Below are 92,062 nucleotides of genomic sequence, written 5' to 3' on the forward strand. Positions count from 1 at the left end.
GAGGACATCGTTGCCGGCGCCGCCAAATAGCCGGTCATTGCCACCCTCCCCATGAATGAGGTCGTCGCCATCACCACCGAAGACGGTGTCGTCGCCATCGCCGGCAAAGATGATGTCGTGGCCCTCGCGACCATAGACGAAGTCGTCACCACCCTTGGCGTAGACCAGGTCGTCTTGGGGTGTGCCAAGTAACCGGTCATCCGCCTCGCTGCCGCCGATCTCATGTGGTGGCGCCTTCAGAAGCGACATCACGGATTGGGTGACAATGTTGCCCTTTCCATCGGAGACCTGATAGGTGAAAGTGACATTGCCACCAAAGCCGCGCTCCGGCGTATAGAGCCAGATGCCGTCACCGTAGGTGGTGATTGCGCCGCTCGAGACGACCAGATTTCGCACATCGAGCTTGTCGCCATCGGGATCACTGGTCTTGGCGAGCAGGTCGTCGAGAAAAATCAGCGTCGACAAGTTAACCATGCCGCTGGCAAGGATGTTGCGCCCGAGCGAGACCGGCAAGCGATTTGCACGTTCCTCGTGGTCATCGCGATCCTCGTCGTCATCGTCATCAGGCTGGTGGCCACCGCCATCGCCCGGCTGCCCGGCTGGCTGGCGTCCCGGGCGCGGAACGGCGGATGGAGGAAAGCGGAAGCTCTCACCGCTGATATTGATGCGGCCCTCGTTATCGTTGGCATTAAAGGACCGAAGCACGGTGTCGGCGAGGTTGGGCGAGCGAGCGAGCAGCGTGTCCTCGAAGCTGAGGCGTACAGAGGCAACGTGACGGCCGCGAGCAATGTTCGCCGTGCTCGCCATCAACTCATCGGTCATCTCGCGCAGAAACGCGGCGACATCCTCGATGGCTGCAAGATTGGCGTTTGCACCTACGCTCCGCGGCCCCGCATCACTCGTGTTGCGTGGTGGTGTCGCCGGGGCCGCGTCTTCCTGCTCGCTGCTGCCGAGTATGACGCCAAGCGCCCCGAACAGTAGCGGCAGCGAATAGAGCCGACGATCAGCGCCCCTGGATGGGCCCTTGCCGTTGCTGTTGCCGAGGTCATCGTCCTCTGAGAGACGGAAGCGGTTGGCCGGTGCCACGCTGGCCTGACCATCATCCGGTAGTCCCAGGATCAACTTGTCGCCCATAACGAACTCCTTGCTCTCTGGCTTGCCGCCTATTCAGCGGCAAGCGGCTTCGCGCTACGGCCGGCTGCAGCTGTCTTTTCCACGACCAGCGGGCGGACCTTGGTGGGCTGGATGATGTCGTCCTTCGGCCCGAAGGCCGCAAGCCGCCCGTTCTGGACGAGACCGACCATGTCGACTGCGCTAAGCGCGCTTGGACGATGGGCGACGATGACAACGATACCGCCGCGCTCGCGCACCTTGGCGATCGCCTTGCTCAGCGCCTCCTCACCCTCGGCATCGAGATTGGAGTTCGGCTCGTCCAGCACCACCAGGAAGGGATCGCCGTACAAGGCACGTGCCAGTCCGATACGCTGGCGCTGCCCGGCCGACAGCGCTGTGCCATGCGGACCGAGCTCGGTCTGGTAGCCGTCGCGCAGATGCACGATCAACTCGTGAATGTCCGCGGCCTTGGCAGCGCGGATGATCTTGCGGGCATCCGGCGTCTCGGCAAAGCGCGAAATATTCTCGGCGATCGTGCCTTCCATCAGCGCCACATCCTGCGGCAGGTAGCCGACATTTTCGCTGAAGAAGGCCTCGTTCCACTGGCTGAGATCGGCCCCATCCACCCTGACGGAGCCGCGCAGCACCGGCCAGATACCGAGGATCGAGCGCGCCAGCGTCGTCTTGCCGCCGCCCGAAGGGCCGATCAGCCCGAGCGCCTGGCCGGCCTTCAGCGTAAAGCTGACGTCGCTCAGAAGCACCGCGCCGCTGGTCGGCGCAACGGTAGTGATGGCATCGACCGTCAGACTGTCATGCGGGGCCGGCAGCTCGACATGACCGCTCTTGTCGTTCAGCACCGCAAGCGTCTCAGTGAGGCGATGATGGCTGCGTCTAGCGCTGACCACGCCCTTCCACTGGGCGATAGCCAAGTCGACCGGTGCAAGCGCTCGCGCGGTGACGATCGATGACGCGATGATCGAGCCGGACGACAGGTCGCCGCGGATGGCGAGATAGGCGCCGAGGCCGAGGATTGCCGATTGCAGCATCATCCGCAACACCTTCGACAGGCCAGACAGAGTTCCGCCGATGTCGGAAGTCCTCGTCTGGCAATCGAGGTGACGCCGGTTGGCCCGCTCGAAGCGGTCGACCGCCCGGCCGGTGATGCCCATGGCATGCATGATGTCGCTGTTGCGGGCGTTGGAATCGGCCACCGAGTTACGGGCAACCGTCGCCTTCAGCATGGATTGGGAGTGGCGCCGCGTCAGCAGTTCGGCGGCGATTGTCAGCAAGGTGAGCACCACCGCGCCACCGACGGTCAACATCCCGAGCATCGGATGCAGCAACCAAACGAACACCAGATAGATCGGCATCCAGGGCAGGTCGAACAGCGCCACCGGCCCCTGGCTGGAAAGAAAGCCGCGCAGCGTATCAACGTCGCGGCCGCGCTCCATCGCTTCCGACGTCGAGTAGCCGAAGCGGGGCATCTCGATCACCACCTTGTGGGCGATCGGCGCAAGTTCCGCATCGAGGCGCGCACCGAGCCGGATAAGGATCTGCGAGCGGATGATGTCGAAGACGCCCTGGAACAGATACAGGCTGATCGCCAGCACCGACAGCGCCACCAGCGTCGAGATCGAACCGCTGGTCAGCGCCCGGTCGTAGATCTGCAGCATGTAGAAGGCGCCGGTCAGCGCCAGGATATTGATGATACCCGAAAGTCCGAAGAGGTAGATAAGGATGCCGCGCAGTCCTTCGATCTTGTATTGCGGCTCGATCTTCTTCTTGGTCATGGCATGCCCCTCTGCTTTGAACCACCGTCCCGGCCGGTTCACCCGGCCGGGAAGACTGTCGCAACCGTGTTACGAGACGCCGTTGAAGTCGCTCGTCGTCAGGTTGAGGTTGCCCTTCAGCATCAGCACGAAGTCGGCATCGGTATTGGCGTCGACATTGCCGTGGATCACCGTGAACTCGGTGCCGTTCAGCACCTCGTGGGTGACTGAGATCTGTCCGGCAGCCGTGAGCGAGCTTCCCAGAGTGAAGTGCTGCACGCCCGCAGTTGACGTATTGGCATCGATCGAGCTGAAGTCGATCTTGTCGCCGGGCTGGAAGCCATGGATCGTATCGCCATTGGCCGCCGCCGCCGATAAGAAGCGGAAGGTGTCGTTGCCGAGCCCGCCGTCCATGATGTTGGCTTCCACCGTCGCCGTGATCGTGTCGTGGCCGGAGCCGGTCACCACATTCTCAAAGCCGTAGACGATATCCGTCCCTGTCGACCCACCCGACACCTGGCCGCGCTGCATGAAGCCATTGCCGAGATCGACCGTCAGATTGCCGGTGGCTATCGAATAGTCGAGCGTGTCGGCACCGTCGCCACCCCAGTACTGATCGTCGCCATCACCGGTCGAGGCAATCACGGTATCGTTGCCCGCTCCCGCCCAGACCTGGTCGTCGCCGGCTCCGCCCTCGATGAAGTCGTGACCGGTTTCACCGTGGATTGCATCCTTGCCCGCATTGCCGAACAGCATGTCGTCGCCACTGCCGCCATGCAGCTCGTCGTCGCCATTGCCGCCGCTGACGCTGTCGTCACCGTCACCGGCGGTCACCACATCATCACCGTCCTCGCCACGCAGGATGTCGTTGCCGCCATCCCCAACCAGGATGTCGCCACCGGCTCCGGCGAGGATCGTGTCGCCAGCCGCGGCCCCGATCAGGACGTCCGCAGCAACCGTCCCGATCAGCGTCCGGGCAGCAACCGGCAACGGTGCAACACCGTCATCGGGAACGTCATCGTCGTCATCGCCACCAGATGGGCCGTCGTCATCATCATCGCCGTCATCACCGCCGCTACCGGACGGCAGGTCATCATCGTCATCATCGTCATCGCCGCCAGACTGGCTGTCGTCGTCATCATCATCTTCATCATCATCGCCACCACCAGACGGGAGGTCGTCATCGTCGTCGTCCACCGGTCCGGTTGGGCCGTCGTCTTCGTCATCGTCACCGCCAGACGGGCCGTCGTCGTCTTCATCGTCATCGCCGCCGCCGGACGGGATATCGTCATCTTCGTCGTCGTCGTCGTCGACCGGGCCTGTCGGGCCGTCATCTTCGTCTTCATCATCCAACGGCTCGGTTTCGAAGATGTGCTCCGAAAGGTTGGTCAGGCCGGTATTGCGGGCAACGATGTCCGCGAAGGCCTGTCCGTCGATGAACTCTTCGTAGAAGTCGAAATTGTCGAAGCGGTTGAGGTAGTAGAACCGGTCCGCCTCCTGCAGACGATCGAATTGCTCGTGCAGGACAACCCAGAAGGTCTGGCCGACCATGCCATCGTTGATGTGCTGCTCGGCGAGACCACCGACCCAGAGATCGACACGGTCGATACCCTTCACGATGCCCGTGCCGTTCGCCTGGATGGCGACCGCGATATCGGGATTGATCGCCTGGAAGCTGGCGATATCACCCTGCTGAAGAACCAGATCGGGATAGGCCTGGCGGAACTGCGCAATGACAGTGTTCGACAGATTGTTGCGGGTCTGGAAGTCTTCCCAGGACGTATAGGCAGCCAGGTTGCCGGCATACCCGATCGCTTCCCTGATATAGGGATCCTGCGATGCGGCAAGATCCATGCGGACCTGATTGAGTGTTCCAAGCCCGACATCCCATGCACGGGCAACGTTGAAGGAAAACAGGTCTGCATTGATGCGGACGAGATCGTTGCGAACAGCGTCAACGATGTTGAAGTCCACGTCTTCCGCCTGTTGGGTGACGATACCTCCGAGGATCGAATTGACCCCCAGTTGTTCGTAGCCCGGCTGCGGCACGTATCCGGGAGGCAACGGCGCCGCGAATACGTCGGCGTCGTTGCTCGGGTTGAGGAATGCATCGAACAGCGCGACCTGCTTTGGTTGCCCATCGGGTCCAAGCACCGTCATCGTCTGGCCGATCAGGGAATGGCCAACGCGGTAGACGGCAGCGGCGAACTCGTGCGAGATCGAAGCCGAGGCATCGGGATTGTATTCCTCGAAGCCATGGTCGCCGTCGCCGCGTATGCCGCCGATCAGCATGTCGGCAAACTCCGTGAACACGACGCGCTGGTACTCGGCCTCGTTGACCATCTTGGCGGCCTGGAACAGCTCTTCGGCCGTTCCCTGGAAACCAGATTCCTCAAGCAGGTTGACGTGGTAGTTGTGGTTGCGAGCCCAGATGGTGTGCATCGCGGTCAAGGCGAAGTTTTCATTGCCGCGTCCGTCGCCGACCACATAGTGATCGAGCAGGCTGACGAAGGGATTGGTATCCAGCAGCAAGGCGTGGCCGCTGCCCATGAAATTCGCCGCCGCCCCCTTCAGGACGTCAGGATCGAAGGCACCCGTGACCTCGTCGAAGAGGTTGCCAGTGGCTGTCTCCGAGATCGGATAGTGGCTGTAGTAGTCCCGGAAACTGATCTGACCGCCAGGCAGAGACGGATCGTGGAAGATAGTATTGGCCTGCCAGTGGTGCTGGATCAGCTCGCGTAGCGTCGGCAAGAGACGGAATTCCGGATTGGATGGATCGACCGCCCCCTGGAACAGATGCGAACCGACACCCTGGTTACCGTCGCTTTCGCGCAGGAACTGGCCAACCAGCTCGTGCGAGCCGTAAGCCTGGTTCTGGTCGACGAAAGGCGATGTCTTGTTGATATGCTGCGTGACGCCGTTCTCGTCGATCGCATAGACGGTACCACGCGTGAGGTCTGCAGGGTTACCGGAGCCCGGCGACCCGTTGCCCGGAGCGCCAATCTGCACCGTGCCGTTGCCACCCTTCGACAAGAAGTCGAGGCCATGGTCGAAATACTGGCCGAATGCCATGAAGAAGATGTTGGCATTGCTGGCATTCTTCGGCAGATCGGCTTCCTGGGCACCAAGGATGTTGCTGATGTTGCGCGGATCCAGGCCATCGAAGATCGGGTTGATGGCATTGTTTCCGGTTACAGGGTCATATTCGCCGAAGTGCGCGTTGGTGATGCGAATAAACGGCGTATCGGCGGAACCCCAGTTCGGGTTGTCTTCATTGTTGCCGTGTCCCGACAAAGTCCGTACACCGCCGAAACCTTCGGTGTCGTCATCGCCGGGGAAAGCCGACTGACCGTTTATCAGGTTCTTCAGCCCGGCAAGATCGGCAGCCGTGTATGCGAAGTTGCCGGTGACCCCGTCGTCATTACCCGGCGTTGTCGGCGCGTTCTGGAACTGCGGAGGCACGGCACCAGTGAAGGTGACCGAATGCGTGCCGTTCGAGAACGTCTTCGTTCCATTGGCATTGGTGGTCATCGCATAGGCGGAAAGATCGCTTCCTGGTGCCAGTTCCACCACATCCTGCGGCCGCAAGTTGCCGACTATCGTGTCGTGACCGCCGTTGGAGCGGAAAAGAATTCGATGCGCCGACTGCAGTGCAGAGATATCGACGGTATCGTCGCCTTGTTCGCCATTCACCGTGATCGTGTTGGTGAAGAGAGCTGTCGGCGAAAAATCGCCGCTCGTTATGATCGTATCATTGCCGGCACCAGTATTGATGACAATTTCTTCGATGCCAGACAGCTCTGCCACGATCGAATTGAAGTTGGTGCCGTTGCGGGTGATGACGATCTGGGTGGCGGCGGCCAGCTGTGCGCCGTTGTTGCCGCCGATTGCATCCCAGGCCGCCCGCGTCATGACGCGGAAGGTCTCGGCACTGGCGTCGCCATTGATCACCATAGTGTCGCCGACGGCCGTGTTTGTACCTCCGCTGACGATATCGCGCCCCTCGCCGACGTTCCAGACGACGGTGTCGTCGCCGTCGCCAGCATTGATCGTATCCGTGCCTTCCCCACCTTGAATGATGTCGTTTCCGGCATTGGCATTGATCGTGTCATTGCCGTCAAAACCCAGGATGAGCTCGGCGTTGGCGCCACCATTGATAGCCGCGTTGCTCGCATCCGTGCCCTGCACGAGGTTACCGGCCGCTGTCGAATAGACCGTTGCGCCGAACTGCAGCTGTTCGATGCCGGAAAGCGTATCTGAGCCGCCTGCGCCTGACACCACCAGGTTCGCCCCGGCAAGCGCAAAGCTATGCGCCGCGGCCGAACCGGTAAACACGACGCGGTCGGTACCAATCCCACCCGTGAAGGTGTTGTTGTTCACGTCGCCGGTGAAGACGTCGTTGCCGCTTCCGCCCGTGACGTTCTCGATGCCTGAGATCGATGTGAACCCGCTCGCCGTACCGGCCGAGAGATCGACGTTGACGGCGGCCGTTGTCGCATAAGCCAGCGTATCCGTCCCGACGCCGAGATCGGCGGTTATACGCTCGATACCGGCGATCGAGCCGCCGCCCTCGATCTGCGTGATTGACGTACCGTTATAGGCTACGCTCAACGTCTCGGCGTCGGCACCACCGCTATCGATGATCGCCAATGTGTCGGTGTTTGCACCGCCATCGATCACATCGCTGCCGCCGGCGCCTTCATCGATGTCGTAGACGATCGTATCGTTTCCTGCTCCACCGTCGATCGTGTCGTTGCCTTCGCCGCCAACGATCAGGTCATCGTCGCCGCCACCGCTGAGGATGTCGTTGCCTGCGTTGCCGAACAGCAAGTCGCGACCAGTACCACCGGTCAATCGGTCGACGCCCGTTTCGCCGGCGATCAGATTATTGCCGGTCGTGACGGTAACCGTCCTTGCGGTTGGGGCGCCACTGTTGGCGGGATCAGAGGTGCTGATGGTGTAGTCACCGGCACCCAGCTGATAGCCAGCGAAGGAACCACCGTCAAAATTGATCAGTTCGATGCCTTCATTGGTGTTGTCGAAATGATCGATTGCTGTGACCTGCTGCCCATTGAAATCGATAACCAGGTTTCCGTTCTGTGTCCCGGTATCGCTGTCTGAGACCGACAAGGATGTCAGAGCAGCACCTGCGGTGGCAATGGTGATCCGATCGGCCGTGCCGGCCGTTTCGTTGATCGTGTCATCGCCGGCAGCAAGTTCGAAGCGATAGGTATCGTTGCCACTACCTCCGGACAGCACGTTGTCGTTCGCGTTGCCGGTAATCGTGTCGTCGAATCCGCTGCCGGTGACATTTTCAACCGCGGTGATCGTATCGTTACCGTCTGCCCCGGTTGCAGCGCCCGTTGCCAGGTTGACAGTGACTGAGCCCGCCGCTGCGGCATAGGTGACTGTATCAATCCCCGTCCCGCCGTTCAAAACGTCGTTGCCAAGACCGCCATTCAAGGTGTCGTTGCCGCCGCCCCCGTTGATGACGTCGTCACCAGCCAGACCGCTCAACACGTCGTCGCCATTTCGGCCATTGAGGAGATTGGGAGCAGCACTGCCGGTAAACGGCGCGGCAAGGGTACCGTCATTGCCATTGGTCCCGACGCGAGCCGTCATCTCGGAGACGACGGTTTCTGCGAAGCCGTCGTTATCGGTGTAGCTGACAATGACCCGATAGAACGTCCCGGCGACGACGTTGTTGATCGTCGCAGCCGTTGCTCCCCCTACGTTTGTCCAAGGCCCGCTGCCGGGTGCGGCGGAACTCTGCCACTGATAGCTGAAGCCGTTGGTCGGCTTGCCGTTCTCGTCCTGGATTCCGGCTGTGTTGACGGTCAGGTCATCATCAACGCCGGTGATCGTAGGCGCGCCTGTCGCCGGCGAATTGGTCAAGCGAATCCGCGTGCCATCGGCAAATTGCGCCCACTCGACGTTCCGCAGCGTATCGACACCATCGGAAACCAGATTTCCGCCGGTCAATGGGTCGACAACGTTGGACACGGTGACATGCGAGATCGTCGTGACCATCGCCTGGCCGGTGCCGGTGCGGGTAATCGTGTAGTTGGCAAAGACGTCATTGTAGTAGGCGACGTCCTGGTCGGCTGCGCTCGCGCCATCGGTGAGGATTTCGCGCACGATCTGCATCTGGGTCGGCACGATGGCTCGATCGACGAGAAGTTCGAACAGCGACTTGCCCCGCCAGGCGGTGATTGCGAAGTCGTCCGAAAACACGTGCCGCATGCTGTCGACGGTGGCGATTTCGGGACCGCTGCCATCGGCATTCTGATGGATGCCGATCCGGACGTTCAGCCATCGGTCACCGTCGAGAATATCATCCCCGCCATTGCCCCGAAGGTTGTCGCTGCCCGCACCACCCAGCAGGATGTTACCGCTTTCGAAGAAGCCGGTTGGCCCGACCTGAACGATCTGGGACAGGTTCCGGATACGATCGATACCGGCCTGATCCAGACCGTCGTTGAAGAATACCCCTTCCGTCGTACCAACTGTCGCGCCCGGCGCAATGTCGCCGAACACCCGGCTGTCGCCGATCAGCGTGTCGTCATGGTCCCAGCCCGACAGTGCTTCCACCTTGTCGAAGCGATTGCGCAGGATGTCTGCCTGTTCGGTCGTGAAGATCGGGATGTTCATATCGGCATAGCCGTTGAGCGCCATGCCCTTGAATATCGCCCAGTCGAAACCGAACATGCCTTCGTTGCGCATGACGCTTTCGCCCTGCACCATGATGTCGTCACCGGATTCCGCGTCGAAGTCATGCTCTTCGTTTCCGGCGAACATCACATCATGACCGATGATCGTCGAATTGAAGAACAGCTCGGAATTGTCGCCGGCTGTCGTATCAAAGCCGCCGCCGGCCTCGATCCAGTCGTCGCCTTCGTTACCCATCAGGAAGTCGACACCATCGCCGCCGGCGATGAAGTCGTCGCCCTCGCCGCCAAACACCTCGGTGTCATCAACGCCGACGAAAATGACATCCTTGCCGGTACCACCCATCAGGATGTCGATACCGTTGGAATTTGCGATGACGTCATTGCCTTCATCGCCCTTGAGGAAGTCGCCGCTATCGCCGCTGTCGGTGATGATATCGTCGCCGCCGCCGCCGTTCACGAGATCGACGCCGGCACCCGATTCAATGCGATCATTGCCGTCATCGCCCCAGATGCCGTCATCACCGAAATCGGTGATGATCGTGTCATTGCCGGTCGTGCCGCCGACGACGACGTGTTCACCGCCTGTGAAACGAATATAATCCGCATCGGGGCCAACAGTGCCGGGGTTGTCGCGAACCACCTTGCCGAGCCCCATTGCCTCGAGCGCCGCATCGGTACCGATGGGATCAACGCCATCGACATCCGCCCCGTTGTAGTCCACCTGATTGGCTGGATTGACCTCAAGGACGAAGTCGTAGGCTGCGAAGGCGTCCACGCCGATATGACGGCTGATCACATCGTCGGCAGTGCCACGAATGCCGTCCGCTCCGGGCTGGGCGATGTCGGTATTCGCCATGATCATCTTGGCGAAGGAGTTCTGCTCCAGCATATGGAGGAAATTCTGGCCCTGGGTGCGAGTCAGGTAATAGAGCCGGTCGCCGTCCTGCAGCGCTTCGAGCTGTGCTTCAAAGATCGCGTTGAAGGTGGACCCCAGGAAACCGCCGAATTCCATCTGCTTTTCGGCAAGGCCGCCGATCCAGAGATCGATTGTATTGAGACCGCTGTTGGCCGCATTCCAGCTGCCCGTGCTGTTCAGGAAACTCAACCGATCGGTGGGGACTTCGGTAACTGATCCCGAAGCTTCACCAAACACCAGCGCCCAAGCGGCGTCGCGCTTGCCGGCGACGGTCGTTTGCGCGGTGATCGACGTGTGCGTGCCATAGGCAGCGATGAAATTCACAACCGAAATCGGGTTTTTCAGGTTGGCCGCGAAATCGGTCCAACTGTCATACGGCGTCAGGAAGCTCGAGCCGGTTGCCGCGAAAAGCTGCGTGCGGGCATCGTTCAGTGAAGGGATGCCGGTATCACGACCGCGCGCAATGTTGATGGACGCGAGATCAAGCGGCAGGCCGAGCAGATTGTTGCGCAGGGCGCCGGTTATGAACTCGTCGATCTCGTTGCCCCGCTCGATCGTCATGCCGCGCACGATGGCGCCGGCCGCCTGATCGGCGGTGATGAACGGGTCGTTCGCCTCGTTCTGAGGCGTATTGGGATCGTCTACGGTGGGAGTTGTACCGTCGTTGTTGAAGGAGAGCGGGTTCAGGAAGGCGGTGATCAGCCCCATATCGTCCGTTGTGATGCTGCCGTCCGCGTTGAGATGGATTCTCGGCATGCTCTCCGTCAGCATCGAGTGACCGAAGCGATAAACGGTATTGGCGAATTCGGAGAAGATCGCCGGATTGATATCGGTGATGTTGTTGAAGACGAAGGGATCGATCGCCGGCTGTATCTTGCGGGCAAACTCCTCGAAGACCAAATGCTGGTACTGCATTTCCGTGGCAAAGCGGCCCGCCTGGAACAGGCGTTCGCCATCCCAGTCGAGCGTATCCGCATAGGCCAGCCTCTGGACAGCGCTCATCGTTGCGAATGCCGGATCCAGCGCGGCAATATCGCCGACCAGCCACTCGTTGATGAAGTCGATGTCGCCGCTCTGCAGAATGGTCAACCTTTGAGAGTCGACTTGGCGATTGTGCTCGGAGTGGAAGATATGGTGGACGGCCGTCAGGCCGATATTCTCGTTGCCGCGCCCATCGCCGGTGATGAAATGGGCGTCGAGAAGCTCGTCGTCATAGGCAACCCGGCGTCCCCGGTAGTCCAGGGCAATGTCGTTGCCGGCGACGTCGTCGCTGTCCGGAGCAATCGGTGTGTCGCCGAGAGGGCCGGCAGGCCCATCCGGATCGAAGACACCTGTTGGCACCGCGTTGTGGGCGATATCGTCAAGGAAGGCGTGTCCGGTGCGCACGGCGCCGGTCAGGGTGCCGTTCGTGACCGTAAATGTATTCACAGGATTTGCGAGGTTGCCTTCCACGACGACGTCGTCCGCCGTATTGGGAATGCCGTCAGCACCGATGCCGAGCACCAGCAATGGCAATCCGTTCGCACCGCGAATGAATTCCCCGTAGAAATCCGTCCGCAACAGAGGCAGATTGACAACGTCACGATCGGTCAACTCGATACCGAGGAAATCGCGCGCCTGTGCCTTGATATCCCTCCACGTCGGCAGGCCGTTATCCGAGCCGTCGAGCAGCTTTCCCGTGGCAACCGGGCGCGAGTCGGGAACGCTGTCCGGATCGGCAGTATCCACGGAAAACTTGTATTCGCGCAGGAACACCTGATGCGACGGATGCGATGTATAAGTCTGGTTCTGATCGACAAATGGCGTTGTCGTATTGGTATGCTCGCCATTGGCATCCGGTGTCGCACGCGTCAGCACCATGAAGTTCGTATGGCCGTCGTCCGGCGTGCCGGCAATGCCATCGGCGCCCTTGTCGTAGAGTGGATCGTCCGCCTGCAGCGGTATGTAGACGGTGCCGTTGCTTCCCTTGGTAATCAGATCGAGGCCGTGGTCGAAGAACTGGCCGAAGAACGTCATCCAGGCATTGAACGGCTTCGATAGCCCTTCATCCGGCGCGACGTTCGGGATAACCAACGAACCCTGTGCGTTGATCGTCAGGCCAAGTTCCTGCGCGAGCGCGGTGAACGCTGCGGCGGGATCGGCAGCCACTAGTTGGGCATGCACGAGCGTTGCTTCGGCGTCGCTGAGCGCGGCTGCGGCATCCTGAATTGCATCGATGCTCGCCGAGCTGGGCGCAGCAGTGTAGGCCGTGACAGCCTGGTCCAACTCGCTTTCGGCCGATTGAACAGCTGTTTGCGCCTCGGCGAGCGCTGCCGCTGCCTGCGCGGCGGTTACGCGTCCCGCCATCAGGCGTTCGAGGTCCGCGTGTGGATCCTCGGAGCCAGCAAACTTCAGAGCGGCAAGAATTGCCGCTGGGTTGTTCAGGCTCATGTCGACCACAAGGTTGGAAATCAAACGCGGGTCGGCGTCGGCGACGCTTCCGGGGGCGCCATAATTCGTGTTGGTTATGGTCGGCGCGGGACCAGGGCCATCGGGGTCGAAGGTGTCTCCGTCCTGATCATTGACGAAGCTTCCGTCGAGCAATCTTGGCATCGGCTGGTCGGCCGAGCCCCAGGTCTCGCGTCCCGGGACGATATTGTTATAGGTCCCATCGACAGTCCTCAGACCGACGGGAACATGGGGATCAGGAATGGCGAGTTGGGCGCCAGGCGTGCTTGGGTCCACCACGTTACCTTCGGCATCAACGTAGATTTGGGTCAGCGCTGTGCCCGCCGCGTGTGCTTCGGCGACCTTGATCTGACGCAGAATGAAAATCATGTCCTGCAGGTTCAATGTAAACGCGGCCATTGCTCTCTCCCTCCGAAGCAAAACTACCCTGCGGAACAGTTGTTACATTCGTTCCGCAAGCATAATTGATGTCGTTACTTTTATATCTTCGGCCCGAGCGCCCCCACAGAGAACAAGGTCGCGTCATTTTCGAGACGTTGGTTCAGCCAGTCCTGAACGAAAGTCAGTATATCCATCAGACTAAGGTCGCATCGCCACTCAGGACGGAGAAACGCCTCAACCCACAGAGGGAATAGCGGCGGCGCGCAAGATTGCTGTTGGCAGACGCAATATTGGGAAATACTAATCTAGGTCAGAATGTCGTGACTCGGGGGAGAAGCATGGCAACCGGGGACATTGAAACGCTGCAGTCGGGTGGAGATGTTGTCGGCGGGCCCAGAGGCCCGTTGGGGCGAGTGGCAGTTCTATTCCGACGATCCCGTCTTGAGGTGCAGTTCATCGTCATCGCATCGCTGATCGTGCTTGTCCTTATGTTCGTACTCGGGTTGTGGACCACGCACAGGATCGAAAAGGCGATCATGAAAGGTGCTGGCGGCGTCGGCGCGGCTTACCTGCAAACCTTCGTCGAACCGATGATCTCGGATGCGGATATTCAGGCAAAGGCGCTCTCTCCCGAAGTGAAGCAGAAACTTGATGGACTCCTCGGCGATAGCCCACTTGGCCAGCACGTTCGCGAGATCAAGATATGGAACCCCGACGGCAGCTTGTTCTATTCCACCTCTGACCAGGAACTCGACCAGGAAGACGCCTTCCCGGAATTGAAGCGCGCACTGGCCGGTGAGGTTGTCGTCTCGCGGACCATGGTCGACAAACACACGTATTCCGACGAGGAGCAGGCGGCCGAGTATATCGAGGTCTACGCTCCATTGGTGCGCGATGCGTCCGGGGCGACGGCGCTCGTTGGCGAATTCTACGAACAGCCGGACTATCTGCTTGCGGAGATCGGTGGCGCCTGGCGCGCGACGTTCGCAATCGTTCTCCTCGTCTCCGCTCCTATGCTCGCACTTCTTTACATGATCGTGCGCAGTGGCCGTGTGACCATTGATCAACAGCGCGCCGCGGCGCGCGCGAGCCTGCGCCATGCATTGGGTCTATCGAACCAGAACAGACGTTTGCGGCTTGAGGCCGAGCGCGCGCGGCTGGAAGCCGGCAAGCTGAACGAAAAAATCCTGGACCAGATCGGCAGCGACCTTCACGACGGTCCCATACAGGTTCTGACCCTCGTCAAGCTTCGTTTGAGCGACCTGGCGCCCCCTCAAGAGGCAGCCCCGAACCACGTGAACATCGCGGTCGAAAGCTTGGGCAAACTCCTGCAATTGGTCACCATGACCCTCGATGAGATCAGAAACATCTCGTCCGGCCTTGTCTTGCCCGAACTCGACAACCTTTCCGTGCAGGAGACCATCCAGCTTGCCGTCCGGCGCTTTACCGACCTGACCGGGCATGTGGTCGACGTCAAAGGCGAGATCACGACCGAGATAGTCCACGGACATCTCAATATCTGCGTCTACCGCTTTATCCAGGAAGGATTGATGAACGCGCAGCGACATGCACCTGGAAACCTGCAACAGGTACGCTTCCGAATCTGGCGAAATCGGCTGGTGATCGCAGTTGCCGACATCGGTGCACCGCCGAAATTAGCAAATCCGGCAGCCGAAGACAGAATCCGTCTGGGAAAGCTGATGCAAAAACGCCGCATCCGCGCCTTCGGCGGCAAGATACGCACCATAGCGCGCGACAACGGCACGCTCGTCACGGTCGTGCTGTCATTGGACGGACAAGTCGAAGCTTAGACAACCGCCGGCTCGGGGACCTCCAAGCAAAGATAGCGGTGACATCCCTTCGTCAGCAGCGGACACGGCGCGACAGGTTGAGCCACCAGAGAAGACGGTGTCAGTATCGTTCAAGCGAGCTTAGTGATCTCGCAGTAAGCTATGCTGCGATTTCCACCTGACCATAGCGATATCCGAAAATCCGCAGAGTCCGCGCTCTCCTTCGCGATCACCGACATGTCCAGTTCGGAACGAAGCAACAGCGCCCAATTCATAAACGTCTCCATATAGCCGTCGACTTCCATCTCAGGGGAAAAGTTCGCGAATAGGAATGATCCGCCAGACTTGAGCAGGCTAAGGCATTTCCTGGTCAGCCTTATTGCAACGGGGTCGGGCAGATAGTCGTACAATCCAGCCGCATAGATGAAGTCGAACGTTCCTAGGGAGTGCTTTCCGCCGAGAAGCGATCGAACTGACCCGTTCAATGCCTCGACGGACGTGTTGGCGAAATCGCGAGCGACGGTTCCGACACTCAGCGGATCTTGGTCCAGGGCGACCCATCGTTTGATCGAACCGCCCGCTAGCGCTGCAGAAGAAACCCCCTCCCGAAGATGGCCGGACGCGATGGCGAGCACTTCCACGGATCCCTGTCGCACGGATGCCATTTCGTCGACGCGCCGCGTGAGGAGGTCGCGGCGCTCCCTCACCGCGACCGACGACGAGGCGTTTCTAGTGTACTCGTAGATCGCTCGACCCAGCACGCTTGAAGCCTTTACGCTCTCTGCGGTTTCCGGGCTGCCATAGATAAAATCGAGAAGATGCGCGTCGCCAGAATAACCGCGCGGCTTGTCGAACGACCAACGCGTCAGCGGGTCTTGATGCAGAAATTGCGCGACCGGATGGGCTTGCGCGATTGCGACGACGACGTCCCACACTTCTGGTTGAAAGCGCCGCCGCATCTGATGCAAGGCAACAGTTAGACGCTCGATTATCGCCGCAGGCTCGACAGCAGATCGGAACTGACGGAGTGAGAGGTCAAGAGCAAGAGCGAGTTCGGCTTTGGCAAGCAAGAGATCGCCTGGGTCCGGGGTGGCTACGCCTCTCGTTGCTTCGCGTATTTCGCCAGGCGCCACAAGGCTTTCGCCATCCAACCGCAAGCTCTGTGCCATTTCGAAACCCCGTTGATCCGGAGTTAACTATAATCAACCTCAACTCCGAAGGCGACTGGATTCTGCACGTGATGAGGGTAATTCTGGTGTCTGGCTTATGATTCTCACCATTTAATAGTGCAAAGTAATAGACGAACGGGTCGCAAGTTGCTGCAAGTAACTTTAGGAGGGCGCCGAAGCATGACTTACTTTCGACTATACCTAGACCAAAATCCGCTCGGTCTGTTTGCATGAGTGCATCATACATTGACCTGCCGTCAGGCGGCTCCCCCATAGCCTTTTCATTCGCTGAAGCCTGCAAGTCTCTCGAGACCGAGAATGACGCTGTCCGAAGGCGAGGTTCAAGGCGCGGACTCTGGATGGCGGTTGCGGTTTACGTCGCCTTTGCGGTTCCGGACCAATTGCTCATTCCCGACGTTGCCCCGGTCACCATAGCCGCGCGATTCGTTGTCGCGACGCTTGCGCTCTTCATGTTCGAGCTGTTGTTGCTGGCGAAGGCCAAAACCATCTGGCTTGACGTGACATGTGCCGCGGCGCTGGTTGTTGGCTACGTTGGCTGGCTTTGCCCGGCGATCGCCACGCGCGACACGGCAGCAATGTCGTACTACATGATTTTCGGCGCGATATTCATGATGGGTGCCAACCTCTTCTTCAGTTTCCGCTTCCTGCTTTCCGTCATCACCTCCGGTCTCGTTCTGTGCGCATTTTTCGTCACGATCGAAGCATTCTTCCCGTCTAGCCCGGCCTACAAGCTTGCATTTGGGTTGTTCTACGTTTCGTGCTTCACCTTCACATCCTTCGTCAATTGGCGGCTGACCATCGAGCGTCGGAGCGTCTTGCTGAATGCCGCGGAAGCGCGGCATCAGCACTGGGAGGCGTCAGAACGCGGAAAATCACTACTGGAGCTTTCCCATACCGATTATCTGACAGGTATAGGTAACAGGCGCGCGCTGGATCGGCGGCTCGACGAGTGCTGGCTCGCCTGGAAAAACGACCACCGTAACTTCTCCGTTTTTCTCATAGACGTCGACTTCTTCAAACGCTTCAACGATCGGTACGGACATCAGGAGGGCGACCGGTGCCTGACTGTTATCGCCAAGGCTTTGAAGGCCGTCGTCGAGCCGTCCGGCGGCATGATCGGAAGATATGGCGGCGAGGAGTTTATCGTCGTCATACCGGTCGAATCTCAACGGATGGCTCTGAGCCTGGCCGAAAGGATACGGACCGAAGTCGAGTTTCTTGCCATCGGACACGACGAACGGCCAGATGACAGGGCGATCGTATCGGTAAGTGTGGGTGTCGCCTTCACACGCGAACCAGCAGGCGAAAAAGTCGAGCGGATCGTGCGTGAGGCGGACCTTGCGCTCTATAACGCAAAAGCGAGTGGCCGGAACTGCATCAGATGCTTTGATCCCCTGCTGCCACGGCCGGACGACAATGCCGGAAAGCTTGTTCCGTTGCTCGCCGCCGCAATCGATCGGAACCTCGTATCGCTCGTCTACCAGCCAATATTTGACGTTCACGGCAAGGCCAGAGCTGTTGAGGCGCTTATGCGACTTAGGTTGCCCAACGGCACCGCGGTTTCGCCAAAGGTGTTCATTCCCGTGGCTGAACAAACGGGAGCGATCCTCGAATTGGGTCGATGGGCGATAGAGACTGCATGCCGTGACATCCTGATGACCGACCGCATGGCGACGGTCAGCGTCAACGTGTCGCCCATACAGTTGCGATCACCCGGCTTAGCGGCAAGCGTGGCTGAGATCCTCAGGGAATGCGGTGTTAGCGGTTCGCGCCTGGCGCTCGAAGTCACAGAGGGCCTGGATATGGATATGCGGTCGGAGGTGTTCAAATGCATCGCCGATCTCCGTAACCTCGGCGTCGAGATATGGCTGGACGACTTCGGTTCGGGCTTTGCGGGGTTGTCTTGGCTGCGTGCGATCGACTTCAACACTGTGAAGGTGGATCGAACATTCCTGCACGATTGCTCCAACCCGCGCGGGCTAATGATGCTTCAGGACATGATCTCGCTCATCCGCAACCGAGGGAATACCATTTTGGTAGAAGGTGTCGAAACCGCCGCACAGCTTTCCCTGCTAAGGGAACTCCAGATCGATCGCGTTCAAGGCTATCACCTCGGAATGCCGGTGAGCGCCGAACTCTTGCAAGCGGCCTAGCGAGCAAAGACCATGCCTTCGCTGGCGGGCTGAGACGATCCAACACACGCCGCCCTACCTACGACCTGCTTCCATGGACAAGCAACCATGCGGAGCAGCCCGCAGAACTGCAAATTTGGCACCACCGTGCCCAGTAAAAGTGCACTCCAATCGCCACCGAGGATCGGAGAACACCTTCCAGCCGCAAGAACTGATCAAACCCGATTTCGTCTCAGATATTGGCCGTGCCCCAAGGCGCCCTGGAGCGCGCCCTCGCGGATGATCGACCTGCCGCGGAGCATCGTAAGGACTGGCCACCCTACAACGTCCAGCCCGTGATAAGGCGTATAGTCGGCCCCGTGGTGCAGGATATCGTTGGTTATCGTCACTTGCTTCAGGGGATCCCAGAGCGCGATATCGGCGTCGGAGCCGATCGCGATTGTGCCCTTCTGCGGGTAGAGGCCGTACTGCTTGGCATGGTTCGTCGATGACAGCGCAACGAAGCGGTTGATGTCGATACGGCCCTTGCTGACGCCTTCGGAAAACAGGATGGGGAGCCGCGTTTCGACGCCCGGAATGCCGTTCGGTATCCAACGGAAATGGCGTTTGCCTTTCTCGTTCAGCTTACCGCTGTCATCATCATAGCGAAATGGGCAGTGATCGGAGGAAAAGAGCTCGAACGTGCCGCTCTGCAGCCCTTCCCAACAGGCCTCCTGACTTTCCTTGTCGCGCGGTGGCGGCGAGCAGACGAACTTCGCGCCTTCCAGTTCGGCGGCATCGAGATCATCGGCGGTCAGAAGCAAATATTGCGGGCAGGTTTCACCGGCCACCTTGCTGCCCCTCTTGCGTGCCCGCTCGATTTCTTCCATCGCCTGGCGATTCGAGACATGGACGATAACGATCGGCGTGCCGACGATTTCGGCGAGCGAAAGGGCGCGATGCGTCGCTTCGCGCTCCGCGGCAACGGGCCGGCTCAGCGCGTGGAATTTCGGGGCGAGCTCGCCATTCTGTTCATGCTTTCCGATGAGGTATCGGATCGCATCCTCGTTTTCGCAGTGAACCATGACGAGCGCACCCGATTGTCTGGCGCTATCGAGCGTGTCGAGGATCTGGTCGTCCCGTAGGCGAAGGTTCTCATAGGTCATGAAGACCTTGATCGATGTGTATCCATCCTCGACGAGCGCCGGCAGTTCCTGACCTAGCACATAGGATGTCGGATCAGTCACGACCAGATGAAACGAGACGTCGATATAGCACTCGCCCTCGGCCTTCGCATGGTAGGTCTTCAGCGATTCACGCAGCGTCGTGCCCTTCTCCTGCATACAGAAGGTCAGAACCGTCGTATTGCCGCCAAACGCCGCCGAGAGCGTGCCGCTCGCGAAGTCGTCGGCCATGACGATGCCGTCGCCGGATGGCTGGGCGAGATGGACATGGCTGTCGATCCCACCCGGCATCACATAGAGCCCTGAGGCATCGATGATTTCGTCCGCGCCATCAAGGGAGGCCGCAAGTGCTACGATTTTCCCGTTGTGAATGCCGACATCGCTTCGAAATGTATCACTGGCGGTGACGACGGTGCCGTTCTTGATGATCGTGTCGAAATGCATTCAGGCAGCGCCCCTCTTCTGATCAGCGAGAATGTCATCGAGCGCAGCGGTCAGCCGGTCTACCTCGTCGATGGTGTTGTAGTGAACCATGGAGACGCGCACGGCACCGTTATATTGCGGCAGCCCGACATGATCGCCGAGGCGGCGCGCGTGAAAATCTCCGAACCGGATCGCGATCTTGTGGGCATCCATCGCCTTGCAGATATCTTCAGAATTCCGGCCCTCGAAGACAAAGCTAATGGTCGGAATGCGCCTGCCGTTGCGGTTGGCTGTCTCGCCGATAATGCGGCAATCATTGCGGCTGCGCAGATAGGACAACAGACGCTCCGTCAGCGCATTCTCCTGGACGGTGATCGCTTCGAACGCGGCCAGCATCAGCTCGCGCGGCGAACCCTTAGAACCGGCTTTCGCGCCGAGCTCGCAAAGATAATCGACGATCCCGGTCACCGCGTAGGCAAGCTCATAATTCGGATTGCCCGGCTCCAGCTTGCCCGGCACCTTATCGCGGCCATAGAAGAAGTGGTAGAGCGGATCGAGCTCCAAGAGATGCTCGTACTTTCCGTACATCATCGCGTAATGCGGACCGTAGGTCTTGTAGAAGCTGAAGACGTAGTAATCGACATCCATGGCCTGAACGTCGACGGCGCGATGCGGAGCATAGGCGACGGCATCGACGCAAATGCGAGCCCCATGCGCGTGGACGGCCTCGGCGATTTCGGCGATCGGGTTGATCGCGCCCAGAATGTTGGAAACATGCGTGACGCAGACGAGCTTCGTCTTCTCCGTCAGCAGCGGCCTGAGATCGGCAATATCGAGTTCGTAGGTCGTCGTGTCGAGCGGCCAGAACTTGATGACGACGCCCATGTCCCGCAGGCCGTCCCAGGGGCCGATATTCGACTCATGGTCGGAGATCGTCACGACGATCTCGTCGCCTGCCGAAAGCTGGCTGCGCATCGAGCGCGCCAGGTTTTGCAGAAGCACCGTCGTCGAGCTGCCGAACACGATCTCTTCGGGGCGCGAGGCATTGACGAGGTGCATGGCGGCGACGCGACTATCCATCAGAGCCTTGGCAGCCTGCTGCGAGACATCATAGCTGCCGCCAATCTGGACGTTCTTGTCGTAGAGGAATGTGTTGATCCGCTCGACGGCGCGCTTCAGGATCTGCGAGCCGCCGGCATTGTCGAAAAACACCCAGCCATGGTCGAGACCGGGAAACTGGCTCCGGACGAAATCGATGTCGAGTTGGGGTTGCGCTTCCATGGTGGTCCTCCGGAACCTTGTCTTTTCTTGTCAGTGATTGAGAACGGCGCGCAGGAAACTTCTCGTGCGTTCCTCGCGCGGATTGTCGAAAATCTCCGCCGGCGTACCGGCCTCGACGATGCGGCCGCCGTCCATGAAGATCACGCGGTCGGCGACCTGGCGGGCAAAACCCATCTCGTGGGTGACGACGATCATGGTCACGCCGGTGCCGGCAAGCTTGCGCATGACGTCGAGAACTTCGCCGACCATTTCCGGGTCGAGCGCCGATGTCGGCTCATCGAAGAGCAGCACGCGCGGCTCCATGGCGAGCGCCCGGGCAATTGCCACGCGCTGCTGTTGGCCGCCGGACAGCTGTTCCGGATATTTGTCGGCCTGTTCGGTGATCCCAACGCGGGCAAGCAGTTCCTTCGCCTTGCGCGCCGCTTCCTCGGGCGGCGTGCCGCGCACGCGCATCGGCGCGATCATGATGTTCTTCAGGACGCTCAGATGCGGAAACAGGTTGAACGACTGGAAGACCATGCCGACTTCGGCCCGCACTTGGGCCAGGTTCCTGCCGCGTTCGACCTTGATGCCATCCACCTCGATGCGGCTTTCGCCGGAGAAACTTTCGAGGTGATTGATGCAGCGGATCAGCGTGGATTTGCCCGAGCCGGAGGGTCCAATGACACAGACCACCTCTCCTTCGGCAATCGACAGGTCGATGCCGTGCAACACCTGGAAGTCGCCGTAGGATTTGTTGAGTTTCTGGATGTTGACGATGGTTTTCATCTGCGCCTCCCTGCACTGAAGCGTTTTTCGAGGCGGGCAACGACAATGACCATCGGCCAAAGGAAGGCGATATAGATGACGGCGGCGCCGATCAGCGGTGACGGATTGGCCGTCAGCGCCTGGGCCTGGGTTGCCTGCTTGAGAAGATCGGGCATCGCCACCACGGAGGCGAGCGCCGTATCCTTCATCACATTGATGCAGTTGTTGGTGAGCGGCGGAATGACGATCTTGATCGCCTGTGGCAGGATGATCTCGGCCATCATATGCCGGTAGGAAAGGCCGAGCGCCTCCGATGCCTCGAATTGCCCGCGTGGGATCGCCTCGATACCGGCACGGAAGATCTCGGCCGTGTAAGCCGTCGAGACCAGCGTCAGCGCGCTGACTGCCGAGACGAAAGGCGAGAGCCGGATGCCGACGAATGGCAGGGCATAGTAGATGACGATCAGCAGAACGAGCAGCGGGATCGAGCGGAAGATATCGATATAGATCTTGGCGAGAGCCTGGATCGCTGGATGCCCGTAAAGGCGCAGCAATGCCAGGATCAGCCCGCCGATCAGGCCGCCGATAATGCTGACCACGCCAAGCTCGAGCGTGATCCACAGGCCGGACAGCAGCAAGGGAAAGGATCGCTCCAGCACCGCTAGATTGAAGAAGGTCGTGAAAATATCCATTGAGAAACCGATCAGTCGTTTCGGGGCGGATGACGGGCGAACCCGTCATCCGTATCCTTGACCATCCGGCCTTATTTTGCGGCAGGCATGTCCGCGACCTTCACGGTCGAAGTCGTGTCTTCGGCCTTGGCGCCGAACCAGGTTTCATGCAGCTTGGCGATGAAACCCTCGCCCTTCAGCGTCGTGATCACGTCGTTGACCTCTTTGGCCAGCGGATCGCCCTTGTTGAACATGATCGAGTATTTCTCGCCGGTCGGAATGCGCTCGACGACTTTGATCTCCGGCTTGTCCTTGACGTAGTACTGGAGCGCCGGGATGTCGCTGATATATCCGTCAATGCGGCCGGCCGCGAGATCGAGCATTGCCGGCTGCAGGCCTTCGAAGCGGCGGATTTCGCCGAGGCTGTACTTGGCGGTGTTGTTGGTTGCCCACATGTCGCCCGTCGAGCCGGTATCGACGCCGACAACCTTGCCGCTCATTCCCTTCAGGTCCTTGATGCCGCCTGCGGCCATGACCGTCAGCGACTGGTCGCTGTCGTAATAGGGCTGGGCGAAGCTGACCGATTCGAGACGCTTCTCGGTGATGGTGATCGACGAGACCGCCATGTTGATGCGGCCCGACTGAACGGCCGAGAACAGCCCGTTGAACGGAATGTTGACGAACTCAACCGACTTGTTGAGGCGCTTGGCGATCTCGGTGACGAGATCGACCTCGAACCCGACAGTCTTACCGGACTCGTCCTGAAACTCCCACGGGACATTGCCGATATTGGCGCCGACGTTAAGATCTGCGGCATGGGCAGCGGCCCCCGCAAGCGCCAAGACGCCCGAGAGCATGACAGTCTTCAAAATCGAAAAACGACGCATTTTAGGTTCCCCTTGTTTTGTACTGCGCATTTTTGCTATTGGTCTAACCGGTCTGACCAGTCAGGCCAAATCAAGCACGGTCTATTGTCATTTGCAAGCGACTGATGGATTTAAATGCTGGGACAATCCGGGTGACGTCACCCAACATGCCGAGAGAATGGAAAGAATGCTCAACAGGACATTGGTACCGCAATCGGCGGCACGCCTGATACAGGACATGATCCAGAGCGGAGAGCTCGCCGCAGGCGAGAAGATTCCGTCCCAACGCGAGTTTTCCACCAAGCTCGGCATCAGCCGTGCGTCGCTTCGCGAGGCTCTGCTGACGCTTGAAACGCTCGGCCTCATCAAGACGGAAGCCGGCCGGGGAACCTTCGTCGCCGAACGCGGCAGCGCCGCAAACAGCGGTATGGCGCCATGGCGCTACTCCGACAGCTACTCGGTTTTCGATGTCTTCCAGACCCGCATCATGCTCGAAGGTAACATCGCCGCGCTTGCCGCGGGCCGGCTGACCGGCAATCAGCTGCAAGCGATGGAAGCGGCGACCAAGCAGATGGAGGATTGCTGGGCGAAACAGGATCTGCTCGCGAATGTCGAGGCAGACCTCGAGTTCCACGCGGTCATTGCGTCCGCCTGCAGCAATGCGATGATGCGTGCGCTGTACCAGGTGGTCCGCGAACAATTGACCGAGACGCAGCGCCAGCCGATCCCGATCACCGAGCCCGCCCGCATGAAGGCATCGATTGCCGAACACCGGCGGATCATTTCGGCACTACGCGACAACGACCCCGTTCGCGCTCGCCAAGAAATGGAAAACCACGTCCTGAATACCGCCCGCTGTGCGGGCCTTAATCCCTGAGAATCCGGGAATGCTGTCACGCCCGTCAACCCGAATTGCGTATTACTGACGATACAAATCATGGCCACAGCCACCAGTCGCCTTCTCAAGAATGCCGAAAAGATATCAATCACGCGCGACCATCCGACCAGCATAGCAGTTAGGCTCCGCGGTCGAGAATGATGTGACTCAGGACGGCTTCGGGCGTTCCAACTCGGAAAGGCCGCGCTCGACCAGCGAAGGGTGCGCAAGTACGGGCGTTTCGGGGCGATGACCGACAAGTGCACCGACTGGAAGCTATGGTCGAACCCGGCCCGACGCGCAACAACCGCCAAGAATGGTGGCGTGATCCACTATTCCGATATCACCTTGGATTGGGGATATACCCCCTACTCCCATCAAGGAGCGTCCTTGTGTAGGAATGCTGGACTCCACCCTCTAGTAGCTGCTCACGCGTTGCGATCTCCACGAAAACGCCATCCTGCATGACAGCCACGCGGTTGCAGAGATGCGCGATGACAGCCATGTCGTGGCTGACGAGAATGTAGGTCAGCTTCGATCGCTCTCGCAGATCCTTCAACAGATTGAGAATTTCGGCCTGGATGGAGACATCGAGCGCCGATGTCGGTTCGTCGAGCAAGAGAATCTTCGGCTCGAGGATAAGCGCACGAGCAATCGCGACGCGCTGCCGCTGCCCGCCGGAGAGCTGATGCGGGAAGCGATGACGGAAGCCGGGCGGCAGGCCGACGTCGCGCAGCACCTGCTCGATACGCTCCTGCCTGCGATCCAGCCCATGGATCTCGAGAGGCTCCAGCAGCGTGCGGCCGATCGTATGGCGTGGATGCAGGGAGCCGAACGGATCCTGAAACACCATCTGTTGTTTGGCGAGTTGGGCGCGCGAACGCTTCGGGCCGACCACGTCGCCGTCGATCGAAACAGAACCGCTCCATTCCTTGATGCGCCCCGCCAGCGCGCCGAGCACCGTCGACTTGCCGCATCCGCTCTCGCCAACAAGGCCGAATGTCTCGCCGGGCGCGACCTCGAAGGCGACGCTTTTGACGACCTGCTTGAAATCATTGCCGCTGCCGAAGGACACGGCGAGATCGTTTACCGATATGATGGACATGTCACGCCTCCGCCCAGCTTGCCTGACGCTTCAGCACTTCCAGCCGATCCCTGGGGCGGTCGAGACTGGGCAGCGCCTCAAGCAGGCCGCGTGTGTAGGGATGGGTTGCTTCGTCGAGCCTGGAGGCTTCGATTGTTTCCACGATCCGGCCCGCATACATGATGATGACGCGGTCGCAGAAGCTCTTCACGAGGTTGAGGTCGTGGGAGATGAAGACAAGGCCGATGTTGCGTTCGGTGATCAGGTCGTCGAGGATCGACAGCACCTGCTGGCGCACCGTCACGTCAAGTGCCGAGGTCGGCTCGTCGGCGATGATCAGCGATGGCGAGGAGATCAGCATCATCGAGATCATGATGCGCTGGCCCATGCCGCCCGAGACCTCGTGCGGATAGCGGTTGAAGACGCGCTGCGGGTCGCGGATATTCACCCGCTCCAGCATGGCGAGCGTACGCTCGCGCGCCGCCTTCTTGCCAAGGCGCTCGTGCAGGATGACGGTCTCGGCGATCTGCTCGCCGACGGTCATGACGGGATTGAGCGAATATTTCGGGTCCTGCAGGATCATCGAGATCCGGCTGCCGCGGATCGCGCGCATCGCGGCTTCGCTGGCAGCCAGGAGATCGACGTCCTCAAAGCGCAACTCATCGGCAACCACGCGGGCCGTGCCCGGCTGCAGCCGCATGATCGCGCGCCCGGTCGTGCTCTTGCCGGAGCCGGATTCGCCGATGATGCCTACCTTCTCGCGGCCGACATCGAAGCTTACATTCTTGACGGCGTTGACCACGCCGGACAGCGTCGGAAATTGCACCGACATGTTCTTGACCGAGAGGATCGGTTTTGACTGTTCAGGCATTGCGGGGATCCATGATGTCGCGCAGTCCGTCGCCGAGCAGGTTGAAGGCGAGACTGACCAGGAGAATGGCGATGCCGGGAACCGTCGTCAGCCACCAGGCGTCGAGGAGATATTGTCGGCCGGAGGCCGCCATTGCGCCCCATTCGGGCATCGGCGGCTGTGCGCCAAGCCCGAGGAAGCCAAGACCGGCGGCCGTCAGGATGACGCTCGACATGTTGAGCGTCAGGCGGATGATGATCGACGGCGCGCAAAGCGGCACAATATGGCGAAACAGGATTCGTCCCATGCCCGCGCCCTGCAACTCGGCCGCAACAACGAAATCGGCGGCGCGGAACGTCAGCGTTTCGGCGCGCGCCAGACGCGCGATCGGTGGCCAGACGGTGAGCGCGATGGCGATGACGGCATTTTCGATCCCGGGACCAAGGGCTGCGGAGAAGGCAAGCGCCAGAACGAGACTTGGGAAGGACAGGAAGATATCGGTGATGCGCATCAAGACGACATCGACCCAGCCGCCGAGATAGCCGGCGGTCGCCCCGATCGCAAAGCCGATGGGCGCCACGATGACCGTTACCAGGATGCTGATGTAGAGCGTCGTGCGCGCGCCGTAGACGAGGCGCGAATAGACGTCGCGGCCGAATTCGTCGGTGCCGAACCAGTTCGTAGATGATGGCGGCTTCAGCGCCATGGTCAGATCCTGGAGGATCGGATCATGATTGGCGAGCAGAGGCGCGAAGGTCGCGATCAAAACCAGCAGCAGCACGACGACGAAGCCGGCGAATGCCAATGGGTTGGCGATCAGGTTCAGCCACAGGACATAAGCCTTGTGCAGTCGCGCCTGACGTGTCGAGGAGAACTCCTCGTTGATCAGCCAATTGTGCAGATCGTTGAAATAACGTGTCGCCATGATGTCACCGGGTACGCGGATCGAGGAACCGATAGGTCAGGTCCGACAGGAGGTTGATGGCAATCGAGATGATGCCGATGAGAAGCACGCTGCCGAGCACCGCGTTCATGTCGGCGAAGAACAGCGCCGACGTCAGGTACTGGCCGAGGCCGGGCCACGCGAAAACCGTCTCGATCAGCACCGTGCCGTCGAGCAGGCCGCAATAGGCGAGAGCCACTATCGTCAACAGCTGTACGCGGATGTTGCGAAACGCATGGCGCCAGACGATCGCCCGCTGGCCGAGACCCTTGGCCTTGGCGGTCAGCACATACTCCTGCCGCAACTGCTCGAGCATGAAGCTGCGGCTCATGCGGCTGAGATAGGCCATCGCGGCATATCCGAGGATCAGCGCGGGGCCGCGACATGCAGCAGGGCATCCCGGAACACCCCCCATTCACCGGCGATGATGGCGTCGACAAGGATGGAATTGGTCGGCCCTTCGACCAGCCCCTCATTATAGACGTCGAGGCGGCCGCTGCCGGGTATGATGCCGAACTTTGCGTAGAAGACAAGGATGACGATGGTGCCCAGCCAGAAGATCGGCGTCGAGTGGCCGAGCAGGCCGACGACACGCGCCAGGTGATCGACCCAGGTGCCTTTGCGCACAGCGGAAATGATGCCGAGCGGGATACCGAAGCCGGCGCCGATGATTGTTGCGAGCGTGGCGAGTTCCAGCGTTGCCGGAAAGACGCGAGCGAGATCGCTGGCGACGGGGTTCTTCGTCACATGCGACTGGCCGAAATCCAGGTGCGCGACATTGCCGAGATAGGTGGCGAACTGCACATAGAGCGGCTGATCCAGCCCCATTTCCTTGTAGACGCGCTCATAGGTCTCGTGATCGGCCTGGTCGCCGATCACGGCAATAACCGGATCGGCGGGTACCATGCGGCCGACAACGAAGGTGATCACGAGCAGGCCGAGCAGCGTTGTCAGGATGACGGCAAAGGATGCCGTCACCTTGCGCAGCGCGCCAAGCGCCGCCCGTGCGCCTACCGGCGCGTTTCCAGATGTCTGTGAGATACTCACGTCATTCTCCTCGACAGGAAGGGCTTATTCGCCCTTCGAGACGGTGTCCCAACGGGTGAGCCAGGTCGAATGACCGACATAGCCCTTGACTTCTTTGCGTACCGCCTTTGCGTCCGTGCGCTGGAAGGAGGTGATGAGAGCCGGCGAAGCGTCCATATAGGCCTTGTTGATCTTGGCGTAGAGATCGGCGCGCTTCTGCTGGTCGGTCTCGTGCGCTGCAGCCGTGACCATGTCCTGGATGTCCTTCGGAACCTCCCAGGCGGATCGCCAGGCGATCAGGCCGGAGAGTTTCGCATCGTCGGCATTGTTGGGGTTCGTGGCATAGGACGCCAGAACCGCATGCGGATCGGGCAGGCGTTCGCCGGTGCGCGCCGAGAATATCTCGAATTCGCGGTTGCGGAACTTGCCAATGTGATCGCCGCCCTGCAGGTCGAGCTTGATGCCGGCCTTGGCAGCATTGGCCTGCAGCGACTGCGCGACTTCGTATTCGGGCGTCACGGGCGTTGCGTAATAGACCTTGGAGAAACCGTCGGGATAGCCGGCCTCCGCCAGCAACTGCTTGGCCTTGTCGATATCGAGCTTGTACGGGTTCTCGGTGCTGGCGCCGGGCAGACCGCCCGGAATGATCGTCTGCTGCTTGATGCCGTAGTATTTCATGACGGTGTTAGCGAGGCCGTCATAGTCGATGAGATAGCGAAAAGCCTCGCGGACCTTCGGCTTAGAGAGGATCTCGTCCTTCTGGTTGAGCGCCAGATAGTAGAAGCCGAAGCCCGGCGTCTTCTGGATATCGGCCTTGCCGCCGGCTTCGATCGCCGCCAGATCGGTGGAGGACAGACGCGTCGCGACGTCGACGTCGCCGGCTTCCAGCTGCAGACGCTGGCCTGATGATTCAGGCATATGGCGAAGGATGACCCGGCGCATCTTCGGCGCGCCCTGCCAGTAATCCTTGAAGGCCTCGGCGATCAAGAGGTCGTTGACGCGCCAGGTCCTGAGCGAATAGGGGCCGGATCCGGCATCGTTGGTCTGCAGGAATTCGCGCCCCATGTCGCCAGTCTTCTCGTTTTTGGCGAGAAGCTGGCTGTCGAGGATCGAGGTCGAGAAGCTGGCGAGCGAAAAGAGGATCAGGTTCGGGTTCCAGACCTCAGGCGTCTGCAGCACGACGGTCGCATCGTCGGTCGCCTTGATCAGCTCATCGACATTCTTGTCTGTGATCCCCCACTGGCGGAGATCGACCGAAGGCGCCAAGCCGAGCTTCACCAGACGGCGCAGCGACCACTCGACATCCTTGGCGGTCAGCGCATTGCCGGAATGGAAGGTGACGCCGGAGCGGATCTTGAAGGTGAAGGTCTTGCCGTCGTCGGATACCGTCCAGCTTTCGGCGATGCCCGGCTGCGGCTTGGTGATGTCGTCGGCGGAGAGCACGATGAGCCGCTCATAAAGGTTGGCGACGATTTCCGCCGATTCCAGCTGGTTGAGCTCGTTCGGGTCCAGTCCGCGCATGGAGGACATGTTGGTGGCGATCACCAGTTGGTCCTTGGGCGTTGCCGCCTGCACTGCGAGCGGCATGGCAAGCGTCGATGCCACCACAGCCGATGCCATCAGAAAACTGCGTCTTTTCATCGTCCTATCTCCTCCCTGGTGCGCCGGACCTCGCCCCGAACGCGAATTTTCATATCGACATCGATGTGAAATCTGGTATATCAGATCTCACAAAGCGATTTTGCCGTCAACGGGGGAATTTTCGGAACATGCAAGAAGAGGCATCGACGCAGCCTGGCGCAGACCGCATCGAAAAGATCGACCCGCGTTTTCTGACGACATTGCGCGACCATGTGCACAAGACGCTGCGCACCGCGATCCTCTCCGGCCGCTTCGCGCCGGATGAACGCGTCAACGAGCGCCAGCTCGCAGAGCAGCTCGGCGTCAGCACGACACCCATCAAGGAAGCCCTGCGTCAGCTTGAAACCGAAGGGTTGGTCGAGACGCTGCCGCGCCGCGGTGTGTTGATCCGCTTCAATGCCGGCTGGGCCGAAGAGATGATCCTGGCGCGCGCCGCGCTGGAATCTATGATCGCCCACCTTGCCGCCAAGCGCATCGAAAAGGCCGAGGCCGGCAAGCTGGACGATATCGTCGCACTGATGCGCAAGGCGACCGAAGACGGAGTAGCCGACGACCTAATTTCGCTGAACGAGACGTTTCACGAGCAGATCCACATCGCCTCGCGATGCCAGTATCTCTCGCGCATGATCGAACGACAGCAGTTTTACGACGGCAGCATCCGCCGCGTCATCCATTCCGATCCGCTCGAGCGCGGCAAAGCGCTGGCCGAACATGCCGCGATCGCCGCCGCCATCATCTCCAACGACAGCGACAAGGCCGAGCGCGTAATGCGCGACCACGTCGTCCGTTCCGGCGAAACCTACCTCAACATCGTGTTCAAGAAGAAGGAGGACATCTGACGTGACCGAGGCAATGGAAAAGATCCGCAAGGCCCTGACGGGCATATCGGGTGTGCCCGTGACCCCCTACAAAGCGGATGGCAGCGTCGACATCGCCAAGCTCTCGGCTCTGATCACCCGCCTCGCCCACGCGCGTGTCCACAATTTGATGGCGGCCGGCAACACCGGTGAATTCTTCACCCTGACCATGGACGAAGTGCGCGCGGTCCACACCGCGACGATCAAGGCAGCCGACGGCAAATCGCTTGTCAGCGCAGCTGTTGGGCGTTCGCTGACCGAAGCCAAAGCGCTTGCCCGCGATGCCATCGCCGAAGGAGCCGACGCGATCATGGGCCATCATCCGATGGACCCGTTCGCTGGACCGAGCTACCAGGCCCGGTACTTCCTCGAGCTCGCCGATGCCAGCACCGTTCCCGTCATCGCCTATGTACGCAGCGACACCTTCTCCGTCGCCGACTTCCGCAAGCTCGCGCTGCACCCGAACATCGCCGGCATCAAGTTTGCCTCCGGCAATCTCATGCTGCTAGCCGAAGTGATCCGCGCCACCAGGGACGCACCGGCGATCTGGGTCTGCGGCCTTGCCGAGGGCTGGGCCCCGGCCTTTTACGCGATGGGCGCCCGTGGCTTCACCTCCGGCCTCGTCAATGTTTTCCCCGAGCGCTCGCACGCTATCCACCAGGCGCTGGAAACGGGCGACTACGCCGCTGCCCGCGCGCTCATCGACGATATCGCCGGCTTCGAGGCGCTGCGCACCAAATACCTCAACGGCGCCAATGTCACCGTCGTCAAGGAAGCGCTCGGCATGCTTGGAACCGAAGTCGGCCCCGTTCGCGTGCCCGGTGTCGAGAGCCTGACCGAAGCCGAGCGCGCCGACCTGCGCGCCATCGTCGACAACGTCGCCGAAAAGAGCCGCGCGGCCTGAGGAACATCCCATGCACATCACTGGCATCAAGACCTACATGCAGCGCGTGGACGATCGCCCTCGCCTACTTCTCAAGATCGAAACCAGCGAAGGTATTTCCGGTTGGGGCGAATGCTACAACCACGGCCCGGACTGGGCACTGCCGCCGCTTCTCGACTACCTTTTCCACCAGATCGAGGGCGAGGATCCCCGCCGCGTGGAATTCCTCGTCCTCAAGCTCAACCAGCAATGCCGCTTTCCGCCGGGCGCGCTTGGCCTCGCGGCAATTTCGGCGATCGACCACGCGCTCTGGGATATCGCCGGCAAGGCCGCCGGCCTGCCCGTCTACATGCTGCTCGGCGGAAATGTTCGCGATCGCGTCAAGGTCTATTGCGGCGTCTACACCGCACCCGACCCTGAAGCCGCGCGTGACCAGTCGCTCGAACTGAACGAGAAATACGGCTACACCGCCTTCAAGCTCAGCCCCTATCGCCGCGATCTTCATTCCGGCCGTTGGGGCGAACTGGTCAAGGAGACGGGTGACTGGTTCGGAAAGATCCGCGAGATCACGCCATCGCACTTCGACTATGCCTTCGACGCACACGCGAAGATTTTCGAACCCTACCAGGCCGTTCAACTGGCCGCCGCCATCGCGCCGAATGATCCCTACTTCTACGAGGAGCCGATCCGGCCGGAACACATCCCGGCCTGGGCAGAGTTGAAGTCGAAGGTCACCGTCCCACTGGCAACCGGTGAATCGCTCTATTCGCGCTTCGAGTTCCTGTCGCTGCTGTCTGCACGTGGCGCCGATATCATCCAGCCGGATATCTGCGTGGTCGGTGGGGTCAGCGAAATGCGGCGCATCGCGGCGATCGCGGAAGCTCACTACGTGACGGTCGCACCGCATAACCCGATGGGCCCGCTTGCGACCGCGGTGAACATCCACTTCTGCGCGGCCCAGCCAAACTTCAAGGTGCTGGAGTTCAAGCCGCACGTCCACGCGCCGTGGGCAGCCGACCCCTACATGCCCGTTGACGGCCACATGGAGCTGCGCCCGGATCGGTCTGGCTGGGGCCTCGAGATCGACGAGAAGGCGCTGCAGACGGAGGACTACATTCACTGGGAGCGGAAGATCACCCGCAAGCCCGATGGATCGACGGCCTATCCTTGATAGCTCGTGCGTCTGGCTGCGGTAAGCGAATGCGCCGCAGCCAGCGATTTTGTTCCAAAGGGATCTGCCCTATTCAGACGGGCCAAGCGTTTCGTAAGAACGGATTAGCATCGGAACCTGCCTTCCCCTCTTTGACGGCTTTGCGCCCGACGCGGACATCACCATACGCTCGCCGGTCCCGCCTGTGAAAAGCCACACCGAAGAGCGCCATATACCTAGTGCCTCGTGTGCAGCATCCGTCGCGGCACTATTTTTCGGGCAGGCCAGCCTTGACCAAGGCCGAAACCTGCCGATCGATCACGGTAGGCTCGATGTTGAAGGTCATGTCCCTCCACCGTGCCGCCGTGTACCATGGTTGTTGCGCAAGCACCTTGCCAATTTCCCTGTGAGCATCATCGGGCTTGCCAAGATTGACGAAGTTGATCGCCCGTAGCAGCGGAACGCCGACGAAGAAATCCACAGTGCCATCTATAAGCTTCGCAGACTCCGCATAGCGCTCCTTGTCGGTAAACACGAACGCCTTCATGCTCAGATAGTAGGGCGCATTGTTGGGGTCGCTCCGTAGCGCGAAGTCCGCTAGCTCGATCGCTTTGTCGGTAAGGCCGTGCCATCTGTAGGCGCTGGAAAGATCGCCGATCAGGAAGGCGTCGCCGGGTGAAAGCGCCATCACCTCTTGGGCGCTTTGAAGCGACTTGTCGAATTTGCCCTCGTGGGCATTCACATAGCTAAAGGACCAAAGACCGCTCTTTTTCGCATCCGGTCCGAGACTGGGGCGAGCTAAGGTCTCGTTCAGTATCGCCGAAGCCTGTTGCCAATGCTGCTCGGGAGTTTGGTCATAGCCATAGTTGGCGGCCAGCACGTTGTCCCATGCAAGGCCAAACATCAAAAGGGCGGAATCAGGGAATCTCTTGAGGCCCTCTTCTATGATCTCCCTTGCCTTGACCAGGCTCCGGGGGTTGTATTGCTGAAAGTAGAAGTTCGAGCGCAGGAAGTAGTCGTACTCGGCGAGCTTTGGCGTGTCTTTCTCCCAAACTTTTCTGTATTCGCTCTCATACATCTTGCCGCGCTGGCCGCCGACGGTGGCGACGATACGCTCTACGACCTGATCCTGGAGGGCGAGCGGATCGGTGCCCACCTTGTCAAGTTTTTCCGCCCAGACATGTTCCCCTGTCTGCGCATCGGTGAGCTGGGCCGTGATGCGAAGCCTGTCTGCTTCTTTCCAGATGCCGCCCTCGATCACATAGGCAACACCCAGATCACGACCGATCTGGCGAACGTCCGTCCTCTTGTCCTTATAGGCGTATGTGGCGCTTCCCGACATCACCTTGAGCTCGGACACGCCTGTAAGCATCGAAATCAGATCGTTCGTCATTCCGTCGCTGAAGTAGTCGAGCTTGGGATCGCCGCTCATATTCTGGAATGGCAGAACTGCGATAATCGGCACGCCCACCCGATCTGTCACGGAAGACGTGATTGCGGAAATTCTCAGGCCAGACAACGGCACCGCCCACAAGATCAGGCCACTAGCGGCCATCGTTGCAAAGAGGCCTGCCAGAACGATCACAGGAGCCATCCGTCGATTGACCGACGACCGCCTTGACGGTTGGCCATCCATCCTCACCCGATAGCAGTCCACCCGCTCGGATATGTTCTTGACCTTCTGGGCTCCCATCGCCTCGAAGCTGAAGGCGAGCTTCTTCTCGACCTCTTTTGCCACTTTCGCTGATACCCAAATGCCGCCAGGTTCAGCGAGCTGCTCAAGACGAGCGGCGATATTGACCCCTTCGCCAAACCGGTCCTGCCCCTCCACGATGACCTCGCCGAGGTTGACGCCGATCCGAACACGCAGAGCTCGTTCCTCGGGTAAATCGCCGTTGCGTTCGGCTAGGGTCAGCTGAAGGGTTACCGCACATTCCACTGCCTCGCCGACAGAAATGAATTCCGCCAGCAGGCCATCGCCCATGAGCTTGAAAATGACTCCATGATACTTGGAGATGGTAGGCTCGAACACTTCTCGCAAGCTCGCTTGCAAGCGTTCATGAGTTCCTGTCTCGTCACGCTCCATCATCGCGGAATATCCCACGACATCGGCTGCGAGGATGGCGGCGAGCTTGCGGTCCATCGGCAATCCTACAGGCCGACAGCACGGCCTCTCCCGAATGAAAGATTGACCTCTGCGCGCTGACTGTCAACGTGCCGAACATCAAGGCGTTGCCTGCATCAGGCAGATGAAGCCGACAACGGTCCCGACTATTCGACACCGCCAGCGCCCTCGCCTCATATCCATTTAAGGTGGTGGGATGTTTGGGTCATCGCTGAAGCCCTACTCGCAAAGCTGTCCGCGCAGCGCGAGCGTGGAAGAGGTTGGCTACCCCTGACGCCATCAGAATAAGCACACGACGATGGGTAGGATCGCTGCCGATCGCCTTGGAGTTCGCGGCTCGCAGTCCTTTCTGCCAAACTGAATCCTCAGCGAGCAATGCGCGTCGACAGGACGATAGATGATAGGGTGCGGTCGACCCCATCGATCGAGCCTATATCGTCGATGACTTGATCAAGCTCTGAGATCGATGGTGATGCTATGATTGCGATCAGGTCAAATGTTCCGCTCACCGAATGAAGATCGGTCACGGCTTTCATCCTGTCGAGAGCAGACGTGACTTGCGAGAGCGACTTCGGCGCGATCGTGATCAGTATGTGAGCCCTAACGAGCCCGGATGAATATTCATCGCTTAGCCTGACCGAATACCCGGCAATGACCCCATTTTTCTCCAGACGCTCCAAACGAGACTGCACCGTCGTTCTCGATAGAGAAAGCCGGTTTGCGATCGTCGCGATCGGCATTCTAGCGTTCTCACGCAGCACCTCGAGCAGTTCCCGGTCCTTGTCAGATAGCTTCATCTTCGGCTCGTCTTTTTGTCCAGAGATATCGTCAGAATGCATATTTATTTACGCCAGAAAGCACAATTCGTCTCTATGAATCGCGAACCCTTCGAGTGAATTTATAAAAACCTTATAGGCAGAACGAGGGGAATCTTATGAAGGAAATTGTTGTCATCGGTGCGGGTAAAATCGGGGGTGCCATCGCCTCAATGCTTGCAGAGACGGGCGACTACCAAGTGCTTGTGACCGACCGCGATGAAAAGCAGCTCGCAAAGATCGACAGGCATCAGGCGATCAGCACCGCGACCGTAGACATCGCCGACAAGAAGGCGCTGGTTGAGGCGTTGCGTGGCAAGTTCGCCGTTTTGTCCGCAGCGCCGTTCAATCTCACGGGCAACGTCGCGGAAGCCGCGCTCGAAGCCTCGGTCCACTATCTCGACCTGACGGAAGATGTGGCGACTACCAAGAAGGTCGAAGAGCTCGCGAAAGGTGCCAAGGTCGCATTCATTCCGCAGTGCGGCCTCGCTCCCGGCTTCATCTCGATTGTTGCAAACGATCTGTCAAAGCGGTTCGACACCTTGGACAGCGTGCGCATGCGCGTCGGCGCATTGCCACAATATCCATCGAATGCGCTCAACTATAATCTGACCTGGAGCACGGACGGGCTGATCAACGAATACATCGAGCCCTGCGAAGCCATCGTTGAAGGTAAGCTCGTTACCGTTCCAGCCATGGAAGAGCGCGAAGAATTCTCGCTAGACGGCGTCACCTATGAAGCCTTCAACACATCAGGCGGTCTCGGCACGCTCGCCAAGTCGCTGGAAGGACGTGTGCGTACGATGAATTACCGCACGATCCGATACCCTGGCCACCAGGCGATCATCAAGGCTCTGCTGAACGACCTCAATCTGAAGAACCGTCGAGACGTCCTGAAGGATCTGTTCGAGCACGCGCTCCCCGCGACGTTGCAGGATGTGGTCGTGGTGTTCGTTACGGTCTGCGGCTGGAAGGACAACCGCTATCTCCAGGAAACCTACGCCAACAAGGTTTATGCGACGGTCGTCGCGGGCAAGAAGATGAGCGCCATCCAGGTCACGACTGCTGCCGGCATCGCCACGGTTCTCGATCTACTTGCCGACGGCAAGCTTCCTCAGAGCGGCTTCGTCACGCAAGAGGAAATCGCCTTGCCGGACTTCCTGAACAATCGCTTTGGGCAAGTCTATGACCCGGAGGCGATTCGCCTGAAGCGCGCGGGATAACGGCGACCAAATCAGCGAAGGGCCTGACGCGGGAATGCGGCCGGGCCCTTCCGTTTTAATCTTACATGTGAAGTCTCAGGCGATCATTCGCGAGATTACTTCGAGGGGATGGGGAACCCTGATCTTGTCGATCTGCTTGGACTGGGATCTGCATGAATAGCCTGTCGCCATCAAGACAACGTCGTCACCCCTGGAGTTCTGCACTGCTCCTGCCCAGCTCATGGCGTAGAGCTGCTCGGACACCTGCCGGTTCCTGGTTTCGTGGCCAAACGTTCCCGCCATCCCGCAGCATCCGGCGTGCAGGACCTCCAGCTCAATGCCCATTGCCTCGAAGACCGCCTTCCATTGATTGACTGAGGCGGGCGCATTGCTCCGCTCGGTACAATGAGGCAGCAGTTGAAAGCGCGGTCCCGACGGTATGACCGCCGTGTCCGTGAGCCTGCCGAGATGCGCGGCTAGCCATTCCTGCGGCAGGAGAACTGAAGAGGGCTTCCCGATGCCTCCGATGCCCGTGTACTCGCTTCGGAACGCAAGGGTCATCGATGGGTCAAGACCAACGAGCGTGACGCCAGTTTCCGCGAGATCCTGAAGGTATGCGCTGGTCTTGCGGGCTGCCGCTTCAAACCGCCCAAGATAACCGTGCACATGCAATGCCTTGCCGTTGATCTGTCGGGAAGCAATGAACGGGGAAAGCCCCATCTTCCTCGCGATACTGACGGCTGCAAGAACGACATCTGGATCGAAATCCGCTGTAAACGCGTCCGCGACGAACACGACAGCCCGCTTGCGCTCGCCTTCGGAACGTTTCAGCAGAGCGCTTCGATTGGCAATGAAAACGTCGAGCCTGGCGAGCGAGGCTTCCAGCCGCGTTTGCGGCAAGACTGGAAGCGCCGTCAGCCCGATGCGCCGCATGAGACCCTGACCGAAGGAGGTCCCGGCCATGATGTTGTAGAGTGGTCGGATCCGCTTCATAAACGGAAGGATGGTCTCGATCGCCGCAATGAGTGGATCCTTGAAGGGGCGCAGATATCGGCCGTAGTAGAGTTCGAGGAACTTCGAACGAAATGCCGGCACGCTCACCTTTACGGGACATTGGCCGGCGCACGCCTTGCACGCGAGGCAGGTATCCATAGCCGCTCGAACCTCGTGCGAGAAGTCATGCCGGTTCTTCGGATTTAAACTGTTGAGAAAGCGGGCCGGCACGCCGGCGAGCGGACGGGCCTTCCGCAGGCGTGTGGCCTCCTGGCGCGGGTCGACGCCCTTTTCCGCGAGCAGCCGCAGCCACTCTCTCATCAACATCGCCCGCCCCTTCGGCGAATATCGTCGGTCGCGGGCGGCCTTGTAGGATGGGCACATCGGGCTTGTTTCGTCGAAATCGAAACACGCACCGTTGCCGTTACAATAGGCGGCGTTATCAAAGGCCGCCCTGATCTCGTTGCCGATGACGCGGTCAGTCCCTCCCCGCAGCGAAACCTCATCGATCTTCAGAAGTTGCGCGGCACCGGGAGCGGCAATCTTGCCGGGGTTTAGGCGGTTCTCGGGATCGAATGCTCGCTTGATATCCTGCAAACAGGGATAGAGATCGCCGAAAAATTCGGGGACATATTCGGATCGAACACCCTTTCCGTGCTCGCCCCATAGCACGCCACCATATTTCCGTGTGAGCGCCACGACCGCGTCGCTGATCTGGCGAACCATCGGCACATGATCGTCGCGCGTGAGATCGAGCGCCGGGCGCACATGCAGTACGCCAGCATCGACGTGCCCGAACATGCCATAGGAAACGCCGGCATCGTCGAGCAACCTGCGAAAGTCTCGAATATATGCGGCAAGGTTTTCTGGTGGCACCGCGGTGTCCTCGACGAAGGCTACCGGGCGGATCGGACCGTCGACATTCCCGAGGAGACCTACGGCACGCTTGCGCATCGCCCAGATTGCCTCAACATCCGTGTGGCCGCGTGCGACCGTGTATCCAAGCCGACCGACCTCGCCGCCATTGTCTAGGGCAGCAGTCAGGAGGGATAGTTGAGCGTCAAGTTCGGTCTCGTCATCGGCCAGCACCTCGACAATATTGATGCCATTTGCCGGTATCGCATCGCTCTGCGGAAAGAACTTGGAGATAGCAGTCCAGACGATATCTTTCCTGGCGAGTCCGAGGACAGTTTCATCAACCGTTTCAACGGACGCGACCTTGAACGAGGTCAGTATGCGTGCGTCTTCTAGTGCGGCATTGAAGTCGCCGTAGCGAATGTTGACGAGTGCGGCGCACGCCGGGACAGGCAGCAGATTCAGCTCGGCCTCGGCAATGATCGCCAGGGTCCCTTCGGATCCGCAAAGGATCGCATTGAGATCGAACCGACCGTCCTCCCGATAAATGTGGGCGAGATCGTAGCCCGTCATATAGCGATTGAGGCTCGGAAAAACCTCGGAGATACGATCGCGTTTCTCTTGGGCGATCGTATCGACCGTCCTGTGGATTTCCCCGATACGATCGGGGCGCAAAAGCACCTCGTCCAAAGAATCCTGATCCAATGGGCGCGACCACCATTCGGAACCGTCCATCAGCATCACCCGCAGTCCCAGGATGTGATTGGAGGTCTTGCCGTAGAGGCACGATCCCTGGCCGCAGGCATCCGTCGACACCATGCCGCCGATCGTGGCGCGGTTCGACGTCGAAAGTTCAGGCGCGAAGAACAGGCCGTAGGGCTTCAGAGCCTTGTTCAACTGATCCTTGACAACACCCGCCTGAACCCGCGCAACTCTCCGGACAGGATCGATCTCAAGGATGCGATTCATGTGCCGGGAGCAATCGATCACGACGCCAGGGGTAAGCGATTGACCGTTTGTACCGGTACCGCCCCCACGCGGCGCTATCGAGATGGCCTTAAACTCCGACCTCGACACCACCGTCGAAATGATCTTGAGGTCGGCAAAATCTTTCGGGAACAGGACGCCCATCGGGGCGACCTGATAGATGGAATTGTCCGTCGAATAGACGGTCCGTGATGCCGGCGACACTTCAATGTCACCGACGAACCCGGTTTCCATGAGAGCCTCATAGAAGCCGGGCTGTGCGGTTTGCTCGCCGCCAATGTTTGACTGAAGTCGGGGGATCATCTGTGCAACGGCGGGCCCTGGTAGTTTCCTGTCAACTCAACGCCGCACAAGCGCCTGCGATGCGATCGAGAGCTTCGACAAGTTCGGCTTCCGACGTGGCATAGGAAATCCGGAAATACGGCGAAAGTCCAAACGCCGAGCCGGGGACCACAGCGACATGGGCCTCTTCAAGCAGGTAGTCCGTGAAGTCGGAATCCGTCTCGAGCTTACGGCCTGTCGGTGTCGTTTTTCCGAGTACCCCGGCGCATCCGGAGAAGGTGTAGAAGGCACCCTCGGGCACGCGGCAGCTCAGTCCATCGATCCTGTTGAGACGCTCAACAACCAGGTCGCGTCGCCGGCGGAAGCTGTCCTGCCGCTCCTTTAGAAAACCCTGGGGTCCATTGAGCGCCTCGACTGATGCGGCTTGGCTGACCGAACTCGGGCATGATGTCGCCTGGCTCTGGATGACAGCCATGGCCTTGATCAGAGCTTTCGGTCCGCCGGCATATCCGATGCGCCAGCCGGTCATGGCGTAGGCTTTCGAGACCCCATTGATCGTCAATGTCCGGGCCTTCAGACGTGGCTCGATTGCAACCGGCGTGACGAAGTCGAAGCCCTCGTAGGCGATGTGCTCGTACATATCGTCCACCATCAGCCAGACATGCGGATGGCGCAGGAGCACATCGAGCAACGGCCGGTAGTCTGCGGCGCTGTATGCCGCACCCGAAGGATTGGATGGCGAGTTGAGAAGGACCCAGCGTGTCTTCGGAGTGATCGCCTTTTCCAGCTGCTCAGCTTGCAGACGGAAGCCCGCGGCCGCCTCGCACGGGATCAGCACGGATTTTCCGCCGCATATCTCGACGATGTCCGAATACGACGTCCAATATGGCGTGGGGATGATCACCTCATCGCCCGCATCGAGCGTGGCCATGAAGGCATTGAAGAGGATCTGTTTCGCTCCTGTTGCGATCGTGACCTCATCCGTCGCGTAGTCGATGGCGTTCTCACGCCGGAATTTGGCGACAACAGCATTCTTGAGGGCCGGAGTGCCATCAAGTGCCGTGTACTTGGTGTCGCCGGCATCGATCGCGGCCTTCGCGGCATCCTTTACGCTCTCGGGAGTGTCGAAATCAGGTTCGCCTGCCCCAAGAATGATGACCGGGAGGCCTTCGCGCTTCATCGCCGCAGCACGTGCCCCGATCTGCAGGATCTTGGACACGCCAACGGAAGCGATACGCGAGGCGGGCTTGAAGCCCACCTCCTCAATATTCGTGGATATGGTCATGGTCGTCCCCTCAATCGATATCGAAAGATACGCCCTGCGCGAGCGGGAGCGACTTCGAGTAGTTGACCGTGTTGGTGGCGCGGCGCATGTAGGCTCTCCAGGCATCCGAGCCGGATTCACGCCCGCCTCCGGTTTCCTTCTCACCGCCGAATGCGCCACCGATTTCCGCGCCGGAGGTTCCGATGTTGACGTTCGCGATGCCGCAATCGGAACCGTCAGCAGACATGAACCGCTCGGCTTCCCGCATATCGAGCGTGAAGATCGATGAGGAGAGGCCAGCGCCGACAGCGTTGTGATCCTCGAGGACCGTGTCGAAATTGGAGTACTTCATCACGTAAAGGATGGGAGCAAAGGTCTCTTCGAGAACCGGCCCTTCCTGCTTCGGCATCTCGACAAGTGCTGGCTTGACATAGAAGGCCTCGGGCTGGCCGCAATCGACGCGCTCGCCACCATGAACCGCGCCGCCGTGCCGCCGGGCTTCGGCAAGCGCCTTCTGCATGGCGTCGAAGGCAAGCCTGTCGATCAGCGGACCAACCAGTGCTGAGCTCTCGAGCGGATTACCGACCGAAACGCTCGCATATGCCTTCTTGAGGCGAGGAACGAACTCATCGTAGACGCTATCATGAACGAAGAGACGGCGGAGCGTCGTGCAACGCTGTCCGGCAGTCCCCATTGCGCCGAAAGCGATGGCCCGCAAAGCCATGCCCAGATCAGCCGACGGACATACGATACCGCCATTGTTGCCGCCGAGTTCAAGGATGGCACGGGCGAAGCGCTTGGCGAGACGCGGACCGACATCGCGACCCATGCGCGTCGAACCGGTGGCCGACACCAGGGGAACCTTCGGATGATCGACCAGCACTTCACCAACCGAGCGATCGCCGATGAGCAGCTGAGAGAGGTTAGCCGGCGCATCACCAAAACGCTTGATAGCGCGGTCCAGCACCGCGTGAGCGGCAAGTGCCGTCAGCGGCGTCTTCTCCGAGGGCTTCCAGACAACGCTGTTTCCGCAGACAAGTGCAAGCGCTGCATTCCAGGCCCAGACGGCGACAGGAAAGTTGAAGGCGGAGATGATGCCGATGACACCAAGCGGATGCCAAGTTTCCATCATGCGATGGCCCGGGCGCTCGGTCGCGATGGTAAGACCATAGAGCTGGCGCGACAGGCCGACCGCGAAATCGCAGATATCGATCATTTCCTGAACTTCACCGAGGCCTTCGGATGGGATCTTGCCCGCCTCGATCGACACCAGGCGACCGAGGTCGGCTTTTGCGGCGCGAAGTTCCTCACCGAGCAACCGGACGAGTTCCCCGCGCTTGGGCGCCGGGACCAAGCGCCATTCGCGGAAGGCCTTGTCAGCGGCTTCGATCGCGCCTGCCGCATCCGCTGATGTGACGGTCTTGAGACTTCCGGTCTTTTCGCCGGTAATCGGCGAGAAGGCATCCAAGGTGCCGCCGGCGTAGAGCGATTGTGCGACACCAAGGCGCTCGAGAATCTGCGCGGCTTCCGCGGCTACTGATTTTGGGGTGACAGAGATGTTCATTTTAAGACTCCGATTCGAAATGGGGAGGGGCCGCGCAGCCTTCACTCGGCGGCTGCCTGGCTCGAAAGCCCCGCAAGGCAGGCTTCAATCGATGCTTCTTGGATGCCGGCGTAGTGGTCGAATTCGTTGAGGACCGTTGCACCGAGATCGGCTTCAAAGCGGTTCTGGTTCGGGCTCGCGGCAAACTCTTGCTGGGCGCTGTCGCCAAGATTTGACTGGAAGATGCCGGCAGCACTGACCGGAAGAAAGTCCTCGTAGACGACGGGATCGAACTGTACGACGCCCTGGGAAATAAGATCGTCCAGCTCCCTGCTTGAGGAAGACGGCGCCTTTCCCGTCAGCGAGTAGCTGAAGTAGCCCAGCCCCGCTGTTCGAATGGCATCCCACGTGTCTGGAAAATCCACAAAGGCCGCCGCGAGAGCCGCTTCGTATTCCTTGGAGTTCGAACCATCAGCGGCAGGGCGCACCAGTTTGCGAGATGCGTCCAGCAGCTTGTCGTACAGGCCTCGCCCCTTTGGCGTCAGCGCAATGCCGCGCTGTTCGATCTCGCCAAACCGTGCGGTATGGGAGCCGGTCCTGAAATCTCCTTCAGCACCGGGAAAGGATACCGCTTCCTCGAGGGCCTTGAACGAAGTCTGACGCAGCAGGATCGCGCATTTTCGGGTCGGCGGCCCTTCCACGATAGCCTTCGGCGCAATGTCGTATTGCGGCATCAGCGCCTGCACCTTGTCGATATCAAGCGTGCGGGGTGTAAGGTGGTTGATGTGCGGCCCCTTGAAGGAAACCACATCTGCAATCAGGCGGTGGGCATCATGCAGACGATGGTACATCGAGGCATCGACGCTCGCCTTGTCATGCCAACGGAACGTCTCCAGCACCTCGGCCACGAAGCGGTCGGCATCCACTGCGGACAGCCCACAGTTCTTTTCGGCCTTCTCTGTCAGCTCGATCGCGCCATTGGTGAAGATCTTGCGATCGGCGAGGATGCGCGCCGCCTCCTCACGAAGACCTTCGTCGGCGATCAGGTCGAGCCGCAGCAGCGAGGTAAAGACACGAAACGGATTGCGCTTGAGCGCTTCGTCACCGACCGGGCGGAAGGCCGTGGAATGGACAGGAACGCCTGCCGTCGACAGGTCGTAGTAGCCGACAGGATGCATGCCCATGACCGCGAACACCCGACGCATCATCGCCAGCTCTTCGGCGGTACCGAGCCGGATAGCGCCGTGACGTTCCTCCGAAATGCGATCAAGATTGTCGGTCGCCGTCAGACGCACCTTCAGTACCGCATTTTCATCCAGCGTCTCAGCGTTGACGCGCGCAACCAGGTCCATGAGTGTCCCATAGGCCGGCACCTCGTCGCGATACATCGCGGACATCGCGCCCGAAAAGGCAGAGCGGATTTTGCTGGAGGAGACATATTCAGCCATGGTACTCAATCCTTATTTGAGATGCAGCATCATTCTGATTACGCACTATAGACGGATGATCAATGCCGTTGTTGTGAGATAATTGGCTAACTTGATGCCAAAATGGAATGAACATGAAAAGAAGCCTCGTCCCTGACATTGTCAATCTGCAAGCCTTCGAGTGCGCCGCGCGACACCAGAATTTTTCGCGTGCAGCCGAAGAGCTCAATCTTACGCAGAGTGCGGTGAGCAGGCAGATTGCCGAGCTGGAGCAGCAAACGGGCCTCCAGCTATTCGAGCGCATCCGGCGCCGCGTTATTCTTTCCGAGGCCGGCCAGCGACTGCTGCCCGAGGTAAGAGATCTTCTCACACGTTCGGAACGGCTGATGATTGGTGCAGTTGCTTCCGGTCAGATGAAGGGATCTTTGAGGATCGCAACCCTTCCGACCTTCGGGGCGAAATGGCTGGTGCCGAGGTTGAAAACGTTTACCTCACGACATCCGGATGTCGCCATAACTGTCGAGTCCCGCTCCAAGCCTTTCAGCTTTTCCGAGGACGGCTTCGATCTGGCAATTCACTTTGGCCAATCCGCTTGGGCCGGTGGTGTGTCGACTTTTCTCTGCAACGAAACCGTGGTGCCGACGGCAAATCCAACGCTTGCCGGCCGCATAGCAAGCGGCGAAGTCGACTTTCTCCGTGATGCTCCTCTTCTGCACCTCACGACACGCCCGAAGCTGTGGGCGGACTGGTCTCAGCGCCACGACCACGCCTTCGAAAATGCCTTCATGGGCCTCCGCTTCGATCAGTTTTCCATGCTGACTGCAGCCGCTATCTCGGGACTGGGCGTTGCCCTGCTACCGACCTATCTGATCGAAGACGAGCTTCATGCTGGATTGTTGACAACCGTACTCGATGCATCGTTGTCGACAGAGAACGCTTACTATGTCGTTCGACCGGAGGAGAAGCGTACGCATCAGATGGCGGACCTCTTCGAGCAGTGGCTGCTGTCCGAGGTTGGCGAGGCGTAGGCGACGTCTCGACAACCGAAGACTCAGAGATTGAGCAATCATTCGTTTGGCTCGACGCGAAAGGTTGGAGGTAAGACGTCACACAGTCGCCTCGCTTGAACGAAGCGAGGCGTTGCGTCTCTATTTTGGGTGGCAACTACTCGGACGAATTCGACGCCCAGAACTGCGTCCACTGCAAGACCTGCGACATCAAGAATCCCAACCAGAACATCAACTTGGTGCCGCCGCAGGGCGGTCAGGCGCCGGTCTAGCCAAATATGTAGGATGCAGAGATGAGGAGAAGAGGATGAGGTGTTTCCAACCGCCGAGCGGGCAGGCTATCGAGGACCCCAGGTGGAGCGGCGCATGGTGCTTGAACTACCTCTCCTCTTCCTCGGCGGCTCGCGCCGCTTGCGCTCTTTGCTTTCCGCGCGCGATTGACGCTGCAGCTATGTTCCGGATAGTCGTCTCGACCGGCTCCCACAGCTTCTCCTGATCGGGTGTCAAATCGAGTACCGTCCTGAGGGCTGCCACGCGGGCATTCAAAACTGCCGCAGCATCGGCATCGGTATAGATTTCGATTGTATCCGGGCCTGCAGCGACCGCAGCCGCCGAGACATTGAGGCCTTTTTAGCGTCCCAACGAGCTCAGCAGCGCACCGATGCGCTCGAAATCGCGCAGGTTGGTAGCGTTGGACTTCCTGAGAACCGTCCGAATCTGCGTACGGACGGTATCAAGCGAAACGTCTCGTTCGCGCGCGACCGCTTCGGCACTCTGACCTCCGAGGAGAGCGGCCGCGACCGCTCCTTCTGCCGCGCTCAGCCCAAATAGCTCGCTCAGAAGCGACGGCCTTGCAGCCCGAGGAGACGACAACTCGCTGATTTGGACCAACACAGGCACACAACCACCTTCCTCGAACGCGTGACCGGTATGCTCTGGAAGCTGAGGTGAAACAAAAATGGCATACTGGCCGATGCGGGCGCTGTTGCCGAGCGTATCGAATTCAAGTCGCATTGCTCCTCCGCCACCGCCGGCGGCGGCATCGCGGATCATGGCTCGCAATCGCGACACCTCGCCACGATTGTCGACCGCGAGTTTTGTTCCCGAGATCGGGCTCGTCGCCAGGCAAACCGGTCGATCACGGTAGCGAAGTGCTTTCGTCGCCGACGAATTGGCAAACAGGACATTGCAGTCGGCGTCGACCACGATTGCCGCACCGGGGAGCGCTTCGAAGGCGGCATACCCCAACCGGGCGTCGAAGTCGGCACGCTGCAGCCGCTGACGCAACTGCAGCGCACGCCGCACATGGGGCAGCAAGGTCGAGAGGGTCGCGCGTTCCCGAACGCCGAATGCGAGACCCTGTCGATAGAATCCGACAATCGATCGGTCACGGTCACCCACGATGCCAACGATCATGTGTTCCTGACCCTGCGGTTTTGCGAAATCTCGATAAAACTCTGTCCGGTGATAGGCGTCGCTCTCGACCAATTCCTCATCCAACAGAACTTTTCCGTCCGCCTCGTTTCGCCTTATCAGATTAGACAAGGCGGACCTGATCGGATCGAGTTGAAGGTAGTGCTCGACGTAATGATCGTTCTCGGCGCGTGTCTCGAAGACGTTCACCGATTTGCCGCCATCTCCCTGCAGGCGAAGGCTGCCGGCATCGGCACCCAGATGCTTGAAGAGACGTTTTCCGACCGCGAGCCAGTTGTCGTCATTCTCGCTGGCGTCGTAAATATCTCCGATTATCGAATTGAGTTCCACAAGCGCCCCCGCACTATCTGTAGAATACCTTCAATTTAGCATTGACTAATACATTTGAGTCAATGCGACCGACAGTAGAATTTTTAACTTCTCAGCCGAACGACAGTCTCTTCGCGTGACCGTCTGGCGGTCCTATCTCACCAATCACAGCCTGAGTTTTCGCCGGGCGATGCTGACTTACCGCGATGGTGCACGCATCCATGCCGGATCGCGCGCCGAGGCGTCGGATGTCGACGTCGCCGAACGGCAACTGGAATTTCTGATCGCACAAGGATTCGATGGCAGAAAGGCATTGAAGATACTCGTCACGCTGGCACTGTTCACCGTGGGTTTCGTTCTCGAGGAGCAGGCCGAAGCGGATCATCCACCCGAACTTTCGAGGGAGGCGACACCCCCGCCTCCCTTGCTGTATGCTGCATTCCTTGATGGTGTCGGGCGGTGACTGCGCCCTGGTCAAAAACTCACGGGCATGTTGCCTCACCGATTGTACAGTGACGACAGACTGTCATGAAGCTTCGCTGCAAGTTGCGACGCCGCATAAGTATCCGTGACGACCTCGACGCAGACCCCGCCGGGCGCGCGCCCGGCCCGTTCCAGCGCAGCATCCATTTCAGCACATGTTGTCACCCTGGCAGTCATCCGGTGGTCGCAGCCCAACGCAAGCATAGCAGCTCCCTCTTCCGCCGCGGCTTCACCCGCGTAGGAGAGCGGATAGTCGCCCGACCACGTCCCCCCAGGCGTCGGTGGACGCCGTCATTGCCACCTAGCCGTCAGGGCGGACCAGGCATATCCCCGGCGGGCCTTCGGTATCTTGGATATCGTCGTCCATGCAGTGCATGTAATCGTGCCGCCTGGCTCGCGCTTCGACTTCGAGTGTCCGGCTCCACACTGCGAGCGCCTTAGACTTGTCCGTGCGACCATTACTCTTGTCTACGATGCGAACCTCGATGGAGGCCACGATGAATGTCCTTTGGGTAGCTGGTCAGATCATGCGCCGCCGAGGCGCGAGAGAGCGCCCTGAAGCGGCTGATCGGACACCTGGATGAACCCGGCATAGGGATTGGCCATGTCGGAGATGGCGAAGACGGCACCCGCAACAGAGAGAGCGCACACGATGATGATGGCGAGCACGGTCGGGTTGGCGGGAGCCTGCAGGCCGAACGTTCCAAACAGCAGTGCCAGCCAGTAGACAAGCACGATGAAGAAGCCCCATGGCAGCCCCTCATCCGCGGACTCGATCTGCAGCCAGTGCCCCTCGGCGACGTTGCCGCTGACCTCGAGCGCGCGGCTCTGGATGAGACGGTGCACCTGATCCTGAGGCTCGAGTGCGCGGAGCTTGCCCTGTACGGTCTCTATCTGCTTGTAGGCCGACGCGCGTCCTGCCGATTGGTCGTCGCTTGTTTCGATCGTCCAGCCACGCTCGAGGCGGTTCTCGATCACCTGGCGCAGGATGTCACGAGCGTCAGTCGTCTCCGGTCCATACTGGGCCATAAGCCGATCCAGGAGAACGATCCGAGCTGCCGTGGCGTCCAGTTCGGTCTGAGCGTCCTTGTAGTCGGAGTTCGCTGACGCGATCAGGAGGCCGAGCGCAAGTGCGGCCAGCGTTCCGACGATCGCGGTCGCCAATCGGATGACTTCCTTGGATTCGGTGTTGAGATGGTGGGATGGCAGACGGTCGCGCGCGGCCATACCTGCCGCAGTCGATACCCCCAGGATGACGAATACGCCACCAGCCAAAAGCAACGCGTTCATGGATCAGTCTCCCTGCACGGTCTTTGGCTGCTGAGCGCAGGTGTTCGGGGCGGCAGCACCGGCGAACCTGCCACTCATCCACTGGACGGCTGCAGGCGCTGTGTCCCTGGCGATGAAGCCATGGCCCACCTTCGGAAGCGCCACGAAGTCGACCTCGCTGCCATTGGTGCAGAGTTGACGAACGTAGGAAACCGTGACTGCCGGCCGGACGATACCGTCCGCCAGGCCCTGGGCAACGAACACCGGAATATTTCTCGGGAGGACGCCCGGCACGTTCTGCTTCAGGATCCTGTCCCAAGGTTCTGCGGCTCCAAGATCGGTAATGGTCAGGAAGTCCTTCGAAAGCGGACGCTCCTCGATGCGGCGCTCCAGCAGATCGAAGATCGTTTCGATGCATCCACCCGCCAGCGTGTCCATGGTTCGCACGGCATCAGGTTTCACGATAGTGCCGAGATCGATGTCGAACACCCGCGACCAGGACCAGAGAGTGAACGCGGTGAGACCCTTTCCGCCACTGGAGGCGAAATCGTCACGCATGAGGGTGGGGAGATCGGTCGCGGGAGCCGCGGCAGCAATTCCGACAAGCTTCAGTTCCGGAGCGTACGATCCCGCCATCACTCCGGCATAGAGAGCCGCCTGTCCTCCCTGGGAATGTCCCCAAACGGAAAACCGTGTCTGATCGCGCTGATCGAGCAGTTCGCGAGCAGCACGCACGCTGTCGAGCACGGCCCTGCCCTCGCTATCGCCGATAAGGTAGGGATGAGTGCCCGGCCCGCCGAGACCCGGATAATCCGTGGCCACGACAGCAAAGCCTTGCTGAAGCATTTGTTCAAGACCCTGGATCTGCCGATAGACACCGCGGCTCAACGACGGAGCACAGACGGTCGCCACTCCACTGGTCGGATGCGCCCACGCTACGACGGGGCGGCCTTCGTCAACGCCCGTATCCGGCTTGATGAGGATGCCGGAGACCGCAATCGGCTCGCCTTGCAATCCAAGCGATCTGTAGAGGATGCGGAAGGCGGAAGCGCCCTCCGGTGCAAACGGCATGGGCTCCGATCTGATGATCGATCCAGGACGGCCCGCGAGTTCGCCGCTGTCCGGATGATAGAACTGGTCGTCCGCCTTTGCGGGTCCGTTGTAGAAGACCGCCCACATTGCGAGCGCCGCCAGTCCGTATCCGACGACTAGCCGAAGTGTTTCCCGGATGCTGGCGCGTCTGCGCTTGGGAGGTTCGATGAAGCGAATGCGTGTCATGATGACAGTCCAGTCAGGCAGTCAGTTCAATCGTTGTCGGGCCGGAGGTGTACGGGCGGCCGCGACCGCCCGCTGCTCGCTATTGCCACTGACCATCGGGCAGGCGGCCATGGTACGGGGTGTCACGGCAATGGCCCCACGGACCGAGCCACCAACCCGGAGGGCACGCTACGACTGGCGGGTAGTCGGCTGGTGGCGGATAGTAAGGGGCAACGTAGCGGGGACCCGCGAGATCCGCGCCGATCGCTGCACCAGAGACCGCGCCAAGAGCGTACCAGCCCGCATTGTTCCAGCCGCGCCAATGGTCGATGAAGAGCGCTGCCGGGCCAGTTGCACCCGACAGGCTTCCTTCGAGGACCTTCACGTCGAACGTCAGTGTCGTGCCATCCAGCTTGGGCGCATTCAGCGTGACGACGGCATCACCGACGTTGGAGCCACCGCCGAGAACGGAGACCGTCGCGTTCGGCGGATCCTTCTCGAAGTTGTCAGGACCCTCGCCCCACTGCTTGACGATCTCTTCCGTGGCGATGTGGCCAGCGGCGCGAACAGGCCGGTCCGCGAAGACGATCGAGTTCGTTGAAACGCCTGTGAGAACAAGCTTGTCGCCCTCAAGCTTTGCGCCGTCAGCGTTGACGACCAGAAGAGACGCCACGGGCGCCTGCTGGCTGACCTGCCCGACGGTCTTTTCGAGCGGGACATGCGGTTTGCTCGTGGCGTCCTGCGCTAGAACCGTGCCGGCCAGGAGAGTAACGGAACCTGCAAGCAGCAGGCCAAGAGAATTCGTTCTTTTCATCTTTCCGTTCCTTGACGTTTCGGCCGCGTCGAGATCAACCGCCGTGCTGGTTCGCGAAGTCGATCCCTGCCTGCACCTCGCCCATTGCCTCTTCGATGAGCTGGACGGCCCGTTCCTTGTGGCCGCCCTTGTTGGGCGGGGCGCGGTGAAGCGAATTCAGTGCGCTGCCAAGCTGGCGGAGCGCTGCCTCCATGTTTCCCTGGTCGGCAAGAGCCGGCGAAGACGCCAGTGCAGCGAGCGAGCCGGCGGCGAGCGCGAGGCCAGCTCCGGCAAGTGCGTTGCGGCGCGAGAGTATAAGGTCGGTCATTTCGGTTCTCCTTGTTCGATGGCTTGGTTGTTGGCGGCCTTCAGTGTCACCTTGAGAACACCAGTTGCGATATTGACCCCTGTCTCGCCGTCGACCGACAGCGGTTGCAACGAGAAGGATCCGTTGTTGCCGCCCACCAGGGCGTTGGCTCCAGCGCCCACGCCAACGGCGGCTTCAGCGCCGACGCCGACGTAGCGGCCAGCCAGCGCTCCGGGAGATACACCGCGCGACGCGGAGGCTACGCCCCAGACGAGGTGGCCCTGATCGATCTTCCCGAGCTCGACGCCATATTCGTCGATGCTCCCGGTGTAGTTTTCCGATGCGCCGCCATCCGGTTTGAACTGGCAGGCAAGCGACTGCTTCCGGGCCAGGATTTCCCCGACGCCCTTCGAAACGTCACAGGAGAGAATGCCAATCTTCGCCATCTCCGCCGTGACGGGCAGTGTCGAGGCTGCGATTGATGCGACGACGAGGGTGACAGCGCTCGCGATCTTGATCATGCGCATTGTTCTCATTCCTACTTCCAGCTGCCGTTCGGCAGGCGACCGTGGTACGGCGTGTTGCGGCAATGGCCCCAAGGCCCGCGCCAGTAGCCGGGAGGGCATCCGTTGCCGGCAACAGGACGCTCCTGGTAATAGCCGTTGGGCAGACGGCCGTAGTACGGCGTGGTACGGCAACCGCCATATGGGCCACGCCAAGCGTTCGGTCCGCACCCGCCTGCGACGAGGGTGATGGAAGCGGGTTGCTGCTCGATCTGCGGCACCACCGGTGCCGCGGTCACGAGAGACGGCAGAGCGAGAACCGCCATGCCGATGACGACTGCGAATTTCGTATTCATCTTCACTCCAGAATTTTCCGTCGGGGGCACGCAGCCGCGGACCCGCGGGCAATCGTGTCCCATGTCCTTGAACTGGTCGACGAGCGTTCGTCGATCGCGATCGGGATGATGAAACCGCTTGGGATCTGTTTCGCCGATCGGTGGCGGTCAGATAGCTCAGGCCCCGGACCCGCCGCATCACCAGTTCTGGGTATGCGAGCAAAGCGCGATCAGATTATTTCGATTTCGCCGCACAAGTTGTGACGGAGTACGAGCACGCGAGCGAAGGAATTTGAGAATGAAGCTGAATGTCACCCGCAGGTTTCTGCTCGCCGGAATAGGTGTCGCCTGCTTGCCCCTGAGGGCGTTTGCCCAGACAAACCCGCTGATCGAGATCGAGCACCTGAGGCCTGGCGAATTCGTCTGGCACCCGGATCGGTCCCCGAACGGTCCTGTCACCGTCATCGTCTCGCTTCCCCGCCAACTCGTGCACGTCTATCGCAACGGGATCCGAATCGCCGTCTCCACGTGCTCGAGCGGCAAGGCCGGTCACGAGACGCCGACCGGGGTGTTCGTCGTGCTGCAGAAGGATGCGATGCATGAGTCCAACGAATATAGCGATGCCCCGATGCCGAACATGAACAGGCTCACCTGGTCCGGGATCGCGCTCCACGCGGGCAACCTGCCCGGCTACCCTGCCTCACACGGATGCGTCCGTCTGCCGCTGGCGTTCTCGCAGGATCTTTTCACCGTCACCCATCTTGGAACGCCAGTCATCATCGCCGGACCAGGTGACTCACCCGAACTGATCGATCCCGGCCTGGTGCTTGGCGGTGCCGCCGCGGGTCAATTCAGTCAGGCGGTGGTGACGAAGGACGGCCCAAAGCATCCGTCGGACTGGACAGCTTCCGAAGTGCATCCAATCGTCTCGGTGATCGCTTCGTCGGCGGATAAGAAGATCATTCTGATCGAAAACGACGTGGTGAAGGGCGAGGCGCCGCTCTCGATAGACGGTGGCGGCAAGATCGGGAGCCACGTCTTCACCATGCAAACACTGGATCCGGCAGCAGGTCCGCAATGGGTCGACGTCGCCCATACGACCAAAGAGCCCAGCGCGGAATTCAATGCCGAGGCGAAACTCATCAAGAGCCTGCACACAACCGACGAGTTCGCGGCCCTCATGCAGTCGTCACTCCAACTCGGGTCCGTACTGGTGCTGACCGATGCACCGCTGCACCCGGACACCCGGACGGGCAAAGACTTTGTCATCATGTCCTGAAGGGCACGACCATGTTTTTGCATCGACAAGCTGATCAGCACTCGGGAACGGCCCCATCCGACAAAGCGGTGCCGCGGACTGTCCGCTTCAAGTAACTCCGTGTGGTGGACGAAGAGCAATCAGGGGAGCCTCCACGGCGGGACGAAGGCGACAATGCTGCTCCGATCCTGACATGTACGACCAAGCGATAGTCGTCCGTTCACCACTTCTGGCGATGCGCCCTGACCCGACGGCGCGGTATGAATTCATGATCGCGGCGGTGGCGCTGTATCGTGCTTAAGGAAACAAGAATGATTGCTCAATCCATCAGGTTCATCTTGACAAACCTACCGATGCTTCTCTTTGCCGCCGCCACCGCCTGCGCGACATGTTCCAGAAGCCCCGAGCATTGGTCGCGGCGGTACCTCTCCTGGCTTCTCCTGCTTGCCGTGGGTGTCGACGGCATTTGGGCCGGGATCTTCCACGTCTTCTTCCCGGCGATCGCCTCAGCGCAGATTGGCTGGCAACCAAGTCCTTTCGAGTACGAGATCGGTATAGCCGACATATCGCTCGGCGTCGTCGCAGTGGCTTCCTTCTGGCGCAGCCTGTCGTTTCAGAGCGCAATCGCATCCTACGCAATCATATTCTACGCCGGCGTCACCATCGGTCACTTCATCCAGGCATTCGCGCACGGGGATTTCGCCGCGGACAATTTCGGTGTGTTGCTCGTGGTGACGATCGCCAGAGCCATCGGACTTGCTATCATTTTGAAAATCTCGTGGAGCCAGCCTTCCCTGCGCGGGGTCGGAGGTTCGATCGATGCTTGCTCATAGCCCGCGCGGTCATCGATGGGTGATCACCGCCATTGGCGGCTGTTTCCTGGTGATTCTTGGCACCGTCCTTGCTGTCGACCAGCTTGGCTATGCGGTACCTTACCGCGGGCTGTTCCTTGTTCTCCTTGCGCCGGCAATCAGCGCGATCGTCGATAGCGTTCGGGTCGCCAACGTTGTGGGCTGGCGTCATGTCCTGCCGATATCTCGCTTTGTTACAGGAGTGATTTTTGGTTTGATCGGTATCCTGATGTCGCTCCGACTCAATACCGGCCTCATCCTGCCAGCGCTCATCGTTGCACTCGGCATCGTAACGATCGTACGAGCGTTCTTTGGGAGAATTCTGTGACCTAGCGGGCGAATGCTCCCAGCACGGCGCCCATGCGTTCGAAGTCGCGCAGATTGGCGGCATCCGTTTTCCGGAGCACCGTCCGGATCTGCGTGCGTACTGTGTCTAGCGACACCGAGCGATCCTTTGCGACTGCCTCAGCCGTCTGTCCGCCAAGAAGTGCCGCCGCGACGGCCCCTTCCGCCGCGCTGAGACCGAAGAGATCGCTGAAAATGGAAGGAGAAGCGGCCCTCGGTTGCGTCAACTCGTTCACCAGCAGGAGAACAGGGGCGGCTCCCGCGACCTCGGTTGCTCCGGCCAACAGTGGCGACGCGATGACCGCAAGCTGCCCGGCGCGGTCACTTTGGGGCGCGTCGTATTCGAAACGAACAGCTCCGCCGCCGCCGCCGAGCGATGTTTCCTGAACGATTTCTCGAAGTCTTGCCCCTTCGCGCCTGTCAAGTAGCAGGCGGGTCCGTCCTCCCGCCGCCAAGGTCGACAGCGAGATCGGCAATCCCTTGCGGGAAAGCGTTTCGGTGGCCGTTCCATTGGCGAAGAGAACGTTGCAGTCGGCATCAACTACCAGGATATTGCCGGGAAGCGCCTCGAAGGCCGCGTAGACAAGGCGAGACGCCTGCTCTTCCTGGAACGTCTTCTCGCGCAGCCGAAGTCCGCGCCTGATATGCGGCATGAGATTGGCAAGCGCGGCCCGTTCTTCGAAGCGGAATGGCCTGTCCTCCCGGAAAAAGCTCATGATCGTGTGGTCGTTATCGCCGACCAGTCCGATCATCATATGCTCGCGCCCATTGCATCTGGCGAAGTCCTGATAGAATTCAGACCGTCGGTACTGGCGGTCGTCTACGACTTCGTCCACCGATACGACCGACTCTCCCTTGCTCAGATTAGGGCGCATGCCCGCGATCGCGGACCGGATTGGGTCAATGCGAAGATAATAGTTGGTATAGGGGTCCGCGCTTGCGTCGCAGGGTTGAAAGACATTCTCCGATCGTCCGTGGGCGCATTTAAAGCGCAACGTACCTGCATCGGCGCCAAAGTAATCAAACAGTTCTCTCCCAAGAGAAAACCAGTCTCGGTCTCTGGTACAAGCTTCATAGATTTCGTCGATAATCGAACTCTCGTTCATACCACGCCTCGATATGCCTGAATCCATCGGCCGCCACTGTACTGGCGCGCTTCAAGTATTGATTTCGTCTGGCATGCTGCGGACTACTCGTCGGTAAGAACTGACATGGTCCGATATTCGACTTCGGCGGGTAGCCGTATGAGTCAATACTCATATACCACCCCAACTTGCACCAACCGCCTTAAATGCGACACAAAACGTCGCAATCGAAACTCTCCCGCGTGAACTCATCGGCGAAATGCGGGTCTGAAAACAGACCACGAGCGTGGCTGGTCATCGTCAAGCCGAGGTCGGGCCCGCTTTGGGAGCGCCGACATTTGTCGTGATGATCGGGTTTGCCGAGCCTGCGCGATCCTCCGGGTCATTTTGTCCTTATGGCGGGTATCACGCTCAGCCGACATCCTCGAACGGCGACCCGAAGCCGGTGCTTCTGTCAGAACTGAATTTCGATAAGCTCGGGCGGCTCTTTGTTGAAATCGGAATATCGAATCCATCGCGGCTTCGCTTTGAACATCACAGCTTCTCTCTCGATGAACTCCTTCGCGGCCGGAAGGCTGTTGAGATAAGCTTCCTGGTATTGTTCGATATCCGCGGCAGGAACTCTTGTTGCCTCACCCTCGTATTGAACCGTGATGTTGTCGTTCCATCCGACTACGAAGGCGACGCCGGGGCGCTCCGCGAGATTGCCAAACTTTCGCGTCTCCTTGAAAGTGCTGAACACGACCTCAAGATCGTCGCGCACCGAGAAGTCGATTGTAGCAGCCTCGGGCGTTCCGTTGCGGTGGCATGTCGCGATGACCGCCAAGGCGTGCGTCCTCAGGAATTCGAGGATCATGCGTTTCTTATGATCATCGTCCATGGTCTCATCCCTCAGTTGGCATTCTCGATATTGGCCAATACGGCACTGCCTGGAGCCACGACTGTGCTGGTAAAATACGCGAACGGATTGATGGCGTCGATCATGGTGCGATCACCTCCGATCGTGCCTTCTATAAGGAAGCCGTCGTCGTGCGCGTGGCCCCTGGCCCCTTGCCTGTTCGTTATTCTGGAGCCCGTTCACATCCCCTGCCGGACGGCGGTTCTCGGCGGCCTGGAAGAGGGCGGGCCTTACACTCCTTTCGCAATACTCCTAGTTATCGAGAATGGCAGCGATCTTGACCAGATCAGCGACGGACGAAACGCGCATCTTGCGCATCATGTGACCTCGATGAAGCTTCACTGTGGCCTCCGCGAGCTGAACTTCGGCGGCGATTTGCTTGTTCAGCTTGCCGGCTACCACCATTGCCATTATCTGCCGCTCACGCTCGGTGAGTTTGGAGTATCTCAGGCGCAGGGAAGCCGATTGATTTGCCTCTTCCCTCCGCGCGTTATCACTCGCCAGCGCACGGTTGACCGCTTCCAGCAGGTCCTGCTCGCGAACCGGTTTGGTGAGGACATCGATGGCACCGGCTTTCATGGCGCGGACCGCCATCGCCACATCGACATGGGCGCTGATCAGCACCACTGATCGCGGATGCCGACTTTTCGCGAGTGCCTCCTGGAACTCCAGGCCGCTCTGGCCCGGCAGGCGAATGTCGAGAACGATACAGCCTGCACGATCGGGGTCGTCCGCGGCAAGAAACTCGCTCACGGAACCATGGGTCTCGGCAGTCAGTCCCACGGATTCGAACAGCCCCTTCAAAGCATCGCGCACACTTTGATCGTCATCGATGACAATGACGGTTGGCTGTCCTCTTTTGCGATCATCGATCATAGTCTGGTCGGCCCTCCACCGTTGGCAAAATGAACGTGAACGCGCTGCCGACGTCGCTGCCTGAGGTCGAGATCCAGATCCGGCCGCCGTGGGCCTCGACGATTGAGCGACATATAGAAAGCCCCATTCCGATACCGTCGGTTTTCGTGCTGTAGAATGCTTCGAACACACGATCCACCTCGCCCGCGGGGACGCCGCGGCCGGTGTCCGACACGCTGACCGTTGCAAGACGTGGCTCATCTAAAGCGCAGCGGATATCGATCCGTCTCTCCCTTGAAGAAGCCGTCATCGCCTCCGCGCTGTTCATCACAAGGTTCAGCACGACCTGCTGTATCTGCGTCCGGTCGCCAAGGACGGCGACAGGGACACCCGGCATGACCAGATTGACCTCGATCGCACGTTTTCGAAGCTCCCCTCTCAGCAGGTCGAGAACGTCGCGCACCGCGGAATTCAGCTCTGTCCGCTCGATCTTTGCGGGGAGCTTTTGCGCCATCGCCTTGATACTGGCCACGATGTCTCCTGCGCGATGACCGTCCTTTACAATTCTTTCGGCCGCCAGCCGGGCCTGCTCCAGATCCGTGTTGCCGGGCTGCAGCCAGCGCAGGCAGGTGCCAGCGTTTGTGACAATCGCCATCAGCGGCTGGTTGACCTCATGGGCAATCGACACGGCGAGTTCGCCCGCCGCTGTCAATCGGGTGACATGAGCCAGTTCGCTCTGGCTTTGTCGCAACGATTCTTCCGCCCGTTTGCGATCCTCGATATCGACGACCACGCCATACCATCTGATGACATTCCCATCGGGATCCATCAGCGGGTTCTGCCGGAGATTGAACCAACGATATTGGCCGTCGGCGCGTCGGATACGCGCATCGACAGGACGACCGCGCTTCGACCGCAATATCTCTTCCCAGGAAGTCCTCATCAGCTCGACGTCATCCGGGTGAAACATTCGATAGAAGCCAAACCCGACGATCTCGTCGAATGGCAGCCCGACGAAATCGATGAGGTTCTGGTTCCAATATTCCAGGGCGCCATCGGGCGTGCAGGACCAGGCCATGGCCGGTATCGTGTTGACGATGAGATTGAGCCTCCGCTCGCTCTCCCGCAGGGCCGCCTCGCCTTCTCGCAGCGCGTCTTCGGCCGATTGGAGGTCGTCGATGTCGATGTTGACGCCAAACCAGCGCTCCGTGCCATTGGCATCGATCAGCTTGCGGCCCGAAAAGTAAAACCACCGGTATTTTCCGTCCGCTCCGCGAATACGCCCTTTCAGGACCGTATGGTCGGAATGGGCGAGATCCCGTTTCCAGATGTCCACCATGCCTGGAACATCATCCGGGTGATAGAGATCAAGAAAGCCCCATCCGAGGATCTTTTCAGCCGGGAGACCGGCATAATCCAACCAGCTTTGATTGACGAAATCGGCACTGCCGTCCGGGCGGGCCGACCAGACGAGCACCGGCAGGGAATTGATGATCAGGCTGAGGTTTTCTTCACTTGCGGCAAGTGCCGTCTTTGTCGCCTGCAAGGCGTCTTCGGCCTGCTTGCGGTCCTCGATATCCAGAACCACGCCATACCACCTTTCGACATTGCCTTCGGCATCGAGCCGAGGCTTCTGTCGAAGCGTGCACCAGCGATATCGGCCATCCTCGCGCCGAATCCTGCCAACAACCTCTCGCGCGAGCCGTGATGCCATTATGGCATGCCATTCCGAAGCGAGGCGCGCGGTGTCGTCGGGATGGAAGATCTGGTAAAAGCCCACGCCGGAAATTGTGTGTAGTGGTGCTCCGATAAAATCGAGGAAGTGCTGGTTCGCAAAATCCAGCATTCCATCCGATGTCGCGGACCAAACCATCGCGGGTATCAGATCGATAATAGGATCGGCTTCTAGTCTTTTATCCACACGACGCTCCGCGCAAAGTTTGCGACACCCAGCCCGCCGATGTCTTAATTGAAATTCTTACGGGTTTTCTGTGAGTTACGTAAGAACTAATCGATAGACGAAGGTCTATGGCTACAATGCCATGGTCTAGTTGCCTCGGACCTAGATCGCAATTGAGAGCCGTCATGATCCGACCTAAACCTTAGGCATCGACCCACTCGATAAACCCCGATCGGCGTAGGGCCTTTACCGCTCATACCGAAAGAACGTGCATCGAAAATGATCGCACTGCGGTCGCGGAGATACGAGGCAGCACTGCCCTCGCCGGAGGATGCGGTGGCCGCTTTTGTCGCGGCGATGGCAACTCCGCTTGCATGAGCAGGCGTTCACATTTGAAGCAACCGTCCGTTCCATCTTTTGAAATGGGAGACCATTATGCGTAGTTTGATTTTATGCCTGATGCTGGCAACCGCCACCATGACCACCGCAACAGCGGTCAGTGCTGCTCCCGCAACAGCCACGGCGGACACTCGCAAAGCCCCGGTTCCGGTGCACTACAGAACCGCCAATATCGAAGGTATCGACATCTTCTACCGGGAAGCCGGCCCCGCCGACGCTCCGGTCGTTCTCCTTCTGCACGGTTTTCCGACATCCTCACACATGTTCCGCAACCTGATCCCGCTGCTTGCGGATCGCTACCATGTCATCGCACCGGACTACCCGGGTTACGGTCAGAGCGCCGCTCCCGATCATGAGAAGTTTGCTTACACGTTTGCCGGGACCACCAATATCGTCGACAAATTGTTGGATCACCTGGCGGTCAAAAGCTATGCGATGTACGTGATGGACTATGGTGCGCCGGTGGGCTACCGCCTGGCGCTGAAACACCCCGAGCGGGTCAGCGGACTGATCATTCAAAACGGCAATGCCTATGATGAAGGGCTGAAGGAGTTCTGGGATCCGATCAAGACCTACTGGTCCGACGGATCGACCAAGAGTCGCGAGGCTCTCAATGGTCTGGTCACGCTGGAAACGACGAAGTTCCAATATACCGACGGCATGGAAGACGTGTCGCGCATCAGCCCGGACAATTGGGTTCACGACCAGGCTCTGCTGGACCGGCCGGGCAACCGCGATATTCAGCTCGATATGCTGTACGACTACCGCACGAACCTGCCGCTCTATCCCGACTTCCAGAATTTCTTTCGCGAGCGTAAGCCACCCACGCTGATCATCTGGGGCAAGAACGATTACATCTTCCCTGAGGCCGGCGCTCATCCCTATCTCAGGGACCTTCCGAATGCCGAGGTCCACATCCTGAACTCCGGTCATTTCCTGCTCGAGGAGAAACTGGACGTCGCCGCACCGCTTATCAACGACTTCCTGGATCGCAACATCGCAAGCAAGTGACGGCAGTGACATCATGGTTGAAGGTGCGGTCGATGCTTTCGCGAGCTAAGATCGCACCGTCGCCCAGAAGGGCACGCGCTCGAAGTCCGGAGATCCCCATGCCGTATCATTTTTTGGAAGTTGCAATCACTCCGAATGTGCGGCTGGCGCAGGCCGAGATGGGCGCCGATCAGATCTGGTTAGGCGACCATCATCGCGAGTCGGACAGCTTCACCGAGAACGAGCTTGCCTTCATCGCCGCGCGCGACAGCTTTTATATCGCATCCGTCTCGGAAACCGGCTGGCCCTACGTGCAGCATCGCGGCGGGCCACCGGGCTTCCTCAAGGTGATCGACAGCAAGACGCTGGCATTCGCGGACTACCGGGGCAACCGCCAATATATCAGCACCGGAAACTTCGCCGCGAACGACCGGGCCTGCCTCTTTCTGGTCGACTACCCACGGCGGGCGCGCCTCAAGATCTACATGCGGGTCGAGAAACTGACACTCGACATCGACCCCGCGCTGACCAGTCTCGTTTTCGACGCCGGGTACCGGGCGAAGGCGGAGCGCATTTTCCGGCTCCGGCTGGAAGCCTTCGATTGGAACTGCCCCCAGCATATCACCCCGCGATACACCGAGCGCGAGGTCGAGCAGGCGGTCACGCCATTGCGTGAACGCCTGGCCAAACTGGAAGCCGAAAATCTGGCGTTGCGCAGCCGCCTCGAAGCGATTGGAGAATAGACATGGACAACACAAGACCACCTCTTCCACCTTTCTCCTTCGCATCGGCAACGGACTCGGCGACCTTGGCCTCTGGGAGAGGCGACAAATGACACATCCGACGGATCACCGCGTGGACGCCGACAGCATCGACGCCTTTTATCGGCCAGCCGACTGGTGGATGAGCAGCAAAGTCGTCCGCCGCTATCCACCGCTGAATACGGACGCCTTTCCGCCAAGCGCTCTTGGTTGGATGCGCCCCGACATCGCCTGCCGATCCCGATCGAAACCCGGGACCGGCCGAACATCGCGCACAGTCCAAATTGGTGATAGAAAGGTGAAGCCGACAGGCTTGCGGTTTGTGCCCTCGACGGATGAAGAGAGGAAAATTCCGCGGCACGTCGAAGGTGGCAAAGCTCGGCCCGCGTTGTTCTCGAGGGAGGCAGCAGGACGCGCCGAAACACCCAATACCGGAGCCACTGGCGGACATGGAACGGTCCAGTAGATTGGATGGTAAGACGTATTGTTTTGGCGATTTTCGGTTCATCCCAGCACAGCAACTGCTGATGCTGGGCGACTCTCCCGTGCGGACGGGAGCGCGAGCTCTCGACCTGTTGCACATACTTCTCATTCACGCGGGAGAAGTCGTCAGCAAAGAACAGTTGATGACGTTCGCCTGGCCGGACACTTTCGTTCATGAAAGCAACCTCAAGGTCAACATTGCTGCCCTGCGCCGTGTCATTACGCGGACGACATCAGGAGTATCGTGTATCGCCACCGTCAGCGGCCGCGGTTACCGTTTCGTCTCGCCGCTACGCGTTTATGGCGGCGAAGGTTTCGGCTGTCGTCCCTCTGCTGAAGCGATTTCCGGGCTGCACATTCTCGCTTCCGCCCCACTGACATTCTACAGAATGCGGAAGTCGAGCCTGTCCTTCGATGTCGATCGCTTCGTGAAGCAAATCGACGCGGCACTGGACATCATTCAGTCCTCCATGCGGGAAGTTCCCCCTGGCCTGATTTCACGCGCCCGGGCGGAACACTACAGAATTGCTGCCAGGAAGGCCGCTCTTGCCGGCATGACTGACAAGGCGCGTGATCTTCTGAAACGGGTATTCCGGCTGCGACCGGCAATCTTCCTGACGGATCGCCGCGCGATGGCGACGTTGGCCTCGCTTTTCGTCCCCGAACGAGGACTTCGCACGGTGGAACACGTCGTCGCTTCGTTCCGCGCAAGGGGAACCTGAGCTGCGACGAGAGCGCGCCATAGTCTGAAAGGGTAGACAGGAAGATCGGAGGTCCTCTTCTGAGGTTGCCCTTCGCTGAGCTCTAATCAGTCGTACAGGTAGTACCTGCGCCAGTCAGCACGGGGCGACCTTGCTGCCAATGACGCAATCGAATGCTGTCACGTCGAGCACGCCGCCGCTGGTCGAGCAACGGTACTTGAGCCGACACCACTCTCCCTTGCTTCGAAACACTGCTCCCGGTGCCTTGATGAAATTGGGCTCCACCACCGGATCATGAAAGGTGTAGGCGATTATCTTGTCGGGGTTAAACCGCTTCTCTCGCGATGCGATCTGCGCCATCGCTTCCATATCGCATCGCTTTCCCTGTCGTTCGTCTGCGGTGAGTTGATTGAGCTGCCGCACTTCTTTTGAGTCTAGCTCCGCCTAGCCTCGCTCGAGTGATAGGTCGCGATGTCGGCGACCAGCTACGAGGATAAGTGGCTCACGATTGGTCTCGACTGAAACGCGAGAACTGTTGCCACCCGTGCGCACGAACATGAGTGGCAACTGGTTCGTTCGTATTCAGCGCCTAGAATTCGAGCAAGTGGACTGGAAACGGCGGACTCTCGTGCGCCGTCCCCGCCCTCTCGACTATTTCTGGATGCAGGTGTCGACGGTATCCTTCGTGCACTCGTCGAGCCCGGTGAAAACGGGGTCTTCGACGGGCTTGCCCGCAATCAGATCCATCATCACCGATGGCGCCTTGTAGCCCATTTCGAACGGCCGCTGACCGACAAGCGCAGTCACTAGCCCCTCTTTGGCGATCGCGACTTCATCGCCGATCGTGTCGGCAGCACCGATCACGAACTCGTTCTTGGCGATCTTGTCGGCCATCGGCTTGAAGAGATCGCGATAGGGCTGCGGCGCGCCAAACAGCGGCCAACCGCCCATAATGCCGAAAGCATCGAGATCCTTGTTGGCCGCGAGAATGTCAGTCATCGCCTGAACACCCTTGGCGCCGTCGTCATTGGTGAAGACCGGGCAACCGGCAACTTCCGTCCACCCGCCCTCGCCTCTAAGCTCCGTCAGGCCTTTCTGACCGGTCAGTGTGTCACGCATCCCTTGAGCACGACGCAAAATGTTGTCGGCGCCAGGGTTGCCCTCGATCGTGCATATCTTGCCGCCCTTCGGCTTCGCTTTCTTGATGTACTCGCCGATGCGCGCGCCCATCAGATAGTTGTCGGTGCCGAGATAGGTCTTGCGCAGTGCCGAGTCTTCTGCCGCAAGGTCGGCGTCGAGCGTCATGACAGGGACCTTCGGGCTTGCCGTCTTGAGCGTCTGAGCGATCAGCTTGGCATTCGAGGGAGAAATGGCGATCGCCGCCGTTTCCGCCTTGCCCAGCATGTCCTGAACGATTTGCGCTTCGCCGGCTTCATCGGAAGTGGATGCCGGCCCCGTGTAGAAGCACTCGAATTCGGAGTCCGGGTTCTCCTTGTTCCACTTCTGGCAACCCTGGTTGATCGCCTCGAAGAACGGGTTGTCGAGACCTTTCACGACGATAACCAACTGTTTCTTGGCCGCCAGCGCTTGTCCGGCCGCCAGCGCCAGCACCGCGACGGTAAGCAATAATGCCTTCCTCATAGCTTCCTCCCATTGAAAAATGACGGGCGCCATCGCCCGCCACATGATCAACCCGGATACCAGACGATGCGAGGATCCTCCTCCGAACGCATATACCCCCAGGCCGAGTCGATTAGCATTTCCAGATCGTAGACGGGCCGCCATCCAAGCAGGTACTTCGCCTTGCTGTTGTCCATCCAATTCGAATGGAACAGGCTAGGGATGTCGACCGACGCCAGGCCGCGTGTGCGCGCCAGGTAAGCGGCAACCTCGCCGTAGTCGACAGGGCGGTCCATGCAGATGTTGAACAACTGGCCCTCGGCCCGCGGATTGTCGAGCGCGGCCAGGATCGCGGAAACGAGGTCGTCGACGTGAACGAAATTGCGTTTGAGCGGTCTATCGTCGGCGTCACGCAACAAGGGAATCGTCTCATCCCGCGCATAGCGCGCCGCGTCCGCCTCCGTTACGAGCGTCTTCCAGTCCGGTCCGCCGAAGACATCGTTACCGAATGACAAGGTGAACCTGAAATCGTCCTTCTCCATGATCCAGGGTGCACGCAGGCAGCAGCCATTGATGCCATACTGAATCTGAAACTGCTCCAGCATTACCTCTTCCAGCACCTTCGACAGCGCATAGCAGCCTGGATATGCCTGGTGAGGCGTCGCCTCAGTGATCGGCGCTTCATGACGATAGAAAAAGTGCCCGACCCCCGCATCGCCGCCGATGAGAATGAACTGTCGCGCAGTGGCGCTCGTCCTGAAGCCTTCGAGAAGCCAGAACAATCCCTTGACGGTGACGTCCATGACATCTTGAGGTATTTCCTTGCATGTCGCGAGATGCACGACATGCGTGACGCCGGCAAGCGCCTTTGTCACCGCTTCGCGATCGCTGATCGAGCCGCGTGTGGCTTCGACACGCTCGGTTTCTGGGCACAAGCGATTATGACAAAGCGCGCGAATGCGCGCCTTCGAAAATCGCGGATCGTCGAGCAGCCTACCAATGAAGTGCTGCCCGACCTTGCCCGTTGCACCCGTGACAAGGATCAGCATGCTCTCCTCCACGAACAGCTAATATACAGACACTTTTGCGCGTCAACGAAATTGTACTACAAAACCAATAATTGCAGCACGCACACTAAATTAGCGACATCAGATTGACGGTTTCACACGGTTCTGGGTAAATGTCGGAAGCGCTCGCGGGGAGGAAACTGGCGAGCGAAATAGCGGCTCGACGTGGGTCGCCGCTTTGGGAGGCTAGACGCCTGGTGGCAGTTCTCGAGCTCGCCAACATCTCTAAACATTTCGGCGCCATACAGGCGGTCAATGACGTTTCGTTTTCGCTTGAACCGGGAGAGGTCGTCGGACTGATGGGCGACAACGGCGCCGGCAAGTCGACGCTCGTTAAGATGATCGCTGGGAACTTCCGCCCAAGCCACGGAACGATGCGCCTCGACGGTGAAGACCTCGTTATGCACCGGCCGGTGGACGCCCGGCAGCGGGGCATCGAGATCGTCCATCAGGATCTGGCCCTCTGCAACAATCTTTCGGCTGCCGCCAATGTCTTCCTTGGCCGCGAGATCCGCCGCGGTTTCGGCCCGTTGCGCATTCTCGACTACAAGACGATGTACACGCGCGCGGGCGAGATCTTCAAGGAGCTGAAATCCGAAACGCGACCACGCGATCTGGTGAAACAGATGTCTGGCGGTCAGCGGCAGGCTGTCGCAATCGCCCGCACCATGCTGGCCGAGGCAAAGCTCGTCCTCATGGACGAGCCGACGGCCGCCATCTCCGTGCGTCAGGTTGCCGAGGTTCTGGCCCTTATCCGTCAACTGCGCGATCGCGGCATCGCCGTCATCCTGATCAGTCACCGCATGCCTGACGTGTTCTCGGTTGCGGATCGCGTGGTCGTCATGCGGCGCGGACGCAAGGTGGCCGACAAGCTGCTCGCCGCGAGTTCGCCGGAGGAAGTCACGGGCCTCATAACAGGGGCTATCGAACAGGTGTGATCCAACCCCGGTACCAAACGTGAGCGAAGGTCGACCATGGCAATAACCCTTGATCAGACGATAGCGCAGAAGCAACGCAGCTGGTTCGCGTCCGTCTTTGCGAGCCAGACCTTGTGGGTCCTCATCGCCGTCATTCTCGCCTGCATCTTCCTGTCATTCGCCACCAGTTCCTTCGCCACCCCTACCAACCTTTACAATATCACCCGCAACGTCACCTTCGTCGCTATCATTGCTCTCGGCATGACGCTTGTCATCATCACCGGAGGCATCGACCTGTCGGTCGGTTCGGTGCTTTGCCTCTGCAGCATGGTGCTGGCGGTGACCATGCATGCCGGATACGGCATCGGAACGGGCATTGCCGCATCGATCGGCACAGCGCTGATCGTGGGCGCTTTCAACGGTATTTTGATTGCCTACCTCGGGTTTCCGCCCTTCGTTGTCACGCTCGGCATGCTGTCCATTGCCCGCAGCCTCGCGATGGTCGCCTCGAACAACACCGTTGTCTTCCAGTTTGGACCGGATCACGACAAGCTGCTGGCGCTCGGCGGCGGAGCATGGCTTTTCGGCATCGCCAATCCGGTACTGTATATGGCTGCGCTGGCACTGTTGACCGGCTTTGTGCTGCGCTGGACGCGATTTGGACGCTACGTCTTCGCCATCGGTGGAAACGAGCACGCCGCGACGCTGACGGGCGTCCCTGTCCGGAAAATCAAAGTCATGGTTTACATGGTCTCGGCGCTTTCGGCGGGCGTGGCCGGCATCATCCAGACCGGCTGGCTTGGCGCCGTGACCACGAACATTGGGGCTGGCATGGAGCTTCAGGTTATCGCCGCAGCCGTCATCGGTGGCGCCAACCTGGCGGGTGGCGTCGGCACCGCCTTCGGGCCATCGTCGGTGCCGCCTTGATCGAGGTCATCCGAAACAGCCTTGGTCTCCTCGGCATTAACGCCTTCTGGCAAGGCACCTTCATCGGTGCGGCGATTGTTCTGGCCGTTTTATTCGACCGCTTGAGAAACCTGGGACGCAGCGAGTAGTAACGGGCTCTGGGGCCGCCAGTTGGTCACCCCAGAAGTCAGCTCCCAGCCTAAGACGCGCCGCGAAATAATTGACCTAGATACTCCAGGCCCGCACAGGCGACCTCCGGCCATGTTTAACGTTATCGTCAAGGACGCGGTTGATAGCTGCGCTTCTCCGATTGCGGAGCATGCCATGAGGGAGATCAGCGACTGGCTTGACGAGAATGGGAATGAGCAAGGGAACCTCGACGACGATGTGGCCGTTGGATAACTTTAGTGCGTTTGGCCTTGAGGACTTTGAACGGTGGCTGCTTTCGAGCGTCGGATGCCTCACGTATCGGATCTAAGGGCGGCGGCCTCGCCTTCTGTTTGTCGGCCCGTGGCGATGAGAGGCCCAATAGCGATGTCGATCTCGCGTAGCCCGTGGACCACGGCACTTGGCGGACCTTCTCGTGTTTGCTGGCCGTGTTGCCCTTGATCGGGAACCCGCGCCAATGTGTGCCAACGAGAAAGACTTCACGCGCACGTGAAACAGCGTAGATTAGCGTTGCGAAATCCACCATCTCGAACGAAACGGCAGCCATGGCAGCAGGAAACAAATCATCGCATGCGAACGTACCGCAGAACCGTCGCTATAAATTCAACCCCAAGAGAGGCCCCAAGCCGCAGGTACTCGCTGAGGCCAATCGCACTGTTATATGGATAGCCTCGCTGGTGTTGGTCGCTTTTCTCATGGTCATCGCGATCCAGATAGTGTGGTAGCCGCCACCAACCCTTGGGCCGGCGTGCTGACCACATCAGGAACCTACATCGGCGCGGTGGGACGGCTGCCATCGACGCGGTCATCGCGGGCGACGCCTTCCAAGATAACCGCGACGGCATCTTGCCTCCTTGACGCTTGAAAATGCGTGACAACCGGCCGGGAGCCGGCGACACGCCAAGCCGACACCAATCAGCTCAACCGTGGAAGTACGCTACGGAAAATTGGCACGTAACATTACGTGAAGCTTAGGCGACGCGCCCTTGTTCTAGTTGCGCTCCTCCCGTAACCGAGCGCACGGTTACGTTTTCAGACCAACGCTCTTTCTGGCATTCGACATGTACTTGAGGTGATGACCAGAACCTGCGGGAAGCCAGCCCACTTCCCGCGCCCTGGGAGGGTCCTTGACGCTCAGACGAGCAGAAGCTTCTTCAGTACCGAAAACACCTCCTTGTAAGGCAGTTGGGATGCGCCAGCGATTGCGAATGGGATCAGCGCCGCAGCGGCGACCGGCAGCAATGTCCTGCGGTTGACGAGCATGGACGACAGCTTGCGCGTCTGTTCGTACTGCTTGCTGAGATCGACCGGGTCGATCGATTGCTCGGCTTCCGCGACATCCGGCGCCACCACATTCTCACCGATCGCCTTCCGCTCGGAGGCGCGCTGCAGAGTTGTTGCCCGCGCCGACAGGGTCAACAGCGTTCGGTCTTTCATCTGCGCAAGCGGTTTCGAGAAGGCAGAAAGCGGATAAGCAAAGAACGCTAGGACGAGCAGCAGCCACGCAGCCATAATGGTCGTGAGCGTTGCAACAGAAAGATCGCCCTGCATTTGATGCTTGGCGACCGCGGCTGCCATCCCGCAACTCACACCAAAAACGAAAAGGACATAGGCATTCGGATATTCTCCCACGAAAGCAAGCCCGCCCTTGCCATCCGGATGCGTCGACACCAGCCTCAAGTCGAGGCGCGCAATGTTCCGTAGCAGTTGAGCCCATACGAGATGCCGCCACACACCGCGAGCAAACAGGAAGATGAAGAGCGGAATGCTGATGAAGACGCTCCACCAGCCAGCAAGGGTCAGATGAGGAACGTCTCCAGTCACGGTGACTGCCCAGCTTGTTGAGGGAGCTTGCCTGAAGGTCGCGAAGGCCAGCAACACGGAGACGATCGCGAGCGCAAGACACGCGGCTTCAGCTACAAATGAATCGCGGCGTTTAAGGGACTTGTCCACCGCGACGATCACCGATCCATGCAAAGAAGGCGGAATCAAAGGCGCACGGAGAAATTGGCCTAGCTTGCGACGCAAACCCGATTCAACCGCCTGCTCGGCTGCCAGAAAAGCGGCGATGCCAATGAAGAAACGCGCCCATGGGCCGGGATCAGTGAGATATGCCCGCAACGTTGGGGTCTGCCAGGCCAATGTCGGGAGCGTCAGAAGAAGCGGAACCACCCACGCTGCGGCCACGAACATAAGGATGCGGCGGCTCGTATGAAGGTTTCGTTCGTGAACGATATTGAGCCGCCGCTGAATCTCAAAGAACGGACCGCCATGCGAGGCAAGGAATTCCAGCCGATCCTCCCGGTGGCTTGCGCTGCCTGATAGCTCTGACGCAAGCTTTGCCTTCATCATCGTCAGTCCTCTGTCACCGACCAACGGTCCCCCGGATTGAACTGCTTCATCGCTCGCGCGATCTTGTCGGTATCCGCTCCGAGATCGGCTTGGTAGACAATGCCATTGCGGTTGACGACGAAGGTGTTGACGCCCGTCTCGCCGTACTTCACTGGCCAGGCGACCAGGGCAAAGCCCGCGATCATGTTGCCGTTGATCACGTAGTCAAAGGGACCGCCGGCGATATTGCCGCCCTGTCGGGTCAGCACCTTGTAGCGGTAACCGAAATATCCGTCGTTCTTTGACTTGTCGAATTGAACGTAGTCGAGATAGGGCGCCGCGGGGCTCTCGCCGAGGCCGTCGCTCTCGGGCCAGTAAAGACCGTCGGCTCGGCCGGGGCTGCTCACGAGCTTCTGCGCATACTCGAGCACCCCGTCCCCGTCGTGATCGGCGGTCGCGTATTGCTGCTGGGCATCTACATAACCGCGCACGGTTTCGATTGTCTGGATTTCGTTTTCGCCAATGCGGCGGTTGATGATCTCCTCGATACCGACCACCGGATCGAAGGCGAATTTGCCATTCTCAGCCTTTACGATCGGGAATGGGAACGGCCACATGACCTCGCCGACATCGACGATGCTCTGGCCGTTCTTCTCCTCGAGAGCGATACGCTTTCCGATGCCATCCTTGATCGCCGCCAGCGTTTCGGTCACCCCATCGGTCGCCTTGAGGTGTGCTGCATCGACGCCGAGAATGGACGCCAGCTTGTCGAGATCCGAGGCGTTGACGGCCTCCTTGAACGCGGCCAGTGCTGCGTCGGCGCTATCGTATTCGGTCGGCAACTGCTTCGACACGAGGTCGACAAGGTTCTTCTCGGCGGCAAACGTGCCCGTGGCCGACAACAGGACCGACAACGCTAGCGCAGCAATCAAACGAAATCCAATGCGAGGGTTATGGGCGCTCATGGCAATAACTCCGTTCGGTTCGATTAGCGTCGACGTCCGCCATGGGGAACACGGGCATGACCGCCGCCACCGCGACCACCACCGCTGAAGTGGGCTCCCCCGCCACCTCTGCCTCCGCCGCTGAAGTGCCCACCGCCTCCACCTCGATGCCCCGCGAACTCCGGACGGCTGGCATGGTGTCCACCACCCATGGCACCACCGCCACGGCGTGAGTGCAGGTTGGCGGCGCTTCGCGAGCGGACCTCACCGAGGCCGGACGGGCGGTGCGGGCGAGCATCGAGCTTGTCGGCCATAGCGTGATGTCCGATGTCGCGGCCGCCGCGATCACCTATCTCTCCTCGCCGGTCGCCAGCGGGGCGATTGGCAACCCGGTCGCGCAGATCGGCACCGCCGCCGGCGATCTTGTTGGCTCTGACGTCCTTGATGGCGGACGGCGTTATCCTGGCATGGCCAGCCCCGGCCGCTTTCGCCTTGACGGACTTGGCCTTCGTGCGGATATCGTTGTTGCCGCCCGCTTCCAACCTGTTGCGGATGTTGGTCTTGTCGATGTTGGCGAACTGATTGTGATCGAACTTGATCTTGCTGCGATCGACGTTCTTCCAATCGACATCGTTGAAGTTGACCTTGTCGTTACGATCGAACCTGTTGAAGCAGTGGTCGCAATCGATGTCGATATCATTGCCGTCGAAGCGACCGCCCCAGACCCCCCATCGGTCCCAATCGACCACGGCCCCAAAAATCGCACCGGTCACGAAGCCTGCGAAATACGTCGCTGTGGGATAGTAGTAGTTTGGATAGGGATCGGGGTAGTAGCCGATCGGGGCTGCAGCATATGCGTCGTCATAGAGCATCTGCGGTTCATACTGCGGCACGTAGATCTTCTCGGGATTGGCCGCCTGGATGACCACATTGTCGTTCTGCTGAACGACTTTCACCTTGTCGTCCGTCTTGATGATGCCGTCAGCCACCGCCTTGTCGCGCAGTGTCTGGATGGCAATAAGGAGATCCTTTTGCTGGTCGGCAACCGCATCGCCAAGCTGCTGCGTCCAGTCGAGGTCGTCGCCCATCATCTTCACGACGTCTGGATAATTCAGGAGCGAAACGACGCTGCCATCCCAGTCGTCCTTGGGCTTCAGCGCGGCGTTTCCTTTGACCTGCTCCAAAAATCGGGACGCTTCGACGATCTGCAACGGATAGAGCGAGGCAGAGGTTATGAGGGCGACGAGTTCGTCCGGGTAAAGGGCAATCCGCGCGACCAGAACCTGCATGTCCTCGTCGCTCAGCCCATCAGTAGCAGAGGCTGGCGCGGACGTCGGTGTAGGCACGGTCGACGCGGACGGAGAAGTTTGCTCCTGAGAGTGAAGTGCGCCGCTGCCGACAGTTAGAAACGTCGAAGCGAGCACCAGGATTGCCCAGCGTTTGGGGTCACCGAGAGAACACAACGCCATCGACAAGTCTCCTTCGCACGTGAAGCCGCACCCGCTGAAAGCGTTCGGCTGGAGAATGGGATCGAAGGGACAAGCGAACAGAAAAATTGCCGCGCGGTAAGTACGTTACCGTAAAACGCGATGTAACAAATGTACGGTACCGCTGGAGTCAGTCAGAGAAAACTTGGGCGTGAACTGCTGAATTCACTTCGGGAAGAGGAATGTAATTCCGGCGCGAACGCCCCAGCCTTGCGGACCGCTATCCGGTGAGTCAGCCCAATAGCGGGCACCGACCTGGAAGCTGACGGGCTGCTTGTCGAAAGTTACAAGCTTGGAGACCGAGAAATTGATCGGGACACTCCACTGATTGCTTTCCCAATCGTAGGTGCTTTCAGTGTTCAGCGCGAAGGTCCAGGCGTCTTGCGTGGTATAGGAAATGAACGGCTGGAGGAACGTCGAACTTATGTCCGAACGACCTCCGTCACCGGCCACGGACCAGATATGATTGGCGAGCGCGCCATAGGTCCAAGGGCCATCTTGCTTGAGGATGACCCCTGTCGGCCCCAACCCCAGCTTTTCGCCGCCGAGCAATGGCTCGGTCGCCGTGGGAATCAAGATAGCAGGACCTGCACCCCAGATGATGCCGCCGGGTGCGGGCTCTTTGGGCGAGAAGAAGAAGCTCTGAAGCGTATCGCCGAGGCCGAATTGCGTCCCGCTGTCTCCAGCGATATCGTCCTGCCACGTGACCGGTACGATCGTTCGGGAGATAACATTCCAGTCGTCGTTGAGCTCGAACGGGATGACAGGCTGGATATTCAGAACCGCCTTGTGACCGTCGGCTGGACCGTACCCACTATCGTAGTTGAACTGGAACGGGACGCTGATCAGCGACGCGATGGGATTTGAGAGCTTCTTGGCAAGATCTGCGTCCTGAGCCGAAGCCAGTGGCGCGAATGAAAGGATGCTCAGCGATACGAAGACATGCAACCGTGTCATCATCTACGCACTCCGACTTGGTTTCAGAACCGAATATGGACCCCGAGTATCGGACCGTGCTGGATCACGTCGTAGGTGAAGCCGTCGTGGTTGTAGTCCACACCCTGCGCACGATAGCCGGCCACTGCGGAGACCTTTTCATTGATCTTGTAGCCAATTGCAGCAAGAGCATCCCAGTCGAGATCGGCCCCGCCCCCGCCAATCATGGCCCAGCCGGTCACGAAGACACGATCGGTGAACGAGTGGCTACCCTTGAAGCCGATCAGGCCATCGACCCAGTTGGCATCGTCGGATTGCGAGAGGTTCCCGATGAGCCCGCCGCTAAGGCCGATGCGGGTCTCGACATGCCAGAACCGCGCGCCACCGAGAATGTCGAAACGGGTCTGCTGATCTTCGTAAAGCGTGTATGCGCCGCCGACCATGGCGGTGAAGGTGACGGACTTGAGGCTGACTTCGTCAGCGATCACACCACGTGGCGTTGCCGAGTCCGTCGTCACCCTCGCATAGCTGATGTCGGTGAAAACGCTGTACCTGTCATAGCGGGCGTCGCCCGCCGCCATGAAGGCGAAGTCGAGATCGGATAGAATGTCGCTGAAATTTTCGCTGACATCCACAGTCGGCAGTCCGAACACCTGGGTCTTGCCGTCGAGCCCGGCCGCCCAGAAGTAAGGCGAGAAGGAGAAGGACCAACCATTCGTACTTTGCGGCACGGGCTGAGGAGTGGACGCTGGAAGGATGTCAGCGGCGAATGCAGAAGAGGAAATGGCAAGTGCAGTGACAATGCCGGCTGCGTACCCAGTCTTACTAAACATCAGCTTTCCCCCGAAGGCTGCGGCATGAATGGACTTCACGTCAACCTGAGCTTGCGCCTGTTCGAACGGGAAGGAAAGCGATCGCCAATGGACGGATGCAGTTTGCACTCTGATGTTGCATTGGCGCTACTGGTGCTCGGCTGGCCGGAAGATCATCGATGCCCGGCTGCAGGCTGGGCCGACCCGGAGAAACCCTGCCGTGTCCAGTCGTAAACGCGGACGTCCGTCCGGAAGGCACCAAGCCTGGCCGTGGCAAGATCGAGGATATCGATGACGATCGCCGTCCAGATCAGGGTCAACAAAAGGACGAGGAACCGGACCGGCGGCCCCTTGAGTCCGAACTGATAGCCGAGCGATGCCATTGCCAGCACGATCACACCGAGGAGGAGCCAGAATATCTGCGACGGCAAGCGGGTCTCCATCGCGAACCGCTCGGAGGTACTGGCATCAAAGGTTTCGTTGACGGCGCTCATCAGTGCAGCAGCGATCGGGTCAGGTCTCTCGCGCACGATGGCTGTCACTCGGTTCCAGATCTCCCGCTGAAGTCGCGAAGTCTCCTGGTTTGTGCGCTCGATCGCTTCATCGTCACGCTCGGCACGGACAAAGCCTTCCCGGGCTTCAAGATAGCGCTCAAGCAGGTCTGCGACCTCCGACGCTTCGCGGGAGCCGACGGCCTGCGCCCGTAGCCATGCGGTACCGATCGCATTGGCTTCGACCAGCGTATCCTGCCGGCGCTCGTTGAACCGCGTGCTTGAGTATGAAAGCGTGAGCGCCAGAACAAACGCCAAAAGGCCGAGCATTCCTCCGACGACGACGCCGACGTTTTCCGGCTGCGCTTTGCTCCGGATTCGTGCTTGCCTACCGACGCTGTAGCCGATCTCGTACGCCGCCAACTGGATAACCAACAAGAGAAGCCCTGCGGCAATTACGCTGACCTTGGCTATTGCTATGAAAACACTCATTACGTGCCCAGCCCAACTTAAAAGAGTCGAAATTATCTATGGAAGCGTCACGTAATCTCCCCTGACTGGAGAGCCGTTTCCACGGCTTGAACGGTACCAAGATCGGCAAAAATCGGAAGTACGATACAGTAACGCGGTTCGTTACAACGCTGTGCTCTTAGAGCGTTCGGCTTTTGCGTCGCAATTGAAGGGGTATCGCGAAGGCGTAACAGGGTTACTGCAGCAGAGTTTACCGTAACGTACTTCAAAAGATCATTTCTTAGCGCATCCTCACCAGAGCGTTTGGTCGGAAACCGAAAGTTGATCCGATGGGCGACAAGGGAACAGCAAAGAACGGCTCAAAGGAAGCGCAGCGAGGGCTATGGCGGCTGATGCTCAAGCTACCCGCAATTCGCGGTCGGCTCCAAGTCATAGCGGCAACGTCCAGCCGCCTGAATGGCGCATTCGAAGCATACGAGGAGGCTTGCGTAGCTTTGGAACGCTTCAAGAGAGAACGAGACCGAGATAGCTGTCCGCTGGTCGAAGAGTACGAAGCTCTTTGTACGGAGATCGAAAGCGACGTGCTCGCCGCCGTTCTGGATGAGAGGTAAACCCATTACGCTGTTATTTATGGTTTCATTAGAAAATCGACTTGCAACCTTATAATTCCAGCACAGATTTCAGCTTGGACTGCCGCTTCACCGGGGGACGACCATGGGTGCTGAGATTGACGATAGGCGGCAGGATGTAGACTGCGCCGAGGCAAAGGAGGCGCTGGGGCGACTTCTTGCGGATAAACGATTCAAAACCGCCGAACGCCAGAAAGCCATCCTTTCTTACCTTGTGGAGCGGCGCTTCGATCATGAAGACGTCAAGGCCTATGTCATCGCGGTCGACGTCCTGGGGCGCCCGAGCAGTTTTGACTCGGCGATCGACCCAATCGTCCGCATCGAGATCAGTCGTCTGAGATCGTCGCTAGAGTCCTTCTACGCCGCATTCGGCGACGACCACGACATCTGGATCAACATCAAAAAGGGAAAATACCTTGCCTGCTTCACGCGCAGAGCCGATCGCTTTGCGGAAAGCGAGGATGTCCAAAACGAAGCCGATAGTTCGACCAACACGAGGACGGCTACGCAGGACGCTGCTCCCGGTAAGCTGCGGTGGAAGATGGTGGCGCTATACGCGATCGCCTCGGCCCTGCTCTTGGCCATCTGTATCCACAGCTACGCAAGCGCGATCACCATCTCTCAAAAGCCGACCGTATACGTCTCCGCAGAGGCCGCCAATCCGCTAAACGCGGGAGAGGCAAGCCAGATGCGTGACGGCCTGTTGACCGCGTTGACTCAATTTCAGACGCTGACAGTCGCTCAGCCAGCTTACAAATCTGCCCGGACAAGGAAGGGCGATCGACAATACTCCATACAACTCAAATACTACGGGGACGCGGATGATCGCAGCGTGTTGTGGCAGGTGATCGAAACTGCTTCCGGGCAGTTACTTACGTCCGGGCTCGAAAAGGTCGAAACCTCAGGCAAGAGCCCTGCTACCGTGCGTGATGAGATTGTCGCCGTGCTCGCCAAGCGCATTGGCTCCAGCCGAGGCGTGATCAACTCCATCGAGCTGAAAACAGATCCCGGTTCCCTTGGCAACGGATGCGTCATCCAAGCGGAATATGCGCTCGACGTCCATGGCGATCTCGATACGGCTGTGGACTGCCTTCAGCGTACCGTGCAACGCCTTCCTGGAGATGCCGACGCCAAAGCGGTTCTTGCACGCGTCCTGCTTGCGCCCGCGGGACGGACTACAGCGCCGGACATTGCCAACCATGCGCTCGATCTTGCCCAGGATGCAGTCGCCAGAGCGCCCCTTTCCGATCGCGCTCACATTGCGTTGATGGCGGCTCAAGCTGCCAAGGGTCGGCTGGAAGCTGCAATCGAAGCCGGCAACAGGGCAATTACGCTTAACCCCAACAATCCGGATGCGTCGGCTGCCTTGGGAGCCCTTCTGTACTCGGCCGGTTACAGGTCAGCGGGATTGTCGATGGCAAAAGATGCAAGCAAGGATACCGACGCCGTTCCGCGCTGCGCTATGATCGTGCTGGCACTGGACGCTTTTCGTGATGCGCGCTACTCCGAAGCTCTCCTTTGGACCGAGCAGGTGAACGGTAGCAGCCCGCTAACGAAAGTTATCCGTGCGGCTACGCTTGGGGAGCTGGATTCGGCTCAGGCGAGTAACAGTCTCAGCGATGGGGACGTCAACTCGACGTTTTTCAAGAAGACAGTGGATGCGGCCGGTCTTCAGCCCGAGGTGGTGTCCATGCTGGAGCGGGGCTTGACCAAAGCAGGAGCGGATTTTGGGCCGGTGAGGAGTATTTCGCGCTAATCAAAGGCGTGATGGGGAGCTCGAACATCCGGCCTGAAACGCCGACATAGCTGACGCCGCTGGTTACTCAGTTTGTCCACGTTCTTCTATTAATAGGCCAACCAACTCAAATATTTCAATTTCTTCAGTACGACCCTTGGCACGAGCGCGTCCCAGGTCTCGAAACTCGAACACTCCACGGGCCGCTTCTCTGACTGCACCACTTGCAAGAATGGATGTTCCGTATTCCTTGTTCATTCCTTCGAGCCGGGACCCCACGTTGACTGTGTCACCCATGGCTGTGTACTGACGTCTTGTGTTTGCCCCCACACTTCCGACAACCGCCTGTCCGGTATGAACACCGAACCGCGTTGCGAGCTCGGGTCGACCCGATTGCACATTGACGGCATTCATCTCGTCGACCGCCGCCTTCATAGCCAGAACACACCGGCAGGCTTTTGTCACATGATGCTCGTCGCGCGTCGGTGCGTTCCACATGCCGAAAATGGAATCCCCCAGATACTGGACTATCGTTCCGTCATGCTGTTCCACGATTTCGTTGAGAAGCTCGAAATATCCCGACAACAATTCAACAACGTGCTCCGGCGAGTGGAGTTCGGAAATGGTCGTGAAGTCCTTGATGTCGGTGAAAAGTACCGTAATTTCCTGGCGGCTTGCCAATCCGACGGCTGACTGTCCCGAAGAGACGATCCTTCGGACCAATTCCCGCGGCACGTAGAGAGAGAATGTCGCGATCGTGCTGCGCGCCATCTCGAGAGCACGTCCAAGGACGTTTATCTCCGCAATCCAGGAATGTGGCAGCCGTCGCTCCTCAAAGCGCAGATCGCCAATGCGGCGAGCCTCGTCCGCCAGGAAGAAGAGGGAATTGCTGATCAGCCTCGCCATCACGATCGCGGCAACAATACCAGCGGCCACGAAAGCGGCGGCTGTCAGAAGGTTCCTGAACAGGAGCCTATCCGTGGGCCCGACGAGATCGTTAAGCGGTGCTGCGATGACAACCGTATTGCCTTTCAGCAGGCCGGAGAATTCGACGGGAGAAAACTGCGCAACATAGTGAGTTCCATCGACCGCGAAAGGTACGATGCCCGCCTCTTCTTCACGGCCGCTGCGTGCCTGCAGCAGATGGCGTATAGGCGCAACTGCAGGATCGGCCGCCTCCAAGGCGGACGCACCTTCGGGATTTCCTCGCGATAATGTTTCCAGAATGCTTGCCATGACCGACTGGTCCGAGTGGACGATAAGGCGTCCATTACTGTCGAACATGTAGCCTCGCGCGTGCTCGGAGATGGCTTCCCTGTTGAGCAGGTGGCTTACCGTCTCAAGCATGACGTCGACGCCGGCAACGGTCCGTGGATCCTTGCTCATCGGCACAGCCAACGTAAGGCTCAATGATTTCGTCGTTGCCGTGACATATGGGCCGACGGAAACTTGTCCGTTTGTTCGAACTGCGTCGCGGTACCATGCCCGCGTCCGAGGGTCATAAGTATCGTTGCGTTCCTCGCGCATCGCAATTTGAGCACCATTTTTCCCAAGGAATCGCCACATCGACGACGTCTGCGCTCCGGATCTGGCGATTGTTCGGATCGCGAACTCGGTCTCATCAGGCGCGAACAGGACTTCGCCACTTCGGATTGACGTTCACGTTGACGGCTTGGATGAAGCTGCCGTCGGGATAGCCGGCATAGACATCGTCTATGTAATCGGCGCTCTGCAGCACCTTGAGAAGATAGTCCCGCTTCGCATCAAAATCCTGGGGCGGCGGCGTTAACATTTGGGGCAGGACAGACGCTGTCTCAACTGCCGAATACCCATCGCCGAAAACGCTTCGATAGTTCTCGACGACCCGAATTCCAAGCTGGCGCATCTGCGTCTCGCCCGCGGCCAAGGCAGTTGATCGCCCTTGGACATATGCCATCCACATCAGCGGTGCCGAGATGCAGACCAGCAATCCGACAATGACAACACTCAAGTGGACCCTGAGCGGCCTCGACCAGTCGAAGGCGCTTTTGTTCGCGACGGAGCCCGCTTCGTGCTGATGGTGGTTTGACGTTCTTTTCTCGATGTCGGCCTGCGTCATCTGGCACAAAGGTCTCTTGCTGAGGAACGCTTGAATCGTAAGCCTTCGAAACGAAGAAAGAAAAGTACGTTACGGTAACGAGCCTCGATCCTGGCTGCGGTGGACGCGGCGACGATCCTGGAGAAACGGTCCGGGGCGGCGGCACGTCACGATCATCTTGAACAGCTTCGTGCCGGCGAACTGGGCACGGAGCAGAAACAAAAAAGCTCCTCGACGCTTACGCGGAGGAGCTTTCAATCAAGCGCCTTGAATGGCAAACTGTATCAGTTTTTGTTTGGGGAGATTGGTTGCGGGGGCCTGATGGCACGGAGACTTTCAAACTCGATACCGCATTGGTGGCCTTCCAATTCGGAATACCCAGCCGCTACGGTACGAACCGCCGTCGGCCAATGCGAACTTGCGCAGCGATTCAAAACGTGACGACCCTGATATGGGCGAATATCGCTTTCAGGTCGCGGTTCAATTGCCGGTCATAGGCATGAAGCGCGGGAATGAGAGGTTTTGCAGCCGGCCTGACACGGATGGTAATGCCCTCTCCTCCGCGATCGACGATGAGAAACCCATACTGCTGCGCCGCGATCGCAATTTGTTTTCCGGCCTTGGTGCTCAATTTCAGATCGCCCAGTTTGACACCGGCCGGCAAAGCAAGTCTCGTGCCCATCGGCAAGCTGCCCGAGTAAGGCGCGGGATTGGTGAGCGCGTCACGATCGAAGGCATAGGCGGGATAGGTGAATTTCGGCGCCAGCAAGTTCGGCGGGACGGTAATGGACATCGTGTGCCGGATGCCCGAAGCGATCTCGCTATCGAGGATGGCTCCGCCATAGCTTGGTAACATCGACGCCGTTTGGCCACGCTGCCATCCATCTCCGGACCCATTCGGATCGGTGATTTCATATGACAAAGCGACGATGGTGCGATCCGATAGAACGATCGTGCCGTAGGTTTCGAGAACGTCACCAGACGGCTGGCGTATCGCCATGTGGCCATCAGCACCAGCAGCTGGCGCAAAACTCGAGGCGGGTACATAGACCTTCGCACCGGCCGCCATCGCCGCCGCGACCCGATTGTACGATGCCGGTGTTGCCCAACTAAACGCAGATGTCGAAGAGAAAACATTGCCATGATCTGGAAAGGCGTCAGAAGACGTCGCGAGGATAGCAGCTTCTACCGCAGGCGTATTGCCTGAACGGCGCCACGTTCCCGCATGGACAGCTGTCCAGGCCCCCGGATTATAGAGAATCCGTACCTGCGGATCCCCGGCTTCAGCCGTATAGAAGGGCACCACCCAATTTCCATCAGGATCCCACGTGTCAAGGCCCACAGCTAGACCTTCGGCCACATCAACCGACCCGACGGTCGCTGTCGGTGGCACCTTGAGATTCCACGAAGAACCCACGCTGAACAAAGTCTCCGCATGCGTGCCCGTCGCGACGCCAAGGAGAAGTGCAACCGCCGCGCCGCGGAGCCGCCCCCGCGCGCTGCTGACAGAGCCCAAGACCTGACAGAGCTTGCTGTATCGGCGAATTGACATTGGTTTTGCAGTCTCCATCTGGAACAGCCCTGCGGAATTCTATCGCCGGTTCAGCTTATCAATTCGGGTTATCGATGCTCAGACTTTTGCAGCCGAGCTGCAGAGCCACCAAGTAGATTTCCAGTTACTATAGATCGCTCGACGAAGCACGAAAGACACTGCCGCTTCGCGACCATAGATCACCTGTCCCCTGATCGAATCAATTACCGGACATGCCGCAAGCCGCGATAAGCGGGTGCTTGAAACGACACCTGCAGAAGAACTTAAGTACAAAACAGATTTCTAGCGCAATATATTTCTGCCTATACATCGAAATTCCGAGTTGCCGCACCTCCTAGCGACACGCCGATCGCTTCCAAAATAGCTGAAACATAAGATAAATCGGTTCAAAAATTAAGCATATAATGGTTATCTCGAGCTTAATTCTCGGATGTATATTGCACCACCTTTAGTACCAATTTATTATTTTCTCAAAACATATAAACATTTATAAGTTTCGACCCCTAAAACGAGAACGTATACTTTAAGGTTTGCATCGGAGAAAAATACACCTTTTGCGTTTCTCTTTATCTTTTTCTTTTTTCACAGGCAGAAACGATAGAAAAGAAGCAGAGGGAAATACCGCCGTGAAGCACAATGGACACACAAGTATAGAAATTTCTATACTTAAATCGTCAGGATTTGTCGAATGAACTACATCGACCCATCGACGAACCTGGATGCCCACCGCTCTGGTAAAATTGCCCGATTGCAGACTTGGAAGTTCCCGCTTCAATACATTGTTGGGGCGGCTCTCGCGTTTGCCCTGATTCTGGCGCTGATGGTGGCCGCCCTCCAGGTGACGCCGCCCAAGTTTCAGGCAAGCGCCAATCTTCTTGTCCTCTTGTCAGACGATTATGTCGCCCGGCCGGCAGCGGGTAGCGCGGTTGCGCCGACAAGGCCGACGATGGACCGCGATGCCTACATGATGGCGGAAGGCGATATCCTCGGCAGCGACACCGTGATTGATCAGGCCATATCGAGCATTGGTCCTGACATTCTGTATCCCGCGTCAACGGGCCTGTCCGCCAAGATAAAATCAGCCGTTCGCTATGTCGGTGACCTCATCTCCGGGGTCAAGCAGAACGACCGCTCCAATATCCAGGCGACGATAGCGCGCGCGCGCCGGGCCGTGCTGAAATCGCTGCGCATTGATTCCGGACGCAGCGGCAGCGTAATCAACGTCACCTACGAAAATACGGACCGGAACCTCGCAGCAACCTTCGTTTCGACACTCATCGATGCTTATTTCGCACGTCGCGCAACACTTTTTGCCGATCCGCAAACCGCTGTCCTCACGCAGCAGGTAAAAACCAAGAGCGACGAATTGCAGATCGCCAAGGCTGGGCTGGCCGATTTCCGGCAGCGCTATGCAATCTCCGACTTTAATTTGCAGCGGGAGTTACTGCTGAAACGCCTCGCGGATCTGAGCCACGATCTTCGCGCAACAGAAGTAGGCGCAAGTGAAACCCAGGCGCGGCGTAAAACGGTGCTCGATCAACTCGCCGCACTGCCCACCGATCCTGCCAGGCGCGCAACCGGCGCCGAGGCTGGCATACCGCTAGGCGGCCTTGTCGAGGCCTTGCAAAAGGAAATCAACGAACTTGAACAGGAACTGAGCGCGAACGCCGCTCGGCAGGTCGGCTTGAAAGCCCGGATTGCCGCGATGGCGTCCGACCTGCGGACGTTGAACGAGCAGGAAGGCACACTCCACGATCTCACGCTGCGCCGAGACGTGCTGGAGCGCCAATATGCCCAGGGCTTGGAGACGCTGAGCGAGCGGAAAGCTACCGAAGCCATTGAACAGGCACGGCTCTCGAATGTGCGGCTGATAGACGCGCCGGAGCCACCGCAGCGGCCGACGAGCCAAAGAATGCTCATCGTGGCGACCGGGCTCTTGCTGGCATTCTTCTCGATGGGCGCCATTCTGGCTCTTGGCTGGCTTCGCCGCCCGGGAAGTCAAAGACTTCGCTGGTTTGCCTGAGGTCCGGGGAGCTCGACATGAAGATTGCGATGATCGGCTCGAGAGGTCTCGGAACCTCATATGGTGGGATCGAACGCGTGCTCGATGCGGTTTGCCCGGAGCTAGTGGCACTCGGGCACGATGTCGACGTATTCGCGGCAACATCGGCGACGGACAGCAATCTCCGGGGCCTAAAGGTGGTCAAGGTCCCGAGTATCGCCGGCAAGCATACGGAGACCATTTCGCGAAGCATCTTATCCCTCGCCTTAGCTCTCGGCCAATACGACATCATCCACTTTCACGCCATCGGACCCGGTATCCTGTCGGCGGCGACACGCCTGTTCAGGCAGCCGACTGTCGTGACGATCCATGGTCTCGACCAACGTCGAGACAAATGGGGGCCGATCGCAAAGTCCTGTCTGTCGATGGCGGAGAACACCATCGTCCGCTGCGCAGATCGCATTACCGTCGTCTCGGAAGAACTTCGCAGATACTTCGTCGAACGGCACGATGTTCGAACCTCGTTCATCCCGAATGGCCTGCCGGTGGTGACCCCAGTGCCGCCAGGTCCACTCCTGAAGGCTTTGGGTCTCGCTGGCCGCCGATACGTCTTCTTCGCCAGCCGACTGACACCCGAGAAGGGGTGCCACGATCTTATCGAGGCGCATAAGCGCGTGAGCGAAGACGCGACGCTTGTTATCGCCGGCAAGGCACTTCAGCCTGATTACGAAGCCAATCTGGCAACGCTCGCCGGTCCCAATGTCCTTTTCGTTGGTCACCGCAGCGGCGCAGATCTGCAGGAACTGTACAGCAATGCCACACTGTTCGTTCTCCCCTCCTATCTCGAAGGAATGTCGATGGCCCTGCTGGAAGCAATGGCCTACGATATCCCGACAATTGTCAGCGACATTCCCGAGAATATCCGTGTGGTCGGAAACGCGGCCATACGCTTCCAAGCACGCGATGTGTCCGGTCTTGCGGGCGCTCTGGCCGAGGCACTGGCGCGTCCCCTCGACGCGGCTCCCGTCACGCCCGAATGGCCAACCTGGTCAAAAGTCGCGCGGAGCTACAGCGATGTCTACGATCGGGTCATGGCGCGACCATTGCCAGCACCGGGGCAGCTTTACGAAAGGAAGCTGCGTTGAGAGCGCCCTCTGCCCTCCATAAGCTTTGCGAGCGCATCCTCGGGGGCGACGTGTCCTCATTGATGAATGTCAGTTCGCGGCTACTGCAGAACGCCAATGGATTTCTGCTAACTGCCATCGTCGCACATCGTTACGGTCTCGACGCCGTGGGAACGTTGACGCTTGCCGCGGTTCCGATCACCCTGGTGGCTCTTGGCGGAACATTTGGCCTGCATTTCAGATTTGCGCAGATCAACGAGGCGAAACCGATCCTCAATTCCCTTGGGTTGATCTCCGCGGCGGTCTCGTTTCCTGCCATTCTGGCGCTTTCGGTGGCGTTCGGGATGGCTGCGGGCCACAGTCAGGAAGAGCAGTTCCAGATCGGCGTTGTCGCGCTCTCATCGATATTCTTTTCACAGTCCAATGTGACGAATGCGCTTCAGATCCTGCAAAACAAGGTGGCGCAAAGCATCATTCCGCCAAGCCTGAATACCATCGGGCTTCTGGCTGGTGCCTTTTCTCACGATTTCAGCGTCTTTTGCGTTTGCCTCCTCGTTTTCAGATTGCTCGGCATCGCGATCGCCTATGCGCTTCTGCCCCACGATTTCCGCGCGATCCGACAGGCTCCCGCGCAATTGCGCGCCGGTATGCGCTATCTTTTCGCCGACGCCGTTTTGGTGCTCAGTGACAACCTGCTCATTCTGCTTTGTTCGAGCATTCTCGGGCGAAGCGAGCTCGGCGTCCTCGGCATCTGTCGGCAGTTGATGACGGCAAGCGACACACCGGGATGGGCAAGCCTGCAGTCCGTGTACCCAAAACTTGTCACGGGGAGTGACGCATATTTTCGCGGTGTCGCCCGCTCGATGCTGCTCCTTAGCACGGTGCTTGGCATCGTCGTAACGATCGTGGCCGTTCCGGCCGGAATGACTGTATTCAAGACGCCGCATCTATGGTTCTACACGGCGATCTTGATGGCATCCGCACCGGCGCGTTATTTCGTCGTAAGCGCCGAAACCTACCTGAAAGCCAAGGGCCGCATCAAATTCGCCAACCGCCTAAGCAGCATCCGTGCGGCTGCGGGCTTTGCCACCATTGGGGCAGTAACGGCAGTCGGCGGACTTACCGGCCACGTCGTGGCGTTTACCTGCTTCTTCATCGTCTTCGCGTTCATTGAGTTTGCGCTGGTGATCGGCAGCGGCGGCACGCGTGCCGCAATACTGAAAGCTAGAGAGGCGACATGACGGTTCCAGTCGCTCAATCTCGGCCGATCTTTCCAAGGCTAGCAGCCGATCAACGTCTTTACGCGGGAATGCTGCGCTACACCGTGGTTTTCTGGAGCGTAGGCCTCCTCACGCTTGTGCAGGCAATCGTGATCGCCATTCTTGCCTTTACACGGGCGCCGGCGGGTCAGTTGGCGCGTATGGTCGCGATAAGCTGGATTTCGATCGGCGTCCTGCAATTCGTGGCATCCATCCTCGCGGGCGTTTGGCGCGAACAGGCTGGTCAAGGGATCATGCAACTCGCGAGCTTCGGTGTGCTTGGATGGATCATGGGCGGCCTGGCCATTTGGGCTGGCGCAGCGCACGGACTTTCCGGTCAGCCGGTCGTGCGGGCCGTCTCGATACTTGGCGGTGTCATCATCGTTCTGGCGATGATTGGCGCTGTCGGTGTGTCCCTTGGCCTGCCGCGGCTGGTCCTTCCATACACGCTGCCGATGCTGATTGCGCCTAACAGCATTTCGGCACAGCTTTACGGATCGTTGGCGATCTACATCCCCGAGGAAACCTTCGGCGAGCAAGTGACCCGCTTGATCTTGTTCTACCCATACACTACCGCGCTGGGTCTAGGCGGAATTGGCATCACGTTGATCAGCGTGTTGGAGAAGGATATGCGCTTCCGTCTGCTCGGCATGACCGGCGGGCTAATCGCTGTCGTGTTCAGCTGGAGCCGCTTGTCGCTCGGCGCGCTGCTTCTTTGTGCTCTGGGCTGGATATGGCTGAGGGCCACGTTTAAGCTGCGACTCCTGTTCGTCTTCCTTGCACTCTTTGTTCTGTTCGCGATCAGCATCGTCGGCTTCGATTGGCCGGCGGCTCTGATGTCGATCCAGGATAGGATCGACGGAGTGCGCGCCGGATCGAGCTTGGCCCGGCATCTAATCTACGAAAAGAGCTGGGAAGGTTTTCTCCAATCGCCGATCTTCGGGAATGGCTGGATCGGACCGTCGGTGCATCCGAAAGAGATCCTGCCGATCGGCAGCCATTCCACGGTTTACGGGCTGCTCTACACGGGCGGAGTGATGACTTTCGCGGCGTTTGTCGTCGCAATCACGCTGACGCTCGCCAGCGGCGTCGTTCGCCTGCTATCCGAAAAGAGCGGCCGGAGTGACGAGGTTATCGTCATGCTGCTTCTGTCGCTGACGCTACTCTTCTTCTGCAAGTACGAGTCGCTTTTCAGCATCACTTTGCCCTGCTCGTACATCTTCACATTCATCGGCGGAGCTCTGGAGCCGCAACGACCGATGCGATCCTCAGCCGATGATGCCGACCGGTTTAAGCGTACAAGGAAGTTATCATGAGCACGGAGCACCCGCGTCTCAGCATTGTGATCCCGGCTTACAACGTCGCCGATTTCATCGTGCCCGCAGTCCAGTCGGCGCTGGACCAGACTTTCCGCAACCTCGAGGTGATTGTTGTTGACGATGGTTCGACCGATGCCACGCCGGCAAGGCTTGCCGATCTCGCGGCGAAGCGCAGGGATGCTAGGCTAAGGATCGTGCGCCAGGACAATGGTGGGTTGTCTGCGGCCCGAAACACCGGTATCCGCGAGGCGCGCGGAGAGTATATCGGCTTCCTCGACGGCGACGATCTCTGGTGCGAGGATAAGGCCGCAGCACATATCGCCTTGATGGACAGCGACCCCGCCATAGGCATCAGCTTCTCCGCGTCGGAGCTTCTCGAGGAGGACGGCCGCCGAACCGGCAATGTCCAGTCTCCCGACATCACGAAACCGTCGCTACACCAGATGATCCTCCGCAACCATGTGGGAAACGGCTCGACCCCCGTCGTTCGGAGAACCTGTTTCGAAGTCGCCGGCGATTTTCGCGAGGATCTTCGTAGCTGTGAAGACTACGAGATCTGGTGCAGGATACTCTGGTTGACTGACGCGACCGCTGTCGGTCTTTCCGCCCCACTGACATTCTACAGAATGCGGAAGTCGAGCCTGTCCTTCGATGTCGATCGCTTCGTGAAGCAAATCGACGCGGCACTGGACATCATTCAGTCCTCCATGCGGGAAGTTCCCCCTGGCCTGATTTCACGCGCCCGGGCGGAACACTACAGAATTGCTGCCAGGAAGGCCGCTCTTGCCGGCATGACTGACAAGGCGCGTGATCTTCTGAAACGGGTATTCCGGCTGCGACCGGCAATCTTCCTGACGGATCGCCGCGCGATGGCGACGTTAGCCTCGCTTTTCGTCCCCGAACGAGGACTTCGCACGGTGGAACACGTCGTCGCTTCGTTCCGCGCAAGGGGAACCTGAGCTGCGACGAGAGCGCGCCATAGTCTGAAAGGGTAGACAGGAAGATCGGAGGTCCTCTTCTGAGGTTGCCCTTCGCTGAGCTCTAATCAGTCGTACAGGTAGTACCTGCGCCAGTCAGCACGGGGCGACCTTGCTGCCAATGACGCAATCGAATGCTGTCACGTCGAGCACGCCGCCGCTGGTCGAGCAACGGTACTTGAGCCGATACCACTCTCCCTTGCTTCGAAACACTGCTCCCGGTGCCTTGATGAAATTGGGCTCCACGACCGGATCATGAAAGGTGTAGGCGATTATCTTGTCGGGGTTAAACCGCTTCTCTCGCGATGCGATCTGCGCCATCGCTTCCATATCGCATCGCTGTTCCTGTCGTTCGTCTGCGGTGAGTTGATTGAGCTGCCGCACTTCTTTTGAGTCTAGCTCCGCCTAGCCTCGCTCGAGTGATAGGTCGCGATGTCAGCGACCAGCTACGAGGATAGGTGGCTCACGATTGCTCTCGACTGAAACGCGAGAACTGTTGCCACCCGTGCGCACGAACATAAGTGGCAACTGGTTCGTTCGTATTTAGCGCCTAGAATTAGAGCAAGTGGACTGGAAACGCCGGACTTTCGTGCGCCGTCCCCGCCCTCTCGACTATTTCTGGATGCAGGTGTCGACGGTATCCTTCGTGCACTCGTCGAGCCCGGTGAAAACAGGGTCTTCGACTGCCTTCCCCGCAATCAGATCCATCATCACCGATGGCGCCTTGTAGCCCATTTCGAACGGCCTCTGCCCGACAAGTGCGGTGACAAGGCCTTCCCTGGCGATCGCGACTTCATCACCGATCGTGTCGGCCGCACCGATCACGAACTCGTTCTTGGCGATCTTGTCGGCCATCGGCTTGAAGAGATCGCGATAGGGCTGTGGCGCACCAAACAGCGGCCAACCGCCCATAATGCCGAAAGCATCGAGATCCTTGTTGGCCGCGAGAATGTCAGTCATGGCCTGAACGCCCTTGGCACCGTCGTCATTGGTGAAGACCGGGCAACCGGCAACTTCCGTCCACCCGCCCTCGCCTTTAAGCTCCGTCAGGCCTTTCTGACCGGTCAGTGTGTCGCGCATCCCTTGAGCACGACGCAAAATGTTGTCGGCGCCAGGGTTGCCCTCGATCGTGCATATCTTGCCGCCCTTCGGCTTCGCTTTCTTGATGTACTCGCCGATGCGCGCGCCCATCAGATAGTTGTCGGTGCCGAGATAGGTCTTGCGCAGTGCCGAGTCTTCTGCCGCAAGGTCGGCGTCGAGCGTCATGACAGGGACCTTCGGGCTTGCCGTCTTGAGCGTCTGAGCGATCAGCTTGGCATTCGAGGGAGAAATGGCGATCGCCGCCGTTTCCGCCTTGCCCAGCATGTCCTGAACGATTTGCGCTTCGCCGGCTTCATCGGAAGTCGATGCCGGACCTGTGTAGAAGCACTCGAATTCGGAGTCCGGATTCTCCTTGTTCCACTTCTGGCAACCCTGATTGATTGCCTCGAAGAACGGGTTGTCGAGACCTTTCACGACGATGACCAATTGTTTCTTGGCCGCCAGCGATCTCATCCAGACCGTCGTGATCGGTAAGACCCCGGGCCATCAGCCGGCCAGTCTGCAGGTGCACGGCTCGATCGCCAACATCACGGCCTCGATGGAGGTTCTGGACCTGATGGAGCAGCAGTTCATCACCGCCGCCCAGAATGATCTGATGGCCCGGATTGCCTCAGGCGAGATCGACACGGAGCAGAAACAAAAAAAGCTCCTCGACGCCTACGCGGAGGAGCTTCGGTGCAAATACCCCGAGTGGGCGAATTTGCAAGTTTTGTTGGTTGCGGGGGCAGGATTTGAACCTGCGGCCTTCAGGTTATGAGCCTGACGAGCTACCGGGCTGCTCCACCCCGCGTCCAGCGTAAATCCCTTTGGGATTTATCGCGGCTACGTCGTCGCTTTAGCGATGACGGACTGTGCCGGAGCAAATCCCTTTGGGATTTGTCTCCTGTAAGGGACGCACGAGCAGATACGATGCGCATCCCATTATTTCCGGGCCCATTATAGCAGAAAGGCCGCTAACGCGGCCGTTTTGTTTCGGCTGGGCCGAAGATTTCGATCAGAGAAGATTTGTTGTTGCGCTTGGCAGACCTGGCAGCGACCGACTCTCCCGCGTCTTAAGACGAAGTACCATAGGCGCTGGGGCGTTTCACGGCCGTGTTCGGAATGGGAACGGGTGCAGCCGCCCCGCCATAACCACCAGGTCAGCGAAGCGCAACAAATTGAGAAGCTGGTGAGGGCAGAGCCCTCTTCTTAGTCTTTGAACACGTCTTTCTCTTACCCGTCTGTTCGGATGCTTTTGGCACCCATACAGGCCAGAGGCCGTCGCACCTTTTGGTGCGGGCCGTCCGCAGCGCATCAGCGCGTCAGGACAAGAGAGATGGCTCATCTTCGATGAGCATTGATCAATGAGAACGATCAAGCCAATCGAGCTATTAGTACCGGTAAGCTTCACACATTGCTGCGCTTCCACACCCGGCCTATCAACGTGGTCGTCTTCCACGGCTCTGATAGGGAATACTCGTTTTCAGGTTGGTTTCCCGCTTAGATGCCTTCAGCGGTTATCCATTCCATATGTAGCTACCCTGCTATGCCCTTGGCAGGACAACAGGTCCACCAGAGATATGTCCATCCCGGTCCTCTCGTACTAGGGACAGATCCTGTCAATATTCCTACACCCACGGCAGATAGGGACCGAACTGTCTCACGACGTTCTGAACCCAGCTCACGTACCGCTTTAATTGGCGAACAGCCAAACCCTTGGGACCTGCTCCAGCCCCAGGATGCGATGAGCCGACATCGAGGTGCCAAACAACCCCGTCGATATGGACTCTTGGGGGTCATCAGCCTGTTATCCCCGGCGTACCTTTTATCCGTTGAGCGATGGCCCTTCCACACGGGACCACCGGATCACTATGACCGACTTTCGTCTCTGCTCGACTTGTCAGTCTCGCAGTCAGGCGGGCTTATGCCATTGCACTCGACGACCGATTTCCGACCGGTCTGAGCCCACCATCGCGCGCCTCCGTTACTCTTTCGGAGGCGACCGCCCCAGTCAAACTACCCACCATACACTGTCCCGGATCCGGATAACGGACCGCGGTTAGACATCCATGACGATAAGGGTGGTATTTCAAGGATGGCTCCACGGAAACTGGCGTCCCCGCTTCAAAGCCTACCACCTATCCTACACATGCCGACACGAATGCCAGTGTAAAGCTATAGTAAAGGTGCACGGGGTCTTTCCGTCTGACCGCAGGAACCCCGCATCTTCACGGGGAATTCAATTTCACTGAGTCTATGTTGGAGACAGCGGGGAAGTCGTTACGCCATTCGTGCAGGTCGGAACTTACCCGACAAGGAATTTCGCTACCTTAGGACCGTTATAGTTACGGCCGCCGTTTACTGGGGCTTCGATTCAAAGCTTGCACCTCTCCTCTTAACCTTCCAGCACCGGGCAGGCGTCAGACCCTATACGTCGTCTTGCGACTTCGCAGAGCCCTGTGTTTTTGATAAACAGTCGCTACCCCCTGGTCTGTGCCACCCCATCATACTTGCGTAAAATGGGGTCACGCTTCTTCCGAAGTTACGCGTGCAATTTGCCGAGTTCCTTCAACATAGTTCTCTCAAGCGCCTTGGTATACTCTACCTGACCACCTGTGTCGGTTTCGGGTACGGTCTATACGGTGGAGCTATTTCCTGGAACCGCGTCCCTGCAAGATCAATCCAATAAGACCTTACAAGTTGAGCAATCCGTCACTACCACCAGGCCCACGAATATTAACGTGGTTCCCATCGACTACGCGTGTCCGCCTCGTCTTAGGGGCCGGCTAACCCTGCTCAGATTAACTTTAAGCAGGAACCCTTGGTCTTTCGGCGAGAGGGTCTCTCACCCTCTTTATCGTTACTCATGTCAACATTCGCACTTCCGATACCTCCAGGATGTCTCACGACTGTCCCTTCACAGGCTTACGGAACGCTCCGCTACCACGTGCACAAGTGCACATCCTCAGCTTCGGTGCATGGCTTCAGCCCCGTTACATTTTCGGCGCAAAGACCCTTATTTAGACCAGTGAGCTGTTACGCTTTCTTTAAATGATGGCTGCTTCTAAGCCAACATCCTGGTTGTTTTGGGATCCTCACATCCTTTCCCACTTAGCCATGACTTGGGGACCTTAGCTGGAGGTTAGGGTTGTTGCCCTTTTCACGACGGACGTTAGCACCCGCCGTGTGTCTGCCGAGTAGTACTCCCGGGTATTCGGAGTTTGGTTAGGATCAGTAAGACGGTGAGTCCCCATAGCCCATCCAGTGCTCTACCCCCCGGGGTATTCGCTCGACGCTCTACCTAAATAGATTTCGCGGAGAACCAGCTATTTCCGAGTTTGATTGGCCTTTCACCCCTAGCCACAAGTCATCCCAATCTATTGCAACAGATGCGGGTTCGGTCCTCCAGTTGGTGTTACCCAACCTTCAACCTGCTCATGGCTAGATCACTCGGTTTCGGGTCTAATGCAACAAACTAAATCGCCCTATTCAGACTCGCTTTCGCTTCGCCTACACCTACCGGCTTAAGCTTGCTTGTTACACTAAGTCGTTGACCCATTATACAAAAGG

Annotated in this window: 67 protein-coding genes, 1 tRNA gene, 2 rRNA genes and 3 pseudogenes (2 of these 73 only partly in view); 25 read left to right on the forward strand and 48 right to left on the reverse strand. The window is 59.3% G+C overall.

The window, feature by feature from the left end:
• From FZ934_RS23960 to FZ934_RS28465, 3 genes are all read right to left on the reverse strand, one after another.
• A protein-coding gene (locus FZ934_RS23960) for a calcium-binding protein (protein ID WP_153273331.1) crosses the window boundary here: on the reverse strand, window positions 1-1,134 show its 5' end (the start). Its footprint begins 1,533 nt before the window's first position; the window shows 1,134 of its 2,667 coding nt (coding positions 1-1,134); it begins with the start codon at window positions 1,132-1,134; its stop codon lies beyond the left edge, outside the window.
• A 29-nt stretch (window positions 1,135-1,163) separates the two neighbouring features.
• On the reverse strand, window positions 1,164-2,903 hold the full coding sequence (locus FZ934_RS23965; protein WP_153273332.1) for a type I secretion system permease/ATPase: 1,740 nt from the start codon (window positions 2,901-2,903) through the stop codon (window positions 1,164-1,166).
• Window positions 2,904-2,972: 69 nt separating this feature from the next.
• Window positions 2,973-13,316 carry a peroxidase family protein gene (locus FZ934_RS28465; protein ID WP_194273819.1) on the reverse strand — a complete coding sequence of 3,448 codons (10,344 nt, stop codon included), beginning with the start codon at window positions 13,314-13,316 and terminating at the stop codon, window positions 2,973-2,975.
• Between the two features lie 320 nt (window positions 13,317-13,636).
• Between FZ934_RS28465 and FZ934_RS23985 the strand changes: the two genes are divergently transcribed.
• Window positions 13,637-15,109, forward strand: coding sequence for a sensor histidine kinase (locus FZ934_RS23985; RefSeq protein WP_153273333.1), 1,473 nt, complete (start codon window positions 13,637-13,639; stop codon window positions 15,107-15,109).
• A 110-nt stretch (window positions 15,110-15,219) separates the two neighbouring features.
• Here FZ934_RS23985 and FZ934_RS23990 read toward each other — a convergent pair whose 3' ends face one another.
• A complete protein-coding gene (locus tag FZ934_RS23990) occupies window positions 15,220-16,257 on the reverse strand; it encodes a class I SAM-dependent methyltransferase (RefSeq protein ID WP_153273334.1) in 1,038 nt (345 codons plus the stop codon).
• Window positions 16,258-16,487: 230 nt separating this feature from the next.
• On the opposite strand from FZ934_RS23990, the gene FZ934_RS23995 reads away from it, so the two are divergent.
• Window positions 16,488-18,431: a putative bifunctional diguanylate cyclase/phosphodiesterase gene (locus FZ934_RS23995; protein ID WP_153273335.1), complete on the forward strand. Its 1,944-nt coding sequence runs from the start codon at window positions 16,488-16,490 to the stop codon at window positions 18,429-18,431.
• Between the two features lie 194 nt (window positions 18,432-18,625).
• On the opposite strand, the gene hydA is transcribed toward FZ934_RS23995, so the two are convergent.
• The 5 genes from hydA to FZ934_RS24020 form a co-directional block, all read right to left on the reverse strand.
• Complete coding sequence (gene hydA, locus FZ934_RS24000) at window positions 18,626-20,017, reverse strand: dihydropyrimidinase (protein ID WP_153273336.1); 1,392 nt, start codon at window positions 20,015-20,017, stop codon at window positions 18,626-18,628.
• Entirely contained in the window at window positions 20,018-21,277 is a 1,260-nt protein-coding gene (locus FZ934_RS24005; RefSeq protein ID WP_153273337.1) for a cysteine desulfurase-like protein, read from the reverse strand. It lies immediately after the preceding gene.
• Window positions 21,278-21,307: 30 nt separating this feature from the next.
• Complete coding sequence (locus FZ934_RS24010) at window positions 21,308-22,045, reverse strand: amino acid ABC transporter ATP-binding protein (protein WP_153273338.1); 738 nt, start codon at window positions 22,043-22,045, stop codon at window positions 21,308-21,310.
• On the reverse strand, window positions 22,042-22,716 hold the full coding sequence (locus tag FZ934_RS24015) for an amino acid ABC transporter permease (protein WP_153273339.1): 675 nt from the start codon (window positions 22,714-22,716) through the stop codon (window positions 22,042-22,044). The genes FZ934_RS24010 and FZ934_RS24015 overlap by 4 nt, the downstream gene beginning before the upstream one ends.
• A 71-nt stretch (window positions 22,717-22,787) precedes the next feature.
• Window positions 22,788-23,582 (reverse strand): ABC transporter substrate-binding protein, encoded by a 795-nt coding sequence (locus FZ934_RS24020; RefSeq protein WP_153273340.1) that lies wholly within the window; start codon window positions 23,580-23,582, stop codon window positions 22,788-22,790.
• Window positions 23,583-23,748: 166 nt separating this feature from the next.
• Here FZ934_RS24020 and FZ934_RS24025 point away from each other — a divergent pair, with 166 nt between their 5' ends.
• Complete coding sequence (locus FZ934_RS24025) at window positions 23,749-24,438, forward strand: FadR/GntR family transcriptional regulator (protein WP_153273341.1); 690 nt, start codon at window positions 23,749-23,751, stop codon at window positions 24,436-24,438.
• Window positions 24,439-24,781: 343 nt separating this feature from the next.
• On the opposite strand, the gene FZ934_RS24030 is transcribed toward FZ934_RS24025, so the two are convergent.
• The 5 genes and pseudogenes from FZ934_RS24030 to FZ934_RS24050 form a co-directional block, all read right to left on the reverse strand.
• Window positions 24,782-25,543: an ABC transporter ATP-binding protein gene (locus FZ934_RS24030; RefSeq protein ID WP_153273342.1), complete on the reverse strand. Its 762-nt coding sequence runs from the start codon at window positions 25,541-25,543 to the stop codon at window positions 24,782-24,784.
• 1 nt (window position 25,544) lies between these two features.
• A complete protein-coding gene (locus FZ934_RS24035) occupies window positions 25,545-26,393 on the reverse strand; it encodes an ABC transporter ATP-binding protein (protein WP_153273343.1) in 849 nt (282 codons plus the stop codon).
• Complete coding sequence (locus tag FZ934_RS24040; RefSeq protein WP_153273344.1) at window positions 26,386-27,297, reverse strand: ABC transporter permease; 912 nt, start codon at window positions 27,295-27,297, stop codon at window positions 26,386-26,388. The genes FZ934_RS24035 and FZ934_RS24040 overlap by 8 nt, the downstream gene beginning before the upstream one ends.
• 4 nt (window positions 27,298-27,301) lie before the next feature.
• Window positions 27,302-28,362, reverse strand: a pseudogene (locus tag FZ934_RS24045) (ABC transporter permease).
• 24 nt (window positions 28,363-28,386) lie between these two features.
• Window positions 28,387-29,982 carry an ABC transporter substrate-binding protein gene (locus tag FZ934_RS24050; RefSeq protein ID WP_153273345.1) on the reverse strand — a complete coding sequence of 532 codons (1,596 nt, stop codon included), beginning with the start codon at window positions 29,980-29,982 and terminating at the stop codon, window positions 28,387-28,389.
• A 128-nt stretch (window positions 29,983-30,110) separates the two neighbouring features.
• Between FZ934_RS24050 and FZ934_RS24055 the strand changes: the two genes are divergently transcribed.
• From FZ934_RS24055 to FZ934_RS24065, 3 genes are read left to right on the forward strand one after another with little or no spacing between them, the layout of a single operon-like run.
• On the forward strand, window positions 30,111-30,821 hold the full coding sequence (locus FZ934_RS24055; protein ID WP_153273346.1) for a GntR family transcriptional regulator: 711 nt from the start codon (window positions 30,111-30,113) through the stop codon (window positions 30,819-30,821).
• 13 nt (window positions 30,822-30,834) lie between these two features.
• Entirely contained in the window at window positions 30,835-31,743 is a 909-nt protein-coding gene (locus FZ934_RS24060) for a dihydrodipicolinate synthase family protein (RefSeq protein ID WP_153274016.1), read from the forward strand.
• Between the two features lie 10 nt (window positions 31,744-31,753).
• Window positions 31,754-32,893 carry a mandelate racemase/muconate lactonizing enzyme family protein gene (locus FZ934_RS24065; RefSeq protein ID WP_153273347.1) on the forward strand — a complete coding sequence of 380 codons (1,140 nt, stop codon included), beginning with the start codon at window positions 31,754-31,756 and terminating at the stop codon, window positions 32,891-32,893.
• Between the two features lie 247 nt (window positions 32,894-33,140).
• On the opposite strand, the gene FZ934_RS24070 is transcribed toward FZ934_RS24065, so the two are convergent.
• Both FZ934_RS24070 and FZ934_RS24075 read right to left on the reverse strand, forming a co-directional pair.
• Entirely contained in the window at window positions 33,141-35,015 is a 1,875-nt protein-coding gene (locus FZ934_RS24070; protein ID WP_153273348.1) for an adenylate/guanylate cyclase domain-containing protein, read from the reverse strand.
• A 347-nt stretch (window positions 35,016-35,362) separates the two neighbouring features.
• Window positions 35,363-35,794 (reverse strand): Lrp/AsnC family transcriptional regulator, encoded by a 432-nt coding sequence (locus FZ934_RS24075; protein WP_153273349.1) that lies wholly within the window; start codon window positions 35,792-35,794, stop codon window positions 35,363-35,365.
• 137 nt (window positions 35,795-35,931) lie between these two features.
• Between FZ934_RS24075 and FZ934_RS24080 the strand changes: the two genes are divergently transcribed.
• Window positions 35,932-37,035, forward strand: a complete 1,104-nt coding sequence (locus tag FZ934_RS24080; RefSeq protein WP_153273350.1) for a saccharopine dehydrogenase family protein — start codon at window positions 35,932-35,934, stop codon at window positions 37,033-37,035.
• 75 nt (window positions 37,036-37,110) lie between these two features.
• On the opposite strand, the gene ydiJ is transcribed toward FZ934_RS24080, so the two are convergent.
• From ydiJ to hglS, 4 genes are read right to left on the reverse strand one after another with little or no spacing between them, the layout of a single operon-like run.
• Complete coding sequence (ydiJ, locus tag FZ934_RS24085; RefSeq protein WP_153273351.1) at window positions 37,111-40,152, reverse strand: D-2-hydroxyglutarate dehydrogenase YdiJ; 3,042 nt, start codon at window positions 40,150-40,152, stop codon at window positions 37,111-37,113.
• Between the two features lie 31 nt (window positions 40,153-40,183).
• Window positions 40,184-41,416: a pyridoxal phosphate-dependent aminotransferase gene (locus tag FZ934_RS24090; protein WP_153273352.1), complete on the reverse strand. Its 1,233-nt coding sequence runs from the start codon at window positions 41,414-41,416 to the stop codon at window positions 40,184-40,186.
• 10 nt (window positions 41,417-41,426) lie between these two features.
• On the reverse strand, window positions 41,427-42,959 hold the full coding sequence (amaB, locus tag FZ934_RS24095) for an L-piperidine-6-carboxylate dehydrogenase (RefSeq protein WP_153273353.1): 1,533 nt from the start codon (window positions 42,957-42,959) through the stop codon (window positions 41,427-41,429).
• A gap of 41 nt (window positions 42,960-43,000) precedes the next feature.
• Window positions 43,001-44,386 carry a 2-oxoadipate dioxygenase/decarboxylase HglS gene (hglS, locus tag FZ934_RS24100; RefSeq protein WP_153273354.1) on the reverse strand — a complete coding sequence of 462 codons (1,386 nt, stop codon included), beginning with the start codon at window positions 44,384-44,386 and terminating at the stop codon, window positions 43,001-43,003.
• 107 nt (window positions 44,387-44,493) lie between these two features.
• Between hglS and FZ934_RS24105 the strand changes: the two genes are divergently transcribed.
• The gene (locus FZ934_RS24105; protein WP_153273355.1) at window positions 44,494-45,393 is read left to right on the forward strand and encodes a LysR substrate-binding domain-containing protein; all 900 of its coding nucleotides are present in this window, start codon (window positions 44,494-44,496) and stop codon (window positions 45,391-45,393) included.
• Window positions 45,394-45,545: 152 nt separating this feature from the next.
• A pseudogene (locus FZ934_RS24110) lies at window positions 45,546-45,644 on the forward strand (4Fe-4S dicluster domain-containing protein); the annotation flags it as partial.
• Between the two features lie 358 nt (window positions 45,645-46,002).
• Here FZ934_RS24110 and FZ934_RS24115 read toward each other — a convergent pair.
• Window positions 46,003-47,136, reverse strand: a complete 1,134-nt coding sequence (locus FZ934_RS24115; RefSeq protein ID WP_153273356.1) for a hypothetical protein — start codon at window positions 47,134-47,136, stop codon at window positions 46,003-46,005.
• A 115-nt stretch (window positions 47,137-47,251) separates the two neighbouring features.
• Here FZ934_RS24115 and FZ934_RS24120 point away from each other — a divergent pair, with 115 nt between their 5' ends.
• Window positions 47,252-47,578 carry a TetR/AcrR family transcriptional regulator C-terminal domain-containing protein gene (locus FZ934_RS24120; protein WP_153273357.1) on the forward strand — a complete coding sequence of 109 codons (327 nt, stop codon included), beginning with the start codon at window positions 47,252-47,254 and terminating at the stop codon, window positions 47,576-47,578.
• A 545-nt stretch (window positions 47,579-48,123) separates the two neighbouring features.
• Here FZ934_RS24120 and FZ934_RS24125 read toward each other — a convergent pair.
• From FZ934_RS24125 to FZ934_RS24150, 6 genes are all read right to left on the reverse strand, one after another.
• Entirely contained in the window at window positions 48,124-48,888 is a 765-nt protein-coding gene (locus tag FZ934_RS24125) for a DUF4239 domain-containing protein (protein ID WP_153273358.1), read from the reverse strand.
• A 3-nt stretch (window positions 48,889-48,891) separates the two neighbouring features.
• Window positions 48,892-50,145: an alpha/beta fold hydrolase gene (locus FZ934_RS24130; protein WP_153273359.1), complete on the reverse strand. Its 1,254-nt coding sequence runs from the start codon at window positions 50,143-50,145 to the stop codon at window positions 48,892-48,894.
• Between the two features lie 79 nt (window positions 50,146-50,224).
• Complete coding sequence (locus tag FZ934_RS28740; protein ID WP_432443668.1) at window positions 50,225-50,455, reverse strand: hypothetical protein; 231 nt, start codon at window positions 50,453-50,455, stop codon at window positions 50,225-50,227.
• A 517-nt stretch (window positions 50,456-50,972) separates the two neighbouring features.
• Entirely contained in the window at window positions 50,973-51,245 is a 273-nt protein-coding gene (locus FZ934_RS24140; RefSeq protein WP_153273360.1) for a hypothetical protein, read from the reverse strand.
• Window positions 51,242-51,760, reverse strand: coding sequence for a DUF992 domain-containing protein (locus FZ934_RS24145; RefSeq protein WP_246737927.1), 519 nt, complete (start codon window positions 51,758-51,760; stop codon window positions 51,242-51,244). Before FZ934_RS24145 ends, FZ934_RS24140 begins: the two co-directional genes overlap by 4 nt.
• A 2-nt stretch (window positions 51,761-51,762) precedes the next feature.
• Window positions 51,763-52,083, reverse strand: coding sequence for a GCG_CRPN prefix-to-repeats domain-containing protein (locus FZ934_RS24150; RefSeq protein ID WP_194273820.1), 321 nt, complete (start codon window positions 52,081-52,083; stop codon window positions 51,763-51,765).
• Between the two features lie 277 nt (window positions 52,084-52,360).
• Here FZ934_RS24150 and FZ934_RS24155 point away from each other — a divergent pair, with 277 nt between their 5' ends.
• The 3 genes from FZ934_RS24155 to FZ934_RS24165 all read left to right on the forward strand — a co-directional run bounded on the left by FZ934_RS24155 (window position 52,361) and on the right by FZ934_RS24165 (window position 54,499).
• Window positions 52,361-53,341, forward strand: a complete 981-nt coding sequence (locus tag FZ934_RS24155; protein WP_153273361.1) for a L,D-transpeptidase — start codon at window positions 52,361-52,363, stop codon at window positions 53,339-53,341.
• A 290-nt stretch (window positions 53,342-53,631) separates the two neighbouring features.
• Entirely contained in the window at window positions 53,632-54,153 is a 522-nt protein-coding gene (locus FZ934_RS24160) for a DUF6790 family protein (RefSeq protein WP_153273362.1), read from the forward strand.
• A 19-nt stretch (window positions 54,154-54,172) separates the two neighbouring features.
• Complete coding sequence (locus FZ934_RS24165; RefSeq protein WP_153273363.1) at window positions 54,173-54,499, forward strand: hypothetical protein; 327 nt, start codon at window positions 54,173-54,175, stop codon at window positions 54,497-54,499.
• A gap of 1 nt (window position 54,500) precedes the next feature.
• On the opposite strand, the gene FZ934_RS24170 is transcribed toward FZ934_RS24165, so the two are convergent.
• The 4 genes from FZ934_RS24170 to FZ934_RS24185 form a co-directional block, all read right to left on the reverse strand.
• The gene (locus FZ934_RS24170; protein ID WP_210253399.1) at window positions 54,501-55,391 is read right to left on the reverse strand and encodes a helix-turn-helix transcriptional regulator; all 891 of its coding nucleotides are present in this window, start codon (window positions 55,389-55,391) and stop codon (window positions 54,501-54,503) included.
• A gap of 664 nt (window positions 55,392-56,055) precedes the next feature.
• Window positions 56,056-56,481: a pyridoxamine 5'-phosphate oxidase family protein gene (locus FZ934_RS24175; protein WP_153273365.1), complete on the reverse strand. Its 426-nt coding sequence runs from the start codon at window positions 56,479-56,481 to the stop codon at window positions 56,056-56,058.
• A gap of 270 nt (window positions 56,482-56,751) precedes the next feature.
• A complete protein-coding gene (locus FZ934_RS24180) occupies window positions 56,752-57,375 on the reverse strand; it encodes a response regulator transcription factor (RefSeq protein WP_153273366.1) in 624 nt (207 codons plus the stop codon).
• A complete protein-coding gene (locus FZ934_RS24185; protein ID WP_432443669.1) occupies window positions 57,365-59,227 on the reverse strand; it encodes a PAS domain S-box protein in 1,863 nt (620 codons plus the stop codon). Before FZ934_RS24185 ends, FZ934_RS24180 begins: the two co-directional genes overlap by 11 nt.
• Window positions 59,228-59,689: 462 nt before the next feature.
• On the opposite strand from FZ934_RS24185, the gene FZ934_RS24190 reads away from it, so the two are divergent.
• The 3 genes from FZ934_RS24190 (at window position 59,690) to FZ934_RS24200 (ending at window position 62,609) form a co-directional block, all read left to right on the forward strand.
• The gene (locus FZ934_RS24190; protein ID WP_153273368.1) at window positions 59,690-60,664 is read left to right on the forward strand and encodes an alpha/beta fold hydrolase; all 975 of its coding nucleotides are present in this window, start codon (window positions 59,690-59,692) and stop codon (window positions 60,662-60,664) included.
• 98 nt (window positions 60,665-60,762) lie between these two features.
• Window positions 60,763-61,386 carry a pyridoxamine 5'-phosphate oxidase family protein gene (locus FZ934_RS24195; RefSeq protein ID WP_153273369.1) on the forward strand — a complete coding sequence of 208 codons (624 nt, stop codon included), beginning with the start codon at window positions 60,763-60,765 and terminating at the stop codon, window positions 61,384-61,386.
• A gap of 545 nt (window positions 61,387-61,931) precedes the next feature.
• A complete protein-coding gene (locus FZ934_RS24200) occupies window positions 61,932-62,609 on the forward strand; it encodes a winged helix-turn-helix domain-containing protein (RefSeq protein ID WP_246737928.1) in 678 nt (225 codons plus the stop codon).
• A gap of 114 nt (window positions 62,610-62,723) precedes the next feature.
• On the opposite strand, the gene FZ934_RS24205 is transcribed toward FZ934_RS24200, so the two are convergent.
• The 3 genes from FZ934_RS24205 to FZ934_RS24215 all read right to left on the reverse strand — a co-directional run bounded on the left by FZ934_RS24205 (window position 62,724) and on the right by FZ934_RS24215 (window position 65,257).
• Window positions 62,724-62,957, reverse strand: coding sequence for a DUF930 domain-containing protein (locus FZ934_RS24205; protein ID WP_246737929.1), 234 nt, complete (start codon window positions 62,955-62,957; stop codon window positions 62,724-62,726).
• A gap of 282 nt (window positions 62,958-63,239) precedes the next feature.
• Entirely contained in the window at window positions 63,240-64,229 is a 990-nt protein-coding gene (locus FZ934_RS24210; protein ID WP_153273371.1) for a sugar-binding protein, read from the reverse strand.
• A gap of 47 nt (window positions 64,230-64,276) precedes the next feature.
• The gene (locus FZ934_RS24215; protein WP_153273372.1) at window positions 64,277-65,257 is read right to left on the reverse strand and encodes an NAD-dependent epimerase/dehydratase family protein; all 981 of its coding nucleotides are present in this window, start codon (window positions 65,255-65,257) and stop codon (window positions 64,277-64,279) included.
• A 131-nt stretch (window positions 65,258-65,388) separates the two neighbouring features.
• Here FZ934_RS24215 and FZ934_RS24220 point away from each other — a divergent pair, with 131 nt between their 5' ends.
• Both FZ934_RS24220 and FZ934_RS24225 read left to right on the forward strand, forming a co-directional pair.
• A complete protein-coding gene (locus FZ934_RS24220; RefSeq protein WP_153273373.1) occupies window positions 65,389-66,213 on the forward strand; it encodes an ATP-binding cassette domain-containing protein in 825 nt (274 codons plus the stop codon).
• 36 nt (window positions 66,214-66,249) lie between these two features.
• Window positions 66,250-67,247 (forward strand): annotated as a pseudogene (locus FZ934_RS24225) (ABC transporter permease).
• Between the two features lie 1,153 nt (window positions 67,248-68,400).
• Here the strand turns inward: FZ934_RS24225 and FZ934_RS24230 are convergent.
• From FZ934_RS24230 to FZ934_RS24255, 6 genes are all read right to left on the reverse strand, one after another.
• Window positions 68,401-69,618, reverse strand: coding sequence for a hypothetical protein (locus tag FZ934_RS24230; protein ID WP_153273374.1), 1,218 nt, complete (start codon window positions 69,616-69,618; stop codon window positions 68,401-68,403).
• 2 nt (window positions 69,619-69,620) lie between these two features.
• Window positions 69,621-70,562, reverse strand: coding sequence for a DUF2950 family protein (locus FZ934_RS24235; protein ID WP_153273375.1), 942 nt, complete (start codon window positions 70,560-70,562; stop codon window positions 69,621-69,623).
• A gap of 23 nt (window positions 70,563-70,585) precedes the next feature.
• The gene (locus tag FZ934_RS24240; protein WP_153273376.1) at window positions 70,586-72,010 is read right to left on the reverse strand and encodes a DUF3300 domain-containing protein; all 1,425 of its coding nucleotides are present in this window, start codon (window positions 72,008-72,010) and stop codon (window positions 70,586-70,588) included.
• Window positions 72,011-72,193: 183 nt separating this feature from the next.
• Window positions 72,194-72,988: a transporter gene (locus FZ934_RS24245; RefSeq protein ID WP_432443627.1), complete on the reverse strand. Its 795-nt coding sequence runs from the start codon at window positions 72,986-72,988 to the stop codon at window positions 72,194-72,196.
• A gap of 20 nt (window positions 72,989-73,008) precedes the next feature.
• A complete protein-coding gene (locus FZ934_RS24250) occupies window positions 73,009-73,797 on the reverse strand; it encodes a hypothetical protein (RefSeq protein ID WP_246737930.1) in 789 nt (262 codons plus the stop codon).
• 152 nt (window positions 73,798-73,949) lie between these two features.
• On the reverse strand, window positions 73,950-74,759 hold the full coding sequence (locus FZ934_RS24255) for a hypothetical protein (RefSeq protein ID WP_153273377.1): 810 nt from the start codon (window positions 74,757-74,759) through the stop codon (window positions 73,950-73,952).
• Window positions 74,760-75,067: 308 nt separating this feature from the next.
• On the opposite strand from FZ934_RS24255, the gene FZ934_RS24260 reads away from it, so the two are divergent.
• Together FZ934_RS24260 and FZ934_RS24265 are read left to right on the forward strand one after the other, a co-directional pair.
• Window positions 75,068-75,349 (forward strand): hypothetical protein, encoded by a 282-nt coding sequence (locus tag FZ934_RS24260; RefSeq protein ID WP_153273378.1) that lies wholly within the window; start codon window positions 75,068-75,070, stop codon window positions 75,347-75,349.
• 103 nt (window positions 75,350-75,452) lie between these two features.
• Entirely contained in the window at window positions 75,453-77,123 is a 1,671-nt protein-coding gene (locus tag FZ934_RS24265) for a tetratricopeptide repeat protein (RefSeq protein ID WP_153273379.1), read from the forward strand.
• Window positions 77,124-77,186: 63 nt separating this feature from the next.
• On the opposite strand, the gene FZ934_RS24270 is transcribed toward FZ934_RS24265, so the two are convergent.
• The 3 genes from FZ934_RS24270 to FZ934_RS24275 all read right to left on the reverse strand — a co-directional run bounded on the left by FZ934_RS24270 (window position 77,187) and on the right by FZ934_RS24275 (window position 80,731).
• Entirely contained in the window at window positions 77,187-78,668 is a 1,482-nt protein-coding gene (locus FZ934_RS24270) for an adenylate/guanylate cyclase domain-containing protein (protein ID WP_348649098.1), read from the reverse strand.
• Window positions 78,669-78,723: 55 nt separating this feature from the next.
• The gene (locus tag FZ934_RS28590) at window positions 78,724-79,200 is read right to left on the reverse strand and encodes a hypothetical protein (protein ID WP_348649099.1); all 477 of its coding nucleotides are present in this window, start codon (window positions 79,198-79,200) and stop codon (window positions 78,724-78,726) included.
• A gap of 409 nt (window positions 79,201-79,609) precedes the next feature.
• On the reverse strand, window positions 79,610-80,731 hold the full coding sequence (locus FZ934_RS24275) for a hypothetical protein (RefSeq protein WP_153273380.1): 1,122 nt from the start codon (window positions 80,729-80,731) through the stop codon (window positions 79,610-79,612).
• Window positions 80,732-81,419: 688 nt separating this feature from the next.
• Between FZ934_RS24275 and FZ934_RS24280 the strand changes: the two genes are divergently transcribed.
• Genes FZ934_RS24280 through FZ934_RS24300 form a run of 5 tightly spaced genes read left to right on the forward strand, consistent with a single transcriptional unit; the run spans window position 81,420 to window position 87,394 of the window.
• Window positions 81,420-82,754, forward strand: coding sequence for a hypothetical protein (locus tag FZ934_RS24280; protein WP_153273381.1), 1,335 nt, complete (start codon window positions 81,420-81,422; stop codon window positions 82,752-82,754).
• Window positions 82,755-82,771: 17 nt separating this feature from the next.
• Window positions 82,772-83,878 carry a glycosyltransferase family 4 protein gene (locus FZ934_RS24285; RefSeq protein ID WP_153273382.1) on the forward strand — a complete coding sequence of 369 codons (1,107 nt, stop codon included), beginning with the start codon at window positions 82,772-82,774 and terminating at the stop codon, window positions 83,876-83,878.
• Window positions 83,875-85,098: a hypothetical protein gene (locus tag FZ934_RS24290; RefSeq protein WP_153273383.1), complete on the forward strand. Its 1,224-nt coding sequence runs from the start codon at window positions 83,875-83,877 to the stop codon at window positions 85,096-85,098. Before FZ934_RS24285 ends, FZ934_RS24290 begins: the two co-directional genes overlap by 4 nt.
• Window positions 85,095-86,432 (forward strand): O-antigen ligase family protein, encoded by a 1,338-nt coding sequence (locus tag FZ934_RS24295; RefSeq protein WP_153273384.1) that lies wholly within the window; start codon window positions 85,095-85,097, stop codon window positions 86,430-86,432. The genes FZ934_RS24290 and FZ934_RS24295 overlap by 4 nt, the downstream gene beginning before the upstream one ends.
• Complete coding sequence (locus tag FZ934_RS24300; protein ID WP_153273385.1) at window positions 86,429-87,394, forward strand: glycosyltransferase family 2 protein; 966 nt, start codon at window positions 86,429-86,431, stop codon at window positions 87,392-87,394. Before FZ934_RS24295 ends, FZ934_RS24300 begins: the two co-directional genes overlap by 4 nt.
• A 114-nt stretch (window positions 87,395-87,508) precedes the next feature.
• Here FZ934_RS24300 and FZ934_RS24305 read toward each other — a convergent pair whose 3' ends face one another.
• From FZ934_RS24305 to FZ934_RS24325, 5 genes are all read right to left on the reverse strand, one after another.
• Window positions 87,509-87,733 carry a DUF930 domain-containing protein gene (locus FZ934_RS24305; protein ID WP_246737931.1) on the reverse strand — a complete coding sequence of 75 codons (225 nt, stop codon included), beginning with the start codon at window positions 87,731-87,733 and terminating at the stop codon, window positions 87,509-87,511.
• A gap of 291 nt (window positions 87,734-88,024) precedes the next feature.
• Window positions 88,025-88,966, reverse strand: coding sequence for a substrate-binding domain-containing protein (locus FZ934_RS24310; RefSeq protein ID WP_153273386.1), 942 nt, complete (start codon window positions 88,964-88,966; stop codon window positions 88,025-88,027).
• A 260-nt stretch (window positions 88,967-89,226) separates the two neighbouring features.
• A tRNA-Met gene (locus FZ934_RS24315) sits at window positions 89,227-89,303 on the reverse strand.
• A 234-nt stretch (window positions 89,304-89,537) separates the two neighbouring features.
• Window positions 89,538-89,652 (reverse strand): 5S ribosomal RNA (gene rrf / locus FZ934_RS24320).
• A 210-nt stretch (window positions 89,653-89,862) separates the two neighbouring features.
• A 23S ribosomal RNA gene (locus tag FZ934_RS24325) occupies window positions 89,863-92,062 on the reverse strand (it continues 601 nt past the right edge of the window).

The organism is Rhizobium grahamii (assembly GCF_009498215.1).
GTDB classification, from domain to species: domain Bacteria; phylum Pseudomonadota; class Alphaproteobacteria; order Rhizobiales; family Rhizobiaceae; genus Rhizobium; species Rhizobium grahamii_A.

Bases quoted from the DNA above. Each gene is read 5' to 3' on its own strand.
- FZ934_RS23965 (WP_153273332.1), bottom strand. From the start codon at position 2,903: ATGACCAAGAAGAAGATCGAGCCGCAATACAAGATCGAAGGACTGCGC.
- FZ934_RS28465 (WP_194273819.1), bottom strand. From the start codon at position 13,316: ATGGCCGCGTTTACATTGAACCTGCAGGACATGATTTTCATTCTGCGT.
- FZ934_RS23985 (WP_153273333.1), top strand. From the start codon at position 13,637: ATGGCAACCGGGGACATTGAAACGCTGCAGTCGGGTGGAGATGTTGTC.
- FZ934_RS23990 (WP_153273334.1), bottom strand. From the start codon at position 16,257: ATGGCACAGAGCTTGCGGTTGGATGGCGAAAGCCTTGTGGCGCCTGGC.
- FZ934_RS23995 (WP_153273335.1), top strand. From the start codon at position 16,488: ATGAGTGCATCATACATTGACCTGCCGTCAGGCGGCTCCCCCATAGCC.
- hydA (WP_153273336.1), bottom strand. From the start codon at position 20,017: ATGCATTTCGACACGATCATCAAGAACGGCACCGTCGTCACCGCCAGT.
- FZ934_RS24005 (WP_153273337.1), bottom strand. From the start codon at position 21,277: ATGGAAGCGCAACCCCAACTCGACATCGATTTCGTCCGGAGCCAGTTT.
- FZ934_RS24010 (WP_153273338.1), bottom strand. From the start codon at position 22,045: ATGAAAACCATCGTCAACATCCAGAAACTCAACAAATCCTACGGCGAC.
- FZ934_RS24015 (WP_153273339.1), bottom strand. From the start codon at position 22,716: ATGGATATTTTCACGACCTTCTTCAATCTAGCGGTGCTGGAGCGATCC.
- FZ934_RS24020 (WP_153273340.1), bottom strand. From the start codon at position 23,582: ATGCGTCGTTTTTCGATTTTGAAGACTGTCATGCTCTCGGGCGTCTTG.
- FZ934_RS24025 (WP_153273341.1), top strand. From the start codon at position 23,749: ATGCTCAACAGGACATTGGTACCGCAATCGGCGGCACGCCTGATACAG.
- FZ934_RS24030 (WP_153273342.1), bottom strand. From the start codon at position 25,543: ATGTCCATCATATCGGTAAACGATCTCGCCGTGTCCTTCGGCAGCGGC.
- FZ934_RS24035 (WP_153273343.1), bottom strand. From the start codon at position 26,393: ATGCCTGAACAGTCAAAACCGATCCTCTCGGTCAAGAACATGTCGGTG.
- FZ934_RS24040 (WP_153273344.1), bottom strand. From the start codon at position 27,297: ATGGCGACACGTTATTTCAACGATCTGCACAATTGGCTGATCAACGAG.
- FZ934_RS24050 (WP_153273345.1), bottom strand. From the start codon at position 29,982: ATGAAAAGACGCAGTTTTCTGATGGCATCGGCTGTGGTGGCATCGACG.
- FZ934_RS24055 (WP_153273346.1), top strand. From the start codon at position 30,111: ATGCAAGAAGAGGCATCGACGCAGCCTGGCGCAGACCGCATCGAAAAG.
- FZ934_RS24060 (WP_153274016.1), top strand. From the start codon at position 30,835: ATGGAAAAGATCCGCAAGGCCCTGACGGGCATATCGGGTGTGCCCGTG.
- FZ934_RS24065 (WP_153273347.1), top strand. From the start codon at position 31,754: ATGCACATCACTGGCATCAAGACCTACATGCAGCGCGTGGACGATCGC.
- FZ934_RS24070 (WP_153273348.1), bottom strand. From the start codon at position 35,015: ATGGACCGCAAGCTCGCCGCCATCCTCGCAGCCGATGTCGTGGGATAT.
- FZ934_RS24075 (WP_153273349.1), bottom strand. From the start codon at position 35,794: ATGAAGCTATCTGACAAGGACCGGGAACTGCTCGAGGTGCTGCGTGAG.
- FZ934_RS24080 (WP_153273350.1), top strand. From the start codon at position 35,932: ATGAAGGAAATTGTTGTCATCGGTGCGGGTAAAATCGGGGGTGCCATC.
- ydiJ (WP_153273351.1), bottom strand. From the start codon at position 40,152: ATGATCCCCCGACTTCAGTCAAACATTGGCGGCGAGCAAACCGCACAG.
- FZ934_RS24090 (WP_153273352.1), bottom strand. From the start codon at position 41,416: ATGACCATATCCACGAATATTGAGGAGGTGGGCTTCAAGCCCGCCTCG.
- amaB (WP_153273353.1), bottom strand. From the start codon at position 42,959: ATGAACATCTCTGTCACCCCAAAATCAGTAGCCGCGGAAGCCGCGCAG.
- hglS (WP_153273354.1), bottom strand. From the start codon at position 44,386: ATGGCTGAATATGTCTCCTCCAGCAAAATCCGCTCTGCCTTTTCGGGC.
- FZ934_RS24105 (WP_153273355.1), top strand. From the start codon at position 44,494: ATGAACATGAAAAGAAGCCTCGTCCCTGACATTGTCAATCTGCAAGCC.
- FZ934_RS24125 (WP_153273358.1), bottom strand. From the start codon at position 48,888: ATGAACGCGTTGCTTTTGGCTGGTGGCGTATTCGTCATCCTGGGGGTA.
- FZ934_RS24130 (WP_153273359.1), bottom strand. From the start codon at position 50,145: ATGACACGCATTCGCTTCATCGAACCTCCCAAGCGCAGACGCGCCAGC.
- FZ934_RS24140 (WP_153273360.1), bottom strand. From the start codon at position 51,245: ATGACCGACCTTATACTCTCGCGCCGCAACGCACTTGCCGGAGCTGGC.
- FZ934_RS24145 (WP_246737927.1), bottom strand. From the start codon at position 51,760: ATGAGAACAATGCGCATGATCAAGATCGCGAGCGCTGTCACCCTCGTC.
- FZ934_RS24150 (WP_194273820.1), bottom strand. From the start codon at position 52,083: ATGAATACGAAATTCGCAGTCGTCATCGGCATGGCGGTTCTCGCTCTG.
- FZ934_RS24155 (WP_153273361.1), top strand. From the start codon at position 52,361: ATGAAGCTGAATGTCACCCGCAGGTTTCTGCTCGCCGGAATAGGTGTC.
- FZ934_RS24160 (WP_153273362.1), top strand. From the start codon at position 53,632: ATGATTGCTCAATCCATCAGGTTCATCTTGACAAACCTACCGATGCTT.
- FZ934_RS24170 (WP_210253399.1), bottom strand. From the start codon at position 55,391: ATGCGCCCTAATCTGAGCAAGGGAGAGTCGGTCGTATCGGTGGACGAA.
- FZ934_RS24175 (WP_153273365.1), bottom strand. From the start codon at position 56,481: ATGGACGATGATCATAAGAAACGCATGATCCTCGAATTCCTGAGGACG.
- FZ934_RS24180 (WP_153273366.1), bottom strand. From the start codon at position 57,375: ATGATCGATGATCGCAAAAGAGGACAGCCAACCGTCATTGTCATCGAT.
- FZ934_RS24185 (WP_432443669.1), bottom strand. From the start codon at position 59,227: ATGGTTTGGTCCGCGACATCGGATGGAATGCTGGATTTTGCGAACCAG.
- FZ934_RS24190 (WP_153273368.1), top strand. From the start codon at position 59,690: ATGCGTAGTTTGATTTTATGCCTGATGCTGGCAACCGCCACCATGACC.
- FZ934_RS24195 (WP_153273369.1), top strand. From the start codon at position 60,763: ATGCCGTATCATTTTTTGGAAGTTGCAATCACTCCGAATGTGCGGCTG.
- FZ934_RS24200 (WP_246737928.1), top strand. From the start codon at position 61,932: ATGCTGGGCGACTCTCCCGTGCGGACGGGAGCGCGAGCTCTCGACCTG.
- FZ934_RS24205 (WP_246737929.1), bottom strand. From the start codon at position 62,957: ATGGAAGCGATGGCGCAGATCGCATCGCGAGAGAAGCGGTTTAACCCC.
- FZ934_RS24210 (WP_153273371.1), bottom strand. From the start codon at position 64,229: ATGAGGAAGGCATTATTGCTTACCGTCGCGGTGCTGGCGCTGGCGGCC.
- FZ934_RS24215 (WP_153273372.1), bottom strand. From the start codon at position 65,257: ATGCTGATCCTTGTCACGGGTGCAACGGGCAAGGTCGGGCAGCACTTC.
- FZ934_RS24220 (WP_153273373.1), top strand. From the start codon at position 65,389: ATGTCGGAAGCGCTCGCGGGGAGGAAACTGGCGAGCGAAATAGCGGCT.
- FZ934_RS24230 (WP_153273374.1), bottom strand. From the start codon at position 69,618: ATGATGAAGGCAAAGCTTGCGTCAGAGCTATCAGGCAGCGCAAGCCAC.
- FZ934_RS24235 (WP_153273375.1), bottom strand. From the start codon at position 70,562: ATGAGCGCCCATAACCCTCGCATTGGATTTCGTTTGATTGCTGCGCTA.
- FZ934_RS24240 (WP_153273376.1), bottom strand. From the start codon at position 72,010: ATGGCGTTGTGTTCTCTCGGTGACCCCAAACGCTGGGCAATCCTGGTG.
- FZ934_RS24245 (WP_432443627.1), bottom strand. From the start codon at position 72,988: ATGATGACACGGTTGCATGTCTTCGTATCGCTGAGCATCCTTTCATTC.
- FZ934_RS24250 (WP_246737930.1), bottom strand. From the start codon at position 73,797: ATGTTTAGTAAGACTGGGTACGCAGCCGGCATTGTCACTGCACTTGCC.
- FZ934_RS24255 (WP_153273377.1), bottom strand. From the start codon at position 74,759: ATGAGTGTTTTCATAGCAATAGCCAAGGTCAGCGTAATTGCCGCAGGG.
- FZ934_RS24260 (WP_153273378.1), top strand. From the start codon at position 75,068: ATGGGCGACAAGGGAACAGCAAAGAACGGCTCAAAGGAAGCGCAGCGA.
- FZ934_RS24265 (WP_153273379.1), top strand. From the start codon at position 75,453: ATGGGTGCTGAGATTGACGATAGGCGGCAGGATGTAGACTGCGCCGAG.
- FZ934_RS24270 (WP_348649098.1), bottom strand. From the start codon at position 78,668: ATGTGGCGATTCCTTGGGAAAAATGGTGCTCAAATTGCGATGCGCGAG.
- FZ934_RS28590 (WP_348649099.1), bottom strand. From the start codon at position 79,200: ATGACGCAGGCCGACATCGAGAAAAGAACGTCAAACCACCATCAGCAC.
- FZ934_RS24275 (WP_153273380.1), bottom strand. From the start codon at position 80,731: ATGTCAATTCGCCGATACAGCAAGCTCTGTCAGGTCTTGGGCTCTGTC.
- FZ934_RS24280 (WP_153273381.1), top strand. From the start codon at position 81,420: ATGAACTACATCGACCCATCGACGAACCTGGATGCCCACCGCTCTGGT.
- FZ934_RS24285 (WP_153273382.1), top strand. From the start codon at position 82,772: ATGAAGATTGCGATGATCGGCTCGAGAGGTCTCGGAACCTCATATGGT.
- FZ934_RS24295 (WP_153273384.1), top strand. From the start codon at position 85,095: ATGACGGTTCCAGTCGCTCAATCTCGGCCGATCTTTCCAAGGCTAGCA.
- FZ934_RS24300 (WP_153273385.1), top strand. From the start codon at position 86,429: ATGAGCACGGAGCACCCGCGTCTCAGCATTGTGATCCCGGCTTACAAC.
- FZ934_RS24305 (WP_246737931.1), bottom strand. From the start codon at position 87,733: ATGGCGCAGATCGCATCGCGAGAGAAGCGGTTTAACCCCGACAAGATA.
- FZ934_RS24310 (WP_153273386.1), bottom strand. From the start codon at position 88,966: ATGAGATCGCTGGCGGCCAAGAAACAATTGGTCATCGTCGTGAAAGGT.